At 71.4% G+C, this 113173-nt stretch carries 105 protein-coding genes, 1 tRNA gene and 3 pseudogenes (1 of these 109 only partly in view); 52 read left to right on the forward strand and 57 right to left on the reverse strand.

Features of this window, described 5'->3' with window-relative positions; all coding sequences use genetic code 11:
- Positions 1-257 precede the first annotated feature (257 nt).
- The 9 genes from rsmI to N6H00_RS24735 all read left to right on the forward strand — a co-directional run bounded on the left by rsmI (position 258) and on the right by N6H00_RS24735 (position 11966).
- Positions 258-1133, forward strand: a complete 876-nt coding sequence (gene rsmI / locus N6H00_RS24695) for a 16S rRNA (cytidine(1402)-2'-O)-methyltransferase (RefSeq protein WP_268974014.1) — start codon at positions 258-260, stop codon at positions 1131-1133.
- A gap of 185 nt (positions 1134-1318) precedes the next feature.
- A complete protein-coding gene (locus tag N6H00_RS24700; protein WP_268974015.1) occupies positions 1319-1819 on the forward strand; it encodes a hypothetical protein in 501 nt (166 codons plus the stop codon).
- Positions 1820-1935: 116 nt separating this feature from the next.
- Entirely contained in the window at positions 1936-2811 is an 876-nt protein-coding gene (locus tag N6H00_RS24705; RefSeq protein WP_268974016.1) for a TatD family hydrolase, read from the forward strand.
- A gap of 216 nt (positions 2812-3027) precedes the next feature.
- Positions 3028-4251, forward strand: a complete 1224-nt coding sequence (locus N6H00_RS24710; protein WP_329618552.1) for a ubiquitin-like domain-containing protein — start codon at positions 3028-3030, stop codon at positions 4249-4251.
- Between the two features lie 45 nt (positions 4252-4296).
- A complete protein-coding gene (gene rsmA / locus N6H00_RS24715) occupies positions 4297-5172 on the forward strand; it encodes a 16S rRNA (adenine(1518)-N(6)/adenine(1519)-N(6))-dimethyltransferase RsmA (protein ID WP_268974017.1) in 876 nt (291 codons plus the stop codon).
- Positions 5173-5864: 692 nt separating this feature from the next.
- Entirely contained in the window at positions 5865-6818 is a 954-nt protein-coding gene (locus N6H00_RS24720) for a 4-(cytidine 5'-diphospho)-2-C-methyl-D-erythritol kinase (RefSeq protein ID WP_268974018.1), read from the forward strand.
- Between the two features lie 60 nt (positions 6819-6878).
- The gene (locus N6H00_RS24725; protein WP_268974019.1) at positions 6879-8699 is read left to right on the forward strand and encodes an ABC-F family ATP-binding cassette domain-containing protein; all 1821 of its coding nucleotides are present in this window, start codon (positions 6879-6881) and stop codon (positions 8697-8699) included.
- A 367-nt stretch (positions 8700-9066) separates the two neighbouring features.
- Complete coding sequence (locus tag N6H00_RS24730) at positions 9067-10926, forward strand: hypothetical protein (RefSeq protein ID WP_268974020.1); 1860 nt, start codon at positions 9067-9069, stop codon at positions 10924-10926.
- A 257-nt stretch (positions 10927-11183) separates the two neighbouring features.
- Complete coding sequence (locus tag N6H00_RS24735; protein WP_268974021.1) at positions 11184-11966, forward strand: response regulator transcription factor; 783 nt, start codon at positions 11184-11186, stop codon at positions 11964-11966.
- A 29-nt stretch (positions 11967-11995) separates the two neighbouring features.
- Here N6H00_RS24735 and N6H00_RS24740 read toward each other — a convergent pair whose 3' ends face one another.
- Together N6H00_RS24740 and N6H00_RS24745 are read right to left on the reverse strand one after the other, a co-directional pair.
- A complete protein-coding gene (locus N6H00_RS24740) occupies positions 11996-12316 on the reverse strand; it encodes a hypothetical protein (protein WP_268974022.1) in 321 nt (106 codons plus the stop codon).
- A gap of 73 nt (positions 12317-12389) precedes the next feature.
- Entirely contained in the window at positions 12390-14060 is a 1671-nt protein-coding gene (locus tag N6H00_RS24745) for a sodium:solute symporter family protein (RefSeq protein WP_268977097.1), read from the reverse strand.
- A 175-nt stretch (positions 14061-14235) separates the two neighbouring features.
- Between N6H00_RS24745 and galT the strand changes: the two genes are divergently transcribed.
- The 4 genes from galT (at position 14236) to N6H00_RS24765 (ending at position 18697) form a co-directional block, all read left to right on the forward strand.
- Entirely contained in the window at positions 14236-15279 is a 1044-nt protein-coding gene (gene galT / locus N6H00_RS24750; RefSeq protein WP_268974023.1) for a galactose-1-phosphate uridylyltransferase, read from the forward strand.
- Positions 15276-16259, forward strand: a complete 984-nt coding sequence (gene galE, locus N6H00_RS24755) for a UDP-glucose 4-epimerase GalE (protein ID WP_268974024.1) — start codon at positions 15276-15278, stop codon at positions 16257-16259. The genes galT and galE overlap by 4 nt, the downstream gene beginning before the upstream one ends.
- Positions 16256-17491, forward strand: a complete 1236-nt coding sequence (gene galK, locus N6H00_RS24760) for a galactokinase (protein WP_268974025.1) — start codon at positions 16256-16258, stop codon at positions 17489-17491. Before galE ends, galK begins: the two co-directional genes overlap by 4 nt.
- 342 nt (positions 17492-17833) lie before the next feature.
- A complete protein-coding gene (locus tag N6H00_RS24765) occupies positions 17834-18697 on the forward strand; it encodes a helix-turn-helix transcriptional regulator (protein ID WP_268974026.1) in 864 nt (287 codons plus the stop codon).
- Here N6H00_RS24765 and N6H00_RS24770 read toward each other — a convergent pair.
- Complete coding sequence (locus tag N6H00_RS24770) at positions 18656-19153, reverse strand: MarR family winged helix-turn-helix transcriptional regulator (protein WP_014054422.1); 498 nt, start codon at positions 19151-19153, stop codon at positions 18656-18658. The genes N6H00_RS24765 and N6H00_RS24770 overlap by 42 nt on opposite strands.
- Positions 19154-19283: 130 nt before the next feature.
- On the opposite strand from N6H00_RS24770, the gene N6H00_RS24775 reads away from it, so the two are divergent.
- Positions 19284-20108, forward strand: a complete 825-nt coding sequence (locus N6H00_RS24775; RefSeq protein WP_268974027.1) for a trans-aconitate 2-methyltransferase — start codon at positions 19284-19286, stop codon at positions 20106-20108.
- A gap of 155 nt (positions 20109-20263) precedes the next feature.
- Positions 20264-20674, forward strand: coding sequence for a Uma2 family endonuclease (locus N6H00_RS24780; protein WP_268974028.1), 411 nt, complete (start codon positions 20264-20266; stop codon positions 20672-20674).
- Between the two features lie 3 nt (positions 20675-20677).
- Here the strand turns inward: N6H00_RS24780 and N6H00_RS24785 are convergent, their stop codons facing one another.
- Complete coding sequence (locus tag N6H00_RS24785; protein ID WP_268974029.1) at positions 20678-21811, reverse strand: Gfo/Idh/MocA family protein; 1134 nt, start codon at positions 21809-21811, stop codon at positions 20678-20680.
- Between the two features lie 227 nt (positions 21812-22038).
- Between N6H00_RS24785 and N6H00_RS24790 the strand changes: the two genes are divergently transcribed.
- Positions 22039-22896 carry an LppU/SCO3897 family protein gene (locus N6H00_RS24790; RefSeq protein ID WP_268974030.1) on the forward strand — a complete coding sequence of 286 codons (858 nt, stop codon included), beginning with the start codon at positions 22039-22041 and terminating at the stop codon, positions 22894-22896.
- 5 nt (positions 22897-22901) lie between these two features.
- Here the strand turns inward: N6H00_RS24790 and N6H00_RS24795 are convergent, their stop codons facing one another.
- The 3 genes from N6H00_RS24795 to N6H00_RS24805 form a co-directional block, all read right to left on the reverse strand.
- Positions 22902-23363: a hypothetical protein gene (locus N6H00_RS24795; protein ID WP_268974031.1), complete on the reverse strand. Its 462-nt coding sequence runs from the start codon at positions 23361-23363 to the stop codon at positions 22902-22904.
- A gap of 96 nt (positions 23364-23459) precedes the next feature.
- Positions 23460-24170: a TetR/AcrR family transcriptional regulator gene (locus N6H00_RS24800; RefSeq protein WP_268974032.1), complete on the reverse strand. Its 711-nt coding sequence runs from the start codon at positions 24168-24170 to the stop codon at positions 23460-23462.
- Entirely contained in the window at positions 24167-25147 is a 981-nt protein-coding gene (locus N6H00_RS24805) for an acyl-CoA desaturase (protein WP_268974033.1), read from the reverse strand. Before N6H00_RS24805 ends, N6H00_RS24800 begins: the two co-directional genes overlap by 4 nt.
- A gap of 246 nt (positions 25148-25393) precedes the next feature.
- Between N6H00_RS24805 and ppc the strand changes: the two genes are divergently transcribed.
- Positions 25394-28114 carry a phosphoenolpyruvate carboxylase gene (gene ppc, locus N6H00_RS24810; RefSeq protein WP_268974034.1) on the forward strand — a complete coding sequence of 907 codons (2721 nt, stop codon included), beginning with the start codon at positions 25394-25396 and terminating at the stop codon, positions 28112-28114.
- A gap of 108 nt (positions 28115-28222) precedes the next feature.
- Here ppc and N6H00_RS24815 read toward each other — a convergent pair whose 3' ends face one another.
- From N6H00_RS24815 to N6H00_RS24845, 7 genes are all read right to left on the reverse strand, one after another.
- The gene (locus N6H00_RS24815; RefSeq protein WP_268974035.1) at positions 28223-28741 is read right to left on the reverse strand and encodes a hypothetical protein; all 519 of its coding nucleotides are present in this window, start codon (positions 28739-28741) and stop codon (positions 28223-28225) included.
- A 69-nt stretch (positions 28742-28810) separates the two neighbouring features.
- Complete coding sequence (gene pth, locus N6H00_RS24820) at positions 28811-29401, reverse strand: aminoacyl-tRNA hydrolase (RefSeq protein WP_268974036.1); 591 nt, start codon at positions 29399-29401, stop codon at positions 28811-28813.
- A 124-nt stretch (positions 29402-29525) separates the two neighbouring features.
- Complete coding sequence (locus tag N6H00_RS24825; RefSeq protein ID WP_268974037.1) at positions 29526-30122, reverse strand: 50S ribosomal protein L25/general stress protein Ctc; 597 nt, start codon at positions 30120-30122, stop codon at positions 29526-29528.
- Between the two features lie 207 nt (positions 30123-30329).
- On the reverse strand, positions 30330-31307 hold the full coding sequence (locus N6H00_RS24830; protein WP_268974038.1) for a ribose-phosphate diphosphokinase: 978 nt from the start codon (positions 31305-31307) through the stop codon (positions 30330-30332).
- A 71-nt stretch (positions 31308-31378) separates the two neighbouring features.
- A complete protein-coding gene (glmU, locus tag N6H00_RS24835; RefSeq protein WP_268974039.1) occupies positions 31379-32836 on the reverse strand; it encodes a bifunctional UDP-N-acetylglucosamine diphosphorylase/glucosamine-1-phosphate N-acetyltransferase GlmU in 1458 nt (485 codons plus the stop codon).
- Positions 32837-32943: 107 nt separating this feature from the next.
- Positions 32944-33015: transfer RNA gene (locus tag N6H00_RS24840), tRNA-Gln, on the reverse strand.
- Between the two features lie 29 nt (positions 33016-33044).
- Positions 33045-33938, reverse strand: a complete 894-nt coding sequence (locus tag N6H00_RS24845; protein ID WP_268974040.1) for a hypothetical protein — start codon at positions 33936-33938, stop codon at positions 33045-33047.
- Positions 33939-34094: 156 nt separating this feature from the next.
- Between N6H00_RS24845 and N6H00_RS24850 the strand changes: the two genes are divergently transcribed.
- Positions 34095-35696: a sensor histidine kinase gene (locus tag N6H00_RS24850; RefSeq protein WP_268974041.1), complete on the forward strand. Its 1602-nt coding sequence runs from the start codon at positions 34095-34097 to the stop codon at positions 35694-35696.
- Positions 35697-35726: 30 nt separating this feature from the next.
- On the opposite strand, the gene N6H00_RS24855 is transcribed toward N6H00_RS24850, so the two are convergent.
- Together N6H00_RS24855 and N6H00_RS24860 are read right to left on the reverse strand one after the other, a co-directional pair.
- On the reverse strand, positions 35727-36206 hold the full coding sequence (locus N6H00_RS24855; RefSeq protein ID WP_268977098.1) for an SUKH-3 domain-containing protein: 480 nt from the start codon (positions 36204-36206) through the stop codon (positions 35727-35729).
- Positions 36207-36340: 134 nt separating this feature from the next.
- Positions 36341-36862: a YwqJ-related putative deaminase gene (locus N6H00_RS24860; protein ID WP_268974042.1), complete on the reverse strand. Its 522-nt coding sequence runs from the start codon at positions 36860-36862 to the stop codon at positions 36341-36343.
- Between the two features lie 196 nt (positions 36863-37058).
- Here N6H00_RS24860 and N6H00_RS24865 point away from each other — a divergent pair, with 196 nt between their 5' ends.
- The 3 genes from N6H00_RS24865 to N6H00_RS24875 all read left to right on the forward strand — a co-directional run bounded on the left by N6H00_RS24865 (position 37059) and on the right by N6H00_RS24875 (position 42064).
- Positions 37059-38036, forward strand: coding sequence for an HNH endonuclease (locus tag N6H00_RS24865; RefSeq protein ID WP_268974043.1), 978 nt, complete (start codon positions 37059-37061; stop codon positions 38034-38036).
- Between the two features lie 5 nt (positions 38037-38041).
- Positions 38042-40900, forward strand: a complete 2859-nt coding sequence (locus N6H00_RS24870; protein ID WP_268974044.1) for an SUKH-4 family immunity protein — start codon at positions 38042-38044, stop codon at positions 40898-40900.
- 243 nt (positions 40901-41143) lie between these two features.
- Complete coding sequence (locus tag N6H00_RS24875; RefSeq protein ID WP_268974045.1) at positions 41144-42064, forward strand: cellulose-binding protein; 921 nt, start codon at positions 41144-41146, stop codon at positions 42062-42064.
- A gap of 813 nt (positions 42065-42877) precedes the next feature.
- Here the strand turns inward: N6H00_RS24875 and N6H00_RS24880 are convergent.
- Positions 42878-44440, reverse strand: a complete 1563-nt coding sequence (locus N6H00_RS24880) for an MDR family MFS transporter (protein WP_268977099.1) — start codon at positions 44438-44440, stop codon at positions 42878-42880.
- Positions 44441-44992: 552 nt separating this feature from the next.
- Between N6H00_RS24880 and N6H00_RS24885 the strand changes: the two genes are divergently transcribed.
- The 3 genes from N6H00_RS24885 (at position 44993) to N6H00_RS24895 (ending at position 48938) form a co-directional block, all read left to right on the forward strand.
- The gene (locus N6H00_RS24885) at positions 44993-45781 is read left to right on the forward strand and encodes an ABC transporter ATP-binding protein (protein WP_268974046.1); all 789 of its coding nucleotides are present in this window, start codon (positions 44993-44995) and stop codon (positions 45779-45781) included.
- Positions 45778-48348 (forward strand): ABC transporter permease, encoded by a 2571-nt coding sequence (locus tag N6H00_RS24890; protein WP_268974047.1) that lies wholly within the window; start codon positions 45778-45780, stop codon positions 48346-48348. Before N6H00_RS24885 ends, N6H00_RS24890 begins: the two co-directional genes overlap by 4 nt.
- A gap of 188 nt (positions 48349-48536) precedes the next feature.
- Positions 48537-48938, forward strand: coding sequence for a VOC family protein (locus N6H00_RS24895; protein WP_268974048.1), 402 nt, complete (start codon positions 48537-48539; stop codon positions 48936-48938).
- Between the two features lie 74 nt (positions 48939-49012).
- On the opposite strand, the pseudogene N6H00_RS24900 reads toward N6H00_RS24895, so the two are convergent.
- Together N6H00_RS24900 and N6H00_RS24905 are read right to left on the reverse strand one after the other, a co-directional pair.
- A pseudogene (locus N6H00_RS24900) lies at positions 49013-49980 on the reverse strand (DNA-3-methyladenine glycosylase 2 family protein).
- 354 nt (positions 49981-50334) lie between these two features.
- A complete protein-coding gene (locus N6H00_RS24905; RefSeq protein ID WP_268974050.1) occupies positions 50335-50718 on the reverse strand; it encodes a VOC family protein in 384 nt (127 codons plus the stop codon).
- Between the two features lie 78 nt (positions 50719-50796).
- On the opposite strand from N6H00_RS24905, the gene N6H00_RS24910 reads away from it, so the two are divergent.
- On the forward strand, positions 50797-51258 hold the full coding sequence (locus N6H00_RS24910; protein WP_268974051.1) for a MarR family winged helix-turn-helix transcriptional regulator: 462 nt from the start codon (positions 50797-50799) through the stop codon (positions 51256-51258).
- A gap of 20 nt (positions 51259-51278) precedes the next feature.
- Here N6H00_RS24910 and N6H00_RS24915 read toward each other — a convergent pair whose 3' ends face one another.
- The 8 genes from N6H00_RS24915 to gvpO form a co-directional block, all read right to left on the reverse strand.
- On the reverse strand, positions 51279-51593 hold the full coding sequence (locus N6H00_RS24915; protein WP_268974052.1) for a gas vesicle protein K: 315 nt from the start codon (positions 51591-51593) through the stop codon (positions 51279-51281).
- Positions 51590-51886, reverse strand: coding sequence for a gas vesicle protein (locus tag N6H00_RS24920; RefSeq protein WP_268974053.1), 297 nt, complete (start codon positions 51884-51886; stop codon positions 51590-51592). Before N6H00_RS24920 ends, N6H00_RS24915 begins: the two co-directional genes overlap by 4 nt.
- The gene (locus tag N6H00_RS24925; RefSeq protein WP_268974054.1) at positions 51883-52752 is read right to left on the reverse strand and encodes a GvpL/GvpF family gas vesicle protein; all 870 of its coding nucleotides are present in this window, start codon (positions 52750-52752) and stop codon (positions 51883-51885) included. The genes N6H00_RS24920 and N6H00_RS24925 overlap by 4 nt, the downstream gene beginning before the upstream one ends.
- Positions 52749-53120 carry a gas vesicle protein gene (locus N6H00_RS24930; RefSeq protein WP_268974055.1) on the reverse strand — a complete coding sequence of 124 codons (372 nt, stop codon included), beginning with the start codon at positions 53118-53120 and terminating at the stop codon, positions 52749-52751. The genes N6H00_RS24925 and N6H00_RS24930 overlap by 4 nt, the downstream gene beginning before the upstream one ends.
- Positions 53113-53382: a gas vesicle protein GvpG gene (locus tag N6H00_RS24935; protein ID WP_268974056.1), complete on the reverse strand. Its 270-nt coding sequence runs from the start codon at positions 53380-53382 to the stop codon at positions 53113-53115. Before N6H00_RS24935 ends, N6H00_RS24930 begins: the two co-directional genes overlap by 8 nt.
- Before the next feature lies 1 nt (position 53383).
- On the reverse strand, positions 53384-54112 hold the full coding sequence (locus N6H00_RS24940) for a GvpL/GvpF family gas vesicle protein (protein ID WP_268974057.1): 729 nt from the start codon (positions 54110-54112) through the stop codon (positions 53384-53386).
- Between the two features lie 3 nt (positions 54113-54115).
- Positions 54116-54595, reverse strand: coding sequence for a gas vesicle protein GvpJ (gene gvpJ, locus N6H00_RS24945; protein WP_268974058.1), 480 nt, complete (start codon positions 54593-54595; stop codon positions 54116-54118).
- A gap of 95 nt (positions 54596-54690) precedes the next feature.
- Positions 54691-55002, reverse strand: coding sequence for a gas vesicle protein GvpO (gvpO, locus tag N6H00_RS24950; protein ID WP_268974059.1), 312 nt, complete (start codon positions 55000-55002; stop codon positions 54691-54693).
- Positions 55003-55176: 174 nt separating this feature from the next.
- Between gvpO and N6H00_RS24955 the strand changes: the two genes are divergently transcribed.
- A complete protein-coding gene (locus N6H00_RS24955; RefSeq protein ID WP_268974060.1) occupies positions 55177-55521 on the forward strand; it encodes a hypothetical protein in 345 nt (114 codons plus the stop codon).
- A 16-nt stretch (positions 55522-55537) separates the two neighbouring features.
- On the opposite strand, the gene N6H00_RS24960 is transcribed toward N6H00_RS24955, so the two are convergent.
- Together N6H00_RS24960 and N6H00_RS24965 are read right to left on the reverse strand one after the other, a co-directional pair.
- Positions 55538-56716, reverse strand: a complete 1179-nt coding sequence (locus N6H00_RS24960) for a UDP-N-acetylglucosamine--N-acetylmuramyl-(pentapeptide) pyrophosphoryl-undecaprenol N-acetylglucosamine transferase (RefSeq protein ID WP_268974061.1) — start codon at positions 56714-56716, stop codon at positions 55538-55540.
- A gap of 103 nt (positions 56717-56819) precedes the next feature.
- Positions 56820-57578, reverse strand: a complete 759-nt coding sequence (locus N6H00_RS24965; RefSeq protein WP_268974062.1) for a FadR/GntR family transcriptional regulator — start codon at positions 57576-57578, stop codon at positions 56820-56822.
- A 229-nt stretch (positions 57579-57807) separates the two neighbouring features.
- Here N6H00_RS24965 and N6H00_RS24970 point away from each other — a divergent pair, with 229 nt between their 5' ends.
- The 6 genes from N6H00_RS24970 (at position 57808) to N6H00_RS24995 (ending at position 64076) form a co-directional block, all read left to right on the forward strand.
- Positions 57808-59175: an MFS transporter gene (locus N6H00_RS24970; protein ID WP_268974063.1), complete on the forward strand. Its 1368-nt coding sequence runs from the start codon at positions 57808-57810 to the stop codon at positions 59173-59175.
- Positions 59176-59333: 158 nt separating this feature from the next.
- Positions 59334-61097 (forward strand): dihydroxyacetone kinase family protein, encoded by a 1764-nt coding sequence (locus N6H00_RS24975; RefSeq protein ID WP_268974064.1) that lies wholly within the window; start codon positions 59334-59336, stop codon positions 61095-61097.
- 1 nt (position 61098) lies between these two features.
- Positions 61099-61572, forward strand: coding sequence for a ribose-5-phosphate isomerase (locus N6H00_RS24980; protein ID WP_268974065.1), 474 nt, complete (start codon positions 61099-61101; stop codon positions 61570-61572).
- A complete protein-coding gene (locus N6H00_RS24985; protein ID WP_268974066.1) occupies positions 61572-62396 on the forward strand; it encodes a triose-phosphate isomerase family protein in 825 nt (274 codons plus the stop codon). The genes N6H00_RS24980 and N6H00_RS24985 overlap by 1 nt, the downstream gene beginning before the upstream one ends.
- Position 62397: 1 nt before the next feature.
- Complete coding sequence (locus N6H00_RS24990) at positions 62398-63204, forward strand: sugar phosphate isomerase/epimerase family protein (protein ID WP_268974067.1); 807 nt, start codon at positions 62398-62400, stop codon at positions 63202-63204.
- Entirely contained in the window at positions 63204-64076 is an 873-nt protein-coding gene (locus tag N6H00_RS24995; RefSeq protein ID WP_268974068.1) for a phosphogluconate dehydrogenase C-terminal domain-containing protein, read from the forward strand. Before N6H00_RS24990 ends, N6H00_RS24995 begins: the two co-directional genes overlap by 1 nt.
- A gap of 87 nt (positions 64077-64163) precedes the next feature.
- On the opposite strand, the gene N6H00_RS25000 is transcribed toward N6H00_RS24995, so the two are convergent.
- Positions 64164-64364: a DUF397 domain-containing protein gene (locus N6H00_RS25000; RefSeq protein WP_268974069.1), complete on the reverse strand. Its 201-nt coding sequence runs from the start codon at positions 64362-64364 to the stop codon at positions 64164-64166.
- An 18-nt stretch (positions 64365-64382) separates the two neighbouring features.
- A complete protein-coding gene (locus N6H00_RS25005) occupies positions 64383-65237 on the reverse strand; it encodes a helix-turn-helix domain-containing protein (protein WP_268974070.1) in 855 nt (284 codons plus the stop codon).
- A gap of 189 nt (positions 65238-65426) precedes the next feature.
- On the opposite strand from N6H00_RS25005, the gene N6H00_RS25010 reads away from it, so the two are divergent.
- Positions 65427-65771, forward strand: coding sequence for a hypothetical protein (locus tag N6H00_RS25010; RefSeq protein ID WP_268974071.1), 345 nt, complete (start codon positions 65427-65429; stop codon positions 65769-65771).
- Between the two features lie 532 nt (positions 65772-66303).
- Here N6H00_RS25010 and N6H00_RS25015 read toward each other — a convergent pair.
- Together N6H00_RS25015 and N6H00_RS25020 are read right to left on the reverse strand one after the other, a co-directional pair.
- Complete coding sequence (locus N6H00_RS25015; protein WP_268974072.1) at positions 66304-66642, reverse strand: hypothetical protein; 339 nt, start codon at positions 66640-66642, stop codon at positions 66304-66306.
- The gene (locus tag N6H00_RS25020) at positions 66639-67118 is read right to left on the reverse strand and encodes a hypothetical protein (protein WP_268974073.1); all 480 of its coding nucleotides are present in this window, start codon (positions 67116-67118) and stop codon (positions 66639-66641) included. Before N6H00_RS25020 ends, N6H00_RS25015 begins: the two co-directional genes overlap by 4 nt.
- A 200-nt stretch (positions 67119-67318) precedes the next feature.
- On the opposite strand from N6H00_RS25020, the gene mfd reads away from it, so the two are divergent.
- A complete protein-coding gene (gene mfd / locus N6H00_RS25025; protein ID WP_268974074.1) occupies positions 67319-70864 on the forward strand; it encodes a transcription-repair coupling factor in 3546 nt (1181 codons plus the stop codon).
- An 87-nt stretch (positions 70865-70951) separates the two neighbouring features.
- Here the strand turns inward: mfd and N6H00_RS25030 are convergent, their stop codons facing one another.
- The 5 genes and pseudogenes from N6H00_RS25030 to N6H00_RS25045 all read right to left on the reverse strand — a co-directional run bounded on the left by N6H00_RS25030 (position 70952) and on the right by N6H00_RS25045 (position 75455).
- Positions 70952-71296: a helix-turn-helix domain-containing protein gene (locus N6H00_RS25030; RefSeq protein ID WP_268974075.1), complete on the reverse strand. Its 345-nt coding sequence runs from the start codon at positions 71294-71296 to the stop codon at positions 70952-70954.
- Positions 71293-71415, reverse strand: a complete 123-nt coding sequence (locus N6H00_RS40585; protein ID WP_443073029.1) for a hypothetical protein — start codon at positions 71413-71415, stop codon at positions 71293-71295. The genes N6H00_RS25030 and N6H00_RS40585 overlap by 4 nt, the downstream gene beginning before the upstream one ends.
- A pseudogene (locus N6H00_RS40590) lies at positions 71412-71807 on the reverse strand (type II toxin-antitoxin system RelE/ParE family toxin); the annotation flags it as partial. The gene N6H00_RS40585 and the pseudogene N6H00_RS40590, both read right to left, overlap by 4 nt.
- Before the next feature lie 326 nt (positions 71808-72133).
- Positions 72134-73657: a PucR family transcriptional regulator gene (locus N6H00_RS25040; RefSeq protein WP_268974076.1), complete on the reverse strand. Its 1524-nt coding sequence runs from the start codon at positions 73655-73657 to the stop codon at positions 72134-72136.
- A gap of 127 nt (positions 73658-73784) precedes the next feature.
- On the reverse strand, positions 73785-75455 hold the full coding sequence (locus N6H00_RS25045) for a hypothetical protein (protein WP_268974077.1): 1671 nt from the start codon (positions 75453-75455) through the stop codon (positions 73785-73787).
- A gap of 372 nt (positions 75456-75827) precedes the next feature.
- On the opposite strand from N6H00_RS25045, the gene N6H00_RS25050 reads away from it, so the two are divergent.
- A complete protein-coding gene (locus N6H00_RS25050; RefSeq protein ID WP_268974078.1) occupies positions 75828-76190 on the forward strand; it encodes a DUF1330 domain-containing protein in 363 nt (120 codons plus the stop codon).
- Positions 76191-76663: 473 nt separating this feature from the next.
- Here N6H00_RS25050 and N6H00_RS25055 read toward each other — a convergent pair whose 3' ends face one another.
- The 6 genes from N6H00_RS25055 to N6H00_RS25080 form a co-directional block, all read right to left on the reverse strand.
- Entirely contained in the window at positions 76664-78559 is a 1896-nt protein-coding gene (locus tag N6H00_RS25055; protein WP_268974079.1) for a gamma-glutamyltransferase family protein, read from the reverse strand.
- A 36-nt stretch (positions 78560-78595) separates the two neighbouring features.
- Entirely contained in the window at positions 78596-79624 is a 1029-nt protein-coding gene (locus N6H00_RS25060) for an ABC transporter ATP-binding protein (RefSeq protein ID WP_268974080.1), read from the reverse strand.
- Positions 79621-80709 (reverse strand): ABC transporter ATP-binding protein, encoded by a 1089-nt coding sequence (locus tag N6H00_RS25065; protein WP_268974081.1) that lies wholly within the window; start codon positions 80707-80709, stop codon positions 79621-79623. The genes N6H00_RS25060 and N6H00_RS25065 overlap by 4 nt, the downstream gene beginning before the upstream one ends.
- The gene (locus tag N6H00_RS25070; protein ID WP_443073239.1) at positions 80706-81521 is read right to left on the reverse strand and encodes an ABC transporter permease; all 816 of its coding nucleotides are present in this window, start codon (positions 81519-81521) and stop codon (positions 80706-80708) included. The genes N6H00_RS25065 and N6H00_RS25070 overlap by 4 nt, the downstream gene beginning before the upstream one ends.
- A 181-nt stretch (positions 81522-81702) precedes the next feature.
- A complete protein-coding gene (locus N6H00_RS25075) occupies positions 81703-82653 on the reverse strand; it encodes an ABC transporter permease (RefSeq protein ID WP_268974082.1) in 951 nt (316 codons plus the stop codon).
- Positions 82653-84314 carry an ABC transporter substrate-binding protein gene (locus tag N6H00_RS25080; protein WP_268974083.1) on the reverse strand — a complete coding sequence of 554 codons (1662 nt, stop codon included), beginning with the start codon at positions 84312-84314 and terminating at the stop codon, positions 82653-82655. The genes N6H00_RS25075 and N6H00_RS25080 overlap by 1 nt, the downstream gene beginning before the upstream one ends.
- A gap of 297 nt (positions 84315-84611) precedes the next feature.
- On the opposite strand from N6H00_RS25080, the gene N6H00_RS25085 reads away from it, so the two are divergent.
- From N6H00_RS25085 to N6H00_RS25105, 5 genes are all read left to right on the forward strand, one after another.
- On the forward strand, positions 84612-85319 hold the full coding sequence (locus N6H00_RS25085) for a FadR/GntR family transcriptional regulator (protein ID WP_268974084.1): 708 nt from the start codon (positions 84612-84614) through the stop codon (positions 85317-85319).
- A 151-nt stretch (positions 85320-85470) separates the two neighbouring features.
- Positions 85471-86685, forward strand: coding sequence for an AAA family ATPase (locus N6H00_RS25090; RefSeq protein ID WP_268974085.1), 1215 nt, complete (start codon positions 85471-85473; stop codon positions 86683-86685).
- A gap of 4 nt (positions 86686-86689) precedes the next feature.
- The gene (locus N6H00_RS25095; RefSeq protein ID WP_268974086.1) at positions 86690-88447 is read left to right on the forward strand and encodes a VWA domain-containing protein; all 1758 of its coding nucleotides are present in this window, start codon (positions 86690-86692) and stop codon (positions 88445-88447) included.
- A 64-nt stretch (positions 88448-88511) separates the two neighbouring features.
- Complete coding sequence (locus tag N6H00_RS25100) at positions 88512-88715, forward strand: hypothetical protein (RefSeq protein ID WP_268974087.1); 204 nt, start codon at positions 88512-88514, stop codon at positions 88713-88715.
- Positions 88716-88982: 267 nt separating this feature from the next.
- Positions 88983-89828: a calcium-binding protein gene (locus tag N6H00_RS25105; protein WP_268974088.1), complete on the forward strand. Its 846-nt coding sequence runs from the start codon at positions 88983-88985 to the stop codon at positions 89826-89828.
- Positions 89829-89918: 90 nt separating this feature from the next.
- Here N6H00_RS25105 and N6H00_RS25110 read toward each other — a convergent pair whose 3' ends face one another.
- Positions 89919-91058: a substrate-binding domain-containing protein gene (locus tag N6H00_RS25110; protein WP_268974089.1), complete on the reverse strand. Its 1140-nt coding sequence runs from the start codon at positions 91056-91058 to the stop codon at positions 89919-89921.
- A gap of 455 nt (positions 91059-91513) precedes the next feature.
- Between N6H00_RS25110 and N6H00_RS25115 the strand changes: the two genes are divergently transcribed.
- From N6H00_RS25115 to N6H00_RS25130, 4 genes are all read left to right on the forward strand, one after another.
- Positions 91514-93973, forward strand: coding sequence for a sensor histidine kinase (locus N6H00_RS25115; RefSeq protein ID WP_268974090.1), 2460 nt, complete (start codon positions 91514-91516; stop codon positions 93971-93973).
- Positions 93954-94424, forward strand: a complete 471-nt coding sequence (locus tag N6H00_RS25120; protein ID WP_268974091.1) for a roadblock/LC7 domain-containing protein — start codon at positions 93954-93956, stop codon at positions 94422-94424. The genes N6H00_RS25115 and N6H00_RS25120 overlap by 20 nt, the downstream gene beginning before the upstream one ends.
- 207 nt (positions 94425-94631) lie before the next feature.
- Entirely contained in the window at positions 94632-95012 is a 381-nt protein-coding gene (locus tag N6H00_RS25125; protein WP_268977101.1) for a DUF742 domain-containing protein, read from the forward strand.
- Positions 94960-95574, forward strand: coding sequence for a GTP-binding protein (locus N6H00_RS25130; protein ID WP_268974092.1), 615 nt, complete (start codon positions 94960-94962; stop codon positions 95572-95574). The genes N6H00_RS25125 and N6H00_RS25130 overlap by 53 nt, the downstream gene beginning before the upstream one ends.
- 37 nt (positions 95575-95611) lie before the next feature.
- Here the strand turns inward: N6H00_RS25130 and N6H00_RS25135 are convergent, their stop codons facing one another.
- Positions 95612-96205 carry an XRE family transcriptional regulator gene (locus N6H00_RS25135; RefSeq protein WP_268974093.1) on the reverse strand — a complete coding sequence of 198 codons (594 nt, stop codon included), beginning with the start codon at positions 96203-96205 and terminating at the stop codon, positions 95612-95614.
- 47 nt (positions 96206-96252) lie between these two features.
- On the opposite strand from N6H00_RS25135, the gene N6H00_RS25140 reads away from it, so the two are divergent.
- On the forward strand, positions 96253-97128 hold the full coding sequence (locus N6H00_RS25140; protein ID WP_268974094.1) for a class I SAM-dependent methyltransferase: 876 nt from the start codon (positions 96253-96255) through the stop codon (positions 97126-97128).
- A 138-nt stretch (positions 97129-97266) separates the two neighbouring features.
- Here N6H00_RS25140 and N6H00_RS25145 read toward each other — a convergent pair whose 3' ends face one another.
- The 3 genes from N6H00_RS25145 to N6H00_RS25155 all read right to left on the reverse strand — a co-directional run bounded on the left by N6H00_RS25145 (position 97267) and on the right by N6H00_RS25155 (position 99333).
- Complete coding sequence (locus tag N6H00_RS25145; RefSeq protein ID WP_268974095.1) at positions 97267-97557, reverse strand: hypothetical protein; 291 nt, start codon at positions 97555-97557, stop codon at positions 97267-97269.
- A gap of 147 nt (positions 97558-97704) precedes the next feature.
- Positions 97705-98253: an RICIN domain-containing protein gene (locus N6H00_RS25150; protein WP_268974096.1), complete on the reverse strand. Its 549-nt coding sequence runs from the start codon at positions 98251-98253 to the stop codon at positions 97705-97707.
- A 246-nt stretch (positions 98254-98499) separates the two neighbouring features.
- Positions 98500-99333: a TetR family transcriptional regulator gene (locus tag N6H00_RS25155; protein WP_268974097.1), complete on the reverse strand. Its 834-nt coding sequence runs from the start codon at positions 99331-99333 to the stop codon at positions 98500-98502.
- 133 nt (positions 99334-99466) lie between these two features.
- Here N6H00_RS25155 and N6H00_RS25160 point away from each other — a divergent pair, with 133 nt between their 5' ends.
- The gene (locus N6H00_RS25160) at positions 99467-100591 is read left to right on the forward strand and encodes an FAD-dependent oxidoreductase (RefSeq protein WP_268974098.1); all 1125 of its coding nucleotides are present in this window, start codon (positions 99467-99469) and stop codon (positions 100589-100591) included.
- 319 nt (positions 100592-100910) lie between these two features.
- On the opposite strand, the gene N6H00_RS25165 is transcribed toward N6H00_RS25160, so the two are convergent.
- Positions 100911-101828, reverse strand: a complete 918-nt coding sequence (locus N6H00_RS25165; RefSeq protein WP_268974099.1) for an alpha/beta hydrolase family protein — start codon at positions 101826-101828, stop codon at positions 100911-100913.
- Between the two features lie 138 nt (positions 101829-101966).
- Between N6H00_RS25165 and N6H00_RS25170 the strand changes: the two genes are divergently transcribed.
- Positions 101967-102551 (forward strand): TetR/AcrR family transcriptional regulator, encoded by a 585-nt coding sequence (locus N6H00_RS25170; RefSeq protein ID WP_268974100.1) that lies wholly within the window; start codon positions 101967-101969, stop codon positions 102549-102551.
- Between the two features lie 791 nt (positions 102552-103342).
- Here the strand turns inward: N6H00_RS25170 and N6H00_RS25175 are convergent.
- Entirely contained in the window at positions 103343-103627 is a 285-nt protein-coding gene (locus N6H00_RS25175) for a hypothetical protein (RefSeq protein ID WP_268974101.1), read from the reverse strand.
- Between the two features lie 236 nt (positions 103628-103863).
- Here N6H00_RS25175 and N6H00_RS25180 point away from each other — a divergent pair, with 236 nt between their 5' ends.
- From N6H00_RS25180 to N6H00_RS25200, 5 genes are all read left to right on the forward strand, one after another.
- Positions 103864-105213, forward strand: coding sequence for a transcriptional regulator (locus N6H00_RS25180; protein ID WP_268974102.1), 1350 nt, complete (start codon positions 103864-103866; stop codon positions 105211-105213).
- Positions 105214-105361: 148 nt separating this feature from the next.
- On the forward strand, positions 105362-105916 hold the full coding sequence (locus N6H00_RS25185; protein WP_268974103.1) for a hypothetical protein: 555 nt from the start codon (positions 105362-105364) through the stop codon (positions 105914-105916).
- Between the two features lie 310 nt (positions 105917-106226).
- On the forward strand, positions 106227-106535 hold the full coding sequence (locus N6H00_RS25190) for a transposase (RefSeq protein ID WP_268974104.1): 309 nt from the start codon (positions 106227-106229) through the stop codon (positions 106533-106535).
- On the forward strand, positions 106532-106873 hold the full coding sequence (locus tag N6H00_RS25195; RefSeq protein ID WP_268974105.1) for an IS3 family transposase: 342 nt from the start codon (positions 106532-106534) through the stop codon (positions 106871-106873). Before N6H00_RS25190 ends, N6H00_RS25195 begins: the two co-directional genes overlap by 4 nt.
- The gene (locus tag N6H00_RS25200; RefSeq protein ID WP_268974106.1) at positions 106848-107450 is read left to right on the forward strand and encodes an IS3 family transposase; all 603 of its coding nucleotides are present in this window, start codon (positions 106848-106850) and stop codon (positions 107448-107450) included. The genes N6H00_RS25195 and N6H00_RS25200 overlap by 26 nt, the downstream gene beginning before the upstream one ends.
- Before the next feature lie 33 nt (positions 107451-107483).
- Here N6H00_RS25200 and N6H00_RS25205 read toward each other — a convergent pair.
- From N6H00_RS25205 to N6H00_RS25230, 6 genes and pseudogenes are all read right to left on the reverse strand, one after another.
- Positions 107484-107708: pseudogene (locus N6H00_RS25205) on the reverse strand (transposase); the annotation flags it as partial.
- 157 nt (positions 107709-107865) lie between these two features.
- Positions 107866-108162, reverse strand: a complete 297-nt coding sequence (locus N6H00_RS25210; protein WP_268974107.1) for a DUF1330 domain-containing protein — start codon at positions 108160-108162, stop codon at positions 107866-107868.
- Between the two features lie 202 nt (positions 108163-108364).
- On the reverse strand, positions 108365-110590 hold the full coding sequence (locus tag N6H00_RS25215; protein ID WP_268974108.1) for a UvrD-helicase domain-containing protein: 2226 nt from the start codon (positions 110588-110590) through the stop codon (positions 108365-108367).
- Positions 110587-111417: a hypothetical protein gene (locus tag N6H00_RS25220; protein ID WP_268974109.1), complete on the reverse strand. Its 831-nt coding sequence runs from the start codon at positions 111415-111417 to the stop codon at positions 110587-110589. Before N6H00_RS25220 ends, N6H00_RS25215 begins: the two co-directional genes overlap by 4 nt.
- Before the next feature lie 220 nt (positions 111418-111637).
- On the reverse strand, positions 111638-112345 hold the full coding sequence (gene msrA / locus N6H00_RS25225; protein WP_268974110.1) for a peptide-methionine (S)-S-oxide reductase MsrA: 708 nt from the start codon (positions 112343-112345) through the stop codon (positions 111638-111640).
- A gap of 134 nt (positions 112346-112479) precedes the next feature.
- On the reverse strand, positions 112480-113173 hold the 3' portion of the coding sequence (locus tag N6H00_RS25230) for a hypothetical protein (protein WP_268974111.1). The gene runs 404 nt beyond the window's last position; only the last 694 of its 1098 coding nucleotides appear in the window; its start codon lies beyond the right edge, outside the window; the stop codon is at positions 112480-112482.

The raw sequence follows: 113173 nt of genomic DNA on the forward strand, positions 1-113173 counted from the left end.
TGCCGGGGAGCCGTGCCCAGGCCGGCCCTGCCGGGCGGCGACGGTGCCGGGGGTGCCGTGCCTGGGGTGGCCGTGCGGGCGGTGCCGTGCTCGCGGCGGCCGTCCCCGGGGCGACGGTGCCGGGGGCGGCCATCCCCGGGGCCGCCGTGCGGGGGTGCCGTGCCGGGGGCGACCGTATCCGCCGCGCCGGTGGCGGGGATTCGTGCTCAGGGCGGTGGCTGCGGGGTCGGTCTCGGTGGGCTGCGAGGATGGTGGGCGTGACTGGAACGCTCGTACTGGCAGGGACCCCCATCGGCGACCCGGCGGACGCGCCCCCGAGGCTGGCCGCCGAGCTCATGGCCGCCGATGTGGTCGCCGCCGAGGACACCCGGCGGCTGCGCCGCCTGACCCAGGCGCTGGACGTGCGTCCGGCCGGCCGGGTGGTGTCCTACTTCGAGGGCAACGAGTCGGCCCGTACGCCCGAGCTGGTCGAGGCGCTGGCCCAGGGCTCCCGGGTGCTGCTGGTCACCGACGCGGGCATGCCGTCGGTTTCCGACCCCGGCTACCGCCTGGTCGCCGCCGCCGTGGAGCGCGGGATCACCGTCACCGCCGTGCCCGGCCCGTCCGCGGTGCTCACCGCGCTGGCGGTCTCCGGGCTGCCGGTGGACCGCTTCTGCTTCGAGGGCTTCCCGCCGCGCAAGGCGGGGGAGCGGCTGGCGCGGCTGCGCGAGGTCGCCGAAGAGCGCCGCACCCTGGTCTGGTTCGAGGCCCCGCACCGGCTGGACGACACCCTGGCGGCCATGGCGGAGGTGTTCGGCGCCGACCGCCGCGCCGCGGTGTGCCGGGAGCTGACCAAGACGTACGAGGAGGTACGGCGCGGCCCGCTGGCGGAGCTGGCCGCCTGGGCGGCGGAGGGAGTACGCGGCGAGATCACCATCGTGGTCGAGGGCGCCGCCGCCCCCGGCCCGCAGGAGGCCGACCCCGCCGAGCTGGCCCGCCGGGTCGCGGTGCGCGAGGAGGCCGGTGAGCGCCGTAAGGAGGCCATCGCGGCGGTCGCGCAGGACGCCGGGGTACCCAAACGGCAGGTCTTCGACGCCGTGGTGGCGGCAAAGAACGCGGCAGGAAGCGCGCCGCGCGAAGGTAAAGCACTGTAGCGAAAGGCAAAGCTCAGGTTACTTCCCGGGCGGTTTCCGGGCAGTTTGGGAACGCGGTTGCCAAATCTCGCTCAAAGAGCGGAAAGACCCGATGCGGTAGCGCTGGGAAAGGCGTCCACTGGGTGTGGAACACCCGGGGCGATCCCCTCCCGGAAGACTTGTCCTATGTGACAAGAGGAGCTGCCATGAGCGATATAGCGGGAACTTCGAGCGGTGCTCATCCGATAGCCGCCCGCACCCCCTCCGGCCCGTCCTCCGGTCCGTCCGGCGAGGTGGCCCATGAGGCCTACGCCTTCGCCTGCATGAAGTGCGGACACGGCTGGGAGCGGTCGTACGACATCGAACACCACGTGGACGGCGCGGGCCGTGCCTTCGTCGTCTACTTCACCGACGGCCTGCGCGTCCGGTCCCCGCTGACGAGCCCTGACTGCGTCAACTGCGGTGCGCATCTGGTGCGGATCATGCGCGCGGGCCAGGTCTCGTCGGCCCTGGAGAGTGCGCGGCGCGGGAGGGCGCACACCACCCGGGGCCGTAAGGCGGACACCGACGCGCCGGGAACGGCGACCGACACCACGACCGGCACCGCGGCGGATCGGACACCGGAAAACGAGGGTCCCGCACGACGCCGTACGCACCATTGGCATCTGTCGGATCTGCTGCATCCCTTTCAGCACCACCGCCATTGAGCACGATCCGGTTCAGCACGATCCGGTTCATCCGGTTCAGATGAGCCGTATGCGGGTCAACTGAGCGGCCGGATGTGATTCACCGCACATTCACCGGGATTCATAGAATCGCGTCCATGGCGAAAAAGGAAAAGGACGTGCCGCCGCCGCTGCCGGAACCCCTGCGGGTCCCGGTCGCCGATTCCCACACCCACCTGGACATGCAGACGGGCACGGTCGAGGAGGCACTGGCCAAGGCCGCCTCGGTCGGCGTGACGACTGTCATCCAGGTGGGCTGCGACCTCGCCGGGTCCCGGTGGGCGGCCGAGACCGCGGCGGCGCACCCCAGCGTCTGGGCCACCGTGGCCCTGCACCCCAACGAGGCGCCGCGCATCGTCCTGGGGGACCCGGACGGCTGGTCCCGGCAGGGCGCGCGGGAGCCCGGCGGCGACACCGCCCTGGACGCGGCCCTCGACGAGATAGCGGCCCTCGCCGCCCTGCCCCAGGTGCGGGGCGTGGGCGAGACCGGCCTGGACTACTTCCGCACCGGGCCGGAGGGCATGGCCGCCCAGGAGCGGTCGTTCCGCCGCCACATCGCCATCGCCAAGGACCACGGCAAGGCCCTGGTCATCCACGACCGCGAGGCCCACGACGACGTCCTGCGGGTGCTCGCCGAGGAGGGCGCGCCGGACACCGTCGTCTTCCACTGCTACTCCGGTGACGCGGCCATGGCGAAGATCTGCGCCGAGCGCGGCTACTACATGTCGTTCGCGGGCAACGTCACCTTCAAGAACGCCCAGCCACTGCGCGACGCCCTCGCCGTCGCCCCGCTCGACCTCGTCCTCGTCGAGACCGACGCGCCGTTCCTGACCCCCGTCCCCTACCGCGGACGGCCCAACGCCCCGTACCTGATCCCGCTCACCCTGCGGGCCATGGCCGAGGTCAAGGGCGTCCCCGAGGACACCCTGGCGACCGCCGTAGCGGCCAATACGGCACGCGTCTTCGGCTATTGAGCACGGCGACGGCCGGCTGCCGAAGACGGCGACGGCCGGCTGCCGAAGGCCGTGACGACCGGCTGCCGAGGACGGTGACGCTCCGGGGAGGGTCATCACACCGCGTGATGATCTTCCTTTGGAGAGTCACCCCCACTCCGCTACAGTCCCGGACCCGACGTCCTGACCCGACGTCCTGACCAGTGAACGTGTGGAGTGTGTTACCGGAGTGTTGTCGTGAGCCCCACGGGCAGCCACCGCGCCCACCGCGCCCACCGCGCCGCGGGCGGCCGCGCCGCCGTCCGCCGAGCCGCCCGGCGCGGTGACCGGGCCGAGCCGGTGCGCCGGCTGCTGCCACAAGCGATGGCCGGCCCGATGCGCCGCCTGTTGCCGCAGGCCATGGTGGTCGCCGCCCTGGCCGGCGGCACCTCCGCCTTCGTGGCCCAGGACAAGGCCGTACGGCTCAGCGTCGACGGCGACGCCCGCACCCTGCACACCTACGCCGACGACGTGGGTGAGCTGCTGGCGGACGAGCACGTCCACGTCGGGGAGCACGACATCGTCGCCCCCGCGCCCGGGGAGCCGCTCGCCAGCGGCGACGAGGTCGCCGTCCGCTACGGCCGCCCGGTCACCCTCACCCTCGACGGGGAGCGCCGCCGGGTGTGGACCACCGCCCACACGGTTGACGGCGCACTGCGCCAACTGGGCGTACGTGCCGAGGGCGCGTATCTGTCCGCCTCCCGCTCCGCCGCCATCACCCGCCGCGGTCTGCTCCTGCACGTCCGCACCGAGCGCACCGTCACCTTCCTCGCCGACGGCCGCCCCCACACCGTCCACACCAACGCGGCCACCGTCGGCGAGGCCCTCGCGGCCGCCGGGCTCACCCTGCGCGGCCAGGACACCATGTCCGTCCCCCGGGACAGCTTCCCGCGCGACGGCCAGACGGTGAAGGTGATGCGGATCACCGGCGGCAAGAAGGTCCACGACGAGCCGGTGCCCTTCATCACCGTCCGCCACGCCGACCCCACCCTCCCCAAGGGCACCGAGACCGTGGCCCGGCCCGGCGCGCCGGGCACCCTGCGCACCACCTACCGGGTACGCACCGTCAACGGCGTACGGCAGCGCCCCAAGAAGATCCACAGCGAGCTGGTCAAGGCACCCGTGGCCCGGATCGTCCGGGTCGGCACCATGATTCCGCCCGCCACGACCGGCGGCCCGGCGGACGGGCTCAACTGGCGGGCCATGGCCCGCTGCGAATCCGGCGGCCGGCCGGACGCGGTCGACAGCTCCGGCCGCCACGGCGGCCTCTACCAGCTCGACCAGGGCACCTGGCACGCCCTCGGCGGCCACGGCCGCCCCCAGGACGCGCCCCCGGCCGAACAGACCTACCGGGCCAAGAAGCTCTACCAGCAGCGCGGCACCGGCCCCTGGCCGACGTGCGGCCGCAAGCTCCACCAGTGACAGGCGGTGGACCGAGCCGTCGGTGAGGCGCCATAAACTTCCACGGTGAGCCCCACCGACCCCGACGTCCTGCTCGGCCCCGCCGACATCCGCGAACTCGCGGCCCGGCTCGGCGTACGCCCCACCAAGCAGCGCGGCCAGAACTTCGTCATCGACGCCAACACGGTCCGCCGGATCGTCCGGACCGCCCAGGTGCGCCCCGAGGACGTGGTCGTCGAGGTCGGCCCCGGGCTCGGCTCGCTGACCCTCGCACTGCTGGAGGCCGCCGACCGGGTCACCGCGGTGGAGATCGACGACGTTCTCGCCGCCGCCCTCCCCACGACCGTCGCGGCCCGGCTGCCGCACCGCGCCGACCACTTCGCGCTGGTGCACAGCGACGCCCTGCGGGTGACCGAACTCCCCGGCCCCGCCCCGACCGCCCTGGTCGCCAACCTGCCCTACAACGTCGCCGTGCCCGTGCTGCTCCACATGCTCGGGCGCTTCCCGACCATCGAGCGGACCCTGGTCATGGTCCAGTCCGAGGTCGCCGACCGGCTCGCCGCCGCACCCGGCTCCAAGGTCTACGGCGTCCCCTCCGTGAAGGCCGCCTGGTACGCCCACGTCAAGCGCGCGGGCGCGATCGGCCGCAACGTCTTCTGGCCCGCCCCCAACGTCGACTCCGGCCTGGTCTCACTGATACGCCGGGACGAGCCCCCACGCACCACCGCCACCCGGGACGAGGTCTTCGCGGTGGTCGACGCGGCCTTCGCCCAGCGCCGCAAGACCCTCCGGGCGGCACTCGCCGGCTGGGCCGGTTCGGCGAAGGCCGCCGAGGAAGCCCTGACGGCCGCCGGCGTCTCCCCACAGGCGCGCGGCGAGTCACTGACGGTGGAGGACTTCGCCACGATCGCCGAACACCGCCCACCCCCAACGCCCCGCTGACACCCGCACCGAACGCCTACGCCGCGCCGAGGCCCGGCGCCGAAGCCCGACGCCGAAGCCCGACGCAGAGGCCCGGCGCCCGTACTGGCCCGGTGTCCGTGCTGGCCCGGTGCCCATGCTGGGCTGGCGCCCGTGCTGGGCGGGGGCCGGTGCCGGGCTTTCGCGTCGGGTCGGCCGGGCTGGGGCCTGTGCCGGGTCGGAACCCGGCGCCGAGGGCCGGCACGGGGCCGTGCCGGGCGCCTGTGCCGGGTCGGAGTCATGGCGTCGAGGTCGGCGCCGTGCCGAAGTCTTGACGTGCTGGGCTGGGTCCTGTGCCGGGCTGGGCCAGTGCGGGGTCGGAGGCTGGCTGTCGGGCCAGAACCTGGCGCCGAGCCAAAGCCTGGCGGCAGTCGCTGCCGGGCTGGGGCCCGTGCTGGAGCTGGCGTCCGTGCCGGACCTGGGTCCGTGTCGGGCCGGAACTCGGCGCCGATACCTGGTGCCGAGCCGGGGAACCGGTCCGCCCCGGCGCCGGGCGCCCGCCGACGGGCGCGACAATGGCCGCAGCCGGTCCGCGACCACTGCGCGGCCGGTCCACGGGCCGACCGCATTCGGTCCGCATCTGGTCCGCGGCCGACCGCAGCCGGTCCGCGGCCGTCCCGTACCGCCCCGTCCCGATCCGTCCCCCCACCCCGCCCCAGAAGGAGCCCGCATCCGTGACCCGTCCCGTGACCGCCCGTGTGCCCGCCAAGGTCAACGTTCAGCTCGCGGTCGGCGGACTGCGTCCCGACGGGTTCCACGACCTCGCCAACGTCTTCCTCGCCGTCGGGCTCCACGACGAGGTCACCGCCGCCCCCGCCGACACCCTCCGTCTCACCGTCGAGGGCGCGGACGCCGGTCAGGTGCCGCTGGACCGCACCAACCTCGCCGCCCGCGCCGCCCTCGCGCTCGCCGAGCGGCATGGCATCGCGCCCGGCGTCCACCTCCACATCGTCAAGGACATCCCCGTCGCGGGCGGTATGGCGGGCGGCAGCGCGGACGCCGCCGGGGCGCTGCTGGCCTGCGACGCGCTGTGGGGCACCAAGGCCACCCGCGCCGAACTCCTCGATATCTGCGCCGAGTTGGGCAGTGACATCCCCTTCAGCCTCGTCGGCGGCGCGGCCCTCGGCCGGGGCCGGGGTGAGCTGCTGACCCCGCTGGAGACCGGGGGCACCTTCCACTGGGTGTTCGCCGTGGCCGAGGGCGGGCTGTCCACCCCGGCCGTCTACCGCGAATGCGACCGGCTGCGCGAGGCGTCCGGCGTGGGCGCGAGTTCGGCCGACGTCCCCGACCCCGAGCCCTCCCCGGCGCTGCTGGAGGCGCTGCGCACCGGTGACGCCACCGCGCTGGCCGCCGCCGTCTCCAACGACCTTCAGCCCGCCGCGCTCTCGCTGCGCCCCGCGCTCGCCGATACCCTGCGCGCCGGCGCGGACGCGGGCGCACTCGCCTCCCTCGTCTCCGGCTCCGGTCCGACCTGCGCCTTCCTCGCCAAGGACGCCGAGGGCGCGCGGGCGGTGGCGGACGAGCTGTCGGCTTCGGGCACCTGCCGCGCGGTCCGGATCACCTCCGGCCCGGTCCCCGGGGCGCGGCTCGTGGACGCGGCCCCCGGCGCACGGCTGGTGGACGGCTGAGCGAGGCGCCGCGCATGGCGACTACCCTGGGATGCCGATCGATCCGCGTAATGGAGTGTGATGGCGACCAACCTGGTCAACGTTGAATCCGTCGGCAAGGTGTACGGCACCCGTGCGCTGCTGGACGGCGTCTCCCTCGGGGTGAACGAGGGCGACCGCATCGGCGTCGTCGGCCGCAACGGCGACGGCAAGACCACGCTCATCCGGATCCTCGCCAAGCTGGAGCCCGCCGACGACGGCCGCGTCACCCACGCCGGTGATCTGCGGCTCGGCGTGCTCACCCAGCACGACTCCCTCGACCCCGCGGCCACCGTCCGCCACGAGGTGATCGGCGACCTCGCCGACCACGAGTGGGCCGGCGACGCCAAGATCCGGGACGTGCTCACCGGACTGTTCGGCGGGCTGGACCTGCCCGCCTTCCCGCAGGGGCTCGACACGGTCATCGGCCCGCTGTCCGGCGGCGAGCGCCGCCGTATCGCGCTCGCCAAGCTGCTGATCGCCGAACAGGACCTGATCGTCCTCGACGAGCCCACCAACCACCTCGATGTCGAGGGCATCTCCTGGCTGGCCGGGCATCTGCGCGCCCGCCGCTCGGCCCTGGTGGTCGTCACCCACGACCGCTGGTTCCTCGACCAGGTCTGCACCCGGATGTGGGACGTACAGCGCGGTGCCGTCCACGAGTACGAGGGCGGCTACAGCGACTACGTCTTCGCCCGCGCCGAGCGCGAGCGCATCGCCGCCAGCGAGGAGGCCAAGCGGCAGAACCTGATGCGCAAGGAACTGGCCTGGCTGCGCCGCGGCGCCCCCGCCCGCACCAGCAAGCCGCGCTTCCGCATCGAGGCCGCCAACGCGCTGATCGCCGATGTGCCACCGCCGCGCGACAGCGCCGAGCTGATGCGGTTCGCGGGCTCCCGGCTCGGCAAGACCGTCTTCGACCTGGAGGACGTGACCGTCACCGCCGGGCCCAAGGTGCTGCTCAAGCACCTGACCTGGCAGCTGGGGCCCGGCGACCGGATCGGCCTGGTGGGCGTGAACGGCGCGGGCAAGACCTCGCTGCTGCGGGCCCTCGCCGAGGCCGCGCGCAGTGAGGGCGAACAGCAGCCCGCCCAGGGCCGGATCGCGGTCGGCAAGACCGTAAGGCTCGCGTATCTGTCCCAGGAGGTCGCCGAACTCGACCGGAACCTGCGCGTCCTGGAAGCCGTCGAGCAGGTGCGGCAGCGCGTCGACCTCGGCAAGGGCCGGGAGATGACCGCCTCCCAGCTGTGCGAGAAGTTCGGCTTCACCAAGGAGAAGCAGTGGACCCCGGTCGGCGACCTCTCCGGCGGTGAGCGGCGCCGGCTCCAGATCCTGCGGCTGCTGATGGACGAGCCCAATGTGCTCTTCCTGGACGAGCCCACCAACGACCTGGACATCGAGACCCTCACCCAGCTGGAGGACCTGCTCGACGGCTGGCCCGGCTCGCTCATCGTCATCAGCCACGACCGGTACTTCATCGAGCGCACCACCGACCGGATCCTCGCGCTGCTGGGCGACGCCACCTTGCGGATGCTGCCGCGCGGCGTGGACGAGTACCTGGAGCGGCGGCAGCGCGCCCTGGCGGCGGCCGCCCCGGCCGCCGCCGCGCCCGCCAAGCAGAAGGCCGACGAACAGGCCGCCCGGCAGCGGTCGGCGGCCGAGCAGCGCGCCGCCAAGAAGGAACTTCAGCGCATCGAGCGGCGGTTGGACCGGATCAGCGAGCAGGAGTCCGAGCTGCACGCGCGGATCGCCGAGCACGCCACGGACTTCACCAAGGTCGCCGAGCTCGATACCCAGCTGCGCGAGCTGACGGGGGAGCGGGACGAGCTGGAGACCCGCTGGCTGGAGCTGGCCGACGACGCGTGACAGGGCGAGTGCACGGGTCACGCGGCGTGTGAGCGGTCGGTGCGTGTGCCGTCGACGTGCGGCCGACGTGTGGGCCGCTGCGGTGTGAGCGACTCGTGTGTGAGTGGCCTGAAAGCATGGTGTGAAGAGGCTGTGGCGAGGTGGCGCGGGCCCTGACAACGGTCCCGTCACAGGCCGGTCTCAGCTGGTCGATGACCTGGACACCGGCCCTTAATACACCTCTTACGGGTGATACAAAGAACTCCCGCCTGCCTTCCGCTCACTGGCGGGGTTCCATGTCCGATTCGCTCCTTCCCGGAGGACTTTGACCGCCGGGATCGCGGGGGAGGCCGGTCGGGCGATGGGTCCCGCATCAGAAGGATTTCGCATGTCACAGCCGCCTCCGCCGCCCAACCAGCCGCCGCAGGGCGGCTTTGGTGCGCCGCAGGAACCGGGTTACGGCTATCCGCAGCAGCCGCCCACTCCGCCTCCGGGCCAGCAGGGTTACGGCTATCCGCAGGCACCCGGCCAACCGCCGCAGACCCCGCCGCCGCCACCGGCGCCCCCGGCGGCACCGCCCGCCCCGCCGCAGACGCCCCCGCAGGGCGCCGGCGGCTACGGCTACCCGGCGCAGCCGGCGTACGGTCAGCCGGGCCAGGGAGGCGCGCCGTCACCGTACGCATCCGGCCAGCAGCAGCCGTACGGACAGCAGTACGGCCAGTCCCCGTACGGGCAGCCGCAGTTCGGCCAGCAGCAGTACGGCCAGCCGACGCAGCCCCAGTACCCCGGTGGCCCCGCTCCGGCCGGTCCCGGCGGCCCCGGCCAGTCCAAGCAGCGCATGGCGGTCATCGTCAGCGCCGTGGTCGCGGTCGCGCTGATCATCGGCGGCGGCATCTGGTTCGCCACCAAGGACGACGGTGGCGGCAGCGAGGCCAAGGGCAAGGACAAGGACAAGCAGTCCAGCCAGGGCACCTCGAGCGGTTCCTCCGGGGGCAAGGACGAGCCCGCCGATGTCATCGAGGCCAAGCTGCTCAACAAGGTACCGATGCCCAAGGTCTCCGACCAGGTCACCGTCGAGGGCATGTGGGCCACCGACGACACCTTCGTGAAGGCCGATGTCTACAAGATCGTCGGATATCCGCTCGACGGCGGCGCCGCGAAGTGGACGATCCCGCTGGACGGCGCGGTCTGCTGGTCCTCGGACCACCTCACCAAGGACGGCCTGACCACGGTCCTCTACGAGGAGGCCAAGCCGTCCGCCGAGAACAAGTACCCCAGCTGCACCGAGGTCGGGCTGCTCGACCTGAAAAAGGGCAAGATGCTCTGGCACCGGAACGTCAAGGAGGGTGACGACAAGGTCCGCTTCGACGAGGTCACCATCGGCGGCGGCACCGTGGCCGCGGGCGGCACCAGCGGCGGCGCCGCCTGGTCCACCTCGGGCAAGGCGCTGTGGAAGCCGAAGCTGGGCGCGAACTGCTCGGACGACGGCTACGCGGGCGGCGAGGACAAGCTGGTCGCGGTGCGCCGCTGCGGCGACTACGACAACCCGCAGATGCAGGTCCAGACGCTGAACCCGAAGACCGGCGCGGTGAAGTCGGCCTACAAGGTCTCGCAGGGCATCGACTACGTCCACGTCGCCTCCGTCGACCCGCTGGTGATCGGCGTCGACGCCGGTGACTCGACCGGCTCGGCTGTCTCGGACTTCCTGTCCATCGACGACAGCGCCAAGACCGGCAAGGTGCTCGGCAAGATCGGCACCGAGAACGGCAAGTACGACGCCAAGTGCGAGTCCACCAACGTCGAGGGCTGCCGGAAGATCGCCATCAGCAAGTCGGCCAACGCCCTCTTCCTCGGCTCCGAGGAGCGCAGCGACTCCAGCGCCGCGACGGCCAACGAGGTCGTGGCCTTCAGCCTGGAGACCGGCAAGGCGATCGGGAAGACCGACGGCGTCAAGGACGCCGCGCTCATCCCGCTCGGGCTCGACGAGGACGGCTCCGTCCTCGCCTACCAGGAGAGCACCTACAACTCCGGCGGCGCGGTCTGGCGGATCGACCCCAAGTCGTACGCCAAGACCAAGCTGTTCCAGAACGACGTCGAGAGCTACGACATGGAGTCGAAGTTCAGCACCAGCTACTCGGACATCATCTACTCCGGGGAGCACCTCTTCATGGGCGACGTCTACGCCACCAAGCCCTCGGGCACCTACGACCAGGACGACCCGCTGGCGGTCATCTTCGGCGCGGGCTGACCCGGCGCCCGCCCGGCTGCACCACGGCCCCGCCCGTACTCACCGTACGGACGGGGCCGCCGCTTTCGCGGCGGCGGAGCGCCGGGGCGCGCGCCCTCACGGAACCCGACCGCACCGATCCGATTCGGACGTCAACCGGATGTCAAGTAGGCACGAATGGCCGGGATTTCGGCATTCCGGGGGGCTTCTGGCCGGTAGGGGGCGCGCAACGTCGAACAAGCGTGTAGCTTTCCCCCCTGAGCGAATGGGGGGAGCTCATGGGCGTGCGACTCATGGTGGTCGACGATCACCGTCTGCTCGCGGAGGCGCTCGCCTCCGCGCTGAAGCTGCGCGGGCATCGGGTGCTCGCCGCGGCGGCGCCGAGCGCGGGCGCGGCGGACCTGGTGGTGAGCCGGGCACCGGAGGTGTGCCTGCTGGGCACCGCGTCACCCGCGGAACCGGGAGTGTTCGACCCGGTCGTGCGGATCAAGAAGGAACGGCCGCAGGTCGCGGTCGTGGTGCTCGGCCCGGTGCCGAGCCCGCGCGGCATCGCCGCCGCCTTCGCCGCCGGGGCGTCCGGCTATGTGCGCCACGACGAGCGGATCGAGGGTGTCGAACGTGCCATGACGAAGGCGCGCGCGGGCGAGGCCGCCGTGGCGCCCCAGCTGCTCCAGGGGGCGTTCGCCGAACTGCTCAACCCCGCGGCCCAGCCCGACGACGAGGGGGCCCGGCTGCTGCGCATGCTGACCCCGCGCGAGGTGGAGGTGCTGGTGCGGGTCGCCGAGGGCGAGGACACCCGGCTGATCGCGGCGGGCATGGGGATCGCACCCAGCACGGCCCGCACCCATGTGCAGCGGGTGCTGATGAAGCTGGGGGTGGGCTCGCGGCTGGAGGCGGCGGCCCTGGCGGCGCGCACCGGGCTGCTGGACCGCGCGGCGACCCGCCGGGAGGCAGCGCCCCCGCCCCAGCCCCCCGCGGCGCCCCAGCCCCAGCCGTCCGTGTCGCCCTCGCCGAAGCCGCCCCCGCCCCCGTTCCCGCCCCCGCCCCCGTCGGCGCCGTAGCCCGGCCCGGTCGGCCCTCGCGGCGCCGGTCAGCCCTCGCCGGCCCCGGCCCCGGGCCGGGGCTCCGGCTTGGGCGCTGCCCCCGGGGCGGACAGGGGCCTGAGCCTCATCCAGAGCAGGAAGAGCAGGCCGACCGCGAGCACGCACCAGCCGGTCCAGAGGTTGATGTTGATGCCCGACGCCTTCCGCACATCGGCGTCGGAGGCGGTGAACCCGGCGATGAGGACGATGATCCCGTAGATCGTGAACAGCCCGCCGATGATGCGCCGCACATCGAACAGCCGGGCCGCGGTCGCCGACTTCTGCGCCAGCTCCTCGACCTCGTGCTGGTACTCGTACTCCTCACTCATGGCGCGGGCTCCTTGTCCGGCGAAGATCAGGCGGAAGTCAGGCGAAGGGGCAGGGAAAGGGGCAGGCGAAGGCTCACAGGGAGAACGGGATGTAGCACAGGGCCGCGAGGATCAGCGCGCTCCAGCCCAGCACGGCCGGGCGGCGGTACCACGCCTCGTCGCCCGGGGCCGGCGGCTCGGCCACGCCGGGCGCGGTGGTGCCGTAGACCAGACCGGCCAGCGACTCCACCGGCTTGGGTCTGGTGAACGGGGTGACGGCGACCATCACCACGCCGCCGACCACGAACGCCACGATGGCCGAGACGAAGTTGGCGCCCTGGTCGCTGGGGATGGCGATGACGTCCGCCCGGTAGAGCCAGAAGTAGTTGATCAGCGCGGCCACCGTGCCGCACAGCAGCCCCCAGAACCCGGCCGGGGCGGTGGCCCGCTTCCAGAACATCCCGATGATGAAGACGCAGAACAGCGGCACGTTGAAGAACGAGAAGAGCGTCTGGAGGTAGTTCATGATGTTGCTGAACGAGGAGGCGATGAAGGCCGTCCCCATGCCCGCCAGCACGCCCACCGCCGTCACCACCCGCCCCGTCAGCAGGTAGTGCTCGTCCGACCGGTCCTTCCTGAGGTACGCCCGCCAGATGTCGTTGGTGAAGACCGTGTTGAACGACGACACATTGGCCGCCATGCCCGCCATGAAGGCGGCCAGCAGCCCGGTCACCGCGAGTCCCAGCACCCCGTTCGGCAGCAGTTCGCTCATCAGCAGCGGAATCGCGTCGTTGTACTGGAGACCGCTCTTCGCCGAGCCGATGTCCGGCTCGAGGACCAGGGCGATCAGCCCGGGGACCACCACGATCAGCGGGATGAAGATCTTCGGGAAGGCGGCGATCAGCGGGGTGCGCTGGGCGGCCGAGAGGTTCCGGGCCGACAGCGCGCGCTGCACCTCGGCGAAGTTGGTCGTCCAGTAGCCGAAGCTCAGGCAGAAGCCGAGGCCCAGCACGATGGTCAGCCAGTTGGCCCCCAGCGGGTTCTGGGAGCCGATGCCGGTGCCGCCCCAGGCGGAGACGAAGTTCTCGCCGTGGGAGGCCACGAGCGAGTCCTTGAGCCCGCCGAAGCCGCCGACCCGCCGGAGGCCGACGACGGTGAGCGGGACGAGGGCGGCCAGGATCACGAAGAACTGGAGCACCTCGTTGTAGATCGCCGAGGAGAGCCCGCCCAGGGTGATGTACGCGAGCACGAAGAGCCCCGCGACCACGATGGCCACCCACTGCGGCCAGCCCAGCAGCGCCTCCACCACGATCGCCATCGCGTACAGGTTCACCCCCGCGATCAGCACGGAGGCGATCGAGAAGATGACCGAGCTGAGCAGGTGCGAGGACGGTCCGTAGCGGTGCAGCAGGAACTCGGGGACGGAGCGTACCTTGGACCCGTAGTAGAAGGGCATCATCACCAGGCCCAGGAAGACCATGGCCGGGATGGCGCCGACCCAGTACCAGTGCACGGTGTACGCCCCGTACTGCGCGCCGTTGGCGGCCATGCCGAGGATCTCCAGGGCGCCCAGATTCGCGGCGACGAAGGCCAGACCGGTGACCCACGCGGGCAGTGAGCGGCCGGAGAGAAAGAAGTCGAGGCTGGTCTTGACGCTCGCTCTGGCGGCGAATCCCACGCCGAGGACGACGGCGAAGTAGAGGACCAGGATCGTGTAGTCGAGTGCGTTGGTGGGGAGCCGGAGCCCCGCGGCCAGACAGTGCATGGTGACTCGCCTCATCGCCTGAACGGAATGCACCGGAAACGTTCGGTGAAGGTATCCGAATTCTGGCGGTTTGTCCGAGCATCGTCTCCGCGCATTGACGGCACTGTTGAGTTGTGGTTCATTATGTTGAGTTGTGTTGGTTGCGTGTGACAGGATGACGGCAGGAGCTGGCGGAGTGAAGAAGACGGCGACGCGGCTCGCGGACGGACGCGAGCTGATCTACTACGACGCGCGCGACGACGCGGTGCGTGACGCCGTCGACCAGCGGCCGCTCGACCCCATCGCCACCCGCTCGGAGGTCCGGCACGACCGCCTCCTCGGCGACCAGGTGGCGATCGCCTCCCACCGCCAGGCCCGCACCTACCACCCGCCGGCCGACGAATGCCCGCTGTGCCCCTCCCGCGAGGGCCGGCACAGCGAGATCCCCGCCTCCGACTACGACGTCGTGGTCTTCGAGAACCGCTTCCCGTCCCTGGCCGGGGACTCGGGCCGGTGCGAGGTGGTGTGCTTCACCTCCGACCACGACGCCTCCTTCGCCGACCTCGACGCCGAACAGGCCGCCCTGGTGCTCGACGCCTGGACCGACCGCACCGCCGAGCTGGCCCAGCACCCCGCCGTCGAGCAGGTCTTCTGCTTCGAGAACCGCGGCAAGGAGATCGGCGTCACCCTCGGCCATCCGCACGGCCAGATCTACGGGTATCCCTTCGTGACCCCGCGCACCCGGCTGATGCTCCGTTCGCTCACCGAGCACCGCGAGGCCACCGGCCGGAACCTGTTCGACGACGTGGTCGCCGACGAGCTGGCCGACGGGCGCCGCGTGGTGCTCGACGGCGAGCACTGGATCGCGTTCGTCCCCTACGCCGCCCACTGGCCCTACGAGGTGCACCTCTACCCGAAGCGGCGGGTCCCGGACCTGCCGGCGCTGGACGAGGCCGCGCGCACAGAGTTCCCACAGATCTATCTGGAACTCTTGAAGCGCTTCGACCGGATCTTCGGGGAGGGCGAGCCGCCCACGCCGTACATCGCCGCCTGGCACCAGGCGCCGTACCGCATGGCCGACCGCGGTGAATTCGCGCTTCACCTTGAGCTTTTCACCATCCGCCGCACTTCCGGCAAGCTGAAGTTTCTCGCGGGTTCCGAATCCGGCATGAATGTGTTCATCAACGATGTGCCGCCGGAGGCCGCGGCCGAGCGATTGCGAGAGGTAGCGAGCAAGTGAGCACTGCGCAGCAGAAGAAATACCTGGTCACCGGCGGTGCCGGCTATGTCGGCAGCGTGGTCGCGGCGCATCTGCTCGAAGCCGGTCACCGGGTGACGGTGCTGGACGACCTGTCCACCGGGCACCGCGCCGGGGTGCCCGAGGGCGCGGAGTTCATCGAGGGCCGGATCCAGGACGCGGGCAAGTGGCTCGACCCCACCTATGACGGAGTCCTGCACTTCGCGGCGTTCTCCCAGGTCGGCGAGTCCGTCATCAACCCCGAGAAGTACTGGGTCAACAATGTGGGCGGCACCACCGAGCTGCTCGGCGCGATGCGCGACGCCGGGGTGCGCACCCTCGTCTTCTCCTCCACCGCCGCCACCTACGGCGAACCCGACCAGGTCCCGATCACCGAGGACCTCCCCACCGCCCCCACCAACCCCTACGGGGCCAGCAAACTGGCCGTCGACCACATGATCAGCGGCGAATGCGCCGCCCACGGCCTGGCCGCGGTCTCCCTGCGGTACTTCAACGTCGCGGGCGCCTACGGGGCCTACGGCGAGCGCCACGACCCCGAGTCCCACCTCATCCCCCTGGTGCTCCAGGTCGCCCAGGGCCGGCGCGAGGCCATCTCCGTCTTCGGCGACGACTACCCCACCCCCGACGGCACCTGCGTCCGCGACTACATCCACGTCGCCGACCTCGCCGAGGCCCATCTGCTCGCCCTCGGCGCCGCGTCCCCCGGCGAGCATCTGATCTGCAACCTCGGCAACGGCAACGGCTTCTCCGTCCGCGAGGTCATCGAGATGGTGCGCCAGGTCACCGGCCACCCCATCCCCGAGATCGCCGCCCCGCGCCGCGGCGGCGACCCGGCGGTCCTGGTGGCCTCCGCCGAGCGCGCCAAGGAGCGCCTGGGCTGGCGCCCGACCCGCGCCGACCTGGCCGGAATCGTCGCGGACGCGTGGGAGTTCGCCAGTGCGCGGCAGAGGGAGAGCCAGTGAGCGACACACCAGGGCACGACACACACGAGCACGGGCCGGAGCGTACGGCGGAGGCATTCCGCGAGGTGTTCGGCCACGCGCCCGCGGGGGTGTGGGCGGCGCCGGGCCGGGTCAACCTGATCGGGGAGCACACCGACTACAACGACGGCTTCGTCATGCCGCTGGCGCTGCCGCACACCTGCCTGGCCGCGGTCTCCCCGCGCTCCGACGGGGTGCTGCGGGTGCACTCGGGCGACGCCCCGGGCGGCGTGGTGGAGCTGCGCGTCGCCGACCTCGCCCCGTTCGAGGCGGGCGGTGACCGCGGCGGCTGGGCGGCCTACCCGGCGGGCGTCGTATGGGCGCTCGCCGAGGCCGGGCTGCTGCCCGGCTCCGGCGGCTCCGGCGGCGACCGCACGGCCGGTGCCGATCTGCACTTCGAGTCCACCGTGCCCACCGGCGCCGGGCTGTCCTCGTCCGCCGCGCTGGAGGTCGTCACGGCCACCGCGCTGAACGAGCTGTACGGACTGGGGATCGCCCCGCAGCGCATCGCCCAGCTGTGCCAGCGCGCGGAGAACGCCTTCGTGGGCGTGCCCTGCGGGATCATGGACCAGACGGCGTCGGCGTGCTGCACCGAGGGGCACGCCCTCTTCCTCGACGCCCGCGACCTCACCCAGCGGCAGGTGCCGTTCGACCTGGCGGCCGAGGGGCTGCGGCTGCTGGTGGTGGACACCCAGGTCAAGCATGAGCTGGGCGATGGCGCCTACGCCAACCGGCGGGCCGCCTGCGAGACGGCCGCGCGGGCGCTCGGGGTGCGGGCGCTGCGTGATGTGCCCTTCGAGGAGCTGGACGCGACGCTCGCCGAGCTGGAGCGGCTGGGCTGCGACGCGGCCACCCGGCGCCGGGTGCGCCATGTGGTGACCGAGGACCGCAGGGTGGAGGAGGTCATCGAGCGGCTCGACGCGGGGGACACCCGGTCGATCGGGCCGGTGCTGACCGCCGGGCACGCCTCCTGCCGGGACGACTTCGAGATCTCCTGCGCCGAGCTGGACCTGGTCGTGGAGACGGCGAACGCGGCGGGTGCGCTCGGGGCGCGGATGACCGGCGGCGGTTTCGGCGGCTCGGCCATCGTGCTGGTGGAGGAGGCGGACGCGGAGGCGGTGAGCAAGTCGGTGACGGAGGCGTTCGGCGCGGCCGGCCACCGGGCCCCGCGGATCTTCCCGGCGGTGCCCAGTGCGGGGGCGCGGCGGCTCTGACCGAGCCGTCCCCCCGTCCCCTTGATCGCTTCTCGGTTAATTTTTGTCGCGCTTGGATCGCTTAACCCCCAAGAGCAAACAGGAAACCCACAGTGAACAACCGAGAGCGGTCAGTTTCGCCAAACCGCTTCAGATATCGGACCACGGCCTTACTCTGAGTAGAGCGTCGGTGGGGGCCGACGCTTTTCAGGGGGCGAGACAGTCAGGTACGACGCCCGGGGTGGGGTAGCAATCACAGCACGGCGGCGGCCGTGCGGGTTGCGGTGACCCCTCGCCGGGCGCCGTACCGCACTGTTTCTCGGTGCATCCGGGGTACTCATCCGGCGACGTGGGGGGTTGTCCGTGGCACGTATTCGGGTTCTTGTGGTCGACGACCATCGTATTTTCGCCGAGTCGCTGGCCGCCGCCCTCGCGGCGGAACAGGACGTGGACGTGGCGGCGGCCGGAAGCGGCCCGGCGGCGCTGCGCTGTCTGGAGCGCGGAGCGGCGGAGGGGCGCCGCTTCGACGTTCTGCTGGTCGACGCCGATCTGGGCATGACCGCCGACGGAGCGGGCCCACCGTTCCCGGCGTCGGCCGAGGTGGCCTACGGCGGGGCGAACGGCACGCCGACCGCCCTTCACGGCGGGGTGCACGGCGGGGTGCACAGTGGGGTGCACGGCGCCCCCGCCCGCGCGCTGAACGGCCGGGCGGCGGACGGCATCTCACTGGTCGGCGCGGTCCGCTCGGCCCAGCCGGGCGTGCGCACCGTGGTGCTGGCCGAGCGCGACGACGCGCGCCGCGCGGCGGCGGCGTTACAGGCCGGGGCGTCCGGCTGGGTCGCCAAGGACTGCTCGCTGGTCCGGCTGCTCGCGGTCATCCGGGGGGTGCTCCGGGAGGAGACACATCTGCCGCCCGCTCTGCTCACCGGCGTTCTGCGGGAGTTGACGGCCGCCCGTAAGCACCGCACCGAAAGCGAGCGTCTGGTCGAGTCGCTGACGCCGCGTGAGCGGGAGGTGCTGCGCTGCATGGTGGCCGGGCTCGGCCGCAAGGCCGTCGCCGAGCGGCTCTTCCTCTCCCCGCACACCGTGCGCACCCATATGCAGAACGTGCTGGGCAAGCTGGGTGTGCACTCCACACTGGCGGCCGTGGCGCTGGCCCGGCGTGCCGGGGTGGGCCCGGTCGACCTAGCCGGGGAGATTGTCGAACGGGGCGGTCAGCTGGCGTAGCAGCGCCGCCAGTTCGGCCCGCTGGGCCTGGGACAGCTCGGCCAGGATGGCGTGCTCATGGTCCAGCAGCCCGGCCAGTGCCTGATCGGCGCGGTCACGCCCCTCGGCGGTCAGCCGGACCAGCACCCCGCGCCGGTCACTGGGGTCCGGTCCCCGCTCGACCAGCCCCTTCTTGGCGAGCCGGTCGATGCGGTTGGTCATGGTGCCCGAGGTGACCAGAGTCTGGGTCAGCAGCTGTCCGGGGGAGAGCTGATACGGGGGTCCGGCCCGGCGCAGCGAGGTCAGGACGTCGAACTCCCAGGGCTCCAGATTGTGCTCGGCGAACGCGATCCGCCGGGCCCGGTCCAGATGGCGGGCGAGCCGGCTGACCCGGCTGAGCACTTCCAGCGGTTCCACATCGAGGTCGGGGCGTTCCCGCCGCCACGCCGCGACCAGCCGATCGACCTCGTCCTCCATGGCGATCAGTGTAGTGGGTCTGTCGACATGAAGTCTCTTGACATCAAGAGATAGTGTGGAGCACGGTGAGGCGCCGGGACGCACAGCGAACACGGTGCCCGTACCGACCGTACCCACAGGGGGATCGACCATGACCACCGCACCCAACTGGGACCCTCGGCAGTATCTGCGCCACGCCGGCCACCGCACCCGCCCCTTCCGCGACCTCCTCGCCCGCGTCCCCGACCTGCCCACCGGGCCCGACCGCCCGCCCCGCATCGCCGACCTGGGCTGCGGCCCCGGCAACGTCACCGTCCTGCTCTTCGAGCGCTGGCCCGACGCCCACGTCACCGGCCTGGACAACTCCGCCGAGATGCTCGCCGAGGCCCAGCCCCTCGCGGGCCCCACCACCGGCGGCGGCCGCCTCGACTTCCGCTCCGCCGACGTACGGAACTGGACACCGGACGAGCCCTACGACCTGATCGTCTCCAACGCCGCCCTCCAGTGGGTCCCCGGCCACGCCGACTCCTTCGGCACCTGGCTGGCCGGACTGCGCCCCGGCGGCACCCTCGCCTTCCAGCTCCCCGGCAACTTCACCGCCCCCAGCCACACCCTGCTGCGCGACCTGTGCGGCTCGCCCGAGTGGCGCGACCGCCTCGCCGACCGCCTCCGCGACCCCGCCGCCTCCCTGGACCCGACCGACTACCTGGAGCGCCTGGCCGCCCTCGGCTGCGAGGTCGACGCCTGGGAAACCACCTATGTGCAGGTTCTGACCGGCCCCGACCCCGTCCTCGACTGGACCAAGGGCACCGCCCTGCGCCCGGTCCTGACCGCCCTCGCCGACGACCCGCCCGCCCGCGACCGCTTCCTGACCGCCTACGCCGCCCTCCTCCGCGACGCCTACCCCTCCGGCCCCCACGGCACGGCCTTCCCCTTCCGCCGCGTCTTCGTCGTGGCCCGCACGCCGCAGGGCTGATCACGTCTTCCGGGGAGCCGCCTGGGGCCGATCGGGTGATCTCACCCGATCGGATGATCGGTTCGAAGTTTGCCGTGATGGATGGTCGCGGACGCATAGCGTCACGGTGTCGCTTGTGCCGCAGTGGCGCCGGCGCCACTGCGGATGGAGGAGGTATGGACGGCCGCTACGCCGCCTACCAAGGCGGCGCTCTCATTCACCGCCGCAAGGTGTGGATCCCCGACCTCTTCATCGCCCCCGAGGACCTGGACGAGATCCCCGACGAAGAGGACCTCGGAGTGGACGCGAGCGGCGTGCAGGCCGTCTTCGAGGTGGTGTCGCCCGGCCGGGAAGCCCAGTCCCGCGACAGGGAGCGCAAGCGCCGGGCCTACGCCCGCGCGGGCATCCCGCTCTACGTCCTGATCGACGACTTCGACGGCGACGGCACGGTCGTCATCCTCACGGCACCCGACCCCGGCAAGGCCGTCTACGCCGACGAGCACCGTGTGCCCTACGGCACCGACGCCGTCATCCCCGACGGCCCGGCGAAGGGGTTCGTCATCGGGGACGCGATCGTCAGGCAGTGACGATCAGTCCGCGACGGTCAGGCGCGCCCCGGTGCGGGCCGACTCCTGGATGCGGTCCAGGAGGCGGTGGCGGCGGACCGCGTGGGCGAAGTCCGGGGTGAGCCGGGAGCCCGTGATGAGGTCCTCCAGCAGCTGGGCGTAGGCGTAGGCGACGTTGTACGCGGTCTCGGTCGAGCGTCCGGCGAACTTCGGGAGCCGCTCGTACGAAGCGGGGACGGGCAGCTCGGCCAGCCCGGTGCCGGATCCACGGCCGCCGTGGAGGGTGATCCGGTCCATCCACACGGCGGGGGAGTCGCCCTTGACCACCAGATCGCCCTCGGTGCCGTTGATCTCCCAGTGGAAGTCGGTGGCCCGGGAGTAGCCGCCCCGGAAGTGCAGGGCGGCGATCGCGCCCGACTCCAGAGTCCCGGTGACCGCGATCTGGTCCTCGGCCGTCATGGTCGCGACCCGGCCGGTCGCCTCGTGGGTCACCTGGGGCCGAAGGGTCGCCGTGGTCGCGGAGATGTCGGCGAACTCGCCCAGCACCATGGCCAGCGCGTCGGCGGTATGGCCGAACGGGATGGTCAGCAGCGTCGCGCCCTTGGCCCGGTCCAGCAGATAGTCGCCGCCCTCGCGGAACGTCGCGCCCCAGTTCCGGCCCGAGCTCACCATCGTGGTGGACAGCACCCGGCCCACATAGCCGTCGGCGACCAGGTCGCGCAGATAGCGCAGCGGCGGGGCGGAACGGGCCTGGAGGCCCACCGCCGTGCGCACCCCCTTGGCCTCGGCGAGCGCCGCCAGCTCCTCGGCCTGGGCCAGGCCGGTGCCCAGCGGCCATTCGCTGAAGACCGGCTTCCCCGCTTCCAGGGCGGGCAGGATCAGCTCACGGTGGTGCGGCACCTTCACCGTCACCACCACCAGGTCGACCTCCTCGGACCGGGCGAGCTCCCCGGCGCTGCCGAAGGTCAGCGGAACACCGTACTTCTCCCCGGCCGCACGGGCCGACTCCGCGCTGCTGGCGCTGAGCGCCCGCAGCTCATAACCGTCCAGTCCGGCCAGCGCGGGCACATGGGCGCGAGCGGCCCAGCCGCCGCCCGCGCTCAGGCCGACGATGCCGACGCGGACGGGGGTACGGGGATCGGAAGCCGATGAGGGCATGACGGAGCTCCTTCGTAGGAACGCACGGGAACGTGCAGCCAGGACCCCCAAGTTAGCCGACTGTTCGCCTTTCGTCGAACACTCATCGGGCGTGGCCGGTCAAGGTCACATGCCGGGCACGCTTTGTCGCGGAGCTCCCCTGGAGCGATAGGCCGTGAGACCGTGGACGCGTCGAACACCACCACACCGAACAACACAACGGTGGCCACGTTTCTCGGGGGAGAGCGATGAGCAGCGCGTCGGGCGGGGCGGCTCCGGGCACGGGTGGGGGCACCGCGGAGCAGAGGCAGCGCGGCATCTGGATACTGGTGGCCGCCGCCCTCGCGTTCGCCGTGCTCGTGCTGCCGCAGGTGGTCGAGGGGAACGACAAGACCTCCTTCGCGGGCAGCTTCGTCCCGTCCGGCGGAGCTTCGAGCCCGCCCAGCCCCGGCGGGCTTCCCGGCGCAACCCCCACCGGGCTGCCCAGCGCCTCGCTGCCCGGATACGGCTCCAGCAGCTCCGGGGGCAGTGGGGGCAGCGGGGGCGGGGGAGGGCCGGCCGAGACCCAGGCGCCCGCCTCGCCCACCGTGGCGCCGGATCCCACCGCCGAGGCGTACCGGGCGGTGAGCCCCGGGGACTGCCTGGCCGTGTACGACACCGGGTACGGCGACTACAACACCCAGATGCCCGCCCCGGTCGACTGCGGTGCCGGAAAGGCGTTCATGTGGGTGAGCGCGGTGCGGAGCAGCGGCGGGGCCTGTCCGCAGGGGCCGGGGCAGAACTACATGGCCTACACCTCGCGCGGGCGGACCACCGCCCTGTGCCTGACCCGCCAGTTCAAGGTGGGGTACTGCCTGCTGGCCGAGCAGACCGGCAGCGGGCAGCAGGCGCGGATGAACGCCGGGCTGATGACCGTGGTGGACTGCGAGGCGAAGCGGGTCCCGGCCCGGTACAACCGGATCCTGCACATCACCGGCGTCTACAAGGCCCCGGCGAACGCCTCCGCGGCAAACTGCGCCCGGGTCCAGGGCGACCGTACGTACTACTGGTCATGGGTGGTGAACGACGGCCGGACCCTGCTGTGCACCATGGTGTACCAGGGCTGAGGTGGTCAGCGGGTCGCCATGTGCACCAGGCCCCCGCTCAGCGCCAGCAGCAGCAGAGCGCCCCCGGCCCCCGGGGCGGCCAGATACGGCAGCAGGGCCAGCGTGGCCAGTGCGCAGTACGCGGCGGCCACCCAGGACAGCACCCACTGGGCCTCCTCCGGACCGTAGCGGTTGAGCCGCACCACGAGCGCGATGAACACCGCCGCCCACAGGGCGGCCCGCGGCTCACCGAAGGAGACCTTGTCGTACAGGTCCACGACGGGCTTGTACCAGTCCGTGTCGGCCAGCGAGGCCGTGAACTCGATCATGTCCTTGAGATAGCCGCGCGATGCCAGCGACGTCGCGTCCTTCAGATCGGCGCGCACCCACTCCGAGATGACCAGCATCATCAGGCCGAGCGCATGGCAGACGCCCGGCCCCACGGCCACCGCCTTCCGGCGCGCCTCGGACCGTCCCCCCGTGCTCATGTCCCGCTGTCCCCCTCGCACTCCCCGTGAACCCCCATCATCCCCGCAAGGGGGACGCGGGGGCCAGCCCCGGGACGCGGGGCCGGGCACGGGAGGTCAGGACTTGCGGTGGCCTATCAGCCGCGGCTTCTGCTCCAGCCCGTCCAGACCGTGCCAGGCCAGATTCACCAGATGCGCCGCCACCTCGGCCTTCTTCGGCTTGCGGACGTCCAGCCACCACTGGCCCGTCAGCGCCACCATGCCCACCAGGGCCTGGGCGTACAGCGGGGCCAGTTTGGCGTCGAAGCCGCGGGCCTTGAACTCCAGGCCCAGGATGTCCTCCACCTGGGTGGCGATATCGCTGATCAGCGAGGCGAAGGTGCCCGTCGACTGGGCGACGGGGGAGTCACGGACCAGGATGCGGAACCCGTCCGTGTACTCCTCGATGTAGTCCAGCAGGGCGAAGGTGGCCTGCTCGCACAGCTCGCGCGGATGGCCCGCGGTCAGGGACGTGGTCACCATGTCCAGCATCCGCCGCATCTCACGGTCCACCACGACCGCGTACAGCCCCTCCTTGCCGCCGAAGTGCTCGTACACCACCGGCTTGGAGACCCCGGCCTTCGCCGCGATCTCCTCCACCGACGTGCCCTCGAAGCCACGCTCGGCGAAGAGCGTGCGACCGATGTCCAGCAGCTGCTCCCGGCGCTCCTTGCCGGTCATCCGGACCCGGCGGGGCCGCCGGGTCCCGGTTCCGGAGGGCCGGCCGGCCCGGCCGGGCCGATCCTTGTCACCGCTGGTACTACTGTCGGTCGCCACGTCGCCTATCATGCCGCTCCGGCGGATTCCTCTTGACGGCGGGCTTCGATACGGGCCTGGCTCGGCCACCGGACGTCATACGCCCAGCCCGCCTTCTCGAACCAGCGGATGAGCCGGGCGCTGGAGTCCAGCTGCCCCTTCATCACTCCGTGCCGGGCACAGGTCGGGTCCGCGTGGTGCAGGTTGTGCCAGGACTCGCCGCACGAGAGCACCGCCAGCCACCACACATTGCCCGAACGGTCCCGCGACTTGAACGGGCGCTTGCCCACCGCATGGCAGATCGAGTTGATCGACCAGGTCACATGGTGCAGCAAGGCCACCCGGACGAGGGACCCCCAGAAGAAGGCGGTGACCGCGCCCTGCCAGGACCAGGTCACCAGCCCGCCGATCAGCGCGGGCAGCAGCAGCGAGGCCACCGTCCACAGCACGAACTGCCGGGAGATCGCCCGGATGGCGCCGTCCTTGATCAGATCCGGTGCGTACTTGTGCTGCGGCGTCTGCTCCTCGTCGAACATCCATGCGATGTGGGCCCACCACAACCCCTTGAGCAGGGCCGGCACGGTCTCGCCGTACCGCCACGGGGAATGCGGGTCGCCCTCCGCGTCGGAGAACTTGTGATGCTTGCGGTGATCGGCCACCCAGCGGACCAGCGGCCCCTCCACCGCCAGCGACCCCGCGATCGCCAGCGCGATCCGCAGCGGCCGCTTCGCCTTGAACGAGCCATGGGTGAAATAGCGGTGGAAACCGATCGTGATGCCGTGGCAGCCGATGAAGTACATCGCCACCAGCAGCGCCAGATCCAGCCAGCTGACCCCCCAGCCCCAGGCCAGGGGAATCGCCGCCACCAGTGCGACGAAGGGGACGGTGATGAACAGCAGAAGCGTGATCTGCTCGATCGAGCGCTTGCTGTCCCCGCCGAGCGTGGCGGACGGAATCGGGGCCTCTGGGGCCTTCGGCGTGTCATTGACCACGTCGGGGCTTGCAGTCATGGGATCCCTCGTGGGCTCGGTGACATGGCTACGGTTCCGTAACCTACGGCGAAGTAAGTATGGCAGGGCCGCGAAGCCGGGCAATAGGGCTCTGGTTTTACCCAGGGTCGTGCCGCCTATCCTGGAGGACGTCGGACAGCGCGGTCCGCACATGGCCGAAAGCACCGGGTCAGCGGCCCGCGGCACCCGCCGCGCGGGCCCTGATGCCGCACTTCGAACCCCGTTCACTGCAAGGAGCCCGCACCTGTGAGCAGTGCCGACCACACCAACGCAGCCCTGCGTGCCGACATCCGCCGTCTGGGTGATCTGCTCGGCGAGACCCTCGTCCGCCAGGAGGGACCCGACCTCCTCGAACTCGTCGAGCGTGTCCGAGCCCTCACGCGCAGCGACGGCGAGGCCGCGGCCGAGCTGCTCGGCACCACCGACCTCCAGACCGCCGCCAAGCTGGTACGCGCCTTCTCCACCTACTTCCACCTGGCGAACGTCACCGAACAGGTGCACCGCGGCCGCGAGCTCCGCGCCCGCCGCGCCGCCGAGGGCGGCATCCTCGCCCGCACCGCCGACCAGCTCAAGGACGCCGACCCCGAGCACCTCCGGCAGACCGTCGCCCACCTCAACGTCCGCCCCGTCTTCACCGCCCACCCCACCGAGGCCGCCCGCCGCACCGTCCTCACCAAGCTCCGCCGCATCGCCGAACTGCTCGACACCCTCGCCGTCGGCGGCGAAGCCCGCCGCGCCGACCTGCGACTCGCCGAGAACATCGACCTGCTCTGGCAGACCGACGAGCTGCGCGTCGCCCGCCCCGAACCCGCCGACGAGGCCCGCAACGCCATCTACTACCTCGACGAACTGCACGCGGGCGCCGTCGGCGACGTCCTCGAGGACCTCGCCGCGGAACTGGAACGCGTCGGCGTCGAACTGCCCGCCACCACCCGCCCCCTCACCTTCGGCACCTGGATCGGCGGCGACCGCGACGGCAACCCCAACGTCACCCCCGAGGTGACCCGCGACGTCCTGATCCTCCAGCACGAGCACGGCATCACCGACGCCCTCGAGATCATCGACGATCTGCGCGCCGCCCTCTCCAGCTCCATCCGCAACACCGACGCCTCCGAGGAACTCCTCGCCTCCCTCCAGCGCGACCTCGAGCTCCTCCCCGAGATCAGCCCCCGCTACAAGCGGCTCAACGCCGAGGAGCCCTACCGGCTCAAGGCCACCTGCATGCGGCAGAAGCTCGTCAACACCCGCGAACGGCTCGCCGCCGACACCCCCCACCAGCCCGGCCGCGACTACCTCGGCTCCGCCGAACTCCTCGCCGACCTCCACCTCATCCAGGACTCCCTGCGCGCCCACCGCGGCCGGCTCGTCGCCGACGGCCGCCTCGAACGCGCCATCCGCACCCTCGCCACCTTCGGCCTCCAGCTCGCCACCATGGACGTCCGCGAACACGCCGACGCCCACCACCACGCCCTCGGCCAGCTCTTCGACCGGCTCGGCGAGGAATCCTGGCGCTACGCCGACATGCCGCGCGACTACCGCCGCAAGCTCCTCGCCAAGGAACTGCGCTCCCGGCGCCCCCTCGCCCCCACCCCGGCCCCCCTCGACGCCGCCGGCACCAAGACCCTCGGCGTCTTCCACACCATCCGCGAATCCTTCGACCGCTTCGGCCCCGACATCGTCGAGTCCTACATCATCTCCATGTGCCAGGGCTCCGACGACGTCTTCGCCGCCGCCGTCCTCGCCCGCGAGGCCGGACTCATCGACCTCCACGCCGGCTGGGCCAAGATCGGCATCGTCCCGCTGCTGGAAACCACCGAAGAGCTCAAGATCGCCGACAAGCTCCTCGACGAGATGCTCGCCGACCCCTCCTACCGCAGGCTCGTCGCCCTCCGCGGCGACGTCCAGGAGGTCATGCTCGGCTACTCCGACTCCTCCAAGTTCGGCGGCATCACCACCTCCCAGTGGGAAATCCACCGCGCCCAGCGGCTGCTGCGCGACGTCGCCCACCGGCACGGCGTACGACTGAGGCTCTTCCACGGCCGCGGCGGCACCGTCGGCCGCGGCGGCGGCCCCACCCACGACGCCATCCTCGCCCAGCCCTGGGGCACCCTCGAAGGCGAAATCAAGGTCACCGAACAGGGCGAGGTCATCTCCGACAAGTACCTCGTGCCCTCCCTCGCCCGCGAAAACCTGGAACTCACCGTCGCGGCCACCCTCCAGGCATCCGCCCTGCACACCGCGCCCCGCCAGTCCGACGAGGCGCTCGCCCGCTGGGACGCGGCCATGGAAACCGTCTCCGACGCCGCCCACAACGCCTACCGCGCCCTCGTCGACGACCCCGACCTGCCCGCGTACTTCTTCGCCTCCACGCCGGTGGACCAGCTCGCCGAACTCCACCTCGGCTCCCGGCCCTCCCGCCGCCCCGACTCCGGCGCCGGCCTCGACGGACTGCGGGCCATCCCCTGGGTGTTCGGCTGGACCCAGTCCCGCCAGATCGTCCCCGGCTGGTTCGGCGTCGGCTCCGGCCTCAAGGCCGCCCGCGAAGCCGGACTCGACGAAGTCCTCGACGAAATGCACCAGCACTGGCACTTCTTCCGCAACTTCCTGTCCAACGTCGAGATGACCCTCGCCAAGACCGACCTGCGGATCGCCCGGCACTACGTCGACACACTGGTGCCCGATGAGCTCAAGCACGTCTTCGACGTCATCCGACAGGAGCACGAACTGACGGTACGAGAGGTCCTGCGCATCACCGGCGAACAGGAACTCCTCGACTCCAACCCGGTGCTGAAGCAGACCTTCCACGTCCGGGACGCCTACCTCGACCCGATCTCCTACCTCCAGGTCACCCTGCTCCACCGCCAGCGCACCGCACGCGAACGCGGCGAAGAGCCCGACCCGCTGCTCGCCCGCGCACTCCTCCTCACGGTCAACGGCGTCGCCGCGGGCCTGCGCAACACGGGCTGACCCCGGCGCGACACAGGGCCCCGCTCCTTGTGGGAGCGGGGCCCCCGCGTGTCTATGGGTGGCTCGGTTCAAGAGGCGGACCCGGGCCGCGGGGGCGGCGGGCCACCGCTACAGCGTCAACGTGGCGAAGGACGCGCCCAACAGCGCCGCGCCCAGCAGGCCCATCGTCCAGCCCGTGCGGCGCAGGCCGAGGCCGCCCGCGACGATCAGGGAGGCCAGCAGGAGCGAGCCGCCGAAGGGGACCCAGGCGTGGAGAACGCCGGCGGCGCCGGTACGGACGGCGTGATCCGTACCCGGCTTGAGGGCCACCGGCACCCGGTCACCCGTCCCGTCCGTCACCGCCTCGTCGATCCGCACCCGGCCATGGGCCTCACCGCCCGCGCGGGCCGGGGTGAAGGAACCGGTGCACCAGTCCTCGCCGCAGTCGGAGACCGTGACCGTGCCGCGCTCCAGCCCCTTGGTGAGCATCGTCGGCTTGGCGTCGCCCCAGGAAGACCACACCCCGGCGACCAGGACCAGCAGCGCGACCAGCGTCATCGCCGCGTTCTTCGCCAGCAACAGAAGCCCGTACGCGCTCTCGCCCGCCCGCCGCACACGGCTGCGCTTGGTCACACCGGTAAAAGCCATGGCGGCGATCCTTGCCATCCCCCGGCTCCCGGTCAACCGTTCGGCGAATAAACGGGCGAACGACGTTTTTCAGGAGTTGTAGGTCCCCTGCGCGCGCTCCAGCCCCTCCACGATGAGCGTCTCCACCGCGTCCGCCGCACGGTCCACGAAATAGTCCAACTCCTTGCGCTCCGCAGCGGAGAAGTCCTTCAACACGAACGCCGCGACATCCATCCGGCCCGGCGGACGACCGATACCGAAACGCACCCGGCAGTAATCCGCCCCCAGCGATTTGGTGATCGACTTCAGCCCGTTGTGGCCATTGTCACCCCCGCCGACCTTCAACCGCAGCGTGCCGTAGTCGATGTCCAATTCGTCATGGACAGCCACCACATGACCCACCGGCACCTTGTAGAAGTCCCGCAGCGCGGTGACCGGACCACCCGACAGGTTCATGAACGACATCGGCTTGGCCACGACCACCCGGCGGCTCGCCAACCCCGGCGGACCCACCCGGCCCTCGACGACCTGGGCCCGCGCCTTGTGCGCCTTGAAACGAGCACCCATGCGCTCGGCCAGCAGATCGGCCACCATGAAGCCGACGTTATGGCGGTTGCCCGCGTACTCGCCTCCGGGGTTGCCGAGGCCCACCACAAGCCAGGGGCCCGTGTCGTCCGTCATCTGGAAGTCTCTCCTTGAGGACGGCCGCCGCCCCACCACCTGACCACCCATCGCGACGTATCGAGACGCGACGGCGGCAGGGGCGGGACGGCGGCCGGGGAAACGGAAGGGGGAGAGCGGAAGCTTACGCCTCGGCGCCCTCGGCCTCACCCTCGGCGCCCTCGGCCGGAGCCTCGGCCTGGGCGGCGACCACGTGCAGCACCGGAGCGTCCTCCTCGACGGCCAGCGAGGCACCCGCCGGAAGAGCGATGTCCTTGGCGTGGATCGTGGCACCCGCCTCCAGACCCTCGATGGACACGGTGACCGACTCCGGGATGTGCGTCGCCTCGGCCTCGACCGGCAGGGCGTTCAGCACGTGCTCGAGCAGGTTGCCGCCCGGCGCCAGGTCGCCCTCGGTGAGGACCGGCACCTCGACGGTGACCTTCTCGCCCTTCTTCACCAGCAGCAGGTCGATGTGCTCCAGCACACCGATCTTGATCGGGTGACGCTGCACCGCCTTCGGGATGACCAGCTCGTTCCTGCCGCCCTCGACATCCAGACGGATCAGCACGTTCGGGGTCTTCAGCGCCATCAGCAGGTCATGCGCCGGAAGCGTGACGTGCAGCGGCTCCACGCCGTGGCCGTAGACCACGCCGGGAACACGGTCGGCCGCACGGGCGCGACGGGCCGCACCCTTGCCGAACTCGGTACGGGGCTGAGCGGGAATCTTGACCTCGGCCACGGGGCACTCCTCGTAGATCGTTCACGGTGTGTGGGCGTCACCCGGCCCACGACAGACCTGCTACGAAGAGCGCGTCGATAACGGACAGCCGCGGATCAAAGCGGCCTCCCTCGCCGAGCAACCCCACAATTCTACCAACGGCTGAGGCCACCCCCTCACGGGAGTGGCCTCAGAACAGTCCGCAGGACGTGAAAGACGTTAAGCCGCTCACGCGTGCTCCTCGAACAGGCTGGTCACCGAGCCGTCCTCGAAGACCTCCTGCACCGCACGCGCGATCGTCGGGGCCATCGACAGCACCGTCACCTTGTCCAACTCCACCTCACTCGGAGTCGGCAGAGTGTTGGTGAACACGAACTCACTGACCTTGGAATTCTTCAGCCGGTCCGCCGCCGGACCCGACAGCACACCATGGGTGGCCGTCACGATCACGTCCTCGGCGCCGTTCGCGAACAGCGCGTCCGCCGCCGCACAGATCGTGCCACCCGTGTCGATCATGTCGTCGACCAGCACACACACCCGGCCCCGCACATCACCGACCACCTCATGGACCGTGACCTGATTGGCCACATCCGGGTCCCGCCGCTTGTGCACGATCGCCAGCGGCGCACCCAGCCGGTCACACCAGCGGTCCGCGACCCGCACCCGGCCGGCATCGGGCGACACCACGGTGAGCTTCGACCTGTCGACCTTGGCACCCACATAGTCCGCCAGCACCGGCAGCGCGAAAAGGTGATCCACCGGACCGTCGAAAAAGCCCTGAATCTGGTCGGTGTGCAGATCAACCGTGAGAATCCGGTCGGCACCCGCCGTCTTGAGCATATCGGCGATCAGCCGGGCCGAGATCGGCTCACGGCCACGGTGCTTCTTGTCCTGCCGGGCATAGCCGTAGAACGGCACGATCACCGTGATCGAACGCGCGGAAGCCCGCTTCAGCGCATCGATCATGATCAGCTGCTCCATGATCCACTTATTGATCGGAGCCGTGTGGCTCTGGATCAAAAAGCAGTCGGCACCGCGCGCGGACTCCTGGAAACGGACGTAGATCTCACCGTTCGCGAAGTCGAACGCCTTGGTCGGGACCAAGCTGACGCCCAGCTCATGGGCGACCTCCTCGGCCAGCTCGGGGTGGGCGCGGCCGGAGAAGAGCATCAACTTCTTCTCGCCGGTCGTCTTGATCCCGGTCACAACAAGTCTCCTTGGATGTCACTTTGGTGCACTTCTCACCGTACGCCCCGCACGGCGCACCCGTGCACATGTCACTGCTGGCCGTCGTCCTCCCGACGAGCGGCCTCGGCGGCCTGCGCCGCGGCGCTTCCGGGGCGCTTGCGGGCGACCCAGCCCTCGATGTTCCGCTGCTGCCCACGTGCGACAGCCAGCGAGCCCGGGGGCACATCCTTGGTGATGACCGATCCAGCGGCGGTGTAAGCACCGTCCCCGATCGTGACGGGAGCCACAAGCATATTGTCGGCCCCGGTCCGGCAGTGGCTGCCGATGGTGGTGTGGTGCTTGTTCACGCCGTCGTAGTTCACGAAGACACTCGCGGCGCCGATATTGGTGTACTCACCGATCGTCGCGTCGCCCACATACGACAGATGCGGCACCTTGGTGCCCTCACCGATCGTGGCGTTCTTCATCTCCACATATGTCCCCGCCTTGGCCTTCGCCCCCAGCCGGGTCCCGGGACGCAGATACGCGTACGGCCCCACATTCGCCCCCGCGCCGATCTCCGCACCCTCCGCGACGGTGAACGCGGCAACCGCGCCCCGGCCGACCGTGGTGTCGGTGAGCCGCGAGTGCGGCCCCACCTCGGCGTCCGCGGCGACATGGGTCGCCCCCAGCAACTGGGTACCGGGGTGGACCAGCGCGTCCGGCTCAAAGGTGACGGTCACATCGACCCAGGTCGTGGCCGGATCCACCACGGTCACCCCGCTGAGCATCGCCCGCTCCAGCAGCCGGTCGTTCAGCAGCCTACGAGCCTCCGCCAGCTGCACCCGGTTGTTGATCCCGACGATCTCACGGTGATCGGCCGCCACCGACGCACCCACCCGGTGCCCGGCCTCGCGCAGAATGCCGAGCACATCGGTGAGGTACTCCTCACCCTGGCTGTTGTCGGTCCGCACCTTGCCGAGCGCGTCGGTGAGCAGCTGGGCGTCGAAGGCGAAGACCCCGGAGTTGATCTCACGGATCGCACGCTGCGCGTCGGTCGCGTCCTTGTGCTCCACGATCGCGGTGACCGCACCGGTCGCGCCGTCCCGCACGATCCGGCCGTAACCGGTGGCGTCGGGCACCTCGGCGGTCAGCACCGTCACGGCGTTCCCGTCGCCGGAGTGCGCCGCGGCGAGCTGCTGGAGGGTCTCGCCGGTCAGCAACGGCGTGTCGCCGCAGACGACGATCACGGTGCCGTCCAGGGCGACCCCGCTCCCGGACAGCTCCTCCAGCCCCATCCGGACGGCGTGCCCGGTGCCGTTCTGCTCATGCTGGACGGCGGTGCGCACCTCGGCGTCGATCTCGGCCAGATGCGCGGAGACCTGCTCCCGGGCGTGGCCGACCACGACCACGAGATGCTCGGGCGAAAGCTCACGGGAGGCGGCGACGACATGCCCGACGAGGGAGCGGCCGCAGAGGGCGTGCAGAACCTTCGGGGTTGCCGATTTCATGCGGGTGCCCTCACCCGCTGCGAGGACGACGACGGCTGCCGGGCGGTTGGCGCTCACGGGTGTGCCCTTCGGCTTCGGGGGTGGACACCCGCAGGATACCGAGAGGTTTCCGGGCGGAAAGGAAGGAGGGTCCCGAGCCGGACGGTCAGGACCCGAACTTAGAGCTCCCCTGCCAGGACTCGAACCTGGAACAAAGCATTCAAAGTGCCACGTGTTGCCCATTACACCACAGGGGATGGCAAAAGGTGCCAAATCGGACAACCTGCTAGATCGTCGACCTGGCCCCCACCACTATGCCGTACCACCAGCCTTCAATGCGACGGTATAGGTCGGCCCCTTTGAGGACGCGGACCACGAAGCACCCCCGGTAGTGCTCGCCGACGTTCTTCCGGACGGTCTTGGGGTTGTGCTTCTTCAGGGTGGTTTTCTCAAGGGTGTCGACGTCCACCCCGACCAGGTCCGCCCAATACTGTTCCGCGTCGGCTACCTGGGCGGATTCGTGGATCATTACGCGATAGCGGATGCGGTCCGGCTCGACCCCGAGCAGGCTGAGCCATGCGAGATAGGTCTGGATCATGCCGGGGTCACTGTTGATGAAGACGACCGCTTCGCTGTGGCGGTGCGGCTTGCTCTTGCTGCCCTCGGACCAGTACAGCCCCACCCCCACCAGGAAGAGTTCCCGGTCCGTCATCGCGCCGATCTCCCGCGCTGCCGCGAACTTCGTCTGCTGCCGCTCGATCTCCCGCCGCCGCAGCGTCGCCTCCCACCCCCGCTTGGCGATCGCCGACGCCTCCTCGCGGGTGCGGGGCGGCCGGTCCGGTTTGGGCAGGTCGCGGACCCAGAGGGAGATGGAGCTCTTGGAGCAGCCCAGTTCCAGTTGGATCCTGTCGTAGGTCATGCCTTGCAGCCGCATTTCGCGCGCCCTGGACCGCAGGTCGTCCTTGGCGTTGGGGCGCTTGGTCCAGTCGGGTGGTGGTTCGCCTTCCAGGAGGCGGTTCAGGAGGTCGTTGTTGCTCACCTTCAGCCGGTCGCGGATCTGTCTGCGGCTCAGCCCCTCCCTCCGTAACGCGATCGCCCGTGCTCTCAGCTCTTCGAAGGTGGCCGACCCGTCGAACAGGCCGCCCACGCTGTCGCCGTCGCGGCGCCGTGGTTCGCTCATGACCACAGGGTGGTTCGCCATCGGGACACGTCGGGTCGAAAACGTGGGCGATTCATTCGTTCGAGTTAAATGGGTGGCTTTGCCTGGTGTTCGAGTCCCTTGTGCGCCGTCGTGTCCCCAGGAAATGCGCTGGCGCCCGGCCGTAGGCTGGGCGCCATGAGTTCGTCGGGGGAAGAGGCGGCGGGCGCGCGTGGCGCGCCTGTGGGGCCGTTGTGGTGGGGGCGTCGGCGGAGCCTGGGGCTGGATGCCCTGCTCGCCGTGGCGTCGGCGGCGGAGTGTGCGGCGGAGGGTGTGGTATTCGCCCACGATGCCGGGATTCCGGTCGTCGTCGGGGTGCTGATCGGGCTGGTCGTCGGGGCCACGCTGGTGTTGCGGCGGCGCTGGCCGATCGCCGTGGTGCTGGTGTCGATCGCGGTCACGCCGGCCGAGATGGGTGTGCTGCTGGCCGTCGTGGGGCTCTACACGCTCGCCTCGTCCGAGGTGCCGCGCCGGATCACGGCGGTGCTGGCCGGGATGGCGGGGGTGGGGAATTTCCTCGTCACGATCATCGGCTTCCGGCGGGGTGCTGAGAGCAGTGGGCTGGGGACCTCCGTGTGGGAGGCCCCGATGTTCGCCACGCTGCTCACTTTGGGGCTGACCGGCCCGCCCGTGCTGCTGGGGCTGTATGTCCGGGCGCGGCGGCGGCTGGTGGAGAGTCTGCGGGAGCGGGCGGACGGTCTGGAGCGGGAGCTGTCGTTGCTCGCGGAGCGGGCGGAGGAGCGGGCGGAGTGGGCGCGTAACGAGGAGCGGACCCGGATCGCGCGGGAGATGCATGACGTGGTGGCGCACCGGGTGAGTCTGATGGTGGTGCACGCGGCGGCGTTGCAGGCGGTGGCGCTCAAGGATCCGGAGAAGGCGTCGAAGAACGCGGCGCTGGTGGGGGATATGGGGCGGCAGGCGTTGACGGAGTTGCGGCAGATGCTGGGGGTGTTGCGGTCGGAGGACGGTCTGCGGGCGCCGGCCGCGGGGGGTGGTGCGGCCGCTGTCGCTTCCGGGGCCTCGGCTGTGTCCCCGGCCGGGCCGTCGGCCGGGGGTTCGGTGGCTGGGGATTCGGGGTCCGGTGGTTCGGGGGTCGGTGCCGCCGGGGCTTCCGCCGAGGAGAAGCCGCTGGCGTCGGTGGCGGCGGCCGCGTCGGCCGCCGCGGAGGCCGCCGAGGCCGCGGAGGCGGCTGGGGCGGCCGCGTGGGGTGCGGGGGTGCTCGGGGGGCCGCGGCTGGCGGAGCTGGAGGCGCTGGTGGGGCAGTCCCGGGCGGCCGGGATGGCCGTGGAGCTGTCGGTGGAGGGTGAGGTGCGGCGGTATGCGGCTTCGGTGGAGCAGACCGCCTACCGGGTGGTCCAGGAGGCGTTGACCAATGTGCACAAGCACGCTCCGGGTGCGAGTGCGCGGGTGCGGGTGGCGCACCGTGTGGCCGAGGTCGCGGTGCTGGTGGAGAACGGTCCGTCGGAGCGTGGTGCGGCGGACGCGGGGCTGCCCAGTGGGGGGAATGGGCTGGTCGGGATGCGGGAGCGGGTTTCGACGCTGGGCGGGGGCTTTGTGTCGGGGGCCACGGAGGCGGGTGGCTTCCGTGTCTCGGCGGTCATCCCGGATCGTACGGAGGGCGCGGACCGTGCGGAGGGCGTGGATCGCGTGGGGCGTACGGGCCCGGCGGCGGAGCGCTCGGCGGACCGCGCCGCGGCCGAGGGCCGCGGCGGGGATGTGGAGCGGGCGAAGAGCGCCTAGTGCGGGTGCCGGTGCCGGTGCCCGGTCGGCTCAGGCGCGGGTCAGTCTGACCGGGAGGGCGCCGGTGACGAGGGTGTTGAGGGCGGCGTCCAGGGTGGGGCCGAGGTACCAGTCGCCGGTGTGGTCGAGGCTGTAGACGCGTCCTTGCGCGTCGATGGTCAGCAGTGCCTGTCCGTCGGCTTCCTCGCCCAGGGGGCAGACCTCGGTTTCCAGGGCCCGGCCCAGGTCGCCGAGGGTGCGGGCGCAGTGGAGGCCGTGCAGCGGGTCGATGCGGAAGGGGGTGGGGGCGATTTCGCGGCCGGCGCCGGGGGGCTGGATGTGCAGTCCGCCGAACTCCGCCCATGCCTCGACCGCCGCCGGGAAGACGGTGTGCCGGTGGCCCGCGGGGGAGGAGTGGGCGAGGAGGGCGTCGGCCCAGGTCTCGGCGCGTTGTATGTCCCAGCGGCCGGGCTGCCAGCCCGCTTCGCGCAGGGCGGCGTCGACGGCGACGGGGAAGCGGGTGGAGTCCATGCGGTTGACCGGTGGCCGGGTCGGCCGGGCCGGGTGCGCCTGTGCTGTGTGCGGGGCCCGTGCCGGGTGGGGTGCCTGCGGTGCTTGGCTCATGTGTGGTGCTTGTGATGACTGTGGTGCTTGTGGTGACTGGTTCACGTGGTCTCACCCACCACCCGTACGCCGAAGTGGGCCAGCAGCGCGGTGCAGGACAGGCACGGCGGGGCGTAGCTGCCGTGCTGGGGGTCGCCCGCTTCCCGGATCCGGCGGGTGGTGAGTTTGGCCTGTTTGAGGGAGCGGCGGGCCTCACCCTGGGTGAGCGGTTTACGGGAGGCGCGCTTGGAGCGGTTGGCCTCGACGTTCGCCAGGTGCCGGGAGAGGAGGATCACCTCGGGGCAGCGTCCGGTGAATCGTTCGCGCTGGCCGCTGGCGAGGGCGTCGAGGAAGTCCTGGACCAGGGGGTGGAGCGTGGGTGGCTGGTCGGCCTTGCCTCCGGTGCAGGTCAGCGTCTCGCCGCGGACGGACAGCGCGGCCGCGACGGCGGGCAGGATACCGTCGCGGCGGTGGCGGAGCGGCGGCGGGCCGGCGGCGGGGTCGACGCTGCTCCATCTCAGCCGGGGGTCGCCGGCCGTGAGGGTGGCGCCGTTGCCGCCTCCGTTGCTCTGCGTGATGTGCATGTGGTGGATCCCTCCCTGTGCAATCCCCCGGTTGCAATGATCAGACTGCCAAATCCTTTGGGCGCTGCGGTAGTCCGGGGCTGAACGACCAGGTGGAACCCGGGGCCGCGGTGGGGGTGGGCGGCCGCCCGGTTCACCTGGTTGCGTCAGCGCATAGGCTGTGCCCAGTAGCCAGCATCAGCAGGGGGCAACCGCCATGACGACAGGTCGGCTCGGGCAGCATGCCGCGCCACCGAACACGGCCTACGCCGGGCAGGTCGTGCATTTCCCGGACCCCGTCCGGGCCGCCCGACACCCCAAGGGCGTCCGGATGGATGAAAACGGCTTCCCGGACTTTTCGCCGTATGCGCGCGCGGCCGCCGAAATCGCCGAGCCTCCGGAGGGGTTCGGCGTGGACGAGCTTCGGCTGACGGACTACGTCTCGGCGAACGCGGCGCTGCACGCCGCCGGCCACGAGCTGTGGAACGGGTCGTCGTCGGTGGCCACCCCGCACGGCTGGACCTGGCACCATGTGGCCGGCACCCGCCGCCTGGAGCTGATTCCGGTCGAGGTCAAGGCGTTGCTGCGGCATCACGCCGGGGTCGCGACGGCGCTGGTCGACCAGGAGAAGCGGGGTACGCGCCCGTTGCAGGAGACCCGGCCGATCCATATCGGTCTGCCGGTGCGGGGTATTTCGGTCACCGAGGAGCAGGTGCTCGGTGTCGAGGAGGACCTCGGTTACCGGCTGCCCGAGTCCTACCGTGCCTTTCTGAAGGCGGCGGGCGGCTGCGCGCCGGTCGGCACGGCGCTGGATCCGGAGCTGGGGCTGCTGATCGACCAGCCGTTCTTCACGGTGCGCGACGCGGCGGCGGTCAACGACCTCGTCTATATCAACAAGTGTCTGCGTGACCACTTCACCAAGGACTATCTGGGCGTCTGCTTCGTGCAGGGCGGTGTGATCGCGGTCAAGGTGAAGGGGGACGCGATCGGCTCGGTGTGGTTCTGCGCGTACGACGACGCGCGGGACCGCGACGGCTGGACGGTCCAGGAGCGGGTGGAGCGGCTGATGCTGCCGTGCGGCGAGGACTTCGACGCCTTCCTGCTCCGGCTGGCGGGCAATGCGCCGGAGCTGGAGACCGTGGCGAACCTGATGGTGGACGGCGGATTCGCGTACGCCGTCCCGGTGGAGGGGTGAGCGCGATGGTGACCTTCGCACAGGCGCAGGAGCGCGCGGAACTCTGGATCAACGGCGATGTGCCGGCGTATCAGCAGCGCGAGGCGCGGGTCCGGGAGTTCGACCTGGGCTTCGTGGTCTGGGCCGAGGACCGCCCGGACGGGCCGGTTTCGGGCCGGGGGGCCGAGGGTGCGCGGATGGTGATCGCCCGCGACAGCGGTGAGACCACGCTGTGGCCGGGGCTGCCGGTGGGTGAGGTGATCCGCCGTTACGAGGAGCGGTACGGCACGACCGACGGCACCCGTGACGAGTCCACCAGCGGGCGGCAGCAGCGCATCGACTTGAACGCGACGTCCTTCCTGCTCACTCCGCCGGAGTGGTTGCTGGAGGCGGCGGACGCGAGGAACCGGCCCGGTCAGGGGTCGGAGGCGGAGTCCGACGGGGACGCGGCCGATGCTTCCGCGTCGGCTTCGGGCTCGTCGGCTGCCTCTGCTTCTTCTGCGGGTGCCGCTGATTCGGGCGCTCCGTCCTCCCCTTCTGCCTCTTCTGCCCCTTCTGCCCCTTCTTCTCAGGGGGACGACTGGCCGTCGGCCGGTGGGGCGCAGGGCCGGGGCGGGGCCGTGGACGACTGGCCGTCCGACGGTGTCGCCCGCCCTCTCGCGGCCGACGGGCCGCAGGACGCCCCGCCCGTTCCTGGCGCTCCGTCCACGCCTGGCGCACCGCCCGCGTCCGGTGGGGCGAGCCCGTGGGCCCCGCCCGCGCCGGACGCCGGGACGCCCGCCTCGGGCAGCCCGGCCGGCGGTCCGGCCACGCCCGGCGGCGGTACGCCGTGGGCCGGGACGGACATCAAGGGCGACGATGACGACGACCGCTCGGTCGCCCCGCCCGCCACGGTCTTCGCCCCGCCGCTGGCGGGCTCCGACGACGAGGACACCCCGGCGCCGGGTGTCCGGCCCGACGCCAAGACCGAGTTGATGTCCGCGGGCAGTGCGCTGCCGCCCACGGCCATCGCCCCGTCCCTCGACTTCCCTGAGCAGCAGGGCGGGTCCGGTACCGGCACGGGGGCCGGGTCCCGCGCGGGTGGCATCGCGGACGAGGCCGCCCATGAGGCGGGCGGCACGACGCCTCCGCCGCCCGGTGTGCCGGGTGCGCCCGGTGCCCGGCCGGGCTCGGACCCGACGCCTCCGCCCGCGCCGTCCGGCCCCGGTGCGCCCGGTGCTCCGGCCGGGGGGTACGTACCGACACAGCTCGTCTCGCAGCTCGGCCCCGATGACGGCCCTCCTGGCCCCCCTGGTGCGCCTGGTGCGCCGGGTGCTCCTGGTGGTGGGCAGACGCCGCCTCCGCCGGGTGCGCCGGGTGCGCCTGCCGGTGGGGTGCATGCCGCCGCGACGATGCTCGCGGGTCCGGGTGGTGCGCCACAGCAGCAGATCCCGCCTCCGGGCGGTCCGCAGCAACCGGGTCCGCCCGGTCCGCCTGGCCCTCCCGGCCCTCCTGGTGCGCCGGGTGCTCCTGGTGGTGGGCAGGCGCCGCCTCCGCCGGGTGCGCCGGGTGCGCCTGCCGGTGGGGTGCATGCCGCCGCGACGATGCTCGCGGGTCCTGGTGGACAGCCGGCGCCCGGCGCACCGGGTGCGCCCGGTGGCCCCGGCTATCCGGCCCCGTCCGGCCCGCAGCCGCCCGGCCCACCCGGTGTCCCCGGTGCGGGTGGTCCGCAGACGCCGCCGCCTCCGCCGGGTGCGGCCGCACCCCCGTATCCGGGACCCGCCGGCGCGCCGGGCGCGCCGGGTGCTCCCGGTATGCCTCCGCCCTCCGGTGCTCCCGTCCAGGGGGTCGCGCCGCCCGGGGGTATGCCCGCGCCGGGTATGGCGCCGCCGCCCGGTTACGCGTATCCGCCGCCGCCCCCGAACCAGCCGACCGTGGGGCCCGGCTATATGGCGGTGCTGCGCTACCGTGCGCCGGACGGCTCCGAGCAGCAGCTCATCCGCCGTTCGGCGCCCGGCACCCCGCATCCGGAGTGGCAGATCCTGCATGAGCTGCGGGCGATGAACGTGCCGCCGCAGCAGGTGCTGGAGCTCCACACCGAGCTGGAGTCCTGTGATCTGCCGGGTGGTTACTGCGCCCGGATGATCCGGGAGAGCTGGCCGCAGGTGCGGATCAGTCACACCGCTCCGTACGGGCGTGATCACGCCACCCGTCAGCAGGGTGTGCGTCATCTGCTGGAGCACCAGGATGAGTTGGCCCAGGTGGCGGACGGTCCGGCCCGTCCGGGGCCGAACCGGGTGCCGCTGCCGCACCCCAGTCAGGTGCAGCCGATTCCGCCGGTGCCGCCGGAGGGGCTGGCGCATGAGCTGGGCCAGGCGTTCGGGCCGCAGGGCATCTTCCGCTTCGATCAGCGCGCGGTGTCGCGGATGGGTGTTCCGGACGTGGTGGCGCAGACGCTGGTGTGGGCGGGTCTGCCGGCCGACTTCGGTCCGTTCTTCTGGGCGCAGGCCCAGCCGGGCCGCCCGGTGCCGACGCTCGCGGAACTGGCGGCGGAGCGCGGGGTGCAGCCCGCGCCGGACGCGGGTTCGTACCTGGTCATGGGCAATGACTTCGGCCGTCAGCTGTGTGTGCAGTACGGCACGGCGAACATCGTGGCGGTGCCGTTGGAGGCGGCGCCCCAGCCGGTGCCGCCGCAGTTCGTGAACACCGGGCTGCCGGAGTTCGTGCGGTGCATGGCGCTGCTGGGCCGGATGTGGCGGCTGCGCTACGGGCTGACGCCGGAGCAGGCGGGCCGTTGGACGGTGGACTTCCAGGCGCAGCTGGCGGGTCTGGATCCGGCGGCGCTGTCCGCTCCGGACAACTGGTGGGCGGTGCTGCTGGAGCAGATGTGGGACGGCCTGCTCTGACCTGCCTGCTCTGACCTGTCCGGTCTGAGCCTGTCCGCTCTGGGCCTGTCCGCTCCGAGCCTGCGAATGAACGGCGATTGAGGCGCCCGACCCCCGTGACGGGGGCGGGCGCCTCGTCGTTGTTGTCACCGGTGGCGGTCCCGCCCGGGGATATGGGCGGAGTGTCGCGTTATGGGGGATGAGGGCCATCTACAAAGATGAGCGCCGAAGCGCGTTACATACCGGACAAAAGGGGTTCGAAGGATGGGCGCATCGGTGTCACCTCATGGCTTCACCATCGTCGGCGGGCGGGGCCGTGGCTACCGTCCCGCGCAGGTCGACCACTATGTGGCCGAGCTGTCCGAGGCGCGGGACGCGGCGTGGGAGCGTGCCGCGCGCCTCACCGTGCTGGCCAATGAGCTGACCGCCGAGGCGGAGCGGCTGCGCGAGGTGGTCGCCCAACTGGCCCCCCAGACCTATGAGTCGCTCGGCGACCGGGCCCAGCTGATCCTGATGGCGGCCGAGGAGGAGGTCGTCTGTCTGCGGGCGGCGGCCGAGGCGTCGGCGCAGGAGGAGTGGGAGGCCGCGCAGACCGCGGCCCGTGCGGCGCGGGACGCCGCCCGCGACGAGGCCGAACAGATCCGCGAGGCCGCCGAGGCGGCGGCGCGCGTCATCGTGGAGTCGGCCCAGGTGGACGTGGACGAGTTGCGGTCCGCGTCGCGTCAGGACGCCAAGGAGTGGCGGAGCCAGGCGCTCGCGGAGCTGAAGGAGATGCATCAGCGCGTCGCCGGGATCCTGGCCGAGCAGGAGCGGGAGCACGCCGAGCGCTGGGAGGCGGCGGGCCGGGAGATGGCCGAGCGGGACAACGCGATGACGGCCCGGCTGGCCCAGTTGGAGGAGTACGCCCAGGCCACGCTCGCCGATGCCAAGCGGGAGTACGGGATGGCCGAGCAGGCCGCGCGGCTGCGGAAGGAGGACGCGCAGGCGCAGGCGGCGGAGATCATCGCGCAGGCGCGGGCCCGGGAGGAGCGCTTGGCGCGGGAGACGGAGCGGACGCTGCGTGAGCATGTGGAGCGGCGGGAGGAGCTCAGGGCGCATCTGGAACATGTGCGGGGCAGCCTGGCGGCGCTGACCGGCAAGCCGGTGTCGGAGGACGCGGCGGCCACACAGCGCACCGACCCCTGAGCGCACCCTGGCCTCCGCCGGGTTCAGGGACCGCCCGGCGGCAAGGGCGCGCCGTCGGCTTCGGGCGTCGGGTTCACGGACCGCCCGGTCTCCGGGGTGCGGCGGGGTCACTTGATGTCGGGGCTACCGGCCTTGAGGCTTGGCCGCCGCCTGATTTCGGGGTGGCCCGGCTGCAAGGGATCGGTCGGCTTCGGGGTCGCCTGGCCGTCAGGGTTCGGTCGCGCGTCCCGCTCGGTCCCGCCCGGCTTGGGGGGGGGGGGGGGTCGGCCCTGCCCGGCCTCTGTGGCTTGGCCGCCGTCTGGTTTCGGGGTGGCCCGGCTGCAAGGGATCGGTCGGCTTCGGGGTCGCCTGGCCGTCAGGGTTCGGTCGCGCGTCCCGTTCGGGCCCGCCCGGCTTGGGGGGGTTCGGCCCCGCCCGGCCTCCGTGGCTTGGCCGCCGTCTGGTTTCGGGGTGGCCCGGCTGCAAGGGGTCGGTCGGCTTCGGGGTCGCCTGGCCGTCAGGGTTCGGTCGCGCGTCCCGTTCGGGCCCGCCCGGCTTGGGGGTCGCCCGGCCTCCGTGGCTTGGCCGCCCGCCCGGTTTCGGGGCCACCCGGCGTCAAACACGCGGCTGCTGCCCGGTTTCCGGCCACCCGGTTTCAGGGCCGCCCGGTCTTCATGGTTCGGTGTTGCCCTGTTCGGGGCGCCTGGTTTCCGGCCCACCGGCTTCCCGGGTGCGGCCGCCGCCCGGCTTCGGGTGGGGGCCGCTGCGTTTCAGGGCCCCTTGGCCTCAAACGCGCGGTTGCCGCCTCGTTTCGGGGGCACCGGCTCGGTGTTGTCAGGATTCCGCCTCGGTCTCCGCTTCCGTGCGGATCGGGAAGCGGCGCGGGGCCAGGAAGACCAGGGCCAGCAGGGCCAGTAGGGCGGCGGTCGCCGAGCCCAGGTAGACGTGGTCGACGGCGGTGTCCACGGCGCGCCGCAGGTAGTCGGCGGCCTGGTCGGTGAGGGTGCCGGGGTGTTCCAGGGCGCGGGAGATCGAGTCCAGGTCGTCGGGCAGTCCGGGCCGGATGGCGTCGGGGGCGTCGGTGAGCCGGGTGGCCAGGGCGGCGTTGGCGATGGCGCCGAAGAGGGCCGCGCCGATGCTTTGGCCGACCTGGCGGCAGAAGAGGATGGAGGCGGTGGCGGTGCCGCGTTCGGCCCATTCGACGGAGGACTGCACCCCGATGATCAGCGGCAGCTGGAAGAGTCCGAGGGCGCCCCCGAGCAGCAGCATGATCAGTGCGGGCTGCCAGGCGGCGCCCGGGTAGGGGAGGAACGGGAAGGCGGCCAGGATCAGCGTGGCGGCCGTCATACCGGTGATGGCGCAGCGCCGGAAGCCGACGCGGTTGTAGACGCGGCTGCTGAGCGCGGCCGCGATCGGCCAGCTCAGCGTCATCGTGGACAGGACGAATCCGGCCGGTATCGGTCCGAGTCCCAGCACCGACTGGGCGTAGGTGGGCAGGAAGACGGTCGGGGCGATCATCAGCAGGCCGAGCGCGCCGAAGGCGAGGTTGACCGCCGAGATGGTGCGGCGGCGCCAGACCCAGCCGGGGATGATCGGTTCGGCGGCGCGCCGTTCGATCCATACGGTGGCCGCGGCGCAGACCGCGGTGGCGCCGAGCAGGGCCAGTGACGGGGCGGACAGCCAGCTCCAGGCGACTCCGCCCTGGACGAGGGCGGTCAGCAGCAGTCCGCCGCTGAGGAATACGCCGAGCGCCCCGGCCCAGTCGACCTTCGGGCGGCCGTCCCGGGGCCGTCGTGGTTCGTGCAGGTGACGGGCGATCAGGGCGAGCGCCAGGGCGCCGACCGGCAGGTTGATGAGGAAGATCCAGCGCCAGTCGGCGTATCCGGCGAGCACTCCGCCGATCGCGGGACCGGCCACGGAGGAGAGTGCCCAGACGGAGGAGAGCCTGGCCTGGATCTTCGGGCGTTCCTTGAGCGGGTAGAGGTCGGCGGCGATGACCTGGATGGTGCCCTGGAGCGCCCCGCCGCCCAGCCCCTGGACGATCCGGGAGGCGATGAGGGTGCCCATGTTCCAGGCACCGGCGCACAGCAGCGAGCCGATGAGGAAGACCACGATGCCCGCGAGCAGGATGGGTTTGCGACCGAAGGTGTCGGAGAGCTTGCCGTACAGCGGCAGGGAGACGGTGACGGCGAGCAGATAGCCGGAGAAGAGCCAGGAGAAGACGGAGAAGCCGCCGAGGTCGCCGACGATCTGCGGTACGGCGGTGGAGATGATGGTCGAGTCGAGCGCGGTGAGCGCCATGCCGAGCATCAGGGCGGCGGCGACGGGGCGGCGGCCGCGGGGGGCGGGGGACTCGGGGGTCGGCTGGGGTGCGGATGGCCTGGGGTCCGCGTCCATCGGCCGTCGTGCGGTGCCGCCCACGGTGGCGCGCTCCCTCCGCCGGTCGGCGCCGGCACGTGTTCGCGATGCTGCTACGACGATGCTTGTGCGGTGCGCACGGTGCATGTGTTGCGGTGCGCACAGTGCTGGTGCGGTGCCCACAGTGCTCGTGCGGTGTGACGGTTTTCGTGTTGTCCGAGGATCCTTGTACGACCCACGATTCCATGCCGGGCCGGGGCGGGGGAAGAACGCATCCGGGCTGCCCAGACCGCCCGTATCGGTCCTGAGGTGACGGAAGGGTCCGGGATCGGCCCTTAGGTCCGGTCAGCCTTGAGGCTTACTCCCCTAGGGGATGGCCACCCCGTACTCCTACCCCCGGTTCGTCCCGGCGGATGAGGAGCCCGCCGTGCCCGCTTCATAGGGTTGCTACGGGCTGCGCGACCGAGGGGGTGGGGCCGGCCCTACCGCGGAGAGGGAGTCCTTCCCCATCGCGGAGGTTCCCGGATCGGGTCAGGATGAAATCCACGATCGGGAACCGAGATCGCCGATCGGACACGAAGGAGAACGACCGTGACAACGGCTGTATCGATTCCCAAGACCGGGGGCAGCGGAGGACATACGGCCGTCGCCGCCCGCGCACGCCAGGTCGTCAAGGCGTACGGCTCCGGTGAGACCCGGGTGGTCGCGCTGGACCATGTGGACGTGGACATCGCCCGCGGGCGGTTCACCGCGATCATGGGCCCGTCCGGCTCCGGCAAGTCGACCCTGATGCACTGCCTGGCGGGTCTGGACACCGTCAGCTCCGGACAGATCTTCATCGACGAGACCGAGATCACCGGGCTGAAGGACAAGAAGCTCACCAAGCTGCGCCGGGACCGGATCGGCTTCATCTTCCAGGCGTTCAACCTGCTGCCGACGCTCAGCGCGATCGAGAACATCACGCTGCCCATGGACATCGCGGGCCGTAAGCCCGAGCGGGCCTGGCTGGACCGGGTGGTGGAGACCGTCGGCCTGGCCGGCCGGCTCAAGCACCGTCCCAGCCAGCTCTCCGGCGGTCAGCAGCAGCGCGTGGCGGTGGCCCGCGCGCTGGCCGCCCGCCCCGAGATCATCTTCGGTGACGAGCCGACCGGGAACCTGGACTCGCGGGCCGGCGCCGAGGTGCTGGGCTTCCTCAAGCGGTCCGTGGACGAGCTGGGCCAGACGATCGTGATGGTCACCCATGACCCGGTCGCCGCCTCCTACGCCAACCGTGTGCTGTACCTGGCCGATGGCCGGATCGTCGATGAGATGGACAACCCGACGGCCGATCTGGTGCTGGAGCGCATGAAGAGCTTTGACGCGCGTGGACGGGTGTCATGACCGTTCTGAAGACCTCGCTGCGCAACTTCGTCGCCCACAAGGGGCGGATGGCGCTGTCCGCGATCGCCGTGCTGCTGTCGGTGGCGTTCGTCTGCGGCACGCTTGTCTTCACCGACACCACCAACGCCACGTTCGACAAGCTCTTCGCGAGCACGGCCTCCGATGTCACGGTCAGCCCGAAGGGCGTCAGCGACAACGACACCCGGCAGGGCCGGATCCGTACCCTGCCCGGTGCGGAGCTGGCGCGGCTTCAGAAGGTCGACGGCGTGAAGTCGGTGACGGGGGATGCCACCAGCCAGTCGATCACCGTCGCGGACCGGAACGACAACAACATCGGCGCGGACTCCGGTGCCCCGACCATCGGCACCAACTGGGACCCGACCGAGAAGCGTTCGGTGAAGATCACCTCGGGCCATGCGCCGCGCGGCCCGACGGAGGTGATGGTCGACGCCGACACCGCCAAGAACAAGAAGCTGAAGCTGGGCGATGAGGTGCGGGTCATCGCCATCCCCGGCGAGTTCCGCGCGAAGATCGTCGGCATTGCCACCTTCCAGGTGACCAACCCGGGCGCCGCGTTCCTCTACACCGACACCGACACCGCGCAGCGCAAGCTGCTGGGGGCCGCCGGGGTGTACTCCAGCTACGCGGTCACCGCCCAGCCGGGCGTCAGCCACGACCAGCTGAAGAAGAGCGTCGTGGCCGACCTCGGCACCGGGGTGAAGGTGCAGACGAAGGCCGAGGCCAGCAAGGAGGCCGAGGACGACATCAGCTCCTTCCTGGACGTCATGAAGTACGCGATGCTCGGCTTCGCCGGGATCGCGGTCCTGGTCGGCATCTTCCTGATCGTCAACACCTTCTCGATGCTGGTCGCCCAGCGCACCCGGGAGATCGGCCTGATGCGCGCGATCGGCTCCAGCCGGCGGCAGATCAACCGGTCGGTGCTGATCGAGGCGCTGCTGCTGGGCGTCGTCGGCTCGATCCTGGGCGTGTTCGGCGGTATCGGTCTCGCGGTCGGCCTGATGAAGATCATGGGCAGTGCGGGGCTGCATCTGAGCACCGACCAGCTGACGGTGAAGCCCACCACGCCCGTCGTCGGCCTCGCCATCGGCATCGTCGTCACCGTCATCGCCGCGTACATCCCCGCCCGCCGGGCCGGGAAGATCTCCCCGATGGCGGCCCTGCGGGACGCGGGCACCCCGGCGGACATCAAGGCCGGACGGATTCGTGGCGCGATCGGCACGCTGCTCACCGCGGCCGGTGCGGCGGCCCTGGTGGTCGCGGGGAACGCGGACAAGGCGGCCGACGGCTCGATGTTCCTGGGCCTGGGCGTGGTGCTGACCCTCATCGGCTTCATCGTGATCGGCCCCCTGCTGGCCGGTCTGGTGGTCCGCGCGCTGGCCGCCGTCATCCTGCGGATCTTCGGCCCGGTCGGCCGGCTGGCCGAGCGCAACGCGCTGCGCAACCCGCGCCGCACCGGCGCCACCGGCGCGGCCCTGATGATCGGCCTCGCGCTGGTCGCGTGCCTGTCGGTGGTGGGCTCCTCCATGGTCGCCTCGGCCACCGATGAGCTGGACAAGTCGGTGGGCGCGGACTTCATCATCGGCTCCGACACGGGCCAGCCGATCACCCAGGGGATCGAGCGGGCGGCGCACCGGGCGAAGGGCCTGACGCACATCAGCGACGTCAAGATGATCGAGAAGGCCAGGCTCACGCTGCCGGACGGCAAGACGGTCACCAAGGACCTCTCGGCCGCCGACCCGACGTACGCGGAGGACCTGCGCACCCCGGTGGTCTCGGGCGACCTGTCCGCCGCGTACGGCCGGGACGCCATGTCGGTGCCGGAGGGCTTGGCCAAGGACCACAAGGTGAAGCCGGGCGACACCGTGACCGTCGCCTTCCGGGACGGCCGGACCGCCAAGCTCACCGTCGCCGCGATCACCTCGGACGACGTCACCCTCGACAAGGGCGCGCTGTACCTGAACATCACCACCGTCGAGCGCTATGTCCCCGCCAAGCTGATGCCGGCGGACAGCTTGATGCTGGCGCAGGCCGAGGACGGCCAGGAGGAGGCGGCGTACGCCTCTCTCAAGGCGCAGCTGCACCACTACCCGTCGGTGACGGTGCGCGACCAGACCGATTACAAGAAGGAGGTCAAGGACCAGGTCGGTCAGCTGCTCAACCTGGTCTACGGGCTGCTGGCGCTCGCGATCATCGTGGCCGTCCTCGGGGTGGTGAACACCCTGGCCCTGTCGGTCGTCGAGCGGACCCGGGAGATCGGCCTGATGCGCGCCATCGGTCTCTCCCGCCGCCAGATGCGCCGCATGATCCGTCTGGAGTCCGTGGTGATCGCGCTCTTCGGCGCGCTGCTGGGCCTGGGGCTCGGCATGGGCTGGGGCGCCACGGCCCAGAAGCTGCTGGCCCTGGAGGGTCTGAAGACCCTGGAGATCCCGTGGCCGACGATCATCACGGTCTTCATCGGCTCCGCCGTGGTGGGTCTGGTCGCGGCGCTGATCCCGGCCTTCCGGGCGGCCCGGATGAATGTGCTGAACGCGATCGCCACGGAGTAGCGACCGGGGCGGGGCGAGGGACGAGGTCTGCTGCCCCTCCACGGGGGAGGGGCAGCAGACCGGCCGGTCCGGTGCGCGGCGGGGGTGCGCACCGGACCGGCGTTGTTCGCTCCGGGGCGGGGCCGATGAGTTTTGGGGCGCCCGCCGGTCTCAACAGGTGCAACCCATCACCACGCAGGGAGTTCACCATGACCGAGACCGCCAAGGGCGGCATCCGCTTCTCCGAGGTGGGACGGATCACCGTCACCGTCACCGACCAGGACCGGGCACTGGACTTCTACGTCGGCACGCTCGGCTTCGACAAGCGCGCGGACATCCCGTTCGGCGACGGCCACCGCTGGATCGAGGTGGGCCCGGCGGGCGCCCCCACCGGGATCTCACTCGTCCTCCCGCGCGAGGGCGGCCAGCGGCCGGGCTACGAGACCGGCATCATCCTCACCTCCGAGGACATCGACGCCGATCACGCGGCCCTGCGCGCGCGGGGTGTCGACACCGACCCGGAGGTCCAGCGCTGGGGCGCCCCGGTGCCGCCGATGTTCAGCTTCCGGGACGTGGACGGCAATGTGCTGATGGTCGTCGGGAACGACTGACCGCACCGGTGCTGGTGTTGGCCACCGCTGGGGAGCCGGTCCGCGCACGGGGGCGGACCGGCTCTTCGGTGCGGTTACGACGGGCCGATGCGCGCGGCGCGGGCGCGGAGCAGCAGCGCGACCCAGCTGCGGTAGGGCTTCCAGCGGTCGGCGATCTGGGCCAGCCGGCGCGGGTCGCCGGAGTGGGACGCGGCGGAGCGGGGTGCGCCGGAGCGGGTGGCGCCAGAGCTGGGGGCGCCTGAGCCGGTGGCGCCGGAACTCGTGGCGGCGAGGCCGTACGCGTTCGCCATGGCCGCGTGCAGCCGCGGTTCGTGACGCGGGAAGACGTCGGGGTGCCCGGCGCCCCGGATGAGGATGAGCTCGGCGGAGAACGGGCCGATGCCGGGAAGGGTGCGCAGCGCCGCGAGGGCGTCGTCCACCGGCATCGCGCGCAGCCGTGCGGCGTCGAGCTCGCCGGCGTCGGCCGCCTCGGCCAGTGCGTGCAGCCGCTCGATCTTCACCTCGGTGAGGCCGGGGGCGCGGGTGATCGTGCGCAGGGCCGGTGGGGTGGGGAAGGCGTACAGGGTCCGGCCCTCGACCTGGACGCACCGTCCGTGCCGCTCGGCGAGACGGGCCTTGATGGCGGCGGCCTGGGTCATGCGGATGCGGTGGCCGATGATCGCCCAGGCGGCGGCCTCGTAGGGCGAGTGGAAGCACACCGGCCGCAGCCCCGGATAGTCCGCCATGAGCCCGGCCACCACGGGGTCGGCGGCGGCGAGTCCGGGGAAGCCGCTTCCGTCGACGTCGAGGGAGAGAATCCGGGCGAGCTGCGCCCGAACGGCCCCGCCGGGCCCGGCGGCCCGGCCGAACCCGTCGCCGGTCCCGCCAGTCCCGGCCTCCCCGGCTCGGCCGGTCCCGTCCCTGCCGGGTCCGGAGCCATCCGCCCGGCCGGTCCTGCTGGTTTCGCCGTACCTGTCGGACCCGCCCGTGTCACCGGCTTGGCCGAACCTGTCGGCTTGGCTGGTCCCGGCCTCGCCGGGCCCGGAGTCGTTCGCCCCGCCAATGCCGCCGGGCCCGCCGGGCCCGCCGAACGTGCCGGTCCTGCCGGACCAGCCGGGCCCGCCGGCCCCGTCGGCCCCGCCGGGCCCCGGGCCCGTCAGGGAGTCGCCCAGGGGGCCGGGGCCGGGGCCGGGGTGCACGGTGAACTCGGCCCGGACCCTGCCCGCCGCTCCCCCTGCCGTCTCCTCCTGCCGCACCGCGACGGCCACCGTCGAGTGGCCGTCGTCGGCGGGGAAGGCCAGGCGGAGCACGCCGTCCGCCTCGCCCTGGTAGCTCGCCGGGGTGAAGTCCTCCAGGAAGCGCACGCTCGCCGCGAGCGAGAAGGGGCCGGACGGGGTGAGGACGACGGTGGTCACGATCAGCCTCCGTGCACGGTGAGGGCGTAGCCCTCGGGGCCGGTGAAGGTGAACGTGCGGCCGAAGGGGCTGTCCTGGGGCGGGCTGACGATGGGCACCCCGGCGGCGGCGAGCCGGTCGTGCAGCGCCTGGGCGTCCGTGGTGCGGAACCACAGGGCCACCCCGAGGCCGGGCCGCGCGATGGCGTCGAGATCCACACCCGGCAGCGGCTCGCGGACGGCGAACGGGATCGGTTCGGTGGCGAACACCACCGCACCGGGCGGCGAGGCCGGTGCCCGCCGCAGTCCGAGGTGGGTTTCGCAGAAGGCGGCCGCCGCCTCGACGTCGCGTACCTGGAGGGCGATGAAGTCGGGGCCGTCGATGGTGGTGGGCGCGGTGGTGGTCATGTACGGGTCCTCCCTAGTGTCAGGACTTTGACATTGCCGGACTGTACGCATGACCCCTGCCTATGTCAAAATCCTGACATGGAAAGCCGGAAGTCCGTGCCCTTGCCGCACCCCGCCGAGGACGTCACCGAACACGTGGGATACCGCCTCAAACGCGCCGCCGCGGCGCTGCGCGGCGCCATGGACAAGGCGCTGCGCGAGCATGGTCTGACGGTGCCGCAGTACTCCTGCCTGGAACTCCTCGACCAGCGGCCCGGCCTGTCCAACGCCGAGCTGGCCCGCTCCACGTTCGTCACCCGGCAGTCCATGAACGTCGTCCTGCGTGGCCTCCAGGACGCGGACCTCATCTCCCGGCCCGCCACCACCGACCACGGCCGGGCCCTGCCCGCGCACCTCACCGCCCAGGGCCGCGAACGCCTCGACGCGGCCCGGTCCGCCGTCTACGCCATCGAGACCACGATGATCGACGCCCTCTCGCCACGGCGCCTGGCCGCCCTCCTCGCCGACCTCGACCGCATGGCGGAAGCCCTCGACGGCTGACCGGTGCGGCCGACCCGGCCTCAGTCGCGGGGGAGCAGGGTGCCCAGGGGGCCGAGGTCCAGGTTGAGGTCCTCCGGCGTCAGGCCGTGCTGGTCGCACAGCTCCGTCATGCGCTGGTCGAGCAGCATCAGCGTGGTGCCGATGCGCTCGATCTGGTCGTCGGTGAGGCCGCCCGCGTCGATACGGCGGATGGCCTGGCGTTCCATCAGCTGACGGAGGAGTTCGACGACCGTCAGGACGAGGGCCACGAGGTCACGGCCGACCGCGTCACGGTCGATGTCCATGCGGGAGACGCGGGAGGCGGGGGAGACGCGGGAGGGGGACGGCTCGGTCATAGCGGGCCGCTGTCGGTCCACGGGGCCTGGACCCGTTCGTTGACCGAGGAGAGGAGGGCGTGCAGGGAGAGGCGGACGAGAGGGACCTCGGCGATCGCGATGACCAGATCGCCGGTGATGACGACACCGGTGGCCAGCACCCGGTCCAGGAGGTCCACGAGGGGGACGCCGAGCGGTCCGAGGGCCTCGGCGGGGGTGGTTCCCCAGTCGGGGGCCTCTTCGCGGGCGGTGGCGGCGGGGGTCGATTCCCACCGCGCCTTCGCCGGAGCGGCGTCCCAGGCTGCCCTGGTCATGGGGCCGTCCCTCCGTCGGCGATTCCTCCGTCGGCGAAGGAATAGGGCGCCCACGGGCCGGAGAGCTCGATCTGGACGTCCGTCTCGTCGCGGCGCAACGACGCGAGAGCGGCGTGCAGTTCGCGCTCCCGGCCCAGGTCGAGGAGGTAGGCCGCGTTCAGTACATGGGTACGGTGGGCCCCCGTCACCTCGGCGCCGTGCGGGCGCAGTCGGCGCGCGGCCACGGCGAGACCCCGGACGACGGTGTCCACCCGCTCGGCGGCCCGCAGCGCCAGGGTGTGGCGCTGTTCGCGGTTCCGTTGCCGGGTGCGGACGCGGTCCAGGTAGGCCCGGCCGCTGCCGGGGCCGCCCGCCGAAGCGGTCTCCGAAGAGGTCTCCGAAGCGGCCTCGGAAGCGGTCTTCGGGCCGGGTGGCGGTCCCGTGGGGGCGTAGACCTTGACGCCCCATTCGGCCCGGCCCGCGATCCGGTCGAGCGCGCTCAGGAAGGACGTCTGCCGCTCGCCCAGCGCCTCGCGGACCCGGCCGTCGTCGAGGTAGAGCGTGGCCAGCGGCAGCGGAACGGTGGGCGCGAGCGCCGCCGCCGCCGTGATCACCGCGTGGTGGGCGCGGGCACAGCGCTCCAGCTCATCGCGGTCGGCCAGCCGCTGCCGCAGCGCCGCCTCGCCGAACCCGGCCGCCGGTACGTCCTGGACCACGGCGGTGAGCGGGCCTGCCGCGAGCGTACGGACGGGGGCGCCGGTGCCGGCCCCGGGGAGTCCGGGGAGTTTCGCCAACGGGTCCAACGCGTCCAACGCGGTGCCGGTGAGGTCGCCGCCGCGGCAGACAGCGAAGGCGTAGACGAGAGCGGGGGGTTCGGGCGGGGTCATGCGTCGCCGCCCTTCTCGGCGGCCGCGGCGCCGATCGCGCATCGCTCATCGGAGTCCATGCGCGACTCCAGCGTGTGGAGGCGTTCGCGCAGCTGGGCGTTCTCCTGGGCGAGGGCGTCGCGGGCGGCGCGCGAGGAGAGGGCGGGATCGGTTTCCCACCAGTCGATGCCGGCCCTGCGGGCGGTGTCCACGGAGGAGACGAACAACCGCAGCCGGATGGTGAGCAGTTCGATGTCCAGCAGGTCGATCTTGATGTCCCCGGCGATCACGATGCCCTTGTCCAGTACGCGTTCCAGTACCTCGGCGAGGTCGCAGGAGCGCGGGCCGGTGATGGGGGGAGGGGGCTGGACCAGGTCGCGTTCAGTCACGGCGTCTCACCCTTGTCGTTCCTCCGCGGACTTCTGGTTCCGAGCGTTCCAGCAGGTCCAGCAGCCGGTCCTCCTCCCGGTCGAACTCCTCGGGGCCGATCGCCCCCGACTCCAGGGCCTCGTTCAGCGCGGCGAGCCGGGCGCGTACCACCGACGGATGGCACAGCTCCTCCTCCGCGACGTCCCTGACGCGCTCCGCGACCCACACCACCCCCCGCACCGGCGCCAGCGGGAAGAGCACGACCTGACTGAGCACGCCCATGTCAGGCCCGGCCTTCCGCGAAGCTGTAGCAGGGCAGCGGTCCGGTGAGCCGCAGCTCGACCCGGTCGCGGTGGCCGGCCGCCAAGCGCTCCACCGCGCCGTGGAACCGCCGTTCCGCGCGCCGGTCCAGCAGGAAGGAGACGTTGAGCACGCAGCCCTCGACCTCCGGGCCGTACGCCTTGGCCTCCGCCACGGTGGACAGTTCCGCGAGCACCGCGGCCGCGGCGGCCGCCGCTCTGCGCCGCAGCCCGCGCGCCACGGCCTCGCCGAGCCGCACGCTGGCCTCGTAGCCAGGAGCCCTGCGCGCGGCCGTGCGCAACCGGCTCACCTCGGGGTCCTCCCGTACCAGCGAGCCCAGATCGGTTTCGGTGGGCAGCGCCTTGAGGTTCATCTCGACCCGCCCGTCGACGCGTTCGAGCGCGGCCAGGCAGTCGTTCCGCGAGGACAGCAACTGCCGCCGCACCGACTCCTCGTCAGGCGCGACCATCCCGAAGCGCATCGGCAGCACCGGCCCGTCCCTCCCCAGCGCCAGGGCCAGGTCCTGGTGGGCGAGGAGGTCGCGCCGCTTGGCGCGCAGCCGGGCGGGAGCGTCGCTGATCACCGCCGCCAGCGCACCGGCCCGGAGGGTACGGACCGGGGCGGGCCGCTCGCCGACCCCGGTGCGGCCGGGCGGCACCGGGTGGTCGGCGCGGACGACGCCGTAGACGTACACGCTCCGGGGCGCGGTCATGGCTCAGTCCTCCTCGGAACGGCGGCGGGTGCGGGCGGTGGTGGCGGTGCGCCGCCGGGGACGGCTCTCTCGCTCCTCGGCTTCCTCGTCCTCGCTCTCGCCCTCGTCATCGACCCCGACGGCCCTTTTGACCTTCTCCCCGACGCCGCCCACCGCCTTCTTGGCCTTCTTCTTGGCGAGGCCGGTGGCCATCCCCCCGGCCGGGCTCCCGCCGCCCGACATGCCGCCCAGCAGTTCGGGAACGGTTTTGCTGCGGTCGAATTCGAGGTCCAGGCGGTTGCAGGCTTCGGCGAAGCGGAGGTAGGTGTCCACGCTGGCGACCACGATGCGGGCGTCAATCTTCAGGATCTCGATGCCCACGAGGGAGACCCGGATGAAGACGTCGATCACCATGCCGCGGTCGAGGATGAGTTCCAGGGCGTCGTAGAGGGTGCCGGTCCGCTGAATGCAGACGACTTCTTCGGTGTACGTGCCAGCGGGCATGTCGGGGCGTCCTTTCGGCAGTCGTCTCGGCGTCGGCTCAGCGGTCGGCTCAGCAGTCGGCTGAGCGGTCGGCTGAGCATCGGCTCGACGTCGGCTCAGCAGTCGTCGGCCGCGCCGCGCCGGTAGCGGCGGACCCTCCGGTACTCCTGGAGTTCGCCCCGCTGGTCGATGTGCACCTCGTAGGTGGCCAGCAGGCTGGTGGTGTCGGGGATCCGGGCGACCTCCAGGACGTCCACGCTGACGACCCAGCCGTCCTCATTGCGGGTCACACCGCAGACACCCTCGGGCTCATGGACGATCAGTGAGGCGAGCTGTTCGCACGCGTGCCGGGCGGCCTCCTCCGGCCTGGGCGGCCGCGGCCGGGGGCTCGTCTTGGTGGGCGACGGGCGCCGTTCTCGCTCTGCCATGTGCATCAGTGTGGCCACATGGCAGGTGCGCCCGCCTGTTGTGAGCGGCCGGACGAGGCAAGCCCGCCCGGCTCCCCGGGCTCGCTCGCCCCCTAGGCCCCCTTGGCCTCGTCTCGCTCCTCCGCGCTGAGCGAGGACCACAGTCGCTCGCTCGCGCAGTGCGTGTGGTCCGCCATGCCGGACCACACGCAACCGGCCTTCGCCCCGTGGCACCGGCCGCTGCCGCTCACCGAGCGCCTGGGCCGCGAGATCCTGACTCTCCCGTTCCACCAGCACCTCACGGAGACGGACACCGGGCGCGTCGCCGACGAGCTCCGGGCCGTCCTCACCGCCGGGGGGCGGCCGATGACCGTCCGGCCGCGGCGGCTGCTGACGGTGTGCCTGGGGAACCACTGCCGCTCACCGCTCGCCGCGCTCATCCTCGGCGAACTCAGCGGCCCGGCCGTAGAGTCCACTCGGCCGGCACGCAAGTGGGTCGGCCGCCCGGCACACGCGCAGATGGCGACCAGACGGACATGACCGGGCCCTGACCGGATCAGCCGCCGGACGCGACGGACAGGAGCACGTCCACGAGCCTGTCCGCCGCGTCCGGCCGTCCGTGCGCCCGAGCAGCCTCCGCCATCCCCGCACGCCGCGCCGGGTCGGTCAGCAGCGGCCCGAGGGCCTTCTGCAGCCGGGCCGCAGTGACCTCTCCCTCCAACGCGACGGCGGCGCCCGCCTCCTCGAGGTGCCGGGCATTGTGCGCCTGCTCGTTCCCCGCCGAGGACGCGAGCGGTACGAACACGGCCGGCTTCCCGAGGGCGGTGAGTTCTGCGAGGGTGCCGGCGCCGCTGCGGGAGACCACGACGTCAGCGAGGGCCAGGACGTCGGGGAGTTCCGGGCCGATGAACCCGGTGAGGTAGTACCGGCCGGCGAGTTGCGGCGGGAGGCCGGCCGCGGTCGCACGGAGCGCATCGACGTTCGCCGGTCCGCACTGGTGCACGACGTTCGCGCGCTCCAGAAGCCACGGGAGCGCGTCCGCGATGACGCCATTGATCTGCTGGGCGCCCTGCGCGCCGCCGGTCACGTACAGCGTCGGGAGCCGCCGGTCGAAGCCGGTCAGCCCGAGCGTGGTGACGGCCTTCTCCGCATGGCCGGTCAGCACTTCCGGGCGGACCGGGTTCCCGGTGACGACGGCCGCGGACCGTACGGCCTCCGGGAGGAGCGGCAACGTCGACTCCGACGACACGGCGATGCGCGCCGCCGAGCCGGCCAACTTCCGGTTGGCCAGCCCGAGCCGTACGGTCTGCTCGTGCAGCACGAGCGGACGCTTGCACATCCGTGCCGCCAGTCCGGCCGGGACGGCGACGTACCCGCCGGTCGCCAGCACGACGTTCGGCCGGAAGTCCGACACGATCTTGCGAGCCTGGGCGACCCCGAGCGGCACCCGCGCCATGTCCTTGACGTTCGCCGGGGACACCATCTTGAGCGGGTTCGCCGACCGGCGGATCTTGCCCGTCGCGACCGTTGTGAAGGCGATGCCCTCGGCGGGCGCGACGCGGGCCTCCAGACCGTCGGGCGTGCCGATCCAGAGGACATCGAGCGCGCGGCCGTCGGCCGCCAGCCGGGCCTGCAAGCTGCGGACCGCGGTGAGCGCGGGGTAGGTGTGGCCGCCGGTACCTCCTCCCGTGACGATGAGACGGAAGGGGGTCGGCAGACGGGAAGGTTCATTCACCCAGCGCAGACTACTGGCTACCACAGGTAATAGGTCAGTGTTTCCCCAGCCGTGACGAAGGTGAAGGCGCCGCCGCTCTCCTTCACTCCGCCGCCGTGGTGCCCTAGGCCCCCTTGGCCTCGTCTCGCTCCTCCGCGCTCAGCGAGGACCACAGTCGCTCGCTCGCGCAGTGCATGTGGTCTGCCATGGCCCGCTCGGCGGCCTCGGGGTCGTGGTCGCGGATGGCCTGGAGGATCGCGGCGTGTTCCTTGAGGGTGCCGGCCACCGTGCCCTCGATGTCTCCTGCGCGCTCCATCCAGACCTGGAGGAGTGAGCGGATGCTGTGCAGGATGTCGCTGAGTACGGAGTTGCGGGCGATGGTCGCCGTTTCCAGGTGGAAGGCTATGTCGGCGTCGATGAACGCGTTGACGTCGCTGCCGGCCTCGCGCATGTGCTCCAGATGGGCTTCGAGGCGTGCTGTGTCCGCGGGTTCGGCGCGCTCGGCGGCGAGGCGGGCGGACATGCCCTCCATGAAGGTGCGCACCTCGACCAGGTCGTGGGTGCGGCGCTGGCCGAGCATCAGGCCCCAGTTGATGGCGCGGGGCAGGAACTCCGAGGTGCCGGCCCGGACGTAGGAGCCGGAGCCGGGGCGGATCTCGATGATGCCCAGGACGTCGAGGGCGGACAGCGCGCCGCGGACGCTGGAGCGGGCCACGTTCAGCGCCTCGGCGAGCTGGCGCTCCGCGGGGAGCCGGGTGCCGGGCTGGAGGTGGCCTTCGGAGAGGTGGTCCAGCAGCCGCTTGGCCACCTCGCTCACCGACGACTCGCGGACGACGGGGCGCAGCAGGGCGGTGAAGTTCGGCTGCTCGGACTCAGCGCTCACGTGGCGTTCCCCTTAGCGGTCGGGCTGGACACACCAGTACATCACCCCTGGCGGGCGGGGAAGTCCCCGGCCACTGACTAAGCGTTTGGCGGGGTTCTGTCAAGAGGCCTTTGGCCTGCGATAAAAGCGACGCTCATCACTTTGGTTAATTGGTGACCAATTTTCGATGAGTGACTAGCGTGAGGCGCACTCCACCGGACAACGCTGTCCCGCCCAGTGAGGAGCCGCCATGGGCACCCCTGCCGTCACCCCGGTCGCGACGGACGTCGAGAGATCGGCGATCAAGAAGGTCGCGGTCCGTCTCGTCCCGTTCGTCGCCCTGATGTTCTTCGTGAACTTCCTCGACCGGACCGCCGTCTCCTTCGCGGAGCCCAATGGCATGGGCGAGGACCTGGGGCTCAGCGCGGCTCAGTTCGGGCTGGCCTCGGGCGTCTTCTTCATCGGCTACATCCTGCTGGAAGTGCCCAGCAACATGGCGCTGCACCGGTTCGGTGCCCGCCGCTGGCTGGCCCGGATCATGGTCACCTGGGGAATCGTTTCTCTTGCTTTCACCTGGGTGAACTCCACCGAGCAGCTGTATGGGCTGCGCTTCCTGCTGGGTGTCGCCGAGGCCGGGTTCTTCCCCGGCGCGATCCTCTTCCTCAGCCAGTGGGTGCCGGCCCGCCACCGCACCCGGATCCTGGCGCTGTTCTACCTGGCCCAGCCGCTCACCACGGTGATCGGGGCGCCGCTGGCCGGACTGCTGATCAACCAGCACGGCGCGTTCCTCGGCCTCGAGGGCTGGCGCTTCATGTTCCTCGGCGTCTCGGTGCCCGCGATCCTGCTCGGCGTCATCGCCTGGTTCTACCTGATCGACCGCCCGGCCGACGCCACGTGGCTCACCGCCGCGGAGAAGGACTGGCTGACCGGCGAGCTGGCGCGGGAGAACGACGAGAAGACGGCCGGCCACGGCGGGCGCGAGGGGATCAAGGCGGCGTTCGCCAGCGGCCGGGTGTGGGTGCTGTCCCTCATCTACTTCGGCTTCATCTACGGCCTGTACGCCCTGGCGTTCTTCCTGCCCACCATCATCAGCGGTTTCGAGGACGAGTTCGGGACCCACTTCAGCGTGATGGACAAGGGGCTGATCACCGCCATCCCCTATCTGCCCGCCGCGATCGTCCTGTTCTTCTGGTCCCGGCACGCCACCCGGCACGGGGTACGTGCCTGGCACGTGGCCGGACCCGCGGTGGTCGGCGGCGTGAGCATCCCGCTGGCCCTGTCCATGGGCTCGCCGACCGCGACCGTCGCGGTGATCACCGTCACCGCCTGCTCGATCTTCGCGGCGCTGCCCGCCTTCTGGTCGCTGCCCTCCCGGTTCCTCACGGGAGGCGCCGCGGCCGCCGGTATCGCCCTGATCAACACGGCCGGGAACGTCGCGGGCTTCGCCGCCGGCTACATCACCGGCTGGCTGCACGACCTCAGCGGCTCCTACTACCTGCCGCTCTTCCTCGTCGGCGGCTTCATGGTCCTGTCCGCCGTCCTGATGGTCTGCCTCGCCGCCCGCCGCGGGCCCACGGCCCCCGCCCCCGAACAGGAGCTGATCACCGCCGGGCACTGACCCCTCGCCCGCGACCCCAGCCTCCCCCCCCCCCCCCCCCCCCCCCGCGCGACGCCCCAGCCCCAGCTCCAGCCCCAGCTCCAGCTCCAGCGCAGAGCGCCTGCGACGCACCGCCCCCCGCGCACCGAACACCCCGCAGCCCCGGGAGACCGCCAGCCATGACACGACTCTTCAACAACCCAGCCGCCTTCGCGGACGAGGCCCTGGAAGGCTTCGTCGCCGCCCACCGGCGCCTGGTCCGGCGCGTCCCCGGCGGTGTCGCCCGCGCCGCCGCCACCGCCCCCGGCCAGGTGGCCGTGGTCGTCGGCGGCGGTTCGGGCCACTACCCGGCCTTCTCCGGCCTGGTGGGGCCGGGCCTGGCGCACGGTGCCGCGGTCGGCAACGTCTTCGCCTCGCCCTCGGCCCAGCAGGTGGCCCAGGTGGCCAAGGCGGCGCAGGCCGGCGGCGGGGTGCTGCTGGCGTTCGGCAACTACGCGGGCGATGTGCTGCACTTCGGCCAGGCCGCGGAGCGCCTCACCGCCGAGGGCATTCCCTGCGCGACGCTCGCCGTGACCGACGACGTCTCCAGCGCCGCCGCCGGGGAGTCGGAGAAGCGGCGCGGGGTCGCGGGCGATCTCGCGGTGTTCAAGACCGCCGCCGCGGCCGCCGAGGCGGGGCTGCCCCTGGCCGAGGTGGTCCGCCTCGCCGAGCTGGCCAACGCCCGGACCCGTTCGTTCGGCATCGCCTTCTCCGGCTGCACCCTGCCCGGCGCGGACGCCCCGCTGTTCACCGTCCCCGACGGCCGGATGGCGGTGGGCCTGGGCATCCACGGTGAGCCGGGGCTCGCCGAGCGCCCGGTGCCCAGCGCCGACGAGGCCGCCGAACTGCTCGTCTCCACCCTGCTCGGCGAACTGCCGGAGGGCGTGGACAGCCCGCGCGGACAGCGCGCGGGCGTGATCCTCAACGGTCTGGGCTCGGTCAAGTACGAGGAGCTGTTCGTCGTCTACCGCCAGGTGGCCCGGCTGCTCGCCGAGGCGGGCGTGGAAACCGTCGACCCCGAGGTGGGCGAGCTGGTCACCAGCTTCGACATGGCGGGCGTCTCGCTCACCCTCTTCTGGCTCACCGATGAGCTGGAGCCGCTGTGGACGGCCCCGGCCGACGCCCCCGCCTACCGCAAGGGCACGGTCGCCCCGGCCGTCACCACCGCCGAGCCGCTCGCGGACGCGGACCTCGCCGAGGAGACCGCCGTCCCCGAGGCGAGCGAGCCCTCCCGCGCCGCGGCCCGCACCGCCCTGGCGGCGCTGGAGGCCATCGAGACGACCATCCGGGCGCACGCCGAGGAACTCGGCCGCATCGACGCCGTCGCCGGCGACGGCGACCACGGCATCGGCATGCGGCGCGGCTCCGAGGCCGCGCGCACGGCCGCCCGCCAGGCCCTGGAGCGGGGCGCGGGCGCCGGCACCCTGCTGCACCACGCCGCCGACGCCTGGGCCGACCGGGCCGGCGGCACCTCCGGGGCGCTGTGGGGGGTCATCCTGCGGGCGCTCGGCACGGCCCTCGGCGACACCGAACGGCCCGACGCGCACGCCGTCAGCGTCGGCGTGGACGCCGCCGCCGACGGGGTGATGCGGCTCGGCAAGGCGGAGACCGGCGACAAGACGATGGTCGACGCCCTGGTGCCGTTCGCCGACGCGCTGAGCGAGGCCGTCGGCCAGGGGGCGCCGCTGACCGCCGCCTGGGACACCGCGGCCACCGCCGCCGACGCCGCCGCCAAGGCCACCGCCGAACTCCTGCCCCGGCTGGGCCGCGCCCGGCCGCACGCCGAGAAGTCCCTGGGCACCCCGGACGCGGGTGCGGTGTCCCTCGCCCTGATCGTCCGCGCTGTGCACGGCGCCCTCGCCCACGCCACCCCCGCCGCCGACTCCACCGCCAAGAAAGGCTGAGATGAACGACAAGCTCCGCATCGTCGTCGGATCCGATGACGCCGGGTACGACTACAAGGAGGTTCTGAAGAAGGACCTGGAGGCCAGCGAGCTCGTGGCGTCCGTCACCGACGTGGGCGTGGACGCCGACGGGCACACCGCCTACCCGAAGATCGCGATCGCCGCCGCCGAACTGGTGGCCAAGGGCGAGGCCGACCGGGCGCTGCTGGTGTGCGGCACCGGACTCGGCGTCGCCATCGCCGCCAACAAGGTCAAGGGCATCCGGGCGGTCACCGCCCACGACAGCTTCTCCGTCGAACGCGCCATCCTCAGCAACAACGCCCAGGTGCTCACCTTCGGCCAGCGCGTCGTGGGCCTGGAGCTGGCCCGCCGCCTCGCCAAGGAGTGGCTCACCTACCGCTTCGACACCTCCTCGGCCTCGGCCGCCAAGGTCGAGCTGATGTGCGCCTACGAAGACGAGGGCACGGCCGCCTGATGTCAGCCCCAGCCCCTTCCGGCCCCGCCGTCACCATCGGCGTCAGTCTGAAGATGTACTTCGGGCACCACCAGACGCTCAACTGGTGCCGTCGTATCGCGGCCATCGCGGAACGGCACCCGGCCGTCACCGGCGGCCTCGTGGAGACGTTCGTCCTGCCCTCCTTCCCGACGCTGGTCCCGGCCGCCGGGCTGCTCGCCGGGACCGGGGTCCGGATCGGCGCCCAGGACCTGAGTGCCGAGGAGCCCGGTGCGCTCACCGGCGAGGTGAGCGGCGCCCAGCTCAAGGAGATCGGCTGCGGCTACGCCGAGGTGGGCCACGCCGAGCGGCGCCGCCTCTTCCACGAGGACGAGACGGTCGTCGCGGCCAAGACCGCCGCCGCGCTGCGCCACGGCCTCACCCCCGTGCTGTGCGTCGGCGAGCCGGAGCGCACCGACGCCGGCCGGGCGGCCGAACGCTGCGCCGCCGAGGTCGAGTCCGCCCTCGCCGTGGCCGGCCGGGCCGGGCTGCTCGGCCCGCTGATCGTCGCGTACGAGCCGCAGTGGGCCATCGGCGCCCCCGAGCCCGCCTCGCCCGAGCACATCCGCGCCGTGTGCACCGCCCTGAGCACCCGGCTGGCGGAGCGGCCGGAGCTCGCGGGCAGCCGGGTCGTCTACGGCGGCAGCGCCGGACCGGGCCTGCTCACCCGGCTCGGCCCCGAGGTCGGCGGGCTCTTCCTGGGCCGCTTCGCCCATGACCCGGGCGCGTTCGAGACGATCCTGGACGAGGCGGCGGCCCTGCACGGGACGGCCCTGCACGGGACGACCGTGGCGGGGGTGGCGTGAGATGGCCCTCGGACTGAGCACCTACGCCTTCTTCTGGCAGATCTCCGCAAAGCCACCCCGGCCGCTGACGGTGGAGGACATGCTCCGGCGCACCCATGACCTGGGCGTCGGCCTCTTCCAGATCTGCGACTACCCGCTGATCGAGACCTTCTCCGACGAGCGGCTCGCCCAGGTGCGGACCACCGCCGACTCCCTCGGCATCCGGCTGGAGCTGGGCACCCGTGGCGTCCGCCCCGGCCACCTGCGGACGTACCTGGAGCTGGCGGAGAAGCTGGGCGCGACCTTCGTGCGCTCCATGCTGAACACGAACGACCACCGGCCGACCGTCCCCGAGGCGGTCGAGCTGCTGCGCGAGGCGGTGCCCGGCTACGCCGAACGGGGGGTCACCCTCGGCCTGGAGACCTACGAACAGGTCTCGACCGACGACCTGCTGGCCGTGGTCACCGCCGTCGACAGCCCGCACCTGGGCGTCTGCCTGGACCCGGGCAACAGCGTGGCCCGCCTGGAGCGGCCGGCCGACGTCATCGACCGCACCGCCCCGTACGTGGTCAACGTCCACGTCAAGGACTTCGCCTTCACCCGCCGGGACGGCTGGGTCGGCTTCACCTTCGCCGGCTGCCCGCTCGGCGAGGGGCTGCTCGACTACGACCGCATGATCGCGGCGGTCCGCCCGGAGGAGAAGGGCGTCAACCAGATCGTGGAGCACTGGCTCCCGTGGCAGGGCGGCTTCGAGGAGACCGCCCGGCTCGAAGACCAGTGGACACAGCACAGTGTCCGCACCCTGAACAAGCTGATGAGGAGCACCTGATGGCCACCCCCGCCACAGAGACCACGACCGTCGCCGTTATCGGCGCCGCAGGAAAGATGGGCCTGCGCGTCTCGGCGAACCTGGAGAAGAGCGACTTCCGCGTCCTGTTCAGCGAGAACTCACCCAAGGGCCAGGAAGTCCTCGCCGAGCTGGGCCGCGAGGTCATCGACTCCGCCAAGGCGGCGGCCGAGGCCGACGTGGTCATCCTCGCCGTCCCCGACCGCGTCCTCGGCGCGGTGTCCGAGGCGCTGGTCCCGGTCATGAAGCCCGGCTCGGTCGTCCTCACCCTGGACCCGGCCGCCGCCTACGCGGGCCTGCTCGCCCGGCGCGACGACGTCGCCAACGCCTGTGCGCACCCCTGCCACCCGTCGGTCTTCCTGGAGCGCACCACCAAGGAGGAGTGGGCCGACACCTTCGGCGGCATCGCCGCGCCGCAGGAGGTCGTCGCGGCGTTCGAGTCCGAGGACGCGGCGGCGCGCGAGCTGACCGAGACCGTGATCCGCACGATGTACGCGCCGGTCGTGGACGTCCACTGGGTGACCGTCAAGCAGCTGGCCGTGCTGGAGCCCACCCTCGTCGAGACCATCGCCTGCATGGTCGGCGCGCTGCTGACCGAGGCCCTGCACGAGACCGTCCACACGGTGGGCGTCCCGGAGTCCGCCGCCCGCGCGATGCTCCTGGGCCACACCCAGGTCGCCCTCGCCAACACCCTCAAGGGCGACAACCCGTTCTCCGACGCGTGCCTGATCGCGATGGACTACGGCCGGGAGTCGATCGTGCGGGACGACTGGAAGAAGGTCTTCCAGGACGACGAGCTCGACAAGGTCATCACCCGGATGCTCAAGATCAAGGAAATCCGCCGCGCGGCGTGACGCTGCGCTGTGCGGTACGCGGTACGCGGTACGCCCCCGGTCCCGGTGCGCTCACGGGGGAGCGCACCGGGACCGGGGGCGATGCTCTTAGCCGGCGGTGAGGCGATCGAACGCGCCGGCCTTGACGGCGCGTATGAAGCCGCCGAACGTGACGGGGGTGGTGGCGAGGACGACCTCCGGCTCGTCGCTCTCGCGCAGCCGTACGGTGTGGTTGTCGCCGGTGGCGACGTATACGCAGTTCCCCGCGTTCGGGCTGTAGGACGACTTTCGCCAGTTCTCAACGGACACGCGCGTTCCTTCCTTGGTTCAGATGTCCCGTGCGATGCGGCGGATCATGTCGCGTGACTCGGCGGGCTTGAGGGCGCAGGTTTCCATGCGATCCAGTACGTTCCGGTACCGGGCCAGTTGCGGCTGGGCGTCCAGGAACTCGGAGCCGTGGTCCGAATCGAGCTGGACGGTGTCGAGTCGTGGGACCTCTGCGCCGAGGTAGATGATGCCCTGCCCGGACATGGGAAAGATTCCCCCACCGAAAGGGACCACCTTCACGGTGATGTTCTCCCGCTCGCTCATCTTGATCAGGTATTCGAGCTGGGCGCGGGCCACCGCTGACCCGCCGAAGCCCATGCGCAGAGCGGCCTCATGGACGATGGCCGTCAGCGGGGTCGGCCGCTCTCCGTAGAGCACCGCCTGGCGCTTGACTCGGAACGACACACGGTGCTCCACCTCATGCAGTGCCAGCGCGGGCAAGGCGTCACTGATGAGTGCTCGAGCGTGTTCTGTGGTCTGCAGCACCCCGGGCATGTGGAACACGGACACGATCCGCATGTACGTGGCGTGGTGCTCAAGTTCGGCCAAGTCGAGCATGCTTGCGGGGAGCATCTCGCGGTACTCCTCCCACCACCCTCGGGTCCGCCCACCGGTCATGCCCGTGAGCGCCTCGATCAGCTCCTCGTCAGTGCATTCGTAAAGCCGGGCCAGGGCGCGCACCCGATCGGCGCTTACCGCGTAGCCGCCTGCCTCGATGTTGCTGATGCGCGATTGGGTGGCGCCGAACAGCTCACCGGCTTGTGTCGCGGACAGTTCCACGCCCTCACGGAGGCGGCGCAATTCGGTGCCGAGGCGTCGCTGCCGCACGGTGGGCGGGAGTTTGAGCCGGGCCATTGTTCGTCTCTCCTTGCTTGGGCATGCCCCGGATATCACCCGATCGAGGGGTGTTGGGCTAGGAAGAACCCAGGTGATGGACTGTAGTCCAACGCGGACCGTACGGTGTAACTCACCTGATCGGTCAGGGTGTTGCCCCGTAGGTGATCTGCCACCCTGCCCAACTCCTCCTCCTGACGGGAGACTTCCGTGGCCACCGTAGCCCCCCAAGACCCCAGCTCAACGCCGTTCGATTTCGGCGCATTCGACAACGAGGTGCGCGCACTCGTACTCGACACCGCGCCCCGCCTGTTCGCCGTGGTCCAGGAATACGACCGGGGAACGGAGTACGCGGACGGCCATGTCGCCGCATGGGGCATGGCGTACGACGACGGCACCGCATACGTGATCGGGGTGGGCGGCACCGTGGCGATGTCCCTCGGGTCGCCGGAGCGGGCGCTGTGGCACTACGGCCGCCGTAAGGGGATCTTCGCGCGGCTGGTGTGGCTCGACCCGGGGGCCGGTGCCACCTTCGCGCGGGCCGAGGCCGCGTGAGGGCGGCGGGCGGATCTGCCGGGGACGCCCTCCGTAAGGGCGTGATCCCCGGCGAGCCGTGAGACGTACGGCGTACCCATGAGCCGGGGCTGTTCGGCTCGGTCGGGTGCGGCGCCGTCTCGCGCCTTCGGCGCCATTGAGCAGCGGGGCAGGGGGCAGGGGGCGCGGCGCCGTCGCCGTCCGCCGGGCCGCTGGGGGTGCGGGCCGGTGGCGGCTTCCGGGCTCGGCGGCCGGGGAGCCCTCCGGACTACGGGTGGAGCCCCTCCCGGTACCCCCCCAAAAAAGTGCTTGATCTGACGCAACTAATTTGTCAATCAGTTTCCAGAGGGGTACCCCACCCCCCACCGACCCGGCAGTCCGGCACCGGCCCTTGCCCCCGAGAACGGACGCCGCCACCGGCGCCCGCATCCACGGGCCCGGCGCACGGCGGCGGCGCCGCGCCCCCCAACCCCCGCCGCCGCTGCTCAATCGCGCCGAAGGCGCGAAACGGCGCCGCGGCCGAACACACCACCCATCGCCCAACCCCGCCGCCTCACGCAGCCGGCAGGTAGGTCGTGGTCGCCCATGGAGGAAACGCGGTGTCCACGAGATACCAGATGCGCCCCCCGCCGGTCACCTCTATCTGCCATTGTTCGCAGGTCTGCCCCCGGTGCGTGCCGTGCGCCAGGCTGCCCTTCAATCGATGGTGCCTCGCTGTCTCGGCCACTGGGTTCGGGTCTGTGCGCATGATGACCCAAGCGCGGTAGGTGTTCTCGCGCGCCTGCTGAGCGAGGCTCTCCCAGCCCTTGGCCGAGGCCGCGTCCGCGAAACGGACCTCCCAGTGATCTTCCGGTGCTGGTGGTGCGGCCCGGTCTCCGCGGCCCGCGGTCATGCGATGTCCCGCGGGTCCGGTGCCGGTCCGTAGTCCTCGCCGTGGTCCCTGGTCAGCGCGGCCAGCAGCTCCGGGTCGGAATAGATCTCGGCGGTGTGCTGCCACGCGATGAGCATCTGTGCCACGGACGCGCTGTTACCGACCGAGTCGGCGGCCCGCATGGTGTCGACCAGTTCGACGGCAAAGGCGTGGAGGTCGGCCTCAGGTAGGAAGCGGACCCAGGGGAACGCGTCCGGCAGTATGTCCAGGAGCAGCTCCATGCTGCCGGGCTCCCGGTGTGCCATCGCGGTGAGCATCCGGGTGGCGGCCGAGACCACGGTCTGGTCCTGTTCGGCCCGTGCCGCTGTGGTGAGGACCAGATCCTCGCCGTCTCTTCGGCGCAGGAGCAGCCGTGGCGATTCTTTGAGCCGGGCAAGTGTCTGCTTGTTCTTGTTCACCAGCTCGGAGAAGTTCACGGCGGTGTTCTCGGTTGCCATGACTTTGAAATTACTTCGAAACCCCCTGCTCCGCCATGATCCGCGTTCGTCGTCACCCGAAAGGGGGTGGAGTCGGCCGCTCCGGCGGAGACTGTGCCCGGCGCGGGCTGTCGGTGGGTGGCCGTACTCTGGAAGACCCCCGGCCCGTGAGACGTGTCGGGTCGTTCGCGTTGTCCGCCTCCGGGATGGAATACCCCTTTATGAGCCTCACCGGTCTGCTCGACGCCGTCGTACGGGACCCCGCGCTCGCCGAGGCGGTGCGCGGTGCCGCCGACGGCAATCGTCACCACGTCGATCTGGTCGGGCCGCCCGCCGCCCGGCCGTTCGCCATCGCCGCGCTGGCCCGCTCCGCGGGCCGTCCCGTGCTCGCGGTGACCGCCACCGGCCGGGAGGCGGAGGATCTGGCGGCCGCGCTGCGGTCGCTGATGCCGCCGGGACTCGAAAACGCGGTGGTGGAGTACCCGTCGTGGGAGACGCTGCCGCATGAGCGGCTCTCCCCGCGTTCGGACACCGTCGGACGGCGGCTGGCGGTGCTGCGGCGGCTGGCCCACCCCAGCGCGGACGACCCGGCGGCCGGTCCCGTCTCGGTCGTCGTCGCGCCCGTGCGGTCCGTGCTTCAGCCGCAGGTCAAGGGGCTGGGAGACCTGGAGCCGGTGAGTCTGCGGGCCGGGCAGACCGCCGATCTGGAGGAGGTCGTGGACGGGCTCGCGGCCGCCGCGTACGCCCGGGTAGAGCTGGTCGAGAAGCGCGGCGAGTTCGCCGTGCGCGGCGGCATCCTGGACGTCTTCCCGCCGACCGAGGAGCATCCGCTCCGGATCGAGTTCTGGGGCGACGACGTCGAGGAGATCCGCTACTTCAAGGTCGCCGACCAGCGTTCCCTGGAGGTCGCCGAGCACGGGCTGTGGGCCCCGCCCTGCCGGGAGCTGCTGCTGACCGAGGAGGTGCGGGAGCGGGCCGCGGCCCTGGCCGAGGCCCATCCGGAGCTGGGCGAGCTGCTCGGCAAGATCGCCGAGGGGATCGCGGTCGAGGGCATGGAGTCCCTGGCCCCCGTGCTGGTGGACGACATGGAGCTGCTGCTGGACGTCCTCCCGGCGGGCAGCATGACGGTCGTGGCCGACCCGGAGCGGGTGCGCACCCGGGCGGCGGACCTGGTGGCCACCAGCCAGGAGTTCCTCCAGGCGTCCTGGGCGGCCACCGCCGGGGGCGGTGAGGCCCCGATCGACGTCGGCGCGGCCTCGCTGTGGAGCATCGCGGACGTCCGCGACCACGCCCGTGAGCTGGGCATGATGTGGTGGTCGGTGAGCCCCTTCGCGGCCGATGAGGAGCTGGACGCCGACACCGTCAAGCTCGGCATGCACGCCACCGAGAGCTACCGCGGCGACACCGCGCGGGCGCTGGCCGACACCAAGGGCTGGCTCGCCGACGGCTGGCGCACCGTCTATGTGACCGAGGGCCACGGCCCCGCCTCCCGCACCGTCGAGGTGCTCGGCGGCGAGGGGATCGCGGCCCGGCTGGACGGCGACCTCACCGAGATCAAGCCGTCCGTGGTGCATGTGGCCTGCGGTTCGATCGACTACGGCTTCGTCGACCCGGGCCTGAAGCTGGCCGTGCTGACGGAGACGGATCTGTCCGGGCAGAAGGCCGCGGGCAAGGACGGGGCGCGGATGCCCGCGCGCCGCCGCAAGACCATCGACCCGCTCACCCTCGAGGCCGGCGACTTCATCGTCCACGAGCAGCACGGCGTGGGGCGCTACATCGAGATGGTGCAGCGCACCGTCCAGGGCGCCACCCGCGAGTATCTGGTGGTCGAGTACGCCCCGGCCAAGCGCGGCCAGCCCGGCGACCGGCTCTACATCCCGACCGACCAGCTGGAGCAGATCACCAAGTACGTGGGCGGGGAGGCGCCGACCCTGCACCGGCTCGGCGGGGCCGACTGGACCAAGACCAAGGCGCGCGCCAAGAAGGCCGTCAAGGAGATCGCCGCCGACCTGATCAAGCTCTACTCGGCCCGGATGGCGGCGCCCGGCCACGCCTTCGGCGCGGACACCCCCTGGCAGCGGGAGCTGGAGGACGCCTTCCCGTACGCGGAGACGCCCGATCAGCTCACCACCATCGCCGAGGTCAAGGAGGACATGGAGAAGACGGTTCCGATGGACCGGCTGATCTGCGGCGACGTCGGCTACGGCAAGACCGAGATCGCCGTCCGCGCCGCCTTCAAGGCGGTCCAGGACGGTAAGCAGGTCGCGGTGCTGGTGCCCACGACCCTGCTGGTGCAGCAGCACTTCGGCACCTTCAGCGAGCGGTACGGCCAGTTCCCCGTCAACGTCCGGGCGCTCTCCCGCTTCCAGACCGACACCGAGGCCAAGGCGGTGCTGGAGGGGTTGAAGGACGGCACGGTCGACATCGTCATCGGCACCCACCGGCTCTTCTCCTCCGAAACCAAGTTCAAGGACCTGGGCCTGGTCATCGTCGACGAGGAGCAGCGCTTCGGCGTCGAGCACAAGGAGCAGCTGAAGAAGCTCCGCGCCAACGTGGACGTGCTGACCATGTCCGCCACGCCCATCCCGCGCACCCTGGAGATGGCGGTCACCGGCATCCGTGAGATGTCCACGATCACCACCCCGCCGGAGGAGCGCCACCCGGTGCTGACCTTCGTCGGCCCGTACGAGCAGAAGCAGATCGGCGCGGCGATCCGGCGTGAGCTGCTCCGCGAGGGCCAGGTCTTCTACATCCACAACCGGGTGGAGTCCATCGACCGGGCGGCCGCCCGGCTGCGCGAGATCGTCCCCGAGGCGCGGATCGCCACCGCCCACGGCCAGATGTCGGAGAGCGCCCTGGAGCAGGTGGTGGTCGACTTCTGGGAGAAGAAGTTCGACGTCCTGGTCTCCACCACCATCGTCGAGTCCGGGATCGACATCTCCAACGCCAACACCCTGATCGTCGAGCGCGGCGACAACTTCGGCCTCTCCCAGCTGCACCAGCTGCGCGGCCGGGTCGGCCGCGGCCGCGAGCGCGGTTACGCCTACTTCCTCTACCCGCCCGAGAAGCCGCTCACCGAGACCGCCCACGAGCGGCTGGCCACCATCGCCCAGCACACCGAGATGGGCGCGGGCATGTACGTGGCGATGAAGGACCTGGAGATCCGTGGCGCGGGCAATCTGCTCGGCGGCGAGCAGTCCGGCCATATCGCGGGCGTGGGCTTCGACCTGTACGTGCGGATGGTCGGCGAGGCGGTCGCCGACTACCGGGCGGCGATCGAGGCGGGCGAGGGCGAGGTCGCGGAGGCGCCGCTGGAGGTCAAGATCGAGCTTCCGGTCGACGCGCACGTCCCGCACGACTACGCCCCCGGCGAGCGCCTGCGCCTCCAGGCGTACCGGGCCATCGCCTCCGCTGCCAGCGAGGACGACATCCGCGCCGTCCGCGAGGAGCTCACCGACCGCTACGGCAAGCTCCCCGAACCGGTCGAGAACCTCCTCCTGGTCGCCGGTCTGCGGCTGCTGGCCCGCGCCTGCGGCGTCACCGACATCACCCTCCAGGGCTCCAACATCCGCTTCTCCCCGGTGGAGCTCCGCGAATCCCAGGAGCTGCGCCTCAAGCGCCTCTACCAGCGCTCGGTGATCAAGCCGGCCACCAAGCAGGTCCTGGTACCCCGCCCGGCCACCGCCAGGATCGGCGGAAAGCCGCTGGTGGGGCGGGAGCTGCTGGCATGGACCGGGGAGTTCCTGACGACGATCCTGGGGTCGTGACGGCCGTCGCGGCACGCCTGGCGCTGGTGCTCGTGTGCCCGGCGCCGGTGTTCAGCCGGGCGGCGCCGGGCGCTGGGCGCTGGGTGCTCAGGCGATGCGGATCTGCTGATCGTCGACTTCGAGTACCAGCGTCAGCCGGGCCCCCAGGGCTTGCGCATAGGCCCGCATCGCCGTGAGATCCACTGTCTTGCCCTGCTCCAACTGGGAGACGCGGGCTTGGGTGATGCCGAGCTGGGCAGCGGCCTGCTGTTGGGTGAGACCGCGCTCCTTCCGCAGCCGCTGCAAGTGATGGCCCAGGAGGTGGGCCTCCTGCTGAAGACGTGCGGCTTCCTTGCGCGCCGCCCACTCTGCTTCCTCGACATCGGGGTGCGCCTCGCGGCGGACGCGCTCGGCCCTCCGCTTGACCTCGTCCCACGAGGTGAAACCGTTCATTCCGTCGCCTTCTCCTTGTGGTCGAGGTACTGCCGGTAGCGCTCCTCGGCGAGCGGACAGCCGTGTCGTACCAGCGCCGCCAACTTCCCGCCTTGTCGCCCGCCACGAGGAGGATGCATTCCCGTTCGGGGTCGAAGACGAAGAGGATGCGCATCTCAGTCCGGCCTGCTGAGCCGGGGCGTAACTCCTTGAGGTTCTTCATCGAGCTGCCGTGAATCACATCGGCCATGGGGCGACCGAGGCTCGGTCCTATGTCCGCCAGCAGCTCGATGGCCTGTTCCACCGAGTCGGCCGAATGCGGATCATGGGCGCACAGGGCGAGGAACCAGTCGGCCACCTCGTCATGGATGTTGATTGACCACGTCACGGACCAGTATAAGCATTTGCTTGTAAAAGCGCTCGCTTGTATTCCGGGGTCATTCCCTCGAACGGGTGGGACCGTACGCAATGAGGACAGGGGCAGGCCGCGCGCGACACCCCCGTCGTCGCGCGCGGACCGACCCCGGCTCATGGGGCCCGGCGGGGCTGGGCCGAGCGTGGTCCGTGCGGGTGGGGGAAAGCGCGCACACGGCCCTCGGGGAGAGGGAGCGAGGGCTCGGCGCGGCCCGTCGTGGCTCCTCCAGGACACTAGGCGGGCGCCGCGCCGGCGGCGAGGAACGATGTGCACAGTGAGGACGCCGGGCGGTTCCCCATCGAACGGTGAACGCCGCGGGAACAGTGAGGCACGGCGGCGAACGGTGAGCGCAGCGGCGCGGTGAGCGCATCGGCGGGGCGGCGCACCAGCACCGGGCCCGGCGCTGGTGCGCCACCCCGGTCGTACGGCTCCCGGCGCCCCTCCTAGAGCGAGCCCAGCGCCCGCATCGCCAGCCACAGCTCGTGCTTCGCGCTCGGCGCGGTCAGCAGGGACCGTCCCAGCGCGTCCTCCGCCCTGGTCAGCCGCTTACGCGCACCCGGCAGCGAGATCCCGAGGGCGGCGGCCGCCGCGGGGAGCCGGGCGTCGGCGCGCAACCAGGCCCGTACGGTCTCCAGGCCGGTCGTCGGCCCGGCCTGTTGCAGGGGGCGCAGCTGGGTCCGTGCCCAGGTCCCGGCGGCGGGTGTGCCCAGCACCGCGTCCAGCGTGGGGGCGGGGCCCGGCGGGGCCAGGGCGCGGGCCGACGCGGCCTGCGGCGCCGGGTGCAGCCGCAGCGCGAGCCAGGCGGCCGACTGCGCGGCCAGGCTTCGGCTGACCGTCACGCCCAGCAGCTCGTCGAGATGGCGGACGCGGGCGGCGAGCGTATTGCGGTGGATCTTCAGATGGCGGCTGGCCGCCCCGCCGAAGCTGAGCCATGAGCCGAGCGTGCCCAGCAGCTCCTGCGGGCCGGGGTCGGCGCGGCGGGCCGGGGCGTACCGCAGACAGGGCGCCAGCAGCTCGTTCGCCCACAGGTACCCCTCCGGGCCGGCCAGCACGGTGACATCCGCGTCGCCGCCGAAGGCCGCACGGCGTCCGGGCGCGTTACGGGCCACCGCCAGCGCGTGGATCGCCTGCTCGTAGGCGATCGGCGTGTCCCGCAGCGCCACCCGCGCGCTCACCCCGACCCGGCACTCGGGCACCAGCCGGACGATCGCCCGGTCCAGCGGTTCCGGGTCCAGCGGGTCCTGGTCCAGCGGTACTTGTTCCGACTCGGGTGGTACGAGCGCGATGATGTGGTTGGGGCGCACCGGACACGGCACGATCCACGCCCCGCCCCCGGCCTCCCGGTCGATCCGCTGGGTGATCTCGGGCCGCCGGGCCTGCGGACACTCGATCACATACACCTGGATCACCGCGGGCAGCGCCGGCCGCAGCGCTCCGGCGATCCGCTGCGCGGCGGGCACGCTGCCGACCATCAGCAGATGCAGCACCGCCTCCCGGCTGTGCCCCTCGGCGGACTCGATCCGCCGGCGCGCCCGTTCCGACTGTTCCAGCCGCCAGCACAGGGCGAGGGTGCGGGAGGCGTCGGCCAGCAGCGTCCCGCAGTGCGGATCGTCCGGTCCGACGACCGCGAGATACGTCCTCGGGTCGGTGTCGAGCGCGATCAGATGCACCGGGGGCCCCTCGCCCCCGCCCAACACGGCGGAGGGCGCCCCTCGCTGGTGCAGTTCGCCGACGGCGTCGGCGGCGCGCCGCGCCACCGCCGGGTCGTGCCCCCCGCCCGGCCCGGCCAGCACCCGGCCCGCGCCCCCGACCAGCACGGCCGGACCCCCGGTGCGCCCGGTCAGCCAGCCGAGGATGGCCCGTACCGCCCCGCGCCGGGTGGCCAGCCGGGCGAGGGCGAGAACGTCATCGGCGCGGTCGGCGCGGTCGGCACGGTTGGTGGGCACGTCGGAGGGCGGGGTGTGCATGAAACAGCACATTAGTTCTGATCGCCTGGGTTTCGGAAAGGGCCCGACCCTGCCTGTGGAAAACCTGTGGAGACGGCGGAGACCACCGGAAGGGACGCGGCTGGGCTCGCCCGGTGTCGGGACCACGTCATCCTGCGGCCCTCGGATCCGCGAGCAGGCCGGGCAGGGCAAAGAGGGCCCGGCCTTGCGTCATGCTGGTGTGCTCGATCCAGCCGCCCGGCAGGGTCAGCGTGTGGTGGCGTAGGCGGCGGCCGGTGGTGCGCATGACCGGGGCGAGGTGGCAGGGGTCGAGTTCCTCGACCAACAGGCTCGGCGCGCTGGTGGGTGGGTTCTTCTTCCCCGCGACGGCGAGCGGCAGGCGCCCGGTAGGTGCAAGGGGCAGCGGCGCCATCCGCCAGATCGGTCCGCGGAGGGCGGACAGGCTGGCCCGGCCGAAGTCGCGTTCCTCAAGCGGGGTCATTGGTTCGCCGTTGGTGCCAGTCAGGCCGCGGAACAGCTTTTCGGCGCGGCCCTGGTTGACGATCTGTCCGGTGTCGATGGTGAAGGTCCGGGAGAAGAACATGCGCGGCGGGTAGCCGGCCCGCTCGAGCGCCGCCGCGTACGCGGCGACCTGGGGGTGGATCTGCTCGCGCAGATGGGCCGCCGCAGAACGGTCGATGGGTTGCAGCTCGTCGGCCTGTGCGGTGAGCGCCTGAAGAATGGCGGCCACATCCGCACCAGTGGCATGGGCGAACTCGTCCCGGCGCCCTAGCCCGCGGGCCCGCTTGCGGGCCAGCAAGGTGTTGAGCAGGGGCCTGGCTGCGTCGGTGTAGCCGGAGTTCGGGCGCACGGCGGTGGCCGGATAGAGGTGCAGGGCGGTGAAGGTGCCGTCGGGGTGGAAGTTGGGATCGGCCGCGAAGTACGGGCCGTCGGCGTTGGTGAATCGGTGCAGCCGCACCGTCCGGGCCCGGTGCGGCACCGAGAGGGTGCCGGTGAGCGCAGCCCGCACCGTGGCGGCCGTCAGCGGAGCGGTGTCGGAGGTGATGTGCAGGTAGGGGACGCCGGGTTGGGAGTAGACCGGCTCGTCCAGACGCTCGATCACGGTCTCGGGCAGCTCACCGTCGGTCCGTTCGCGGGAGATGAGCAGGTGGGGGCCGGTGGCGAGAACGTGGTGGCCGTCGATGCGGGCGTTGGTCAGTTCGCCGATCCCGACGAGGGGGGCGAAGCGGAGCTCACACGCGGCGGTGGCGGCGCCGTGTCCGAGGGCGTCCAGCAGCGGCCGGTACGTACGCAGGGCAGCGGCCAGATCCTCGATATACGCCTGGCGGTCGACGCCGGAGCGGCCGGTGAAGCCGAGGGTGTAGGGGGTGATGGAGAAGCGGATGCCGTCGAAGACGCCGGTGAACTCCTTCACCAGGTGCTGGTGCATGGCGGCCAGTCGCGTGGAGTGGCGGGAGTAGCCGACGGTGGAGATCCGCAGCTTCACGCCCAGGACATCGCGGGCGAGCTGAGCATAGTGGTCGAGGTGGGGGTAGGAGCCGATGTCGTTGTCCAGGTAGGGGAAGACCACGCCGGGGCGGTGGATACGGCCCGAGGCAATGGCCAGACTCCGTTCGTCGGCGACCTCCGCGAGGGCGGTGAACAGGCCGGTCAGCCCCTCTCGGGTCAGGCTCCAGGTGTCGCGGCCAGCTCCTTGCGAGCACATGGCGCATCCGTTGAAGCAGCCGACCTGCGGGGCCAGGTACTGCACGCGGGTGAAGGCGTCGTCGGGCATCTGCCGCAGCTGCTCCAGCAGCCCGGGTACGACGGTGGTGGTCATGACGGTGTCACCTCGCTGGGAGCCGGGGGTGTGTGTGGGAGCGAGCGGGCTCCGCGCCGAGCTGGATGAGCCCGCCCGCTTCTCCGCCATCCCTGAGGGCTACCCACCGACACACCAGACACCACCGGAAGCGCTGCCGCGCCCTTCAACCCGTTCCCTCTGATGCCACTGCGCCGGCTCCCTCGCCGAGGCTGCCCGTGGTGGCCGCCGGCCGGGGCAACGAGTTCGCCGAACACTCCATGCGGGAGGACCTGGGCATCTTCGACTGAGACCCGGGGCCGCCACCATGACCTCGGGGGTAATCGACGCTCCCGGCGCGGCGCGGCAGGCTGATCCGTGTCCGCCGATCTGCCTGGAGCACTTGGAGGAGCCATGCCCGCCGCCTACGCGCTCGCGCATCTGCACGGCCGCAGTCCGCACCCCGACGTCATCGAGTACCTGGAGCGGATCCAGGCCACCCTTGACCCCTTCCACGGCCGGTTTCTCATCCACGGCGACACGCTGGAGGTGGTCGAGGGGGAGTGGCCGGGCAGTGTGGTGCTGATCGAGTTCCCGGGCGGGATGGCGGACGCCCGCGCCTGGTACGAGTCGCCCGCCTATCAGGACATCCTGAGGCTGCGCACCGACCACATCGAAGGTGATGTGGCCCTCGTCGAGGGCGTCGGCCCCGGCTACGACCCGCTGGAGCGCGCCGACAAGCTCCGGGCCGCCCACCCCAGCGGATACGCGGGCTAGCCCCGTCCCGCGAAGCCCCGCGCCGGCCAGCCCAGACCGACGCGCACCGCCACCACCAACGGCGCGCCCCTGGGCGCGGCCCGATGCCGCGCCCCGGGGGCGCGGTTCGGCGGTGCGTAGGTCCTGGGCGGGGGTGTGCCCACCCTGGGCGGGGGTCGGCTCCGTGCCCTCCGTGGGGGTCGGCGCCGCGTGCCCCTGGGTGGGGGCCTGGCGGTGTGTCCCCGCGCGGGGGCCGGTGGCGAGTACCACCTGGGTGGGGGCCTGGCGGCGTGCCCCCGCGCGCGGGGCTCGACGGCGCGTACTGCCGCGCGGGACCCGGCGGTGCGTACGTCCTGGGCGGGGGTCGGGGCGTGCCCACCCCGCGGGGCCTGGCGGCGCGTACCCCTGGGCGGGGGTCGGCTCCGTGCCTGCCCCGGGCTGGGAACGGCGGCGCGCCCCCGTCCGGGGCCCGGGGGCGCGTACATCCGGTGGGGTCAGCGGCCCACCGCGTATCCCTGCGCGCCCCGCGGGTTCGCCGCGGCCAGCAGGATGCCCGTTTCGGGGTCGCGGGCCACCGCGCACAGGCGGCCTTCCGACCAGGGTTCGCCCACCACGACGTCGTGGCCGCGGCGGCGCAGTTCCGCGACGGTGGCCTCGCCGATGCGGGACTCCACGACCACCCGTCCCGCCGTCATCGCCCGGGGGTGGAAGGAGCCGGGGAAGGACTCCTGGTGCCAGTTGGGGGCGTCGATGGCGCCCTGGAGGTCCAGCCCGGAGCGCACCGGTGCGCGCAGCGCGACGGCGAGGAAGAAGTGCGTGCTCCACTGGTCCTGCTGATCGCCGCCGGGGGTGCCGAAGGCCATGACGGGGGTGTCGCCGCGCAGGGCGAGCGACGGGGTGAGGGTGGTGCGGGGGCGGCGGCCGGGGGTGAGGGAGTTCGGCAGGCCGGGGTCCAGCCAGGTCATCTGGAGCCGGGTGCCGAGGGGGAAGCCCAGCGCGGGGATGACGGGGTTGGACTGGAGCCAGCCGCCGCTGGGCGTGGCCGCGACCATGTTGCCCCAGCGGTCCACGACATCGAGATGGCAGGTGTCGCCCCGCGTCACCCCGTCCCGCCCGACGGCCGGGTCGGCGGCAGTCGGAGCGGCGGCAGTCGGGTCGGCGGCGGCCGGGCCGCCCAGCCCCAGGCCCAGGTCCCCTCCGCCGACCGTCGGCTCGCCGCCGCCCGGCCCGGCGGCCGGTCCGCTCGCCCCGGAGGCCGCGCGGGCGACGGCGGCCAGGGCCTGCTTGCTCAGCCGGGGCGTACGGCCCCCGGGGTGGCCGGGGCGCAGTTCGTACGAGGCCCGTTCGCCGATCAGCGTCCGTCGCTCGTCGTTGTACGAGCGGGAGAGCAGCTCCGCGAGCGGCACCTCGGCGGCGTCCCCGTACCACGCCTCGCGGTCGGCCATGGCGAGCTTGCCGCCCTCGATCAGGGTGTGCAGGAAGTCGGGCGTGCCGAGGTCGTCCGCGCCCAGCCCGTCCGGCAGCAGGGCGAGTTGCTGGAGCAGCACCGGCCCCTGGCTCCAGGGCCCGGCCTTGCACACGGTCCAGCCGTTCCAGGAGTGCCGGACCGGCGCCTCGTACGTGGCCTCGAAGGCCGCCAGATCGTCCCCGGTGAGCGTCCCGGCGTGGCGCTGCCCGGACGAGTCCATGGCGGGCCGGGCCGCCGCGTCCGCCAGTTCCTCGGCGATGAAGCCCTCGCGCCAGACCCGGCGGGCCGCCTCGATCTGGGCCTCCCGCCCCGGCCCGGCCGCCTCCGCCTCGGCGATCAGCCGCCGCCAGGTGGCGGCCAGCGCGGGGTTGGTGAGCAGCCGCCCGGCGACGGGGGACCTCCCGCCCGGCAGATACAGCTCGGCCGAGGTCGTCCACTCGGTCTCGAACAGCTCCCGCACCGTCTCGACCGTCTCGCCGACCCGCTCGACCGCGGGATGGCCGTGCTCGGCGTAGCCGATCGCGTACCGCAGCACCTCGGCGAGCCGTTTCGTCCCGTGGTCGCGCAGCAGCACCATCCAGGCGTCGAACGCACCGGGCACCGCCGCCGCGAGCGGCCCGGTGCCCGGGACGAGGTCGAGGCCGAGCGCGGTGTAGTGGTCGATGGTGGCCCCGGCGGGGGCCGGGCCCTGGCCGCACAGCACGGTGGGTTCGCCGCCCGCCGGGGCGAGGATGATCGGCACCTCCCCGGCGGGCCCGTTCAGATGCGGCTCGACCACGTGCAGGACGAACCCGGCGGCCACGGCCGCGTCGAAGGCGTTGCCGCCGTCCTCCAGGACGGCCATGGCGGACTGCGAGGCCAGCCAGTGGGTGGAGGACACCATGCCATGGGTGCCCTGGAGCGTGGGCCGGGTGGTGAACATCCGAGATATCTCCTACGGGGTGCGGGTGATGGGCTCTCAGGGGGCCGAGGCGTCCGGGGCGGTGCCGTCGTCCGCCACCAGATGGCAGGAGACCTGCCGACCGCCGCTTCCCGCAAGCTCCCGCAGCGCGGGCGGCTCGGTGCGGCAGCGGTCGGTGGCGAGCGGACAGCGGGTGTGGAAGCGGCAGCCCGCGGGCGGATCCAGCGGGCTGGGCAGCTCCCCGCTGAGCACGATCCGGGCGCGCGACCGCTGCGCGGCCGGGTCCGGCACCGGGGCCGCGGACAGCAGTGCCTGGGTGTACGGATGCTTGGGGTCGGCGAACAGTTCGGCGGCCGGGGCCTGCTCCACCAGCTGCCCCAGATACATCACGGCGATCCGGTCGGCGAGGTACTCGACGGCGGCCAGGTCGTGGGTGATGAACAGACAGCCGAACCGCCGCTCCCGCTGGAGATCCGCCAGCAGGTTGAGCACGGACGCCTGGACCGAGACGTCCAGCGCCGACGTCGGCTCGTCGGCCACCAGCAGCCGCGGGTCCACGGACAGCGCGCGGGCGATCGAGACCCGCTGCCGCTGCCCGCCGGACAGCTCATGGGGGCGCCGCCGGGCCAGTTCGGGCCGCAGCCCCACCTGGGCCAGCAGCGCGGCCACCCGGTCGCGCAGGGCGTCCCCGGACGCCAGGCGGTGCAGCCGCAGCGGCTGGGCGACGATGGCGCCCACGGTCATCCGGGGGTCGAGCGAGGCGGACGGGTCCTGGAAGACCAGGTGGAAGTCCTTGCGCAGCGGACGCAGCGCCCGCTTCGACAGCCGGGTCACATCGCGGCCGTTGATCGTCACGGTGCCCGCGGTCGGCCGGTCCAGCCGTACGGCGCACCGTCCCACCGTGGACTTGCCGCTGCCGGACTCCCCGACCAGGCCGACGATCTCGCCGCCGCCGATGCTGAGGCTGACCCCGTCGACCGCCTTGACGGTGCCGGCGGGGCCGGTGAAGTGGCGGACGAGGCCGCTGATGTCGAGCACGGTGGTCCGCGACGATGCCTCCGCGGACGCGACGGCGGCGGCGGTCATGAGGCGGCCTCCTGTTCGGGCCGGCCGGGCCGGCCGGGCTGTTCGGGCTGCTCAAGTCGGTCGGGCTGGTCGGGTGGGCCGGGCTGGGCCGGCACCGGATACCAGCACGCGGCGTCGTGCCGTTCGCGCAGCGGCCGCAGCGCGGGCCGCTGTGTGCCGCACCGCTCACCGGCGTACGGGCAGCGGGGCTGGAAGGTGCAGCGGTCGGGCTGTTCGGTGAGGCTCGGCACCAGCCCGGGGATTTCTTGGAGCCGTCCCCGTTCCTGCCCGTCCGCCGCCCGTCGCCTGCCGGGGACCGGCACGGCGCCGAGCAGCCCACGGGTGTACGGGTGGCGGGGTGCGGTGAACAGTTCGTCCACCGGGGCCTGTTCGACGCCCCGCCCCGCGTACATCACCAGCACCCGGTCGGCGATGTCGGCGACCACGCCCAGATCGTGGGTGATCAGCACGATGGCCGTGCCGAGCCGCTCCCGCAGGGATTGCAGCACCTCCAGGATGCCCGCCTGCACGGTGACGTCCAGTGCGGTGGTGGGCTCGTCGGCGATGAGCACGGCGGGGTCGCAGGCGATCGCGATGGCGATCATCACGCGCTGCCGCATACCGCCGCTGAGCTGGTGCGGATAGTCGCGGGCCCGCTGGGCGGGGGCGGGGATGCCGACGAGGTCGAGCAGGTCCACGGCCCGCTCGCGCGCCTCCCGGCGGCCGAACCCCTGATGGCGCCGGAGGACCTCGCCGACCTGGCGGCCGATGGTGAGGACCGGGTTCAGCGAGGTCATCGGCTCCTGGAAGATCATCGCGATCTCCCGGCCCCGGAGGTCCCGCAGCTCCTTCTCGTCCGCCCCCACCAGCTCCCGTCCGCCCAGCCGGATGGAACCGCCGACCCGCGCGGTGGGCGGCAGCAGCCCCATGACGGCGGTCGAGGTCACGGACTTGCCGCAGCCGGACTCGCCGACCACGGCCAGCACTTCACCGGCGGCGATGTCGTACGAGAGCCCGTCCACGGCGTGGACCACGCGGGTCGGGGTGCGGAAGACCACCGAAAGGTCCCGCACGCTCAGGGCAGGGGGCGTCGTGGACGTGGTCATCGGCTGTCTCCCTGGGGGTCGAGGATGTCCCGCAGCCCGTCCCCGAGCAGATTGAACGCGAGTGTCGCGGCGATGATCGCCAGGCCGGGGAAGACCGCCATCCACGGCGCGGCGGCGATATACGCCTGGGCGCTGGAGAGCATCACCCCGAGCGAGGGGGACGGCGGCTGGATGCCGAGGCCGAGGAAGCTCAGCAGCGCCTCGCCGATGATCGCGGAGGGGATGCCCACGGTGGCCTGGACGGTCAGCGCGGACAGGGCGCCGGGGAGGATGTGGCGGAACAGCACGGTGCCGTCCCCGCCGCCGTTGGCGACCGCCGCCGCCACATAGTCCAGGTGCTTGAGTCGCAGCGTCTCCGCACGGGTGATCCGGATGACGGCCGGGACCTGCGAGACGCCCACCGCGATCGTGGCGTTCAGCAGGGACGGTCCGAGGATGGTGGCCAGGCCCACCGCCAGCACCAGGAAGGGGAAGGCGAGCAGGGTGTCGGTGAGCCGGGAGACCACCGAGTCGGCGAACCGCCCGTAGTAGCCCGCGATCAGCCCGAGCGGCACCCCGGCGGCGAAGGCCAGCGCCACCGCGAGCAGCCCGATCTGCAACGAGGCCCGTACGCCGTAGACGACCCGGGAGAGCTGATCGCGGCCCAGGTCGTCGGTGCCGAGCCAGTGGGCCCAGCTCGGCGGCCGGAGGGCGGCCGAGAAGTCGGGCCCGGCCGGGTCGTACGGCGCGATGAGCGGTGCGCACAGCGCGACCAGCACCAGGATGGCGGCGGCCACGGCCCCGGTGAGGGCGAGCTTGTTACGGGTCAGCAGGCGGAGCCGGGACAGCGGGGCGAGCGGGGCCCGCTCCCGCTCCTCGGCGGCGGGGACGGCGGTGGCGGCCGCGCTCACGGGGCACCTCCGGGCCGGGTGTTCACGGGGGCACCTCCGGGCCGGGTGTTCACGCTGGCACCTCCAGGCCGGGTGTTCATGGGGGCACCTCCAGGCCGGGTGTTCACTGGGCACCTCCGAGCCGGATACGGGGGTCGATCACCGAATAGGCGAGGTCGACCAGGAGGTTGACGAGGATGTAGGCGGCCGAGGTGAACAGCACCACGCCCTGCACCATCGCGTAGTCGCGGGAGAAGACCGCGTCGATGGTGAGCTTGCCGAAGCCCGGCAGGACGAAGATCTGCTCGGTGACGACCGCGCCCGAGATGAGGTGCCCCAGCTGTAGCCCGAGCACGGTCACCACGGTGACCAGGCTGTTGCGCAGGGCATGCCCCATGATCACCTGTCGCCGGGAGAGCCCCTTGGCGCGCGCGGTGCGGACGTAGTCGGCGGACAGCGAGCCCAGCATGGCCGCGCGCGTCTGCCGCATCACGACCGCCGCGAGCCCCGAGCCCAGGACGATCACCGGGAGCACCATGTGCCGCAGGTTCTCCATCGGATCGACGCCGAACGGCACGAAACCGGAGGCGGCGAAGATCGGGACGGCGATGGCGAAGGCGAGCACCAGCACGATGCCGAGCCAGAAGGCGGGCACCGAAAGCCCCAGCAGCGCCACGGCGTTGACCAGCCACTCCTCGGGCCGGCCGCGCCGGACCGCCGCCACCACCCCGGCGCCCACGCCGACGACCACCGCGAGCAGCAGGGCGAGGGCGGAGAGTTCGAGGGTGACGGGCAGGGCCTCCAGGACCGAGTCGAGGACCGGCAGCCCGGTGCGGGAGGAGATGCCGAGGTCACCGGTGGCGGCGTGCCGCACATAGCGCAGGTACTGCACCACGATGTTGTCGTCGAGCCCGTAGCTCTCGCGGATCTGGGCGATCGCCTCGGGGGTGGGCTCCTCACCGGCCAGCGCGGTGGCGGTGTCGCCGGGCAGGGCCCGGACCCCGGCGAAGACCACGACGCTCACCAGGAAGAGTGTGATCAGCGATTCGCCGATGCGGCGGACCGGATAGGACATCAGCTCCCTCCCTTCGCGTATCCGGCGTCCTTCACGCGGATCAGCCCGTCGCCGAAGACCTTCAGCCCGGCGACCTCCTTCGTCGCGGACACGTAGTTCGTGGGCTGGATCAGATAGAGCACGGTGTGCCGGGCGCGGATGCGCTCGACGAGCCGTGCGTAGATCTTCTGGCGGGCGGCCCCGCTCGCGGTGGCGCCGCCCTCGGCGATCAGCCGGTCGATGGCGGGGTCGGAGAGCCCGCCGTAGTTCTGGGCGCCGCCGGTGCCGGTGAACGCGTCGATGTTGCCCGCCGGGTCGAGCCGTCCGGACCAGTTGGTCGTCGCCGCCTGGAAGTCGCCGGCGCGGGAGTGCTCCAGGCCGGTGGCGAACTCGGTCGGCGCCAGGCTCACCGCGAAGCCCGCCTCCTTGGCCATGGCCTGGATGACCTGGCCCAGCCGGTTGTCCTCCGGGGTGGTGCTGATCTGTAGCCGCACCCGGACCGGGGTGGTCACCCCGGCGGCCTTGAGCAGCCGTCTGGCCTTGGCCGGATCGCGGGCCGGGCAGTCGGTCCCGGTGGCGTACGGGGTGCCGGAGGGGAGCGGGCCGCAGGTGGGCCGGTAGCGGCCCTGGAAGACGATGGTGTTGATGAGGTCGCGGTCGAGGGCGAGGTCGAACGCCTCCCGCACCCGCACGTCCCGCGCGATGGGGGTGTCGATCCGCCCCGGCGGCGCCCCGGCGCCCTTGGTGTTGCCGATGTTGAGGGTCAGTCCGTAGTAGCCCAGCGAGGGGGAGTTGAAGAGTTGCAGTCCGGGTTCGGTGAGCGCCCTGCCCACCTGGACCGGGTCCATCTGGTCGCCGACCTGGATGTCGCCGGACTGGAGGTTCGCCAGCCGGACGTTGCCGTCGGTGATGGTGCGGTAGACCACGCGCCGCAGATGGACCGCGCCGGCGTCGTAGTAGTTCGGGTCCTTGTCCAGCACGATCCGGTCGCCCACCACGCGCTCGGTGTAGCGGAACGGGCCGACGCAGGTGGGGTGGCTCGCGAAGCCGGTCCCGTAACGTTTCAGGGCGGTCGGGGACATCACCATGCCCGAGCGGTCGGCGAGCAGCGCGAGCAGCGGGACGTACGGTTTGCTCAGCCGCAGCCGTACCGTGTCGTCGCCGACCGCGCTCACGGAGGTGATGGGCTTCAGCTCGCTCGCGCGGACCGAACCGGTCAGCGTCCGGTGCCGGTCCAGGGAGGTCTTGACCGCCTTCGCGTCCATCCGGGTGCCGTCGGCGAACCGGACGCCCCGCCGCAGCCTGATGGTCACGGTGCGGCCTGCGTCGCTGGTCGTCGGCGGTGCGGCGGCGAGCTGCGGCACGATCCGGTTCTCGGCGTCGACGTCGTAGAGCTTCTCGCACATCGCGGCGAACACCGTCCGGCCCACGGCCGTGCTGGCCAGGGTGGGATCGAGCTTGTCCGGGTCCGATTTCAGGGCGATGGTGAGCGTTCCGCCGTCGCGGACGGGCCGGGGGTCGGCCATCCGGTCGGCGCCCACCTCGGCCGTGGGGGAGGCCAGGGAGGCGCAGCCGGCGGTGGCGCCGGCGAGGAGCACGCACAGCACCCGGGCGGCGGGGCGTGGTCGGCGGCGGGAGGGCGGTGGGGGCCGGTCGCTGGGTCCGCTGGTTCTTTGGCGCATGGCGGAATGCCTCACTGCTGGGGACTGTGGTGCGCGCGCTGCGGTGCGGCCAGGATGGCGCAGGGACAGCGATTGGTCCATTGGTAGGACCAGATTGATGTCAGCAGACGGTAGCGGGCGGGTCCGGCGACTCTGGTTGCCCGCCCGTCACCACCTGGTTAAATCCCGTCGCGGAGGCGGCCGGGAGAGGCTGGGGGTGAAGCCGGGGAGACGCCTCGGGAAGGGCTCGCCGGATATGAGACTCTTAACCACCGGCCGGGCCGGAAAAGGACAAAAGGACAGAGGAAGGCCGAGGAATTGGACTGGCGGCAACTGCGGCACTCCACCCTGTCGAGACCGGACGCCCTGGCCGTCGACCTGGAGCGGCTGATCCTGAGCGGAGAGCTGCCGCCCGGTTCCCGCGTCCCCCCGGAGCGGGAGCTCGCGGAGAGCCTCGGCGTCTCCCGGGGCTCGGTCCGCGAGGCGCTGCGCGCGCTCGCCGCACGCGGACTGCTCGCCCGGCGCCCCGGCTCCGGCACCGTCGTACTCGACCCGGGAGCCACCCCGCACGGTGACGCCCTGGCCTCCGGACTCGCCGCCACGGCGGAGCTGTTGCAGGTCATGGAGGTACGCGCGTGCATCGAGCCCTCGGTGACCGCGCGCGCCGCCCGGCGCGCCACCCCCGCCGACATCGTCCAGCTGCACACCCTCCTGGACGCGATGCGACGGGAGCCCACGCGGCGGGAGTTCACCGACCTGGACCGCACCTTCCACCGCGCCATCGCCCAGTACACCCGCAACCCCCTGCTGCTGCGGCTGCTGGACCGGGTCTACGAGATCGGCGAGCCGGGGCGGCGCGACACCCAGCTGTCCGCCGCCCGCCGGCGCGCCACGATCGAGGAGCACCAGGCCATCCTGCGGGCGATCGAGGACCGCGATCCCGAGGCGGCCCGCGCGGCCTCCGAGGCGCATCTGGACTCGGTGCTGGCCCGGATCGAGGAGCAGCGGCGGCGATCACGGTCATGACCAGCGCCGGGGCGGCGGACGCGGTGGCGCGGGAAGCGTGTGGGGCCGTACGGCGGGGGCCGCGTCGCCGGCCGCCCGGCGAGGGCCGTAGCTTCTGTGGGGAGGGGCCGTCCGGTCAGGCCAACGGGGCGGCGGAGTCGAGGAGTTGCATGTGGGCGGACAGGACGCGCAGGACACGGCCAAGCGGCTGCGGGCGATCAGCGACGAGCTGTCGGACCGCTTCTACGAGCGGGCCGACGTGGTGCGGACGCTGGTGGTGACGCTGCTGGCCGGGCAGCACTCATTGGTGCTCGGCCCGCCCGGGACGGCGAAGTCCGAGATGGCCCGGGAACTCACCGGCCGGGTCGAGGGGGCGGCCTACTGGGAGATCCTCCTGTCCAAGTTCACGGCGCCGACGAGGATGTTCGGCCCCATCGACGTCGCCGCGCTGGCCCGGGGCGAGTACCGCCAGGTCTACGACGGCCGCGCCACGACCGCGCATGTCGCCTTCATCGACGAGATCTTCAAGTGCTCCACGGCGGCGTTGAACGAGACGCTGGGCTACCTCAACGAGCGGATCTACCACCCCGAGAACGGCGGCCGGCCGATCCACTGCCCCCTGATCGGGGCCATCACGGCCAGCAACGAACTGCCCAGCGGCGAGGATTCGGCCGCGATCTACGACCGGCTGCTGGTGCGGATCGAGGTCGGGTACCTGGAAGACCCCTCGAACTTCGCCGCGCTGGTCCGCTCCGCCGTCAGCCGCCCGGCCGCACCGACCCGGACCACGGTCGAGCTGGCCGCGTTGCGGCACGCCGTGACCGAAGGTGTCCCGGCCGTGGACGTCCCCGACGTGATCGTGGACGCGGTGTGCACGCTGCGGGCCGCCCTGCGCCGCAAGGAGCTCGTCGCCTCCGACCGCCGCTGGCGGCAGGCGGTGGGCCTGCTCCAGGCGTCCGCGTACCTCGACGGCCGCCCGGCGGTCGCGGAGACCGACCTGTCGGTGCTGACCCATGTGCTGTGGGACTCGCCCGCCGAACGCCCCACCGTCGAGCGCGAGGTGCTGCACCTGGTCAACCCCGACGCCAAGGAGGCGCTCGACCTGGCCGACGACATCGAGGAGCTGGCGGCCCAGCTCGACGCCATGGCCGGGCAGTCGCGCGAGGCGCTGAGCGAGTGGGTCATCAAGAAGGCCCACTACAAGCTCGCCATGGCGGGGAAGCGGCTGGAGAAGCTGCGCGCGGAGGCGGCCAGGGCCGGCCGCTCCACCGCCGCCATCGACCGGGTCACCGGCCGCCAGCGCGCCGTCCGCGCCCGCGTGCTCACCGAGGCCCTCGGCGTGGACGCGAGCGTGGTGCAGGCCCAGCTCTCGACACCGGCGGGATAGCACCATGGACAGCACCACGGACGGCACGGCTGCCGGCCGTCCTGACAGCACGGCCGGCAGGACGGCCGGCAGCACGGCCGACAGGGCCGCGGACAGGACGCCGAGCAGCCTCGACGAGTTGGCGAGCCGGGCCGGTAAGTGGCTGGGCCTGTCCGCCGCCGCTGCCCAGCGGCACACCGCGGTCGTGGTCGCGGACCGGTTCGACCGGATCGCATGGCGCGACACCTACGAGCAGTCGGCCGGGCTGCGCGATCTGGCCGAGGAGCTGAACGAGCGCTACGACCACACCACCGACCTCCTGAGCGACGCGTTCTGGGCCGCCTACAAGGTCGGCCCCCGGTTGCGCGAGCGCGCGGAGATGGCCCCCTCCCGGCTGCTCAACCACCAGGTCATCAGCGCACTGGTGGAGTCACCGGAGTTCGCCGAGCTGCGCCGGGAGACGGCCGGCGACCCCTACGCCGCCGCCATGGCCGTACTCGCCCAGGCCGCCGCGCTGCGCGGGATGCTGGAGCGGTCCCGCATGGCCCAGGAGCAGGCCGAGCGGGCACAGCAGGCCCAGCGGGCCGCCGAAGACGCGGCGACCGCCGTGGCCGAGGCGCTCCAGCAAGCGGCCGACGAGACCGACGGGACCGACGGGACCAACGCGGCGGACGCGACCGACCAGGGCGACGGGACCGGCGGGGACGGCACCGTGCCACGCCCGGCCGCCGACGCCGTACAACGGGCGATCCGGGCCGCCGAGGCCGCGGAGGCCGCCGCGCGGCAGGCCGCCCGAAGCGCCGACCGCGCCCTCGCGGCGGCGGTCCCCGGCATCCGTGCCGCCACGCGGAACGCGGCGGTCAAGGCCGCCGAGGCCGTGCGGCAGGAGGCCGCGCTGATGCGGGCGTGGGGTGTCGCTCCCGGTGAGCTGGAGCGGCTGCCGTTCGACCAGCGCGCCCGGCTCGCCGAGCGGCTGCGCACCGGCCGGCTCGCTCAGTGGGCCGAACTGATCGGCCGCTTCCGGCAGATGGCCGGCGGTGAGCGCGCCCGCAAGGTGGAGAACGCCACCGGGGAACTGGTCGGCGTCACGCTCGGCGACGACCTCTCCCGCGTCATCCCCTCCGAACTGGCCAGCCTCGGCCTGCCCGCGATGCGCGCGGTGTTCGCCGCGCGCTACGCCGCCGGGGAGCTGATGCTCTACGACAGCCAGGGGGAGCAGACCACCGGTCAGGGCGCCGTCATCGCGTGCGTGGACACCTCGCACTCCATGTACGAGGCGGGGCCCGGCGGAGTCACCCGGGAGGCGTGGGCCAAGGCGTGCGCCCTGGCGCTGCTGGATCAGGCCCGCCACGCGGGGCGTGACTTCGTCGGCATCCTCTTCTCCGCCGCCGACAAGATCCAGGTCTTCCGCTTCCCGGCCGACCGGCCCGCCGGCATCGACCGGACCCTCGACTTCGCGGAGACCTTCCTCGGCGGCGGAACCAGCTACCAGGCGCCGCTGACGGCGGCCGGCGCACTGCTGGAGGAGGAGTTCAACGACACCGCCCGCACCCGCGGCGACATCGTCATGATCACCGACGACGAGTGCGGTGTCACCGAGGAGTGGATGCGCGGCTGGAACGACGCCAAGCACCGGCTGGGCTTCCGGGTCTTCGGCGTGGCCATCGGCGCCCCGCGCGCCGCCGGAGCCGGTTCGGTCCTGGAGGCCCTGTGCGACAACCTCCGCTCCATCGAGGACCTCACCGACGTCCACGCCGCCGCCGACCTCTTCCGCGTGATCTGACCGCCGGGCCCGCTCGACCGCGCTCGACGGCTGAATGTCAGTGCCTCCCCCTACGGTGGACACCATGCCCACCGTCTTCCGGCCGTACGGCCGTGTGATGCCCCCTGCCCTGGACGTGCCTCCCGCCCTGGACGAGATCAACCGCCGTATCCGCCACCTCATGAGCCGTCCCGCCGACAAGCGGCGGGCCGAGGAGTACACGCGACTGCTGGTGCTGTGGGCCGAGGCCACGGCGGGGAACGGGTCCGACTGGGGCAAGGCGGCCTGACGGCCGGCTCCGGCTGCTCGGTGAATAAATGGTTAAGCGGTGCGGAAAAAGCGGTTACGTAAATGGGCGGATTTTCGGCACGGTGGTCTTCGAATAAGGCGACCACCTGTGGCTGCGGAAACTAGGGGATTTTCGGTGCAACCGCCTTCCGCCTTTCGCGGTCTAACGGGTCGATCAATGCGGCAATTCGCCGTCCGCGATGACGGCGACGGAGCCGGCACTTCCCGCCGGTCTATTCGGCGCTGTTTCCACGAAAGGACACCCCCCATGCGTATGCATCGGACCATGGCGGCCACCGCCACCCTCGCTCTCGCCCTGGGCGGAGCCGCGCTCGCGGCGCCCGCCGCCCAGGCGGCCGCGACGACCAGCGGCTCTCTTGTGCGCCAGGACGGTGAGCTGTGGTACAAGGCCGCCGCCGGACAGACGAACCACCTCACGGTCTCCGAGAAGATCGAGAGCCGTGGGGATTACGAGGAATACTTCATCCTCACCTTCCACGACGACAATGACATCACCATCGACGCGGAGGCCGCGGAGTGGAACGAGTGTGTCTACCCCTCGGCGGACGATCACACCACTGTGCAGTGCGCGGTCCTCATTCCGCAGAATTCCGATGACTCGGACAGTTACGATATCGACCTCGGTGACGGCGACGACACCGTGAAGCTCGGCGCCGACAGTTCGGCGTACGCCGGAGTGCATGGCGGCGCCGGCGACGACGTCCTCCAGGGCTCCGCGGCCGACGTGTTCTGGGGTGAGGACGGCGACGACACCATCGACGGTGGCGGCGGGATCATGAGCTTCGGCGCCTACGGCGGCGAGGGCGACGACACCATCACCAACTGCACCGGCGAATGCCACGGCGACGCCGGGAACGACACCCTCAGCGGAAACGGCGAGGACAACATCCTCTGGGGGGACGACGGCAACGACGTCCTGCACGGCGGCGAGGGCGGGGACACCCTCTACGGCGGCAAGGGCGACGACCAGCTGTTCGGCGAGCAGGGCAACGACACGCTCTGGGGCAACAGCGGCAATGACGTGCTGTGGGGCGGCGAGGGCGACGACACCCTCTCCGGCGGTCCGGGCAGCAACGAGGTCCACCAGGACTGACCGGTCACCCCACGTGCCGGGGGACGGGCGCCCGCACGCACCGTCCCCGGGCGCCGCACAGCATCTCCGTGGCGCCCGTCCCCCGGACGCCTACTTCCCCCAGATCTTGCGGTACGCCTGCCGATAGCCCTCCGAGTCCCAGGACAGCGCGCCGCCGCTGTTGGCGGCGGTGGTGATGTGGACGGGGGAGACGTATCCGCTGGCGGGCTCGGACGAGAAGGCGCGGTTGAACTCGTCGATGATCTGCCAGCCCTGTTCGGTGAGGGGCTCGGGCACCGTGGCCGCCTGGTAGCGCTCGCCGTTGACGCGCTGGAAGGCCGACGGATCGCCGTCACCGGCGCCGATGTTGTACGGGGCGCCCGCGCCGTCCTTGCCCGCCGCGCGCAGGGCCGAGTCGATGTGGTCGAAGTACAGGTCGTTGATGGCGGCCGAGTAGGTCCACTTGTCGCCGAAGCGGGCGAGCAGTGCGCGGACTTCCCCGGCGGCGCGGCGGTTGACCTCGGGGATCGGGACGTTCCGGTAGCTCAGCACCTTCACATCGGGGCAGGCGGCGAGCCCCTTCTCGATCAGGTCGGACTTGTGCTTCGCGAAGGCGACCGTGGCGTCGGTGAACAGGACGACCCCGGCCCGGCCGTCGGACCGGGCGATGATCCAGTCGGCGGTGGTCTTCCCGACGTCCTCGACCCTGGTGGAGACGTTGGTGAAGAGCTCGGGATCGCCACTGGGGCCGGGGGCCGGGGCGGCATGCCAGCCGATCAGCGCGATGCCCGCCGCCTTGGCCTTCTTGACCTCGGCCGCGACGCTCCCGGAGTCGAAACCGGCGAGGACGATGCCGTCCGGCTTGAGGTCGACAGCGCGCTGGAACGCGGAGCGGTAACCGGCGTCCGTGCCCTGGCCGTTGAGGGTGCGGACGCTCCACCCGAGGAGCTTCGCGGCTTCCTGGGCGCCCTGGGCGACTCCGGCGGGGCCGGGGTTGGAGAGGTCATGGGCGATGAAGACGACGCTCTTGCCGGAGCCGGCCGCCTCGGGCCCGGTGGTGGGCCCCGTCCAGGGGGCGTCGACGGCCTCCGCCTTCTTGACCGCCTGCTTGGCGCGGGCCAGGGCGGCGGGACAGCCGGGCGCGGCGGAGGACCGGTGGGACGCGGTGCCGGTGGCGCCGGGTTCGCAGCCGGCGGTGGCCACGGCCAGCAGCGCGATGGCCGTCAGGGCCGCCTTGCGGGTGGGGTGCACGGGTCTCCTCGCAGGGCACGGGGGGCGGAGCACGGGGCGGGTCGCAGGGTGCGGAGCACCGGGGGTACGGAGGGGGACAGGTTACGGCTGGCGGGGCCCCGCGGGGCAGCCCCCTCCGGCACATACGGCACCCGCCGTGCACAGTCGTGAACAAGCCAGACCATATGTCCCCTTCGGCCTCCACTCCCCTGAACACCGGGCCGCCCCGTCCCGGACACCGGCTGAGCCGTCGGCGAGCCACCGGGCGACGTGGAGCTGAGCTTAAACCCGGTAAAGCGTGGATATTCCGTGGTCGTTGCGAGGGCATCCCTTGCGCGTGTGCGCGCAGGCGGTAGTGTTCACGGCCGGTCGGGTATGTGGCGCAATCCCATCGCCTGCATTCCGGCACGAACCGGCATCAACGCCAACACCAACACCTCGGTCACCGCTCAGGAGCACATCGAAGGAGGACCTGGGTGTCTGTGGACACGGCGGACCCACCGCACGAACAGGACCCGTCCGGGGACGCGCCGCCGCGTCCGGGGGCCCGTCGCAAGGCCGACGCCCTCGGTGCCCTCCTCGACCGCTGGCCGTTCCGGCGGAAGCTCAACGTCCTGGTGATCGTGCCGCTCGCGGTCGTCGGATCGCTCCTCGGCCTCGCCGTACACGGTGAGGTGCGGCAGGCCCACGACGCCGCCCGGACCGCCCAACTGGTGCGCGACAGCGGCCAGGTCGCCCGGCTGATCAACGAACTCCAGGCCGAACACCGGCAGGCGCTGCTGCTCTCCGTCCAGCAGGACTCGGTCCGCCCCGGGGCCACCCTCCCCTCGACCGCCGACTACCGCCGGGCCCAGCGGGCCACCGATGAGCGGGCCGCCGCCGTGCGTGCCGCGTTCGGAGCGGATCTGCCGGAGGACGAGGCGCGGGCCCTGCAATACGTCCAGCGCCTGAGCGTGCTGCGGGACAAGGTCGAACGGGGCTCGGTGTCCACGGCCGGTATCGACCCCGCGTACGCCGCCGCCGTCGGCTATCTCATCGACGGCATCGGACTCGACCACTTCTCCGGCACCCCGCTGTCCTCCGTCATCGAGCTGGTCGACGCCGTGCTGCGCGCCGACGCCGCCCACGCGGCCTTCGAGGGCGGGGTGTTCTCCGCCGAGACCCGGGACGCCAACGCCCTCACCGAGTACACCCGCGCGGTCGGCGCCCACCAGGTCTACGCGGAGCAGTCGGCACGTTTCGCCAGAATCGCCGAACCCGACCAGGTCCTGCGCCTCGAGGGCATCGAGCGCAACGCCGAGGAGAACGGCTTCGAGGACCGGTTCGCCGAGCTCCGGATCGACCCGAGCTCCCTCCAGGGCCAGTCGCCGCGGCAGCTGCGCGCGTCGATGGCCGCGGGCACGCGGCAGGCCGAGGCCCGCCTGGAGATCACCCGCGCACTGATCGACCAGATCGCCGACCGGGCCGAGAGCCGTTCCCAGGACGCCCTGCACAAGGCGCTGGCCCTGCTCGCCCTCGCCCTCCTCGCCTTCGCCCTCTGGCTGGGCTTCTCCATCCTGGTGCGGCGCTCGGTCGTACGCCCCCTGGCGGCCCTGACCGGCGCCGCCCACCAGGTGGTCGAGGTGGCGGGCGAGGAACTCGCCAAGGTCGAGGAGGACGACCCGACCGAGGCCACCGACAGCACCCCGCTGCGGCCCCGGCCGATCCCCGTCCCGGTGCGCGACGAGATCGGCGCCCTGGCCGAGGCGTTCAACCAGGTGCAGGTCACCGCCGCGGCGCTGCTGGAACGCCAGGTGCTCAGCCGCCGCAACGTCGGTGAGATGTTCGGCAACGTCGGCCGCCGGGTCAGCAATCTGACCACCCGCCAGCTCAGCCTGATCGACGCCCTCGAACGCGAGGAGACCGCCCCCGACGTCCTGGAACGGCTCTACCGCATCGACCACATCGCCGTACGCCTCCAGCGCAACGCCGACAGCCTGATGCTGCTCGCCGGAATCCGGGAAACCGAGCTGGACGCCCGGCCGACCACCCTGGCCAATGTCATCCGGGCGGCGCTCGGCCGGATCGAGGGCTACCAGCGGGTGTCCCTGCGGTCCGGGACCGAGGTCACCGTCGCTCCCGACATCGTCGGCGACCTCACGCTGATGCTCGCCGAACTGCTGGAGAACGCGGTCGGGTTCTCCCCGTCCGACAGCCCCGTCGAGGTCGTCGTCCGGCCCGGCACCGACGTCAGCGCGGACGGCGGTGCGCTGATCGAGGTCATCGACCACGGCCTCGGCATGAGCGCGGAACGCCTCGACGAGGAGAACGCCCGGCTGGTGCGCCGGGAACGGCTCGACCTCGTACCGACCAAGGTGCTCGGCCTCTTCGTGGTCGGAAGCCTGGCCCGGCGCTGGGGCATCCGGGTCACCCTGAGCCGTACGCCGGGCGGCGGGGTCACCGGCAGCGTCTGGATTCCCGCGACCCTGCTGCTGACGCTGAGCCCGCTGGAGGAACCGGCACCGGCACCGGCACCCGTGCCGGCACCGGCACCGGCACCGGCGCCGGTTGCGGGTGTGGCGTCGGTGTCGGTCTCGGCGGAACGTCCGGCGGCGCCGACGACGGAGGCCGGTCTGCCCCGGCGCGTCCCGGCGGCGGCCCGTACGAACACCGAGTCGGCGGCCGATCCGGCGAACGACCCGGCCGCCTCCGCCTCCCGCCCGCTGCGCCGCCGCGTCCGGGGCGCGACGCTCGACAAGACCACCTCACCGGCCGACCGGGCGATCCCGGCCGCACGCCGGCCGGTCGACGCCAAGGCGGTCCGTGCCGAACTCGACGAGTTCGAGGCCGCCGTACGCAGGGCGGAGCAGGACAGCGCCGCCACCCAGGCCCAACCCGTACCACCGACACAGCAGCGACCCCGGAAGGAGTCGGGAAGTGACCACGCCGACGGATAAGAACGGTTCCACTGAGCGGGAATCCACCGATCTGCGAGCCGCCGCGGCCGACTTCACCTGGCTGCTCGACCGGTTCGCCACCGAGACCGCCGGTGTCGTCGACGCCATCGCGGTGTCCTCCGACGGTCTGCTGATCGCCGTCTCGCAGCTGAGCGAGCGGGCCGACTCCGAGCGGCTGGCCGCGATCGTGTCCGGTGTCACGAGTCTGGCCGCCGGGGCTTCCGGCAACTACGGCCTCGGCGGCCTCAACAAGGTCATCATCGATCTGGAGGGCGGCCATGTGCTGGTGTCGTCCATCGGCTGCGGTGCCGTCATGGGCGTGGTGACCACCAAGGAGGCGAAGCTGGGCAACGTCGCGTACGAGATGACCCTCTTCGCCAACCGGGCCGGGGCCGCGCTCACCCCCCAGCTCGTCATGGAGCTGAAGAGAACCGCCGGGTCCGCCGGCTGACGGGTCACGCGGCGCACTCAGAAGGGGGTCGAGATGGTCGCCGGTGAACCAGGACCGCACGAGTCGGCACCGCACGAGTCGGCACCGCACGAGTCGGCACCGCACGAGTCGGCACCGTACGAAGCGGAACCGTACGAGTCGGCGGACAGCGCCCGGGACGCCCCGGAACGGTCCGAGCCGCTTGCGCCGCCGGAGCCGCCCGAGCCCGTGGGCCGCGCTCCCGCCATCCGCCCGTTCCTGCTGACCGCCGGCCGGGTGTCCGGGAGCGGCACCGCGCCACCGCTCCCGGTCGAGACCCAGATCGTGGCGACGTCGGACGGGCTGTCCGCCCTGCGGTCGCTCACCTTCGAACGCCGCGACATCGTCGCCGCCTGCCGACGCCCCCAGTCGGTGGCGGAGCTGGCCGCCCGGCTGCGTCTGCACCTCAACGTGGTCCGCGTCCTGACGGAGGACCTCTGCACCGCCGGACACCTGGCCGTCCACGTCCCGGACGCCGGGACGGTCCACGACATCTCCGTACTGCGAAGGGTTATCGATGGTCTCCGTGCCGTCCCCGACTCACGGGGCTCACTCCGCGACAGCGGCTGATCAACCGCCGCTGCCGGTCAAACTGGTCATCGCCGGTGGCTTCGGGGTCGGCAAGACCACGGCCGTGGGCTCGATCTCCGAGATCCGGCCGCTGACCACGGAGGCGGTGATCACGGAGGTCGCGGCGGGCGTGGACGACCTCACGCACACCCCCGGCAAGACCACCACCACGGTCGCCATGGACTTCGGCGTCATCACCATCGACCCGACGCTGAAGCTCTACCTGTTCGGCACGCCGGGCCAGGAACGCTTCGGCTTCATGTGGGACGACGTGGTCGAAGGCGCCCTCGGCGGTCTGGTGATCGTGGACACCCGCCGGCTGGACGACTGCTACGCGGCGGTGGACTACTTCGAGCACAAGGGCATCCCCTTCGCCGTGGCCGTCAACGCTTTCGACGGGGAGGTCCGGCACGACCTCGACGAGGTGCGGTGGGCGCTGGACATCTCCGACCCCGTCCCCCTGATCGTCTTCGACGCCCGCGAGACGGGCTCGGTCCGCGACGCCCTCCTGGCCGTCCTCGACGTGGCCCTCTCCCGCGCCCAGTCCGCCGACCCGGCCTGACGCGACGAACGGAGACTCGACCAGCTCACCAACCAGCTCACCCCGGACGCTCTCCCTCCCCGTCCGACAGCGGCCGCAGATGGGTGCGACGCCCCTCCTGGTCGAAGATGCCCAGCGCCTCGGCCGGCCCGTCGTGAGCCCCGAAGGCGTGGGGGACCATGGTGGAGAACTCCGCCGCCTGGCCGGTCTCGACGAAAATCCTGCGGTCCCCCAGGACGAGGACGACGGTTCCGGACAAGACGGTGAACCAGTCCCAGCCGGGATGGACCCTCAGCGCATCGGCACGCGTCGGGGCCGGCTTGGTCAGGCGCATCTTGGCCACGACGACCCCGGGCTGCCGGTTCAGCATCCAGGCGGTCAGCCCGCGCGCCGCGTCATGCTGCGGCCGGATGATCACGTCACCGTCGTCGGCCGACTCCACCAGCTGATCCAGAGTGGTCCCCAGCGCTCGCGCTATCGCACTCAACTGATCAAGACTGATCCGCCGGTGTCCCGTCTCGATACGGCTTAGCGTGGACGGACTCAGATAGCAGCGGGCGGCCAGTTCGTCGAGCGACCAGCCCAACGCCGAACGCAGCCCCCTGATGCGCTTGCGGACCAGTCCGTCGAGAACACTGTCCTCTTGCGTCATACGCAAGAGCGTATGCCATAACGGAAACGGCCTCGTAAGGTCGAAGCATGACGGACCACCACCACAGCCACGACGACCACCACCACAACCAGGGCGTGACCGAACCGGACGACGCGGCCATGGCCGCACTCCTGGACCTCGACGCCGAAGTCCTGCACACATTCCTGTCCGACGTGACGTCCGACCTGGCACGACTGAGCCCCGACCGGCCACCCCACCGCATCCTCGACCTGGGCAGCGGCACCGGCGCCGGCACCTTCGCCCTGCTCCAGCGCTTCGAGGACGCCGAGGTGATCGCCGTCGACCGATCCCCCGAGCTCATGGACCACCTGCGGGACAAGGCCCGGGACCGCGGCGTGGAGCACCGGATCCGCACCGTCCAGGCGGATCTGGACGGCGCATGGCCGGCCCTGGACACCGTGGACCTGGTATGGGCCTCGGCGTCCGTCCACCACCTGGCCGATCCCGACCGAGGTTTGCGCGAGATCTTCCGGTCGCTGCGCCCCGGCGGACTTCTGGCGGTGATCGAGATGGCCGGTTTTCCGCGCTTCCTGCCCGACGACGTCGGCCGAGGGCGCCCCGGACTCGAAGCCCGCTGTCATGCCGCGATGGCCGAAGCGCGCGCCGAGCACCTACCGCACCTGGGCTCCGACTGGGGCCCTCGTATCTCCCGCGCCGGATTCACCATCGAGGCGGAGCGCCCCTTCTCCCTCGACCTGCGCCCTCCGCTGCCGGAGGCCACTGGCCGCTACGCCCAGGCCACTCTGCGACGCGCGCGTTCCCATCTGGCCGGGGCACTGAGCGCCGACGACCTGGCCACGCTCGACCACCTCATCGACAGCGACGCCCCCGACGGCGTCCTGCGACGCGACGACCTCCACGTCCGCGTCGAGAGGACGCTCTGGGCGGCCCGACGCCCATGAACCGGCCTGCCGGCAACAGGTCCTGAGGCGAAAGCGAAAGGCGCCGAAGCGAAAGGCGCCGAAGTTCGAGCAGGTCCCGGTGGTGCGGTAGCGGGGGAGGACGGGCGCGAGGACGAACCTCTGGCTGTGCGCGTCGACTCAGGCGCCGAGGGCGAAGAGGAGAGCGGTGGTCCCGGCGCATCCGATGGCGCCGAGGGCCGTTCCCGCGACGGCGGCCCACAGCCGCCCGGTGCCGCGACGGGCGTGGTGGACACCCATCGCGCCGAGCGCGACGGCGAGGGCTCCGGCGAGGATCGCCCACGGCAGGGTGACGAGCAGCAACGAGGGCACCCACGCACCCAGGGCGGAGAAGACGCCGAGGACCAGCGCGGTGGGTCCCAGCGCGACGGCGGGTGAGTCACTTCGGCCGGACACGGTCGACTCGGACATGGCCTGCCCCCTGGAGAACCGGTTCACATGCTGTACCGATCGTACCGGCGGGGGTCCGCCGAGGGCACGCGCGGTCGAGAGCCGGGGCAGCGCCGTTCATGGTGCTGCCCCGGCGGTCTTGGCCGGGGCAGCTGATCTCACGGGGTGTCAGACGGTATCGGCGGTCCAGCGCTGGTGTACGAGCCCGTGACAGCGCCACTGGGTGACCTGCGTGTTCTGCTGGCCGGTGGTGGTCTGGTCCATACACTTGCCGCTGTACTTGTTGATCAGGAGGAACTGGTCGCCGTTCTCGACTCCGACGCGAGCCCACAGCTGGTCTTCAGAGGCGCTGTTGCAGCCGTAGCCGGTCAGCTTATGGCCGTTTGCCACGCTGTGGTTGCCGTTGGCCAGGCAGGTGCCGCTGGCCACGTTGCGAAGCTGGAACCAGTCACCCTGGACGGGCACCATCTCCCACCTCTGGTTGGCCCCGCCGTGGACGTTGTACAGAATCACGGGGGTGCCAGGATTCGCCGAGCCGCCCTGCAGGTCGAGGACCAGGCTGGGAGTCTTCACGGTGTGGATGATGACGGTCTGATTGGCGGCGGCGTCTGCCGGTTCCGCGGCGCCGGCCGGATGCGCGGTCAGGCCGGTGAGGGCCAGGGCCAGCAGTGACGTCGTGCCGAGCGCTGCCTGCCGGACGTACCGAACGGTGGGCATAGCGTCTCCTCCCCATCGGAGTCTGTCCGCCTTCGAGGCGGGAGCACCTAGCATCCCCGCCCGCGCTCGAGTTCCACATGGGCGTCGGCATCGTCGTCCACGAGCAGCAGTTGCCGCCTCCGCGATCCGAACCCCGAGCGGGCATGGTGCGCGGATGGCGGGCGCCACACGACGGACTCGGCTGCTCCGTGCGATGGGGGTGCACCTCCGTGGGCCGGGGGCCGGCGGCCGGGAGCCTCACCTGGCTCAGGTGGCGGGTGGGGTGCGCGCCTCTTCACCGGGCCGGGGGAGAGCGGTGATCCCGGCGAGGATGAGATCGATCCCGGCGAGGAACTGCTCGCGGTCGTCGTGCCCGCGCAGCTGGTCCGCGACGGCCCGGGTGAACGGGTAGTCGTCGGGGTCGAGTTCTTCCCATGCCGTCGACGCGGCATCGAGGAACCGGGCGCGGTCCACGTCGGGCCCGAGCGTGCGGGCGCTCGCGGCGTTGGCGGCGTTCTGGCCCGCGGCGCCGAGGATGTAGTGCGTCAACGCCGAGGTCGCCGCGAACCAGTTGCTCTCGGGCACGTCGAGCGCGCGGATCCGGCGCCCGATGCTTTCGAAGATCCGCGGCGCCACCGTCTCCCAGAGGCTGCGGGAGAGCTGCGTCGCGAGCTGCGTGGCGAGCCACGGGTGTTCCTCGATCGCGTCGAACAGGCCGAGCGCGACGGCGCGAATCCCGTCCTGCGGTGAGTCCGCGGACCCGGCGGACGCGGCGGACCCGGCGGGTGCGGCAGACTCGGCCGGCTCGGCGGACCCGGCAGACGCGGCAGACTCGGCCGACCCGCCGGACCTGGCAGACTCGGCCGGCTCGGCGGCCAGAGCGGCGGCGACGACGGCGTCGGTGGCGGCGCCGAGCAGCTCGCCCTTGTTCGCCACATGCCAATAGACCGCCCCGGGCCCGGTGGCGAGGCGCTCGGTCAGCGCCCGGAACGTCAGCCCGCTCTCACCGGCCGTGTCGAGCAGCTCGACGGCGGCCTCGACGATGCGCTCGCGGGAGAGCGCCTCTGTGCGCCGCTGTGACCGGCGCGTCCGCGTTGCCATGCGGCCATCTTGACACGTCTGGAGCACCGTTCCAATATGGAGCGCCGTTCCAACATTGGAACGGCGTACCAGAGAGTGCCCGGCCGGACCACCCCACCGACGGTCCGGGCGGCCTCGGTCCCGAAGGATTCAGATGCGCACCCCCGTCACGATCATCGGCGCCGGACTCGGCGGCCTCACCCTCGCCCGCGTCCTCCACGTCCACGGCATCCCGGCCACGGTCTACGAGGCGGAACCCTCGCCGACGGCACGTGCGCAGGGCGGGATGCTCGACATCCACGACGACAACGGCCAACTGGCCCTGCGGGCGGCCGGCCTGCTGGACGAGTTCCGCGGCCTCATCCTGGAGGGCCGCCAGGCCATGCGGATCCTCGACCGGAACGGCACCGTCCTGTTCGACCAACCCGACGACGGCACGGGCGGACGCCCCGAGGTGCAGCGCGGCGAACTGCGCCAGATGCTGCTCGACTCGCTCCCGGCCGGCACCGTCCGGTGGGGCCACAAGGTCAGCGGCGTCCGTGCCCTCGGCGAGGGCCGCCACGAGGTGACGTTCGCCGACGGCGGCACCGTCGTCACCAGCCTGCTGGTCGGCGCGGACGGCGCGTGGTCACGGGTCCGGCCGCTGCTCTCCACCGCCACGCCCGAGTACGTCGGCCGGTCGTTCGTCGAGACGTGGCTGTTCGACAGCGACACCCGGCACCCGGCCGCCGCGAAGGCGGTCGGCGGCGGGTCGATGCTCGCGCTCGCACCGGGCAAGGGAATCCAGGCCCACCGGGAAAAGGGCGAAACCCTGCACACCTATGTGGCGCTCACCAAGCCGCGGGACTGGTTCGCGACCATCGACGTCACCGATGCCGCCGCGGCCACCGCGCGGATCGCGCGGGAATTCGACGGCTGGGCGCCGGAGCTCACCGCACTGATCACCGACAGCGACACCGCGCCGGTCCTGCGCCTCCTCAACGCCCTGCCGATCGGGCACCGGTGGGACCGGGTGCCCGGAGTGACCCTGGTCGGCGACGCCGCCCACCTCTCGGCCCCGAACGGCGAAGGCGCCAACCTGGCCATGCTCGACGGCGCCGAACTCGGCACGGCCCTCGCCGCGCACCCCGACGCCCCCGAGGCCGCCCTCACCGAGTACGAGCAGGCCATGTTCCCCCGCAGTACCGAAGCCGCCGCCGAAGGCGCCCAAGGCTACGAGCTCATGTTCGGCCAGAACGCACCCCACAGCCTGGTCACCGCGTTCACCGGCCACCCGTAGCCGGGCATTCCCGTGGGTGTCGAAATCGCGGGCCATCGTGAACCGGTGGTGCGGGCCGATGAGGACACGGCAGACGCCCTCTGCGGCCTGGCAGTCGAAGGGGACGTCCTCGCCGTCGAAGGACCGGACCACCACGGGCAGGCGGTCGGCGGCGTCGCCGTCGGCCCTCCAGCAGTACAGGTCCTCGTGCTCCGTGCCCGCCCGGACGAGCAGCCCGTCCTCCCTGAGATGCGTCCACGGCTCCTGGATCAGGTCCAGGTATCCATCGAAGGCGCCCTACGCCGACGTCGAGACGCGCCCCTGGAGGCGTCGGGGCCGGTCACTTCGAGTCGACCCTCCCCAGCGGTTCACCGGCCGCGGTCAGGGCGCGACGGGCGGTGGGCCACGCGTCGTCGAGGCCCAGTGCGGTCCGCAGATAGGCCAGGGTGGCGCGCTGGACGAGGGCGACGCGTTCGGGGCTTTCGTCGGTGGTCCGCGTGTCGTGGGAGCCCTGGATGCCGCCGAGTCCGTGTTCCGCGCCGAACAGCGTCAGCAGGTCGGTGGCACCCGGGCTCAGGCGGTAGCCGTCGGTGAACCAGTCCGGGCCGCGCACCGTCAGTGGGGACTGGTCCCGGTCGCCCGCGACCACCAGGCTCGGCGCCTTCAGCCCGGTGAAGTCCGGGCTCATGAACGGGAAGTGCTCGGCGGCGAGCGCGCTCAGGTCGGCGCCGCCGGTTCCGGGCAGAGAGAGCAGCACGGCCGCGCTGACGCGGGGGTCGGCCATGCTCTCACCGGGCGCGCCGTCGGCGTCGATGACCCGTGCGCCCACGAGTGTGCTGGCGGTTTGCGCGCCCCACGAGTGCCCGGCGACCGCGACGCGGTCGTGGTCGCCGCGTCCGGCCAGCCCCGGCACCTCGGCTTCGATGGTGCCGAGGTGGTCCAGGACGCCGGTCAGATCGTCGGTCCTGATCCGCCAGATGTGCGGAGTGCGCGGGTCGTCGGGCGGCAGGCCCAGCGCGTCGAGATGGGTCGGCTGCACGACGACGAACCCGTGGGAGGCCCAGAAGTCGGCCAGGGGCGCGTAGTCGTCCATGGTCAGGGTCGCGCCGTGCGAGAAGAGGACGACGGGCAGGTCGCGTCCGGCCGTCGGCGCCGTGACCCGTACGTGCAGGTCCTGGCCCCGGCCGGGGGCGGGGAGAGCGACCGGCCTGACGGCGACGGTCGGGGTGGCGGGGATGGCCGTGGTGGTGTCGTACATGGGGTGAAGACCTTTCTGGACGGGCGTCGGTGCCCGTGCGGCGCGGTGGGCTGCCATACTGGAAAAACGGAGCGTTGCTCCGCATCAACCGCCACAATACGGAGCGTTGTTCCGCTTTGCAAGCAGGAGGTGTCCTTGATGCCCACGGACGAGACATCGCCGTCCTCCACCGGCCGACGCAAACGATCCGACGTCCGCCGGAACGAGCAGATGCTCCTGGACGCCGCCGCGGCCGTGTTCGTCCGCGCGGGGGTGGACGCCCCCGTGCGGGAGATCGCCGCCGAGTCCGGCCTCGGCATGGGCACCATCTACCGCCACTTCCCCACCCGGGCGGACCTGGTGGTCGCGGTCTTCCGGCACCAGCTCGACGCGCTCGCCGCCGCCGCGCACACTCCCCCCGCCGCCGACACCCCGTACGAGGCCCTGCGGCTGTGGGTCCACCAGTTCGCCGACTTCCTGGTGACCAAGCACGGCCTGGCCGGGGCGATGCGCTCGGACCAGCCCGGGTTCGAGAGCCTGCACGCCGAGTTCGTCGAGCGCCTGCTGCCCGTACTGGACCAGTTGCTGACGACGTCCGCCGCCGCCGGCCACACCCGCGCGGACGTACGGGCCTACGACCTCATGCTCGCCATCGGCAACCTGTGCATCGGAGTCGGCACCTTCCCCGACTACCAGGCCCGCCACATGATCGACCTGCTGCTCACCGGCCTCGCGCGGACCTAGTGGCCCCAGCTCCACATCGCGGCCGTCTTCCTTCGGTCCGTCCGATGACCCGAACGACAGTCCCTAGTGTCACCTTCCAGGGGAGCGAGAGCAATCGGACCGGAGGACCACCCCGCAGGGCGTGTCCCTCCTGGCTGTTCCTGACGTCGCGTCAGGTAAACTTCGATTGCTTTGGCTGACCTAGTCAGCCGATGCTCCTCTGGGCTGTTGGTTGACCCTCGTTGGGCCGTCACTGGTGCCTATATATTCCCAGGCGTCCGCACCCATGGGCCAGCCAATATTCGCCTCTCAGCCCTGCTGGCCTGACCGGCCCAGGCCCCGGAAGGCGGTGCAGTGCGCACGGTCAGCCGACCGCCCCGGCGCCCTTCATACCGCAGCGCCCGATGACCGAATGGATGTGGCGGAAACCGTCTTCACTTACTCAAGGGCGCGCCTGCGGCGCGCCGGGCGGACTGGCCGCCCCGGCGGGCTGCGGGCCTGGCGGCCGGTCCCGCCGGGCACCCACCGCCCGTATTGCCAGCGCACCTTGAGGAGTGCGGACACGCGCATCCGCTTGTCGGGGCTGGTGCGTTGTGGCTGGTGGCCGACGGCCTCCGAGGCTTTAGACAGCCACCACGGGGCGAGCCTCGAAGAACAGGGGGCCAATCGGTCGCAAACGCGGGCAGGATCACAGACCCGCCCGATTCGCCGGGCCAGCGTAAGGCCCCCTGTTCTCTCGCCCCGTGGCAGCTCCCGCCCAAAGCCTCTGCGGCCGGCGGCGTGCCCACAGCGCACCGACCGGGCACCGCGCCTCACTCCTCGGGTTCGGGCAGCCGCTTGCCTCTGCTCTCGGCCACCCGCAGGGCATCGCGCAGCGCCTCGCAGAGACGGTTTCCAAGGAACCGTAATTCCCCGGCGCTCACCTTCTTTTCGTTCAGCATCTCCAAGCCGATAGCGAGGAGTTCCGTTCCTGTGCGTAGCTGTACGTCCTCCATCTCGTCCGCGACCTGCGAGACGTAACCGTGGTGATCGGTGACGAGATAGCACGGCTTGCCACTCGGATCGGACCAGGGGAGAAGTCGGGGGCGTGCGCTCATCGGTTCACCACCTCTGGCCCGGTACAGCCATGTGCGAACAACCACGACTGTTCGACCCGACCGGCGATACGCTCTCTCATGTTGGCGCTCCTCGCAGCGTTGACCACGCCCCCGGACCGTTCGCCCGGTCGCGGGGGTACACCTAGGCAACCCCTGTGGCACTTCAGCGGGTAGCGCCTGTAGGGGTGTTGAAAGGTGTTGGTTCCGCATTCGTTCATGACCGAAGGCCGTGAATCATGAAAACGCCTAACGAAAAGCTGTCCGATTGGCTGGACCGATCCGGAATGAGCCAAGGCGAGTTAGCCCGACGAACAAGAGTTCAAGCCAAGCAATGGGGACAGCCACATATTGCCCCGGATGCCACGAGCGTTCGACGCTGGCTGACCGGCGAACAACCCCGACCCCCGGTACCCGACATCCTGGCGGATGTGTTCTCAGCGGCCATGGGCTACCGAGTCACGACCTACGATCTGGGGCTCGGCGACAGCGCGACGGCGGACAGAGGGCTTGTGTACAGCCCTTCCTTCCTGGCTACCGTGGAAGCCGTTGCCGACTTGGGGAGGGCCGACGTGGACCGTCGTAAGTTCTTGGCCTCAGCACCGTTCGCCGCCGTGGCGGGCATCGGACCAAGCCGGGACTGGCTGTTGTGCACGCTCGACCAGCAGCCCAAGGTCGGACCCCGGGTGAGGCTGGAGGACGTCAGCGCCGTTCGAAACATGTTCGGCGTCTTCCAGCAGATGGACATCTTCCAGGGTGGCGGTTCGGGCCGCCTCACCTTGGCCGCGTACATGAACGCCCATGTGTTCCCGCTGCTCCGTCGCACCCACACCGAGCGGGTTCGGCGTGCTCTCTGCGAGGCCGCCGCCGAGCAGACGTATCTGCTGGGTTGGATGGCGTACGACAACGGGGAGCACGGGGCGGCGCAGCGCTACCTGATCCAGTCGCTCCGTCTTGCCGAGGAGTCACGCAACCCGGCCCTCGGCGCGCATGTGCTGGCCGGGATGGCGGATCAGGCCACGCTTCTCGGGCATCCCGAGGAGGGCCGAAGGCTCGCCCAGTCGGGCCGCGCGGGACTCACCAAGTCGGCATCCCCTGCATGCCTGGCCGATCTCTGGGCGCTTGAGGCTCGCGCTTGCGCCAAGCTCGGTGACAAGCGTGCGGCAGTCTCGGCGGTCGCGAAGTCGGAGACCTCGTACGAGAGCGTGCGCCCCGAAGAGGAACAGGAGTGGGCCGCGTTCATCGACCCGGCGTACCTGCATGGGGAGCACGCCAACACTTTCCGTGATCTTGGTGAGCCGGAGAACGCCAAGGAACACGCCCGCAGGTCAATCGACCACGCCCGCAAGCAGAAGCGTGCCCGCCGGGGGGCCATGTCCCAGGCGGCGCTGGCTGCCTCGCATCTCCAGGGCATGGACCTGGAAGCGGCGCACGCTGCGGGAGTACGGACGATCTCTCTCACGCAGCAGGTCAAGTCGTCCCGAGCGGTCGAGGCGGTCCAGGACTTGCAGAAGCGCATGAAGCCGTTCGGCAGGCACCGCCTGGTCGCGGACTTCAACGAGCGAGCGCGTGAGCTGGTGGCCGCCTAACACACGCAGCACCAGTACAGCAGGCCCCTGACCTTGTCAGGGGCCTGCTGTCTGAAGTGCAACCGAATAGCTCACAGCCGATCCGATCGGGCATGGCGCGGACCTGGTGAGGTAGCGGATCAGGTAGCTACGGGGATGACCGCATGGCATGGATGCGGCAAAATCGCTCCTCATGGATCAGGGGGCTGCGGCGGTATGGGCCGCTGCTGTTGCTGGCTTCTCAAGCGCTGCTGGAGCGGCTATCGGTGCCGTACTGGCAGGACGCTCGGCGCGTGAAACGGTCGTTCAAACGGCTGTGGAGGAGAGGGGCCACAGGCATGAGGAGAGGCGGCTGGAGAGCTATGCCGCGTTCAGGAGCAAGGTCAGCGCGGCAATCCAGGCTCTGGATGAAGCGGTACAAGCGCTACGAGATGGCCAACACGTCACGCAGGAAACCTTCGCCAAAGCGATCAGAGCTGTCTGGCTCAGCCACCAGGAGGACGTGTGGCCATGTGCCCAACCTCAAGTCATCAACGCGGCGGCAGCGGTTCACAACTGCCTGGACCGCGCTTCTGAAGCCGTAGCATCCCTTCTCGCCCATCCCGAGGACGCCAGAGACGAGCACACGCCGAGGATGCAGCGGTGGGCGCATCACGTCGAAGAGGTGAGCATGGCTTATACGTTGTTCTCGACGTGCGCCGGTGAGGCTACCTACGGGACGTAGTGCAGGGAGCTAAGCCGGTGGCACCGGGAGATCCAGCCGTAGTGCCTGACCTCCCGGACCCGCGCAGTCCACTCCTCGGGGAACCCCGCGACACCGATCGGGCAAGCGACCCCCGTGCCCGCGAGCCTGTGCTGCCATGTGACCCATTGGCCGCAGTTGGCTGGATACGCTAGCCCGTCGCCTAGTACTCCAGTCTGGTTTCGTGATCTATCCAGCGGGTTCGTGGGTGGTTCGTCGTCGGTGAGGTTCCCCCGAGATGCGGTGTGAGGTGACAGCAGGTCAGATGGGTCTCACGAGAGGAGACCAGACGATGCCTGCCCCGAGGAAATACCCGCTGGAGTTGCGTGACCGCGCGGTCCGCATGTACCGCGCCGCCGAGCCGAAGCCCGTCATCCGCCGCATGGCCGAGGAACTCGGGGTGCATCATGAGGCCCTGCGCACCTGGATCCGGCAGGCCGAGGCCGACGCCGGCGAGCGGGACGACCTGCTCACCACCGCCGAGCGCGAGGAGCTGGTGGCCTTGCGCAAGGAGAACGCCCAGCTCAAGCGGGCGAACGAGGTCCTGCGGACGGCCTCGGCTTTTTTCGCGGCCCAGCTCGACCCGACCCGGCCCAGGTGACCTCGCTCATCGACGAGCACCCGCACCTGGGGGTCGAGCCCGTACTCCGGGAACTGAACATCCCCTCCTCCACCTACTACCGCTGGCGACACGCTGAGAAGGAGCCGTGCGAACGGCGCCGCCAGGACGCCGACCTGACGAGCAGGATCCGCCAGGTCCACCAGGACTCCGGCGGCATCTACGGCTCACCCCGCGTGCACGCCGTCCTCAGGCGCGAGGGCATCCACGTCGGCAGGAAACGAGTCGAACGGCTCATGCGCCAGGCTGGCCTGGCCGGGATCAGCCCCCGCCAGGGCAAGGGCTTCACCCGCCGTGACCCGGACGACGATCTCGCCTGACCTGGTGCAACGCGACTTCACCGCGCCCGCGCCGAACCGATTGTGGGTCACCGACCTGACCATGATCCCCACCAGAGAGGGGCCACTGTGGCTGTCGGCCATCCGGGACGCATTCTCCCGCAGGGTCGTGGCCTGGGAGACCTCCGCCCGCGCGGACGCCGACCTCGTCCTGTCATCCCTGGAGTATGCCCTCACCAGCCGCGAGGTCACCCCCGGCGAGCTCATCCACCATGCCGACCACGGCACGCAATACACCTCCATCAGGCTCACGACACGCCTGGTCAGAGCAGGGGTCCAGGCGTCCATGGGCTCGGTCGGCGACTCGTTCGACAACGCCCTGGCGGAGAACCTGTGGATACTGATCAAAACCGAGTGCGTCCGCGGCCGCGTCTTCGCCACCAGGGCCGAGGCGAACCTCGCCCTCTTCGAATACATCGACGGCTTCTACAACCCCCGCCGCATCCAGCAACGGCTCGGCTACCTCAGCCCGATCGAGTTCGAGGAGAAGCACTACGCCGACCAGGCAGCGGCCGAACCAGTGAACCTGAAACCACGTCAACCCGCCCTGACCAGCTAATCAGCCACACCCGCACAGCGGGGAAACCTCAGCGCCGAGGTGTTCGGCGGCGTAGGCACGCAGGTCATCACGGACCGCATCGGCGTCCCAGCGGGCGTAGCGCAGCAGGCGTTGCATCGGCCCCGGCCGGACATGGCCCGCCTGTTCGGCCAGCTGCCAGCAGTTCTTCCGTTCGACGCGCGACAGCAGTCCGAGCAGGTAGGCGCGGGCCGCAGCCCGGGGCTCAACTCGCCCGAATCTGCCCGCGATCCGGGCCATGACCTGGTCGAACATCGCCCGCCAGCGGGCAGGGTCTACGCTATGGCCTGCGGCCACCGCACGATCTTCAGGAGTCCACACAACCTCCGATGATCACGCGGTGGCCGTACCTGTTCCCAGCCGGGTCCGAGCAAGATCGCAAAATCAGACTGCACCTCTACTCAGGCAGGTCCTCAACGAAAAGGAGCCGCCGGTCGAGTGCCGCCTGACGCAGACTCAGTGCCTCTGCATACTCGGGTGATTCATACCATTTCCTGGCCCGGTCCATGTCAGGGAACTCGACGATCACAAGGCGGCGCCTGGGAGACCACGCCCCTTCAACAGGGTCCGGTTGCACCCCACGCACAACGTAGCGGCCTCCGTGTCGATGGATCGAAGCTTCGGCCAACATTTTGTATTCGTTCGCAAGTGTCTGGTTCAGAATCTCTACCTCGGAGATGACATAAGCAGCCATGCGGGTCATGCTTCCACGGACCATGAACGCGTGTCCTTGAGCCTCTACGACCGCTGCTCCAGACACGACTGAAGCACCCAGATCACGAAACCGCACTGGAGTACTAGGCGCGGTCATAGCGAACTGTGCTTCTCATGGACTCCGGCGCAGACTCGGCATGGATAGCGGCCCGTAGGTGCGGAGTTGGGGCTGTGTCGGCGGGCTAGATGCGACTTCCCTGAGTCGACTCCATCAGTTGGTTGTTGACCGCCCGGAGAAGGACCTCGGGTGCCCCGCCGTCATCGTCTTCGTTGACAAAGACGCGCACCTCTCTATGCGCGCGGCTGAGCGCGAGGTAAAGGAGCGACAGATACCGGATGCGTTCGTTAGCGGTCGGAACGGAGGTGTTCAGGTCCGGTATGCCAGCTACGAGTACCGTGTCGAACTGCAGCCCGGCCAAGTACTCCGCTGTCCCGACCACGAGCCCTCGGCGTCGATAGCCCAGACCTTCGATGTCGGACCGGCCGGAGACGGTGGACACGTGGAACTTACCGGAGTGCCCGATCTGGGATGCGAGCCTGCTGAATCTCGGCCATTGGCGGAAGTCGACCACCGCGAGTGCCAGCCGGCCCGACGAGTACAGGTCCTGCACCGCGCGGATGATGTCACCCTCCTCGCCCGCACGGGACGCTGCTGAGATCAGGCGTGGCAGGGAGCCGTCCGCCTGTGCCGACTCCACCCGGGTGAAGTCGATGTCCCAGTCCTGCCCGAGATTGAGGGTCGGGAATTCATGGTGGACGTGCTTGATGAGTTCGAGGATCTGCGGTGTGAATCTGTGAACGGTCGTAAGCTCGAAGTTCGTGACATCGCCGAGGCCGTCGTCCGCTGGCGCTCCACTTGACGATCTGGTTTCGTCCGCTGCCAAACCGATGAAAGCCTCGGACGGTGACTGCCGAGGATCCACGGCCATGAAGACACGGGGGTAGACCGATGTGTCACGTGTGAGGTAGTGGAGCACCTGTCGCTCCAACGGGCTGAACAGATGAAACTCGTCCACGAATACCAGGTCATAGCCGTGCACTCGACGTGCGCGGTTCCAGGTGTTCGTCGAAAGATGGATCAGGAAGTCCGCGAGTACCTGATCCGATGTGGTGAGTGCGCGCTCGTCGAGGCTCGCCCAGTAGCGCGTGTACAGCTCGAAGACGACACGCGAATCTTCCCGGGAGTTGAGGGGTAGCATCCAGGACGCACGTGGTAGTTGGAAGTACCGCAAGTCGGATCCTGCCCCGGGGAAGATAGCTGCAGCCCCGATGACGGATCCGAATTCGATTAGTAGATCCCAGGCGAGCGCGCGCCGTTCGTCGTCTGCCGAGCCGAATCTCATGCGCAGACTTTCGCTGACGCGCCCCTTGTAGGTGATCCAGTCTCCGGTGATGAACTCGTCCAGTACCTCCTGGATCATGTCCAATTGAGCCTGTTTTCCGCTGAGACTGTCCTCTCCGATCAAGCTGAACCCGGAGGACACGTCCTGGACGTACTGGGGGGAGATCGTCTTCGCGATTTCGAGAAGGGGGAAGACATCGATCTCGGGCAGCAGATCGAGGCCCATCGAGTCGATGGAGTCCGAGATCTGGGCAGCCAGTGCCCAGCTGTGGGTCACGACGAGAACGCGTAAGTCTCCTCCGGCCTGGCGGGCTTTCAGGACCTCCCGGATTGCCTTGAGTGTTAGGGCGAGTGTCTTGCCAGATCCTGCAGGGCCACGGAGTCGAATCGACTTGTCCGTGTCCGCGTCGATGAAGGCACGCTGCTCCTTGCTAATGGCCCCCAACCATTGCTCGTAGGTCCAGCCCTTGGTCGTCGACTGTTCGAGTGCGGGAAGGCTCATCTCGACATCCGCAGGCTGGGAGCGCAGCTGCGCGAAGTGATCCTGGGCGGCTGCGACGGCCTGTAGCCAGACGGCGTCCAGATCGGGCGCCGCGGGTCGCCTGGAGTCGAACTCTTCGAGCGTTGATTTGTTGTCCGACGTGGTGGTCGTCCAAAAGATGATGTCGGCGCGATCCCCGGAGGTTACTTCCGTGATCCATCGGCTCGAAAGAGAGTCGATCTTCGACGTAGCCCGGAAGGCGATGTAATTATTGAACTTGTATTGGTGCCACTGTCGCGGAAGATTGAGAGGTCCTGGAGTTCTAGCCCGCTCAGCGAAGCTCTTCATCCGACTCAAAACGTCTCTCCGAAGACTGACGAGATGCTCCGGAACGAAGGGCTCCTTTGCGTTCTGTTCGCGCATGACAACGATGCGCTGGACTCCTTGGTCATCGTTCGCGGCGAGCAGGCAGTCCACTTCCTCTGTGCCGTATTTGTAGAGCACCGCTGACGACGAGACGGCATCAGGGGACAGCCCGGTTGCAAGCTCACTCAGCGCACGGACTGTCGTTACTAATGGCTTCATGCGTACTTTCCCCCCAGGAGGTCTGCGTGCAGGTCGCGATGTTCTTCGTACTGGTGAGGAAGCCCAATCGACATGAAGACCATCGCGAATCTCTGCACGAGGGCATGTGTGAACCGATCTCGCATACGTGAGATTCGGCGGTATGTGACTTCGCGGTGCGACGGCCCCAGCGAGATATCGGGCTCCCAGATCTGCTCGATGTGGCGGAGATAGGCGAAGTAACCCTCGTCCTGCCCGGGGCTTATGGCCGTCAGGAAAAGCGCGTCACCTGGTGGCTGTGCGTAGGGCTCTCGCAGCTTGTCCATGACCCGCTTCACCGCGTTCTGCCGTTTTGGGGGGTTGGGAGCGCTGAGTTGCGCCTCCACTAAGAGGCGGATGCCCTCCTCAAGGTTGTCCGTCGGCGTATCCATCGTGCGGATGGCTTCGAAAGCGGCCATTGCCCTCTGTGCGTCCGCCTGCTGCAACTCGAGCATCTTGACGATGTCGGAGGGTTCCTCTTCACTCGCCCATTCCCGAAGTCGGCAGTCGCTGATTGTGGGAGCCGGGTACTTCGAGAGAATCTGACGTATCTCGCTTACCTGCGACCTGGCGAGTCGCGCACGGATCTTGGGGATCTGCATTTCTGAGAGATACTCCTCCGCCGCGAGGAGCGGGACGCAGGTGACGCGGCCCTGATGCTTGGCGTGGGCGAAGTCGCAGTCGGCTGTCATGACGAGGAGGTGTTGCTGCCACATCGTCGCTCCTGGCTCTACAGCTTCCAGGACGTCGCCCTGTCGTAATGGGTCGGCCGCGCCGACCTCACGGTACTCAGCGAACGGCTCGTCCACCGTGTGTCCCCCTCGTCTGATCCGGTTCGCATCGCGCCGCTACCGTATCCGGTTTGCGGCGGTGCACCACAGAGTTGACGGTCTTGGACGAATGTCCCTGCCTTCGGCCGAAGCGGCGTCATTGATCCACGGAGAGCACACGCCTCCATACGTGCCCCCATCCGTCCGGGGTGACGGATGGGGCGGCGATGATTGTTGTCTTGCGTTGGGCCGCGCGAGGTTACTGCTCCGTCGGTTCTGGCGCGGGGGCGATGCCAGTAGGGCAGGACGCCCCCCAGTTCGTCTCGAACGGGGTACTTAGCTTGACCCCCGTGCCGCCGATGCCGCAGTAGCCCGCCGGGTTCTTGTCCAGGTACTGCTGGTGGTATGCCTCCGCGTAGTAGAAGGGGCCCGCGGGGAGGATTTCGGTGGTGATCTGGCCGTAGCCGGAGCCGGTGAGGACGGACTGGTAGGCGGTGCGGGAGGCTTCGGCCTCGGACTGCTGCTCGGGGGAGTGGGTGTAGATCGCCGAGCGGTACTGGGTGCCGACGTCGTTGCCCTGGCGGAAGCCCTGGGTGGGGTCGTGGGACTCCCAGAAGAGCTTCAGGAGGGCGCCGTAGGAGGTGACGGTCGGGTCGAAGACGACCCGGACGGCCTCGGTGTGGGCGGTGAGGCCGGAGCAGACCTCCTCGTAGGTGGGGTTCTCGGTGTGGCCGCCCTGGTAGCCGACGAGCGTGGTCCACACGCCCGGGGCCTGCCAGAACGTGCGCTCCGCGCCCCAGAAGCAGCCCAGGCCGAAGTCGGCGACGACCAGGCCCTCCGGGTACGGGCCGGTCAGCGGGTTGCCCAGGACCGTGTGGCGGTCGGGGACGGGGAAGCCCGGTTCGGGGCGGCCCTTCAGCGCCTCCTCGGGGGTGGGGAGGTGGTTCTTGTGGCGGCTGAACAACATCACGGGGCTCCCATGCGGATCCGGCTGGCTGGTGGGTGCGTTGCGTATAACGGGCTTCGGGGGGTTGGCATTCCGCCCCGGCCCCGGGGTGGTGCCCAGGCCGACGGTGCTCAGCGGCGCGGCCGCGTCGCCGCTCAGCGCGGCAGCGTCGCCGGGGTGCCGCCGCCGCCCTCCCAGCCCGCGACCGCGAGCGCCCGGTAGGCCGTGTACTCGGCCGCCGGGTCCGCCCCGTACGACCACGGGACCGCGCCCACATGGCCGTCCACGTGGCGCAGCTGCTCCAGCGCCTCCGCGTACCGCTCCGCCCGGACCAGGAAGAAGACCAGCAGATGGCGGACGTGCGGCAGGACCGGGTGGTGGGCGGGGGCCTGGCGGACGGCGAAGAGCGCGCCCTCGATCGCCTTCGTGACCACCTCGCTCCGGTAGAGCGTGCGCACCAGGTTGGCCTCCGGCAGGTGCTCGAAGACGCCGAAGAGCGGCAGGGCGGGGAGGAGGCTCTTCTCGGGGGCCGACGCGGCGGCCGCGTGGGTGAAGGCGTCGGCGCGGTCCTGGGAGCCGTGCCACTTCTCGCACCAGTAGTTGAGGGCGGCGAGGTGCGCGCCCATGTGGTGCGGGGCGCGCTGGGTGACCTGGGACCACAGCTCCTCGAAGTCGGCCTGCCGGTAGGCCAGACCGCGGGCGACGGCGAGCTCGATGATGTGCGGCACCGGGTCGTCCGGGGCCAGCCGGGCCGCCTCCCGGCAGACGTCCCGGGCCTCCTCCAGGATCATCCGGAAGTCGCGGGACGACGGGTCGCGCAGCGCCTGGCGGACCAGGAACTCCGCCTGC

It is taken from the genome of Streptomyces sp. S465 (assembly GCF_026898115.1).
Taxonomy (GTDB): domain Bacteria; phylum Actinomycetota; class Actinomycetes; order Streptomycetales; family Streptomycetaceae; genus Streptomyces; species Streptomyces luomodiensis.

Bases quoted from the DNA above. Each gene is read 5' to 3' on its own strand.
- mfd (WP_268974074.1), top strand. From the start codon at position 67,319: ATGAGCCTCACCGGTCTGCTCGACGCCGTCGTACGGGACCCCGCGCTC.
- N6H00_RS24875 (WP_268974045.1), top strand. From the start codon at position 41,144: ATGGGCGCATCGGTGTCACCTCATGGCTTCACCATCGTCGGCGGGCGG.
- N6H00_RS24920 (WP_268974053.1), bottom strand. From the start codon at position 51,886: ATGACCAGGGCAGCCTGGGACGCCGCTCCGGCGAAGGCGCGGTGGGAA.
- N6H00_RS25065 (WP_268974081.1), bottom strand. From the start codon at position 80,709: ATGACCACGTCCACGACGCCCCCTGCCCTGAGCGTGCGGGACCTTTCG.
- N6H00_RS24990 (WP_268974067.1), top strand. From the start codon at position 62,398: ATGGCCCTCGGACTGAGCACCTACGCCTTCTTCTGGCAGATCTCCGCA.
- N6H00_RS25140 (WP_268974094.1), top strand. From the start codon at position 96,253: ATGACGGACCACCACCACAGCCACGACGACCACCACCACAACCAGGGC.
- N6H00_RS24980 (WP_268974065.1), top strand. From the start codon at position 61,099: ATGAACGACAAGCTCCGCATCGTCGTCGGATCCGATGACGCCGGGTAC.
- gvpO (WP_268974059.1), bottom strand. From the start codon at position 55,002: ATGGCAGAGCGAGAACGGCGCCCGTCGCCCACCAAGACGAGCCCCCGG.
- N6H00_RS25080 (WP_268974083.1), bottom strand. From the start codon at position 84,314: ATGCGCCAAAGAACCAGCGGACCCAGCGACCGGCCCCCACCGCCCTCC.
- N6H00_RS25100 (WP_268974087.1), top strand. From the start codon at position 88,512: ATGCCCACCGTCTTCCGGCCGTACGGCCGTGTGATGCCCCCTGCCCTG.
- N6H00_RS24935 (WP_268974056.1), bottom strand. From the start codon at position 53,382: ATGGGCGTGCTCAGTCAGGTCGTGCTCTTCCCGCTGGCGCCGGTGCGG.
- N6H00_RS25055 (WP_268974079.1), bottom strand. From the start codon at position 78,559: ATGTTCACCACCCGGCCCACGCTCCAGGGCACCCATGGCATGGTGTCC.
- N6H00_RS24995 (WP_268974068.1), top strand. From the start codon at position 63,204: ATGGCCACCCCCGCCACAGAGACCACGACCGTCGCCGTTATCGGCGCC.
- msrA (WP_268974110.1), bottom strand. From the start codon at position 112,345: ATGTTGTTCAGCCGCCACAAGAACCACCTCCCCACCCCCGAGGAGGCG.
- N6H00_RS24940 (WP_268974057.1), bottom strand. From the start codon at position 54,112: ATGACCGCGCCCCGGAGCGTGTACGTCTACGGCGTCGTCCGCGCCGAC.
- N6H00_RS24735 (WP_268974021.1), top strand. From the start codon at position 11,184: ATGGGCGTGCGACTCATGGTGGTCGACGATCACCGTCTGCTCGCGGAG.
- N6H00_RS25190 (WP_268974104.1), top strand. From the start codon at position 106,227: ATGCCTGCCCCGAGGAAATACCCGCTGGAGTTGCGTGACCGCGCGGTC.
- N6H00_RS25215 (WP_268974108.1), bottom strand. From the start codon at position 110,590: ATGAAGCCATTAGTAACGACAGTCCGTGCGCTGAGTGAGCTTGCAACC.
- N6H00_RS24790 (WP_268974030.1), top strand. From the start codon at position 22,039: ATGAGCAGCGCGTCGGGCGGGGCGGCTCCGGGCACGGGTGGGGGCACC.
- N6H00_RS24870 (WP_268974044.1), top strand. From the start codon at position 38,042: ATGGTGACCTTCGCACAGGCGCAGGAGCGCGCGGAACTCTGGATCAAC.
- N6H00_RS25105 (WP_268974088.1), top strand. From the start codon at position 88,983: ATGCGTATGCATCGGACCATGGCGGCCACCGCCACCCTCGCTCTCGCC.
- N6H00_RS25075 (WP_268974082.1), bottom strand. From the start codon at position 82,653: ATGTCCTATCCGGTCCGCCGCATCGGCGAATCGCTGATCACACTCTTC.
- N6H00_RS24705 (WP_268974016.1), top strand. From the start codon at position 1,936: ATGGCGAAAAAGGAAAAGGACGTGCCGCCGCCGCTGCCGGAACCCCTG.
- N6H00_RS24700 (WP_268974015.1), top strand. From the start codon at position 1,319: ATGAGCGATATAGCGGGAACTTCGAGCGGTGCTCATCCGATAGCCGCC.
- N6H00_RS24925 (WP_268974054.1), bottom strand. From the start codon at position 52,752: ATGACCCCGCCCGAACCCCCCGCTCTCGTCTACGCCTTCGCTGTCTGC.
- pth (WP_268974036.1), bottom strand. From the start codon at position 29,401: ATGACGGACGACACGGGCCCCTGGCTTGTGGTGGGCCTCGGCAACCCC.
- N6H00_RS25135 (WP_268974093.1), bottom strand. From the start codon at position 96,205: ATGACGCAAGAGGACAGTGTTCTCGACGGACTGGTCCGCAAGCGCATC.
- N6H00_RS24780 (WP_268974028.1), top strand. From the start codon at position 20,264: ATGGACGGCCGCTACGCCGCCTACCAAGGCGGCGCTCTCATTCACCGC.
- N6H00_RS24865 (WP_268974043.1), top strand. From the start codon at position 37,059: ATGACGACAGGTCGGCTCGGGCAGCATGCCGCGCCACCGAACACGGCC.
- N6H00_RS24905 (WP_268974050.1), bottom strand. From the start codon at position 50,718: ATGACCACCACCGCGCCCACCACCATCGACGGCCCCGACTTCATCGCC.
- N6H00_RS25015 (WP_268974072.1), bottom strand. From the start codon at position 66,642: ATGACCGCGGGCCGCGGAGACCGGGCCGCACCACCAGCACCGGAAGAT.
- N6H00_RS24890 (WP_268974047.1), top strand. From the start codon at position 45,778: ATGACCGTTCTGAAGACCTCGCTGCGCAACTTCGTCGCCCACAAGGGG.
- N6H00_RS24915 (WP_268974052.1), bottom strand. From the start codon at position 51,593: ATGACCGAGCCGTCCCCCTCCCGCGTCTCCCCCGCCTCCCGCGTCTCC.
- N6H00_RS24880 (WP_268977099.1), bottom strand. From the start codon at position 44,440: ATGGACGCGGACCCCAGGCCATCCGCACCCCAGCCGACCCCCGAGTCC.
- N6H00_RS25165 (WP_268974099.1), bottom strand. From the start codon at position 101,828: ATGTACGACACCACCACGGCCATCCCCGCCACCCCGACCGTCGCCGTC.
- N6H00_RS25150 (WP_268974096.1), bottom strand. From the start codon at position 98,253: ATGCCCACCGTTCGGTACGTCCGGCAGGCAGCGCTCGGCACGACGTCA.
- N6H00_RS25030 (WP_268974075.1), bottom strand. From the start codon at position 71,296: ATGAACGGTTTCACCTCGTGGGACGAGGTCAAGCGGAGGGCCGAGCGC.
- N6H00_RS25170 (WP_268974100.1), top strand. From the start codon at position 101,967: ATGCCCACGGACGAGACATCGCCGTCCTCCACCGGCCGACGCAAACGA.
- N6H00_RS24740 (WP_268974022.1), bottom strand. From the start codon at position 12,316: ATGAGTGAGGAGTACGAGTACCAGCACGAGGTCGAGGAGCTGGCGCAG.
- N6H00_RS25160 (WP_268974098.1), top strand. From the start codon at position 99,467: ATGCGCACCCCCGTCACGATCATCGGCGCCGGACTCGGCGGCCTCACC.
- N6H00_RS24775 (WP_268974027.1), top strand. From the start codon at position 19,284: ATGACCACCGCACCCAACTGGGACCCTCGGCAGTATCTGCGCCACGCC.
- N6H00_RS25040 (WP_268974076.1), bottom strand. From the start codon at position 73,657: ATGCACACCCCGCCCTCCGACGTGCCCACCAACCGTGCCGACCGCGCC.
- N6H00_RS25145 (WP_268974095.1), bottom strand. From the start codon at position 97,557: ATGTCCGAGTCGACCGTGTCCGGCCGAAGTGACTCACCCGCCGTCGCG.
- N6H00_RS25095 (WP_268974086.1), top strand. From the start codon at position 86,690: ATGGACAGCACCACGGACGGCACGGCTGCCGGCCGTCCTGACAGCACG.
- N6H00_RS25180 (WP_268974102.1), top strand. From the start codon at position 103,864: ATGAAAACGCCTAACGAAAAGCTGTCCGATTGGCTGGACCGATCCGGA.
- N6H00_RS25005 (WP_268974070.1), bottom strand. From the start codon at position 65,237: ATGGCCCGGCTCAAACTCCCGCCCACCGTGCGGCAGCGACGCCTCGGC.
- N6H00_RS25020 (WP_268974073.1), bottom strand. From the start codon at position 67,118: ATGGCAACCGAGAACACCGCCGTGAACTTCTCCGAGCTGGTGAACAAG.
- N6H00_RS24985 (WP_268974066.1), top strand. From the start codon at position 61,572: ATGTCAGCCCCAGCCCCTTCCGGCCCCGCCGTCACCATCGGCGTCAGT.
- N6H00_RS24895 (WP_268974048.1), top strand. From the start codon at position 48,537: ATGACCGAGACCGCCAAGGGCGGCATCCGCTTCTCCGAGGTGGGACGG.
- N6H00_RS24850 (WP_268974041.1), top strand. From the start codon at position 34,095: ATGAGTTCGTCGGGGGAAGAGGCGGCGGGCGCGCGTGGCGCGCCTGTG.
- N6H00_RS24845 (WP_268974040.1), bottom strand. From the start codon at position 33,938: ATGAGCGAACCACGGCGCCGCGACGGCGACAGCGTGGGCGGCCTGTTC.
- N6H00_RS25045 (WP_268974077.1), bottom strand. From the start codon at position 75,455: ATGACCACCACCGTCGTACCCGGGCTGCTGGAGCAGCTGCGGCAGATG.
- gvpJ (WP_268974058.1), bottom strand. From the start codon at position 54,595: ATGCCCGCTGGCACGTACACCGAAGAAGTCGTCTGCATTCAGCGGACC.
- N6H00_RS24910 (WP_268974051.1), top strand. From the start codon at position 50,797: ATGGAAAGCCGGAAGTCCGTGCCCTTGCCGCACCCCGCCGAGGACGTC.
- N6H00_RS24955 (WP_268974060.1), top strand. From the start codon at position 55,177: ATGCCGGACCACACGCAACCGGCCTTCGCCCCGTGGCACCGGCCGCTG.
- N6H00_RS24785 (WP_268974029.1), bottom strand. From the start codon at position 21,811: ATGCCCTCATCGGCTTCCGATCCCCGTACCCCCGTCCGCGTCGGCATC.
- N6H00_RS24815 (WP_268974035.1), bottom strand. From the start codon at position 28,741: ATGGCTTTTACCGGTGTGACCAAGCGCAGCCGTGTGCGGCGGGCGGGC.
- N6H00_RS25060 (WP_268974080.1), bottom strand. From the start codon at position 79,624: ATGACCGCCGCCGCCGTCGCGTCCGCGGAGGCATCGTCGCGGACCACC.
- N6H00_RS25175 (WP_268974101.1), bottom strand. From the start codon at position 103,627: ATGAGCGCACGCCCCCGACTTCTCCCCTGGTCCGATCCGAGTGGCAAG.
- N6H00_RS24970 (WP_268974063.1), top strand. From the start codon at position 57,808: ATGGGCACCCCTGCCGTCACCCCGGTCGCGACGGACGTCGAGAGATCG.
- N6H00_RS24745 (WP_268977097.1), bottom strand. From the start codon at position 14,060: ATGCACTGTCTGGCCGCGGGGCTCCGGCTCCCCACCAACGCACTCGAC.
- N6H00_RS24795 (WP_268974031.1), bottom strand. From the start codon at position 23,363: ATGAGCACGGGGGGACGGTCCGAGGCGCGCCGGAAGGCGGTGGCCGTG.
- N6H00_RS24860 (WP_268974042.1), bottom strand. From the start codon at position 36,862: ATGCACATCACGCAGAGCAACGGAGGCGGCAACGGCGCCACCCTCACG.
- N6H00_RS24855 (WP_268977098.1), bottom strand. From the start codon at position 36,206: ATGGACTCCACCCGCTTCCCCGTCGCCGTCGACGCCGCCCTGCGCGAA.
- N6H00_RS24770 (WP_014054422.1), bottom strand. From the start codon at position 19,153: ATGGAGGACGAGGTCGATCGGCTGGTCGCGGCGTGGCGGCGGGAACGC.
- N6H00_RS40585 (WP_443073029.1), bottom strand. From the start codon at position 71,415: ATGCATCCTCCTCGTGGCGGGCGACAAGGCGGGAAGTTGGCGGCGCTG.
- N6H00_RS24975 (WP_268974064.1), top strand. From the start codon at position 59,334: ATGACACGACTCTTCAACAACCCAGCCGCCTTCGCGGACGAGGCCCTG.
- N6H00_RS24805 (WP_268974033.1), bottom strand. From the start codon at position 25,147: ATGACTGCAAGCCCCGACGTGGTCAATGACACGCCGAAGGCCCCAGAG.
- N6H00_RS24725 (WP_268974019.1), top strand. From the start codon at position 6,879: ATGGCGACCAACCTGGTCAACGTTGAATCCGTCGGCAAGGTGTACGGC.
- N6H00_RS25050 (WP_268974078.1), top strand. From the start codon at position 75,828: ATGCCCGCCGCCTACGCGCTCGCGCATCTGCACGGCCGCAGTCCGCAC.
- N6H00_RS24730 (WP_268974020.1), top strand. From the start codon at position 9,067: ATGTCACAGCCGCCTCCGCCGCCCAACCAGCCGCCGCAGGGCGGCTTT.
- N6H00_RS25130 (WP_268974092.1), top strand. From the start codon at position 94,960: ATGGTCTCCGTGCCGTCCCCGACTCACGGGGCTCACTCCGCGACAGCG.
- N6H00_RS25155 (WP_268974097.1), bottom strand. From the start codon at position 99,333: ATGGCAACGCGGACGCGCCGGTCACAGCGGCGCACAGAGGCGCTCTCC.
- N6H00_RS25210 (WP_268974107.1), bottom strand. From the start codon at position 108,162: ATGGCTGCTTATGTCATCTCCGAGGTAGAGATTCTGAACCAGACACTT.
- N6H00_RS24800 (WP_268974032.1), bottom strand. From the start codon at position 24,170: ATGATAGGCGACGTGGCGACCGACAGTAGTACCAGCGGTGACAAGGAT.
- N6H00_RS25185 (WP_268974103.1), top strand. From the start codon at position 105,362: ATGGATGCGGCAAAATCGCTCCTCATGGATCAGGGGGCTGCGGCGGTA.